This is a genomic window from Candidatus Chryseobacterium colombiense (genome assembly GCA_029203185.1).
Lineage (GTDB): Bacteria > Bacteroidota > Bacteroidia > Flavobacteriales > Weeksellaceae > Chryseobacterium > Chryseobacterium colombiense.
In genome coordinates, this window is sequence record CP119310.1 from 3244387 (window position 1) to 3359729 (window position 115343).

A 115343-nucleotide genomic window follows, 5' to 3' on the forward strand; every position below is an offset into this window, starting at 1 on the left:
GTTCGGATTTGCAATGATTTTATCTTCTTTAGTCAATACATTTGCATTGATTTCAGGAACTACCAGTTTCTTGTCAGGATCCATTCTCCATGCGGAAGAATTGTCGATAACCGTTGTTCCCGCTTCTGCAAAAAGAGGTGCGAATTCCAAAGAAGTACCACCACCTGCAGAGAAGATTGCAATATCCGGTTTGGCAGCTATAGCGTCTTTCATGCTTACAATTGTGAATTCTTCCTGTTTATACTTCACCTTCTTACCAATAGATCTTTCCGATGCTACCGGAATTAATTCGGTGATAGGGAAGTTCCTTTCCTCAAGAACTTTCAGCATAACTTGTCCAACCATTCCTGTTGAACCTACTACAGCTACTTTCATTTTAATGATTAAAAATTATTTAAGTTAATATATTTATGCCCCGAAGACTCTTGCCCAAGGGAATGCGAATGCAAATAAGCCAACCGCGATCAATCCCATGATCACAACTCCTAAAGAAATGGTATCATTAGATTTTACTTTTTTATTGACAATCGTCATTAAAACAGCCGCGATCAACATTGAAAATGGATGTTCTACATACTGGAATCTTGAATAAGAATCGCTCATTAATGTTCCTGCAGATAAAGCAGCTTTAACACCAGGAGATACTAATAATAAAATTAGTCCTGCTAAAAATTGGATGTGGAAGAAAATCATAGTGAAAAGAGTTGTTTTCTTTAAAAACTTGTTCACTTTTCCACTGAACCCGAACATAGTCGCTAAAAGTGCAATAACGAATAATGCTACCAAAAGCAATTCTAAGTACCCAAACCCTTTGTGGGCATTAAGCAAAATCTTGTAAAAATCCATATTTTGTTTTTTCTGTTTTTCCGAATACAAATATAACAAAAATCCCAGCGATAAGCCGGGATTGATATTTATAAAATCTAATGTTTCTTAGATTATTAGAAATTGAATGATAATGTTGCAGCCCATGTTCTTCCGAATCCGAAGAAAACTTGGTTACCTGTAGCAACACCTTTATATAATTTGCCCGCTTGCTCATAAGTTGGAGCTGTAGCTGCAGTTCCAGTTTTATCATCAGCGTGAATAGCTGTTAAAGATTCTGCAATATAAGTAGTATCAAACAAATTATAAACATTTCCTCTGATTGTAAAGAATTGCGAAGGATTGTTTAATTTTATTTTGTAAGAAATTCCTAAGTCGAATAAGTGGTAAGCAGGAAGTTCTAGTGCTCCTTTAGCTCCGGCTTGGCTATAAGTATATACATCTAAAGATGAGTATAAGTTATTAGCATATCTCCAGTTTGCATCAATTTTAAGATCTTTTACTGGACTTACCGTAAGACCTAAAGCGGCAGTCATTTGAGCAGATTCACCCACTTTTACATTATCTAAGTTAAGCGTTAACTCATTAGAAGCATTTCCTGGTATAGTGTATGGTGCATTATCTGCATCAGTGAACGTTGAAGCTGTTGCTGTTCCTTTGTAATGCCAGTCTCCTACTGAGAACATACCATAAGCAGACAAGAATCTGTTAAGAACTAGGTTCGCATCGATTTCAATACCTTGGTGAACTTCGTTCATACCATTAATTTCTGCATAATAAGTAGTTCTTACATTCGTTGGACTGGTGTAAGATAATCCTGTTTTTCTTAAATATCTGTCGTCCCAAGTGGTTCTGTAGATGTTTACGTTGGCATTGAACTTTGAAGATCTAAACCCATATCCTAGTTCTGCACCAAATATCTTTTCGTTTTTAGCATCTGGAGAAACTATATTTTCATTACTTCTGTAGATTGAATTAAAGAAAGGTTGTTTCTCATAATAACCAATATTACCAAATACATTATGATGTTCATTGATATTATAGTTTGCTCCTGCCTTAACATTATAACCAAGTAGGTTTTTATAGTCAGTTGTTGTTGGCATGATAGTGCCGTTCTTAGATTTGGTAACATTATCAATGATAAAATTATCAATTCTTTGGAAGCCTTGGTTTGAAACTGATCCCTGTACAAATGCAGAGAAATCATTTTTTGTATATTCTAATTGTCCGAAAGCACCATACCAAAGTACGTTAGAATCATTACTGAAAGTAATTCTATTATTAATATCTGTTACTTTTCCTCCGAATGGATTCCAGTTTGGATTTGTACTTTCAGTTGCCGTTACGATATTATTACCAATATTTTTATTGCTTTTATCAAGATAACCTGAACCTCCTAATAAGTCACTTACTACTGTATAGTGATAACCTTTATAGTATCTTGCATCAACACCCGCACTCAATTTAAAGTTTTCATTGAATTTATGGTTAAAAGATGAGATTACACCAAACCAGTTATGCGAGTTTACAGATGCGTTTCTAATCAAAATTCCTTTAGTTGGATCTGATGCTTGATTCGCAGCATAAATTGCATCAAAGTTATAAAGTCCTGTATTCGGATCTCTGAAAGTACTTAAACTTTTTCCATTTGCACTACCGGTAGTGTTAGTACCACCCCCTCTACCAAAAGAAGCGTAAACAACGGTATTAAGTTTTGATTTCTCACTAATGTTCCAATCCCAGTTTAGAGACATTACTGGTTTATGATAATAATTTACTCTTGCAGAATATTCTCTACCATTCAAATATCCCCAGTCTGAGTTATATTTTCTATCTGGTGTTCCGTCGTGGTCCTGATTATAAAGGATGTAATTATCAATTGTTGAAGCAAAAGATCTTTGGTTATGCCATTGAGGAGCTCCAGTAATTGTAAATTGAAAATCATGTTTGCTACCAGGTTTGTTATATCCTAAGGCAAAATAATAGTTATAACCTTCAAACTTTGTTCCATCAGCATACATAGATCCTGCTGTTCTACTCATTAAGAATGAAGAAGACCATCCTTTTGCAGATTTTCCTGTATTGTATGCAAATAATGATTTCACATAATCATTATTTCCTAATCCAAAAGAAACAATTCCACCTTGTTTTTTATCAGCTGCTCTTGTTAAAATATTTACTGTACCCCCTACAGATGCAATAGCTAATTTGGAAGAACCAAGACCTCTTTGTACTTGCATAGCAGATGTTACATCAGAAAGTCCGGCCCAGTTAGACCAATAAACAGCTCCATTTTCCATGTCGTTTACAGGCATACCATTTACCATTACGGCAATGTTATTTTGGCTAAAACCTCTAATATTAAGTTTAGAGTCTCCAAAACCTCCTCCAGCTTTTGTTGCATACACAGATGGAGTTGTATTTAAAATTTCCGGAAATTCCTGATTTCCTAATTTTTCAACAATTTGTGCTTCTTTGATTGTCGAAACTGCTACCGGTGTTTTTCTGTCTTTTGCAATGTCAGCCACACCAGTTAGTACAACTTGTTCAATGTCCTTAGACCTTGTGTCAACTGTGTCTTTAGTTTTTTGAGCGTAATAGACACTAGCTGTAGATAATGTAATTATCGCAGTTAGCATCGATTTGTTGATTAATTTCATAATCGTTAGTAATAGTTAGATTTAAATTTTATGCAAAAATCGGTATTTTTTTTTTAACTATTATTAACTAACTATTAATTTTTACTCAATCTTAATAATTGTTATTTATCTGATTTTCAGATGTTTGTATTTTATGCTACGCATAGTATGAAAAAAATCATATTGTTTAATTGGTAATAAACTGACTTGATTTTTGTTAAAAATTCAAAGCTATTTCACGGCTTTGAGACTCAGATCCATATTGTGAGCAGAGTGAGTAAGGGCACCGGCAGAAATATAGGTTACCCCTGTAGAAGCAATTTCTTTCAGTTGGTCACGGGTGATTCCGCCTGAAGCTTCAGACTCGCAAGAGCCATTAATAAGCTGTACTGCCTGTTTCATCGTTGCAATATCCATATTGTCAAGCATGATTCTGTCAACTTTTGCATTGATGGCTTCCTGAACTTCCGCAAGGTTTCTGGTTTCAACTTCTATTTTCAGCTTCTTTTTATTTTTTTTGATATAATCTTTGGCCATTTTTACAGCATTCGTAATACTGCCATTATAATCAATATGGTTATCTTTTAGCATGATCATGTCGTAAAGACCATATCTATGATTGGTACCACCCCCAATAGCAACGGCCCATTTCTCACAGACCCTGAAGTTGGGAGTCGTTTTTCTTGTATCTAAAAGCTTAGTTTTAGTTCCTACTAATCGGGAATCCCAATCATGAGTCAGGGTGGCAATTCCACTCATTCTTTGCATACAGTTCAGAACGAGTCTTTCCGTAGAGAGAATAGATTGGGCACTTCCTGTTACAATAAAAGCTACTTCACCTACTTTCACAGCATCACCATCTTTTACAAAAGTTTCAACTTTTAAGTTTTTGTCAAACGTTTTAAAAATAATTTCAGCCAATTCCACACCAGCCAAAATACAGTCTTGCTTTACCAAAAGCTTTGCACTTTGTTGCAGATCTTTTGGAATGGTTGAAAGGGTGGAGTGATCACCATCCTGAATGTCTTCTTCTAAAGCGTTTTTGATGAATTGTTTTAAAACTTTATCTGTAACGTATGCTGGTCTTTTCATAGGGTCTATTTTAGTAATAATATGATGCTTTTGTTCCGAATAGTAGATCATGAATTATAAAAAGTAAAATTACTTCATTTTCTTCAGCTTTTATTTTTTCGAATTCTATTTTTTATACGGATATTCTCTTGATTAGTTGCAGTAAATTCTATTACAGCTTTTCCGTCATCTCTTTTTGGGTCGGGCTGATAAAAAGTATATTTCCAATTGAAATCTTCAAAATAATATGCCTGACCGTGGAAAAAGAATTTGTCTTTTTCAAATTCCAGGATTGCATATTGGTGATTGGTAATATAATAAAAAGTTAAGGGCAGCTTATTGTCATTAATGATTTCATCCAGATCAAATTTATTTTTTCCGAAATAGTAGGGCTTTCCTAGCTGAATCATATTGCATAATAAATTTAAAGGAAGTGGATGTTTTGCTTTTAAAATAATAGTTTTTTTGAAATAATTAAACAGATCTTTCTCAAAAAATATAGCTGCAAAAATAATTACTCCGCCCCAAATTTCTCCCCAATGATTTCTGTTTTCAAAACCGAAAAAAAGAAACAAAATGATTGAAGAAATAACTATAATCAATGATATTCTTAAAATGTATAAGATCTTAACAATTGTCAAAATCCTAAGACTGAATATTTCCATGACTTCCGCTTTACAATTCTTTAAGCCAAATCTTTATTATAAAAGGCTCCCTTATTTTCTTTCATTTCCATAGACTGTGTAATGATAAGATGGGCAACAGTGGTTAAATTTCTCAGTTCTGATAATTGCGGTGAAAGGATAGAGTAGTGGTAAATTTCATCTACTGCAGCTGCAATTTCCTGATGTTTTTGCAGAGCCATATTCAGACGGCGATTGCTTCTTACAATACCGACCAGGTCACTCATCATTTCCTGAAGCTGTTTTCTTAAATATGAAATAATGACCATTTCATCCATGATCTTCATGCCTTCTTCATTCCATTCCGGAACAGCTTTTAAATCATCGAAGTTAAAATTGTTTTCATGTAATAATTCAACGGTTTTCATAGCAGCACTGTGACCAAAAACTAATCCTTCCAGTAAAGAGTTTGAAGCTAATCTGTTGGCTCCGTGAAGTCCGGAATTAGTACATTCTCCGACAGCAAAAAGATTTCTGATGGAAGACTGCCCGTCCCTGTCTATCTCAATTCCTCCCATTAAGTAATGGCAAGCCGGAACCACAGGAATGAGTTGGGTAAAGGGATCAATTCCTTCATCTTTACATTTTTTATAAATATTTGGGAAATGTTCCAGGAATTTTTCATGATCCATTTCCTTGCAGTCCAGTCCTACATATTCGTCTCCGGTGATTTTCATTTCAGCATCAATAGCTCTGGCAACAATGTCTCTCGAAGCCAGTTCTTCACGCTCATCATATTTATGCATGAATTTTTCACCTCTTTTGGTTCTCAGTTTTGCTCCGTCTCCACGTACGGCTTCGGAAATTAGAAACAACATTCCGTCTATCTTGCTGTATAAGGCAGTAGGGTGAAACTGGTAGTACTGCATATTGGAAACTTTTCCTTTAGCTCTTGCTACAAAAGCGATTCCGTCTCCTGTTGCAATGGTAGGATTGGTTGTGTTTTTATAAACATGACCGGCTCCTCCTGTGGCAACTAATGTTATTTTTGAAGTGATTTTTTTGATTTTTTTAGACTTCTCATCTAAGATGTAGGCTCCATAGCAATGAATGTCACCTTCGTTCAGTTCTTTTCCGGGAACGTGGTGCTGAGTGATAATATCAATTACGTAATGATGATCAAGGATTTCTATGTTTTCACTCTTATTGGCAGTTTCCAGAAGAGCTCTTTCAATCTCAAAACCAGTGATGTCTTTATGATGTACAATTCGATTTTCGGTGTGTCCTCCCTCTCTTCCTAAAGCAAACTTTCCGTTTTTCATATCGAAGTTAGCTCCCCATTCTACAATTTCATTAAATCTTTTTGGGGCTTCAGTCACTACCATTTCTACCACGTCACGTTTATTTTCACCATCTCCGGCTCGCATGGTGTCTTCGATATGTTTTTCGAAGTTGTCTTTTTGAAAGTCTGTAACTACAGCAAGACCTCCTTGTGCATATTTGGTATTGCTTTCATCTTCGTCAGATTTTGTTACGATGATTATTTTGGTGTCAGGAAACTGTTCAGAAACCTTTATGGCATAAGAAAGTCCCGAAATTCCGGAACCGATTACTAATACATCCGCTTTTATCATATCCTTAGTTTAAGACTAATCGTCTAAATAATTAAATAAATTTAAACAATTTTTCGTTTGGTTTTCTTACTTTTTTCATGTGCTGGAAATGGTCTTCTTCCGAACGGTAACCTAAAGCGAGGGTGACGGTTACTTTTTCGGTTTCAGGATTTACCTCTAAAATTTCTTCGATGAGTTCCTGACGAAAACCTTCCATAGGGCAGGTGTCTATATTTTCGATTGCAGCCGCGTACATTAAGTTTGCCAGTACGATATAAGACTGTTTTTCTGCCCAATTGAAAATTTCATCCTGTGTTTTTTGATTAATATGCTGGTTGATACTGTTTTTAAAAAGATCCAGTTTGTCCATCGGTGTTTCTCTTACTTTGGAGATGTGCCGGAAATATCCGTTGATATAACTGTCATCCACTATTTTTTTTGAAATAATAACAATTAAGTGAGAGCAGGTGGAAATCTGAGATGGATTATAAAATGCCGGAATTAATTTTTGCTTCATTTCCTTACTTTCCACGACAAGGATTTCGTAAGGCTGAAGACCCAGAGAGCTTGCCGATAATTTTCCTGATTCAAGAATGTTGTGTAATGTTTCTTGAGGGATAATTTCGGAGTTAAATTTTTTCACAGAATATCTTCTGCTTAAAGCCTCTAAATAATTCATCTTACAAATTTAATAATTGAAGCCGAGAAAAAGGATTTTAATAACAAAAAATAAGGATTACTTCCAATGAAATAATCCTTATAAATTTTATAGGTAATGTTTGTTACTCTCTGTTTTTAACCAATATCCATCCGGAATATTTGAAAGGAGTACTCTTTTTATCATTCTCATTCCATGTTACAGAATACCAGTAGCTTCCTGTAGGAACTTTTCTTCCGACAGTTGTTCCGTCCCATTTGTAGTTGTTGGATTTGTCTCCCTGATGAATTTTTGTTCCATATCTGTCAAATACACTAAATACCAAGTTTTGCTTATTTGCCAGTGCGGAATAATCAATAACATCATTTACTCCGTCTCCGTTTGGTGTGATTACGTTAATTAAATTCGGAACAACAACGCCTATTACTATGGGTTCGCAATCATAGGCATCTTTTACATATACTGTATTATCTCCCCTTGGTACATTTTTAAAAACATTAGAGTCTTGCCAGCTGATGTTATCCATAGAGTATTTGTAAGGAGCGGTTCCTCCAGTTACATATACTGTAACTGTATTGGTTGCGATATCGATACTCGAAACTACAGGTTGTTCAGAAGGATATACTTTTACAGTTTGTGTAGTCCAGCATTGTCCTGTTTTTAGCTGTACCCAATAGGTGCCTACTGTAACATCTGATATGGATTGTGTTGTCGCTCCGGTGCTCCATTTGTATCCGTCAAAGTTAGGACCAGCATCTAATGTTGTCTTATCTTCAAAACAAATAATCTTGTCCTTCAAAACTGTTGAGTAAGTAGGAGGGAATACTTCCAGAGTGATTTTTGCAAGTGCAGAACATTCATAGTTGTTGGTTACTGTTACATATACTACGCCATTCGGAGCGATATATTGGTCAGGATTTAGGATTTCATTTGTTCCATTCTGTGCGTCGGTTAATGAAGGGTAATATTTTTTAGTGGCTCCTGATATAGTGGTTATTGGGGCTGTTGTAAGGTTGAAAAGTCCTGTTGCTGTGTTTTCCGGAAGGAAACAGGATCTTAGTGTAGCATCGGTCACACTTACGGTAGGTGCAACGTTTAAGGTTATTTTCGCGTCATTATTGTCACACAATACTGATGTAGGATCTTTAATAACTACAGAAATATTTGTACTAGCACTATATTGAAAATGAGTAGGATTGGCAATAGGAGTTCCGCTTCCCGTAACATAATAGGTGAAATTATAGTTGGCCGGAGTGGATGAGAACTGTGAATTAAACTGTGTCAAATCAACAGTAGAAGTTCCTGTAGAATCCGGACAGATAAATTTTGTTATTGTAGTGGCCAATAATGGAATTTTATCCACATATACTTTTACGTTCTTAATAGAGTGTCTTTCTCTCGCTCCTCCTGTAGAAGCTGAAAATCCAAAATATCCAACCGTCATTGCAGCTGCGGTACCTGCCGGAGCAAAAGACTGGTTACAGATAACTGTCCCGTCAAGCGTTATTTTTACAATCCAGTTGGCGGGAGCGGCTGGATCTACCTGGCCTGTTACCTCCACATGTTTGTAAGTGCTTCCTCTGAAATTTTGGGTAGCATTCAGATCCGGGGAGTGAAATGAGCTTCCGGGTGTATTGAAGTATTCAACATTGTTGCTGTCTGTTGTGTTGGCAACCTGTCCGTATGCTACGTGTACCTTGCTCATTTGAGCTGTGGTTGTATTGTTATAGGTGTCAAAACCAACAATGAAACCTACTGCATTTTGAGAAACTCCGAGCCCAGATCCTAGTATACTTGCAACTGGTGGATTGGCAAGATACCAAAATGCAATACCATCGCCGTTATAACTTTGAGGTGAATCCATTCTGAAATCAAACTCTACTCTCCATTTATCACAGTATTTTAAGTTGATAGGATCATTCAGCCTTATAGAGCCTGATTGGTCATTAAGATCGGGAGTAAGCTGAATGAAATCTGTATTTACCGTAGTTGGGGAGACCATGGTCCAACCCGTTGTATTTACAGGATTTCCTGCGAGTTGATACGTTTGTGCAGATGCTTTTGATGAAATTATTAAAAGAGAGACTAAGTAGCCTAAAAGTAGAATTTTTTTCATTTGTAAATACGATATATTGTTGGGGGAAATTTTAAATTGTTTTGAGAATAAAGGGAGGCGCTTGCATATAAGCGCCCCCAAAAATCCTAATTCATTATTCTCTATTTTTCACCAATACCCATCCGCTGTACTTTGTTTGGGTATTGTTTTTATCATTTTCATTCCAAGATATGGTGTACCAGTAAGTTCCTGTGGTTATCTTTTTACCACCTGAAGTTCCATCCCATTTGTAGTTTCTTGTTTTATCTGCTTCAAACTTTTTATTGCCATATCTGTCATATACCACAAAACTTAAATTTTTCTTGTATGCTAAAGCGCTGTAATCGATGAAATCATTAATGTTATCTCCATTTGGAGTAATGGCATTGATTAAATTAGGAACCGTTACTTGGATCTGGATAGGTTCACAATTGTAAAAATCTTTTACGAAAATTTTATTTTCTCCTCTTGGAAGCCCTGTAAATATATTAGAATCCTGCCATTTGATACCATCCAAAGAATATTGATAAGGAGCGGTACCTCCGTTCACATTTACTGTAATGGTATTGTTCTTAATATCTAAACTTGTAATTACAGGATCTGCAGCAGCAATTACTCTTACAACTTGTTTTGTAATGCAATTTCCGGTTTTCAGTTTTACCCAGTAGATTCCTACAGGCACATTATGAATAGACTGGGTCGTTTCTCCTGTGCTCCATTCATAAGTTGCAAATCCGGGACCTGCGTCCAATGTTGTTTTATCGTCAATGCATATTGTTTTGTCTTTCAATACGGAAGATGTAACAGGAGCAATGACATTTAATTTTATTTTTTTAATAATATAGCAAGAATTAGTGCCTTTAATCCTTACATAGACTTCTCCATTTGAAGAGATGTAGTTGGTTGGATTTGGAATTGCATTGGTATCAGCTAAAGCATCAGTTGAAGTTATATAATATTTTTTTGTTATTCCTGCTTCTGTTGATACGTTGGCGGTGTCTAGATTAAATAAAGCTGCGGTAGGATTATCCTCAATGAAGCAAGACTGTATTGATGCATCAGTAGAAACGGGTAAAGGAAGGAAGCTTAATGTAATTTCAGCATTTCCTGTACAACCCTGTGGAGTAGTAACTTTTACATATACTTTGCCCGGTGCAGAAACATAGGCGTTTGGGGTCGTGATTTCATTAATACCCGCAGTTAAGTCTGCTAATGTTCTGTAATATTTTTTTACAACACCGGGTACAGTGGTTACGGGTGCGTTATTCAGGTTGAATGTAGCTGTAGCTGCATTGTTGTTGTTACACTCACTTATGGTGACGTTATTGGCTGTAAATGGAGATAGAGTAAGTTGTATTTTTCCATCAGGATTATCACATAAGATTGCAGAATTATCTTTTACAATTACGTTTACGGTTGTATTGGCATTAAACTGAAAGTTGGTTGGGTTGGTAACCGTACTTCCGTTTGCAATATAAGTAAATGTATAATTACTAGGTGTAGTTACAAACTGGCTATTGTACGATGTTAAATTTACAGTTGCGAAACCAGTACTAGGGTTTGGACAGAATGTATCTGTAACTGTGGTGTTATTCAGTGCAACTTTATCCATGTAAACTTTTACATTTTTAATAGAATGTCGGGATCTTGCGCCTCCTGTAGATGCAGAAAATCCAAAATATCCTACGGTCATCGCTGCAGCTGCGCCCGAAGGAGCAAAAGATTGATTACAGATCACTACCCCATCAAGCATTATCTTCACAATCCAGTTAGCGGGATTCGAAGGATCTACCTGGCTGCTAACTTCCACATGTTTATACGTTGTCCCTTGAAACGGTTGAGTTGCATTAAGATCTGGTGAATGAAAAGAACTTCCGGGAGTATTAAAAAATTCTACATTATTGGTATCGGTTGTGTTTTGTACCAGTCCATAGGCGACATGCACCTTGCTCATGCCCGAACTTCCTGTAGAATTGTTAAACGTGTCAAAACCCACTATGAAACCCACTGCATTTTGAGAAACTCCGAGTCCTGATCCCAATACACTTGCAACAGGTGGGTTTGCTAAATACCAAAAAGCAATACCATCTCCGTTATAAGTTTGGTTTGAGTCCATTCTAAAGTCAAATTCTACCCTCCATTTGTCACAGTATTTTAAATTGATAGGATCATTGAGTCGGATAGAGCCTGATTGATTGTTGGTGTCGGGAGTCAGCTGTACAAAATCTGTATTTACAACGGTAGGGGAGACCATTGTCCAACCAGTTGTATTTACCGGGTTTCCTGTCAGCTGATAAGTCTGGGAGAGGAGGTTCCCGGAAATACAAAATAAGATTATCGTTAAATAAGATAATAGAATTTTATTCATTTAAGAGGAGATTTAGTTAAACGTGTAAATATATTAAATCTTGTTGATATAATGTATATTTTCTGTTAATCTTCTCTTAAATGCTATTTATTTATCAATAAATCATAAAAATGAGGGAGAAAAATAGACTTATTTTATTTGTAATCGTTTTAAATAAAAATTAAAAAAGACTGTTGTTTTCGAGATTTTCAAAATAAGTGTCGATTTCAAGGGAGTTTGAATTGGCAGCGGCAACAGCGAGCTTATCACACAGTTCGTTTTCAAAATGACCTGCATGGCCTTTTACCCAATGCATCTTAGGTTGATGGAGGTTGTAAAGTTCAACGAATCTCTTCCACAGATCCGGATTTTTTACGTTTTTCCAACCTCTTTTTATCCATCCCGATATCCAGTTTTGGTTCACTGCATCGGCTACATATTTGCTGTCGGTGTAAATATGGATGTCATTTTCGGGAGATTTTAATTTTTCAAGAGCGGTAATAACAGCTAAAAGTTCCATTCTGTTATTGGTTGTTTTTCTAAAACCCTTGGAAAATGTTTTCTGATATTTTTTTTCCGGAACACGCATAAGGATTCCATATCCTCCTTTTCCGGGATTTCCACTGCAAGCTCCGTCGGTATATATTTCGATTCTCAAATCTTATAATCTAAATCTTTTAAAAAGGAAAATCATCATCGTCATCAAAATCATTCATCGAAGATCCTGAAACCTGAGAATTATTTGGTAAATCAAACGCTGCACCTGGCTGAATTGTTGTTTTGATTTTATCAAAGCCACTTGGTTCGTTTTGTCCAAAACCAGAAGGATATCCTCCGGTTCCGCCATCAAAGGCAGCTTCAATATCTCCGAATTTTGCAAAGTGCTTCAGGAAAGACAGTCTCACATCTGCAGTTGCACCGTTTCTATGCTTTGCAATGATAAGTTCTGCCTGATTCTCTGTTGAGGTTTCCTGTCCTTCTTCATCATTATCCCAAACCGTAATTTTATAATATTCCGGTCTGAAGATGAAAGATACAATATCCGCATCCTGCTCAATTGCTCCGGATTCCCTCAAATCTGAAAGCTGAGGTCTTTTTCCCGGACGTGTTTCCACACTTCGCGAAAGCTGGGAAAGTGCAATTACGGGAACGTTCAATTCTTTGGCAATCGCTTTTAATGAACGTGAAATCATGGAGATTTCCTGTTCACGGTTTCCGGTTCCTTTTCCACCACCTCCCGCAGTCATCAGCTGAAGGTAGTCGACCATGATTAATCTAACTCCGTGCTGCATTACCAGTCTTCGGCATTTTGCACGGAAGTCAAAGATGGAAAGAGAAGGAGTTTCGTCTATGTATAGAGGGGCATTTTCGAGCTCGGATACGTTAGAGAACAGTCTTTGCCATTCTTCGTCGTCTAGTGTTCCTTTTCTTAGTTTTTCTGAAGAAATCCTTGTTTCAGAAGCAATCATTCTGGTGATCAGCTGTACGGATGCCATCTCGAGAGAAAAAAGTGCCATAGGAATTTTATGTCCTACTGCAATATTCCTTGCCATTGAAAGAAGGAAGGCTGTTTTTCCCATCGCGGGACGTGCGGCAATAATAATAAGGTCAGAATTTTGCCAACCTCCGGTTTCTTTATCTATATCTCGGAATCCGGAAGGAACACCGGAGATACCTTCTTTATCCTTTAGTGATTTTATGGTATCGATGGCCTGTTTCACCAATGTGTTTGCCGTATCAAACCCTTTTTTGATGGTTCCGTTTGTGATTTCAAAAAAGGATTGTTCCGCTTTGTCCAGAAGTTCAAAAACATCTGTTGATTCTTTATATGAAGAATCAATAACGTTTGCGGATACATTGATTAGACTTCTTAAAATATATTTTTCGAGAATAACACGAACGTGATATTCAATATGGGCGGAAGAGCTTACTCCCATCGTAAGATCGATAATATAATGATCTCCTCCTGCCTGATTCAGTTTTTCTTCTTTTTTGAGATCCTGGATAATGGTCATTAAGTCAACCGGATGGTTGCCTTCATAAAGTTTTAAAATGGTAGAAAAAATTACCTGATGTCTCGGGTCATAAAATACTTCTGGTGTAAGTAGGTCAATTGAATGGTCGAGTCCTTTTTTATCAATTAAAAAAGTACCTATAACCAATCTTTCAAAATCTACTGCATTAGGAGGCATTTTTCCATCTGCAATTGACAGCTCTTTCGCAAAGTTTCCGTGAGTAAGAGATGATAATGTTTCTTTCTGCGCCATAATATGCAAAGATAGTTTTTTTGAAAAGCAATTAAAAAATAGTAATTAAGATTTTAGTGTTGATAAGTTTAAAATGTTAGTACTGAAAGGCTTTTTTTTGGTGCATAAAAAAATCACTCCTGATAGAAGTGATTTTTTTAGATATTTAAATTTAATTTATTCTCTGTTTTTTACCAATACCCATCCACTGTAGTTGGTTTGCGTATTGTTTTTGTCATTTTCATTCCAGGAGATAGAATACCAATATGTTCCTGTAAGAATTTTCTTTCCAGAAGCCGTTCCGTCCCATTTGTAATCTCTGATTTTTCCAGCTTCGTATAGTTTGTTTCCATATCTGTCGTAAACAATGAATACTAGATTTTTCTTATATGCTAAAGCACTGTAATCAATGTAATCATTTACGTTGTCTCCGTTTGGTGTGATGGCATTAATAAGATTTGGAACAGTTACCTGAACTTCGACAGGAGTACAATTGAAAGAATCTTTTACGTAAATCTTATTTTCCCCTCTTGGAAGTCCTGTAAATACATTAGAATCCTGCCAGTTGATACCATCTAATGAGTATTTATATGGAGCAGTTCCTCCGTTGGCTGTTACAGTAATTGTATTGTTTTTAATGTCAATGTTGGTAATTACAGGCTGATCAGAAGGATACACGTTTACTTTTTGAAGAGTAAAACATTTTCCAGTTTGTAATTTTACCCAGTAAGCTCCTACAGCAACACCTTGTATAGTTTGGGTAGTAGCTCCTGTGCTCCATTCATAGCTTGTAAATCCAGGACCAGCGTCTAGAGTGGTTCTGTTTTCCATACAAATTGTTTTATCTTTTAAAACAGCTGACTTTACAGGAGGTAAAACAACAAGTGTAAGTTTAGCAATTGAATAACACTGATCTGCGCTATATACTCTCACATAAGCAACGCCACTAGTAGAAATATAATTGGTTGGTGTGGTAATTTCATTGGTTCCACTTACAGCATTAGCTAATGTTGTATAGAATTTTTTCTGCGGATTTGTAAGTGTTGATACATTTGCTGATGTAAGATCAAAAGATGCGGTTGTGATATTGGTATCTATAAAACATGATTCAATGGTAGCATCATTTACTACAACAAGAGGGTAAAAGGTTAATGTGATTTCTGCATTAGCACTACATCCATCACTAGTAATTATTTTTACATACACTTTTTTCTGTGCAGAAACATAATTGGTAGGATTGGTGATTTCATTGGTTCCAGCATTAAGGTCATTCAGCGTCGGATAGTATTTTTTTGTAGCAGTACCTGAATAAACAGGTGCTGTAGTTAAGTTGAATGATCCTGTGCCTACATTATTGTTGTTACAAGCATAAATAGTTGCATTGCTTCCTGTAATATTCCCTTGTCGGAACTTGAATTTTCCTGTTTGGAAACATCCGTTGATAGGATTGGTAGGGTTTGTTGGGTCGGTATATTTTAATCTGTAATAATAAACGGTTACCGCATCTACCATAATAGGGGTTGTGATTGGATTTTGCCCGGTTATTGCATCATTAGGATTATTATGGTACGTAACAGTGAAATTAGTGTTTCCGTTTAAGATTCCGGCTGTTAACGTGCTGAAATCAAACATGGTAGGTAAAACGCATTTTAGGATTTCGTTGGGGGCAGTTGGATCAGTGGCATTAGGCACACCTGGAGTTATAAAAGGATGTGGAGTCAATGCTGGGTTGTTGAAAGCTGAAGTTAATGTAGCGGTTCCTCCCCAAGTTAAAGAGAATCCGTTAGCAGTACTTAAAAAGTTGTCAACAAGTAAATAGTAAGTCTGACCAGCAACTACATCCATATAAGCACTAAAAGCCCCACTCGTTGCGGCTCCTGTTAATGTAGTGACTAAACCTGTTGGTCCGTCGGCTCCTGAATAATTACATCGGATAGGAGCTGTAGTGTATATTGCGCTACATGGTACGTTTGGACCATAAACAGCAAAATCATAATCATCCGTAAATACATTCGGATTAATCGTGAAGGTTAATGTTCCTGAAGTTGCTATAGTAAATGAATACCAAACCGAAAAGTGCTCACCTCCTTTCAGACAAAGGTCTGCAGGAGCCGGATTGGGAATATCCTGTGTATTTCCAGATCCGGAAGGAGTATATGAGATATCCGAATTTCCGCAAACAGGTATAGATGAAACACAATCTGACTGTGAGTAATATATTTGATAAAGGAATAAAATGGAAAAGAGTAGTAGTTTTTTCATTTTAAAAATTTTTTTGATAGTAAAATTAAAAAAGTAATGACAAATGTAAAAATATTTTGTCAGATAAGAAGTGTTTTAGTTAAAAATACTTAAAATATGAAATTTTAAAATGCTTTAAATGAAGGCTAACTAAATAAGAATCCATATGTTATTAATATTGCATCTTTCTCAGTTTTGGATTTGTGCTTCCTACGAGTAAGGCAATCAGAATAGTCATGCTGCCTCCAAAAACTACAGACCTTACAACACCAAGAAGCTTTGCCGTAAGACCACTTTCAAACTGTCCCATTTCGTTACTGGACATGATGAAGATAGAATTAACACTAAGAACTCTTCCGCGAATATGATCAGGTGTCTTCAGCTGTACAATAGTTCCTCTGATTACGACAGAGATCCCATCAAGCATTCCACTTGCGACAAGAAACAGGAAAGACAGCCAGTAAAGCTTCGATAAACCAAATCCTATAATGCATAAACCAAATCCCGCAACAACTGCCAGTAAAATTTTGCCTTGGTTCTTTCTTAGGGGAACAATAGATAAAATGGTGATAATACACATGGATCCTATGTCGGAAGCAGCGTTTAAAAGTCCAAATCCTTCGGCACCAACTTTAAGGATGTCAGTAGCAAATACAGGAATCATAGCAACAGCACCGCCAAAAAGAACAGCAAACATATCGAGGCATAAAGCACCCAGAATTTCTTTAGTTTTAAAAATATAAGAAATTCCTTCCCTCATACTTTCTACAACATTTACAGATTCTTTTTTGTATTCAGAATGTTGTTTTTTAAGCTGCCAGAAAAATAAAGAAGCTAGAATGATAAGCCCAATAATCACTAATAAGGTCCATCTTACCCCGAAAAAACCAATTAAAAAACCTCCGCACGCATGTCCGCATACTGAAGAGATCAAAAAAGTAGCCTGGTTTAAGGTGATGGCGTGCGGAAGGTTTTCCTTTTGCACAATCTTAGGAATCATAGAAGGGACAATTGGCCCGATGAACGCTCTTGCGATTCCCGTAAAAAAAATAACAGAATAAATAAAATAAGTGATTTCATGACCCGTGAAATGCATTCTTACATTGAGAAAAGCCGGAATTAATAAAAGTCCAATTAAGAAAACATAAGCATAATTACAGATCAGGAGAAGTCTTTTCTTTTCATTCATATCGATCACATGTCCTGCATACAGGGCGCAGCTTACAGCAGGAATTACTTCGGAAAGACCAATAAGTCCGATAGAAAAAGGATCTTTTGTAAGCTGATAGACCCACCAACCTAATAAAGTGGCAAGCATTCTGAATGCTAAAACAATAAAAAACCTTCCGGTAAGAAGATTTCTGAATTCAATATTTTGTAAAGTTTTTAGGGGAGTGAAAGAAATCATGCACAAAAATAGGCCTAAATATTTATTTAGGCCTATTGCTGTATTATAAATTCAAATGATAAATCAAATACCACCTGAAAGATAAAATCTATTTTAGTTGTCTGCTTTTGAAGCGCTGATTACCAATGCGGCAACTCCTGCAGCTCCGATTACTACTGCTCCTGCAGTTGTTCTTGCTTTTCTGATGTCTCTTACAGCGGCAACATTAGCCTTTGGAATGATTACTTCTGTACTGTCTTTTTTTCCTGCTGTTCCGATCAAGTTGTTGCCATCTACATTACGGAATAGTATTTTTTGATTTTTTGATCCGTCTTTCATCATTACAGTATACATTCTTCCTGCTTCAAGATTCGAATAATTGTTTTTAGCAATATCATCGGTGTACTTTGTTGTAGCGCAAGATGAAATTACAAATAAAGACGTCAATAAAGATGATTTTAAAAGTACAGATGCTTTCATTATATTTTTTAGTTTTTCAAATTTATAATTTTTTTCGAATATACGTTTTCGGAATTGAAAAAATGTGTTTAAAGTTTGTAAATTTCCAATAAATCCGCAATTTTTCTGTCATTGGCAAGTCTTGGGATTTTATTTTGTCCTCCAAGTTTACCCTGAGACTTTGCATATTCAGTAAACGCATTTTTTTTAAGTTTTGATATATGCAGCTTCTGAAGAATATTTCCGGATATTAAATCATCATAATAAGTATTTCGTTTTCTGAGCTGCTCATCAAGTTCATTTTTAAATATCTCCAAATTTTCAGGCTCTTTTTCAAATTCAATAAACCATTCGTGATAAGGAAGTCCTTCATTCGGATTAACCTGTGGAGCGAGATGGAATTCAGTAATCTGTGCAGGGAATTTTTCTAAAGTTGCCTTTATAGCTTCTTCCACTTCAAATGCAATCACATGTTCTCCGAAAGCAGAAGTGAAATGCTTGGTTCTTCCGCTTACCAGAATTCTGTGTGGATTTTTATCAATAAACCTTACGACATCACCAATCGAATAAGCCCACAAACCAGAGTTTGTTGTCAAAATGAGGGCATAATCTTTATTGAGCTCAATCTCTTTTAAAGTCAGCCTCTTTGCAGTAGGTTTTCCATATTCTTCCAGTGGAATAAACTCATAGAAAATCCCGTGATTGGTTAATAGCAACAAGCCTTCTTTAGTATAATCATCCTGAAATGCAAAAAAACCTTCTGAGGCAGGGAATGTCTGAACAATATCTACTTTTCCGCCTAAAAGTTCTTCCATTTTATCTCGATAAGGCTCATAATTTACACCTCCGGTTACAATAAGTTGAAGATTAGGGAAGATTTGTTTGATTTTTTTTCCGTGTTTTTCAACCAGCTTTTCAAAATACATAATCAGCCAGGGTGGAATTCCGGAAATCAATGTCATATTTTCTTTCTCGGTTTCCTCAACAATCTTATCCACTTTTGCTTCCCAGTCTTCCATGATGTTGGTCTCCCAGCTTGGCAGTCTATTCTTTTGCAGATAATTGGGAATGTGATGGGCAACAATTCCTGAGAGCCGGCCGGTTTTTATTCCGAAATTTTCTTCCAGTTCGGGGCTTCCCTGTAAAAAGATCATTTTTCCTTTTACAAAATCAGCATTATTTTTTTTAGCGATGTAATGAAAAAGTGCGCTTTGAGCTCCTTTAATTTGAAATGGCATTCCTTCCTTAGAAATAGGAATATATTTTGAACCGGATGTGGTTCCTGAAGTTTTTGCAAAATATTCAGGGGTTTCCGTCCATAAAATATTGGCTTGTCCCTTTTTTACCCTTTCAATATAAGGTTTAAGATCTTCATAATCGGCAACAGGAACTCTTTCCTGAAAGTCTTTTACCGATTTGATATTTTCAAAGTCATATTCTCTTCCAAAAAGAGTTTTTTGGGCAGTATCTGTAAGAGATAAAAGCAGATTTTCTTGATCTTTCTCTGCATTTTTCTTGAATTCTTCTGCTTTTTGAACATGCTTTTTAGCCCAAATTAAGGCTGCATTTTTCTTTAGGAAATTTAACATGGTTCAAATTTATAAATAACTGAAGAATTTGCAGACATTTTAAGAAAATAAGCAATAAAAAAACCGATGAATGAGTGTACATCGGTTCTTCGAAATTTGATTATGAAAATAACAACTATATGTTGAGTTTATTTGTTCTCTTTATATCTTTTGTCTGGGGTTCCGTCCTTTTTAAGATGCTTGTTTTCTTTGTATCTTTTATCCGGAGTCCCGTCTTTTTTCATTTTTGCTGCTGTTGGAGCTGCTGCAGGCTTTGCTGCTGTGGTCGTGGTAGTTTTTGTAGTAGTTTGTGCTGTTTTAACATCTTTAGCGCCTGTTTTGGCTGTTGTTTTAGCAACATGATGAGTTGTTGTTGTAGATGTTGCTGGAGTAGTTTGTTGAGCGGTTGCAAGTCCAAGTCCTAGAGCTAATGACATTGCGGTAAAAAATTTTTTCATAATGATGATTTTGTTTGTTTTCTTATTCAAAGTTATGCAAAAAGTGAGCTAAAAAAATAGTTTTTATAAACTTAACTAAAGTTTATTACAGATTAAAAAAATCTTAATCTCGTGAACCTGCACTAGAAGCCATAATTTTGAAATTGCTAAAAATAAAACCCGGGTTGTCTTTAAGACAACCCGGGGTAAACATATGAATAGTTGATTTATCGTGTACAATTTGCAGTCCAGGTCTTACCATCTTTTATATAGAGAATTTTCAATTCATTATTGTCAATTCTTATATAAGATGTTGCGCTGGATCCAATCATAACAAGAGTATGGTCACCTTTCTGTTCAAACTCAATTCCGTTAAGGTCGGGGATGCTGTCAGAAAAAGCAAAATTATATTTTGTTCCACTCGCAATTTTTGTTACAAAAACGCTCCCATTGTTGGTACTGATATTGGTGGAACCTCCATCATTATAAGAAATACTTCCTTTGTAAGTACCTGCAAAAAAATCGTTATTTACCGGATCATCATCTCTGCTGCATGATGACATTGCCGTGACAGCAAAAACTAATAGCATAAAAGCTCCTAAGGTTTTCATTAAATTTTTCATAATACTATTTCTTTAAGTTTGGTACATGTAAAACCCCAAATCATGTGCCGCGTAAGGATAATGTTTTATTTTTTAACATTAATTTAAAATTTTTAATAAAATGTTGTGATTTGAGTGTTTTTCATTGGTAATAATTGTTTTTTAAATAATCTTCAATCGCTTCATAAGAAATATTTATCCTTATCTTTGTGAAGATCAAACGGTTTCGGAAAACTCCCGAAATCGCTTTTGTCGTTTATATCCTATTATTTTATGCAATTAAAAACCATCAGTGAAAAGTTTCTTCCCGATTTGCTAAAAAATGAATTTGGAAAGGAAATTTTTATTCAGTTAGAAAATAATCAACATATTTCTGTAAAAGGAAATGCAGGATCTTCGGTTTCAATTTTTGTGGCTGAGCTTTTTGTTACCCATAAAAAACACATTTTATATTTGGTTGATGATAAGGAAGATGCTTTGTATGCCAATACGGAAATGGAAGATTTGTTGGGAAAAGATAAGGTTTTATATTTCCCTGCAACGCATCTGGAACCTTATCAGATTGAAAAAACACAAAATGCAAACCTGGTACTGAGAACAGAAGTAATTAATAAAATTACTTCCAGCCAATCTCCGAAAGTAATTGTGGCCTATTCGGGAGCTTTATCCGAAAAAGTTTTAAAAAAGGAAGATTTTAAGGCAATCTCCCATCATATTAAAGTAGGCGATCAGCTTGATTTTGATTTTGTAGATGAGCTGTTGAATCATTATAATTTCCAGCAGGCAGATTTTGTTTCCGAACCTGGAGAGTTTTCTGTGCGAGGTGGAATTGTTGATGTGTTTTCGTTCTCCAATGAAAAACCGTACCGTATCACATTCTTCGGAAATGAAGTGGAAAGTATAAAAACATTTGATATTGAAACACAGCTTTCCGTAGAAAAGGTCAATGATTTTCAATTGGTCTCCAATATGAATTTTACAGTGACAGGAAGCCGGGTTTCTCTCCTTCAGCTATTTCCTAAAGAAAGTTTTGTGATTTCTAAGAACGGTATCGTGGGAATGCAGAAGCTGAAAACGTTTTACGAAAAATCGTTGGTAAAATTTGAGACTTTAAATAAGGATATTGCTCACAGAGCACCTCAGGAATTATTTATTTCTGATCAGGAATTTTTATTTGATTATAAAAAATTTAAAACCGTTGATTTCGGAAGTGCTTCCATTGAAGGATTGATTGAATTAACGGAAATGAAAATTGATCAAACCGCACAGCCGACTTTCCATAAAAATTTTGAATTATTAATTGAGGACTTAGAAGAGAAGCAAAATGCAGGTTTTGATACCTGGATTTCTTTTTCCACTGAAAAACAGAAAGAAAGATTAGAATCTATTTTTGAAGAGCTGGAACATCAGCTTCCTTTTAAAAGTTTTAAATCGGAGCTTCATGAAGGTTTTGTAGATCATGATCATAAAATTTTAGTGTATACAGATCACCAGATTTTCGATCGCTACCAAAGATATAAAGCAAAAAATACATTTGCCAAATCTGAGCAGTTGACTTTGAAGGATTTGATGTCTTTAAAAATTGGTGATTATATTGCTCACATTGATCACGGAATCGGAAAATTCATGGGACTGGTGAAGGTAAATAATGATGGGAAAATTCAGGAATGTTTTAAACTGACTTACAAAAACGGGGATTTATTATATGTAAGTATTCATTCATTACACAAAATCTCAAAATACAATGGTCCGGACGGAAAAGAAATTGTTTTAAGTAAGTTGGGTTCTCCGACCTGGAAATCTTTAAAACAAAAAACAAAAGCAAGGGTAAAACAGCTTGCATTTGACCTGATAAAATTATATGCTCAGAGAAAATCAGCAAAAGGTTTTGCCTATACTCCTGATTCTTACCTGCAAAATGAATTGGAGGCAAGCTTCCTTTATGAAGACACCCCGGATCAGGAAAAAGCTACGATCGATGTAAAAAAAGATATGGAAGCTGATACGGTGATGGATCGTCTGGTTTGCGGAGATGTTGGTTTTGGTAAGACGGAAGTAGCAATTCGTGCAGCATTCAAAGCGGCAACAGACGGAAAGCAGGTGGCAGTGCTGGTTCCTACAACGATTTTGGCTTTCCAGCATTATCGAAGCTTTAAAGAAAGATTAAAAGATTTTCCTGTAAATGTGGCTTATATTAATCGTTTCAGAACGGCAAAACAAAAATCTGAAACATTGGAAGCACTGAAAAACGGAAAGGTTGATATTATTATCGGAACGCATCAGCTGGCAAGCAGTTCGGTGAAATTTAAAGATTTAGGACTGTTAATTATCGATGAAGAGCATAAGTTCGGAGTTTCCGTAAAAGATAAATTGAAAACCCTGAAAGCAGATGTGGATACGTTAACTTTAACCGCGACACCAATTCCAAGAACCTTGCAGTTTTCTTTAATGGCTGCGAGAGATTTATCAGTGATTAAAACACCACCGCCAAACAGACAGCCTGTAGATACTCAATTGATTGGTTTTAATGAAGAAATTATTCGTGATGCTGTCTCTTATGAATTACAGCGTGACGGACAGGTATATTTTATTAATAACAGGATTGAAAACCTTAAAGATATTGCAGGGTTAATTCAAAGACTGGTTCCGGATGCTAGAGTAATTACCGGTCATGGCCAAATGGAAGGGAAGCAACTTGAAAAAAATGTTCTTGACTTCATGGACGGAAAATATGATGTTTTGGTCTCTACAACCATCGTTGAAAGTGGAGTGGATGTTCCGAATGCGAATACCATTTTCATCAATGATGCTCAAAGATTCGGAATGGCAGATCTTCACCAGATGAGAGGTCGTGTAGGACGTAGCAACAGAAAAGCTTTTTGTTATTTGATTACTCCTCCTTACGATATGATGACTTCGGATGCAAGAAAACGTCTTGAAGCGATTGAACAGTTTTCTGATTTGGGAAGCGGTTTCCAGATCGCAATGAAAGATCTTGAAATTCGTGGAGCTGGAGATTTGCTGGGAGCGGAACAGAGCGGATTTATTAATGAGATGGGATTTGAAACCTATCAGAAGCTTATGCAGGAAGCTTTAGAAGAGCTGAAAGACGATCAGGAATTTGAGAATCTTTTTGAAAATGAAGAAGACCGAAATAAGCTCTTTAAATCTACAAAGGATGTAAATATTGATACGGATCTTGAATTGATGTTGCCGGACTGGTATATTTCAAATACTGAAGAAAGATTATTGCTTTATCAGAAAATCGCAGAGATTGATAATGAGAAAGATTTACAGAAATTTGAAGACGAACTGATTGATCGTTTCGGAAGTTTGCCAAAAGAAGCTGTCAATTTACTGAAAAGTGTAAGCCTAAAATGGCTTGCTGCTGAAATTGGATTTGAAAAAATAGTTATGAAAAATGGTGTATTTTTAGGATATTTTCCGGGTAATCCACAGGATAAATTTTACCAGACGGATAAATTCAGGCATATCATCACATATCTTACACAAAACCCTGCTGAAGCACAGCTGAAAGAGAAAATAGGAAAGGATGGGAATAATCTTATGATGAGAAAAGATAAAGTAGGAAATGTGGATGAGGTGAATCTTTTATTGAAAACAATTTTGAAAGTATAAGAAAATACTAATTACCTTGTTTTAAGGTTTTTATTGTTGCTGTTTTTGTGAGAAAATAAATAAAAATGTAATTTTTATGCAAAAAAAAATTATATTTGTGGAAAAATAAATAATCCTTTTAGAAATGAAGCGACTTTTCTACTTTATTTTACTTGTAGCAGGTATTTCCTCTATCCATTCATGTAAAGACCTGGCAGATGAAAATGGAGACCCTCTAGTAGATCTTAATACGAATACAGGCCTGAATGGCGCTAGAGCATTGCATCAGGAAGTAACGGATTTTGCTACCGTTGCTGATTATCATTATACGGGGCTACTTTTGACTAAAGTAAATAATGGCGCATCTATTACTGATATTGCATATAGCGGGGACAGGGTAAGTAAAGTAACTTTTGATGGTTTCTTAGATTTGGATAATAACGGAGTTCTTGATCCGGGTAAAGTTACGTACACACAGCTATTTACTTATGGTGCTTCTGGTAGATTGGAATCAATTACAGAAAACAGAAATATTTATAAATTGACAGGAACTCCTCCTGCTCAGGTTCTGGATAAACAAACAAAATCGGTGTATACTTTAAAGTATAATGCATCAACAGGTAAACTTGAGACAATTTCTATGTTAACTGGTATCGATGCACCTGGAACTCCTTTTGCATACACTGCCTACTCAGAAACTCAATATACTTATTTGGGTGACAATGTATCTAAGGTTAAAACAGGATTTGGAACTATCACTGGTGGTGTAAACGATCCTATAGTTTGGACGTATGAATATGGATTTATGAATTATGATGATAGAATAAGCCCATATACGTTACTACCTTTTGCGTATAAAGTTTCGTATTTGTTATCTACGCCTTTCTATGGTCAGAGAAGCCTTATGCTATCTCCGAATAATCCATCGAGAGTATCTGTTACGTATTTGCCTGTACCGATTCCTACTCCGGTAGTTACCTCTACAAATTTTACGTATGATTCACAGACTTACCTGACGAAAGCATATGGAAGATATTATATCTATAAGCCTTTGTAAGCGAAAATAATAACTATATTTAAAAAGCTCAATTCTGAAAAGAATTGGGCTTTTTTATTTTTTATCTCTTAATTTTGTAAAAAATTTTAAATGAAATATTTAATTGTAGGACTGGGAAATAAAGGGCCTGAATATGAAAATACACGTCATAATATAGGATTTAAAGTTGTTGAAAAGATTGCAGAAACTCTTGAAGTTCCATTCAATACGAGCAATTTCGGATGGTTGGCAGACGGGAAGTACAAAGGAAGAAGAGTGCTGTTGTTAAAACCGGATACCTATATGAATCTTTCCGGAAATGCAGTAAGGTACTGGATGCAGAAAGAAAATATTCCTTTAGAAAATGTACTTATTGTAACAGATGATCTGGCTCTTCCTTTTGGAACCTTAAGATTAAAAGGTAAAGGATCTGATGCAGGACATAACGGACTCAAAAATATTATTGAAGTACTGCAAACCCAAAACTATGCAAGACTTCGTTTTGGTATTTCGGCAGAGTTTTCCGAAGGAAAGCAAATAGATTATGTATTAGGAACCTGGAATGAATCCGAAACGGAAAAACTTCCGGAGAGAATTGAAAAGTTTGCTAAAGCCTGCCTTTCATTCGTTTTTGCAGGAATCAACAATACGATGTCTGCTTTTAATGGGAAATAAAAAATCGGCGGGGAGCAAAGCTCCCCGCCGATTTTTAAAGCATTTTTATAATTATAACCAAGTTACGGCACCGGTTTCTACATCATAATTTGCTCCTACGATCTTAATTTTACCTTCTTTTTCAAGGTTCTCCAGCGTAGAGCTTTGTTTACGGATATCTTCTATAGCACTTCTTACATTTTGATGGTTCAATCTTTCCAGAAGTGAACTGTTTTTAGAAGATCTTTCTTCTCCTTCTTCAATTACGTCTTTAATGATTGGGTCAAAATGATTAATCAGGTGGTTAAGATTATCCATTCCTAATCCTTCGATTTGTGCAGCGTCTAATCCACCTTTTAAAGCCCCGCATTTAGTGTGTCCTAAAACAACAATAAGCTTAGAGCCTGCTACATTACAGCCAAACTCCATGGAACCTAAAATGTCCTGATTCACAAAATTACCGGCAATTCTGATACTAAAAACATCTCCCAATCCCTGGTCAAAGATGAGCTCTGCAGAAGTACGGCTGTCAATACAGCTTAAAACTACAGCAAAAGGCCATTGTCCTTCACGGGTTGCATTTACCTGTTCCAAAAGGTCTCTGTTAGCCTTTAAGTTATTTACAAATCTTTGATTTCCTTCCTTTAAAAACTCTAATGCTTTTTCCGGAGTAATTGTAGACTGGGTTTCGTATGTATGTGCTTTCATATAATTGTATATAATGTTTATAAAGTTAAAAATAATGATTTTTGAGCTTACATAGCTCTTGTGTGTGTAATTAAAACATGAGAATCCTGACTGTTCTCATAATCTCTGTATGATGTCTTGAAACCGAGGAGTTCTACATTGATGTCTTCTTCTTTTGCGCGGATATTTGCAAAATCCTGGATCATTTCCAGAACATCTGTAGTGATATATGAAGTTCCACGTGCATCAATGGTCACATTAGAATTGGGTTTAATGTTTTTTAATGTCTTCTTAATGGCTGCTTTGTTTAGAAAAGATACTTCTTCTGCTAATTTAATATTGATTCCGTCTGCGTCATTTAACTTTTCTCTACTTAAGTAGTAAGCTCTTTTCATATTTCCCTGAAGGATATAGAAAATGGAAATTGCCAAACCTATTGCCACGCCTTTCAAAAGATCCGTGGCGACTATAGCAACAACAGTTGCTACAAAAGGGATAAACTGAAATTTTCCTAAATGCCAGAAGTGCTTGAATGTAGCAGGTTTCGCAAGCTTATAGCCGACTAAAATTAATACCGCTGCTAATGTAGCAAGTGGAATTAAATTCAGAATCATAGGAATTGAAAGTACACAAATCAATAATAAAACCCCATGAATGATCGCTGAGATTTTTGAAGTGGCACCTGCGTTGGCGTTGGCAGAACTTCTTACCACGACTGAAGTCATAGGAAGTCCACCAATAAGTGAGCTGACTAAATTTCCAATACCCTGAGCTTTTAATTCAAGATTAGTGTCTGTAATTCTTCTTTGCTTATCCAGTCTGTCTGAGGCTTCAATACAAAGTAAAGTCTCAATGGAAGCGACAATAGCGATGGTAGCTCCCACAATCCAGACTTTAGGATTTGAAAATCCTGTGAAATCAGGCATTGTAATGAGGTTCTTGATATCTTCAAATGACTGAGGAACAGGGAGTACAACCAAATGTTTAGGATTGATCGCCAACGAACTTCCGGTCATTTTGAAAACTTCATTCAATAAAATGCCTGCAACAACCGCAACTAAAGCTCCGGGAAGCATTTTCATTCTCTTTAAAACAGATATTTTATCCCAGGCCAAAAGAATAGCAATTGAAACTAAAGTCACAATAATGGCTCCAGGATGAACGGCTCCAAATAATTCAGTGAAATAGTTAAAATTTAAGCCATTGTCAAAAATAGATTCGTGTCCTTCATAATCTTTGTCAAATCCCAGCGCATGCGGAATTTGTTTTAAAATAATGATGATTCCGATAGCAGCAAGCATTCCTTCGATCACATTGTTAGGAAAGTAATTGGAGATACTTCCTGCCCTTATAAAGCCTAAAACTAACTGAATAAGACCGGCAATAATCCCTGCGCAAAGAAATAAGGGAAATGCACCCAAATCGGTAATTGCCGTGAGAACAATTGCCGTTAAACCTGCTGCAGGACCAGATACGGAAATATTAGAATTACTTAAGGATCCCACCACTAATCCTCCTACGATTCCGGCAATAACTCCGGATAACGGCGGAGCACCGGAAGCTAATGCAATTCCTAAGCATAGAGGAAGTGCAACTAAAAATACAACGAGTCCTGAAGGGAAATTCTCCTTTATTCCTCCTATTAAAGATGTGTTTTTCATGATATGAAAATGTATAGTTATAGCTGATTAGCTGTGATTAATCAGTTATAAAAAGGTTGGAAATTTAATTTTTAAAGTACATATCAATTCAATACCCAAAGCAGGTATGAAGACAATAAAAAACTATTAGATAAAAATTAAGCTTCCGGAGGCGGAGAAAATATGGTAAGTAGGGGCGAAAGATGAAAATCATCATCAATCAGTACGAATGATTGGCCTTTTAAATCAGGTTCAAAAAATCTTAGATAATCAAAAACATCCAAAGGTTTTGGAAGTGCTTTTTCATAAACAATGAAAGGAGATGAAGAAGAATGAGGCTCTTCCTCGTTTACGATCACATTGGTCTGGAGAAGGTCCCAATTAAAAATCGCAGCAATACTCGGTAATGCTGTGAAGTTTAAAAAAACCATTAATGTAATAATACTCCAAAGTTTCATTCAATTGTTTTTAGAAAAATATTACTTTTTCTTTCGGCTCATAACCCATTCAGAATCCGTAAGATTGTAGATTTTTTGAATGTCCTTCAATATTTTTTCAAAATCAATCTCCAAATCAATAATTTTTCCGGTTCTAAGGTCAAAAACCCAGCCGTGAACAATAGGATATTCTTCTAAGATATATCTTTCCTGTACACAGGCCATTTTAACAACATTAATACACTGCTCCTGAACATTAAGTTCTACAAGTCTGTCATAACGTTTGCCTTCATCTTCAATAGAATCCAGCTCTGCTTGGTGCAATCTGTACACATCACGTATGGTTCTCAGCCAAGGATTCATCAATCCTAAATCCTGAGGGGACATTGCTGCTTTTACACCGCCGCAGTTGTAATGTCCACATACAATAATATGATTCACTTTAAGATGTTCCACCGCATATTGAATAACGGCTGTAGAACTCATATCCAACGTATTGACAACATTGGCGATATTTCTGGTTACAAATACTTCTCCTGGCTTCATTCCCATCACTTCTTCTGCGGTAACTCTGCTGTCTGAACATCCGATGTAAAGAAATTCAGGGTTTTGAGTTTTTGCAAGTTCATGAAAGAACTCAGGGTTTTCTGCAACCTTAGATTCTACCCATTTTCTGTTGTTTTCGAAAATAACGTCGTATGATTGTGACATAAAATAAAATTTAAAAGTGAATAATTATTTATTTCGTTTAAATTATTTTCAAATTCAATAGACTGAATCAATAATTATACAAAAATATAATTTTTGCAGATAAAGCAAGTCGTTTTAACAAAGTTTAATATTAAAATATGCTTAAAATCATATGAAATATGGGATAAACTAAGCTGAACAATAACTACCGGATTAAAAATAACCAGAAACTCACTATAAAATTACGACAAAAATTTAAATACTTTAATATTGATAGGGAAGTCTAATAAAATATAGATGAATAAAAGTAACCTATATTTTATAGTTGATATAGCCTTCCGTTGCATTTTCGTTAGGATAAATTGTAGCAGGATTTCCGGTGACAACAGAATCAGAAGGTACATCAAAGTTTATATATGAATTGGGTGCTATCAGAACATTATTTCCAATTTTTATATTCCCGACAATAATGGCATTCGGACCGATCCAGACTTCATCACCAATCTCAGGGGAGCCTTCATTTTTCCCTCTGTTCTGCTGTCCGATAGTAACGCCTTGTGCAATATTGCAATTTTTACCGATTATCGTTTTAGGATTAATGACCAGGCTTCCCCAATGTCCAAGATAAAAACCTTCTCCAATTTGAGTTTCAGGATAGATTTGAAACCCATATTTGATCTGAAAGTGTCTTAAAACCAGTCTCCAGAAAAATCCTAAAACGGGAACGTTCCTGAACTGTTGAGATTTTCTCAAAATATAGATGAAATGCAGGTTCGGATTGATGCATTTCGTCCATATTGTAAAAGTGGAAAGCCATTTTCCGCTCTCACGATAAAAATCTTTCTGTATGGTTGAATGGTTTGACATTGGAACAAAGATAGAAGAAAATTGATTTATAAACTATCTATAATTTTCATGATAGAATCTACGGAGTTTTGCAAGCTAAAGGGAATTGAATAGTCTTTCAAACTTTCTGAGTATGTATTAAAATATTCAGGGTTCTCAAGTGCTTTTCTCATACCGGAATAGATGCCTTCTTCTGAATTTTCAACGATTAATCCGATTTCTCCGTCATTCAGCATTTCTTTTACACCGGAAACTTCTGTAGCAATGATTTTCTTTTTCAGGGTAATTGCTTCAAAAAGAACGGTAGGAAAACCTTCGTATCTTGAGCTTAAAATGTAAAAATCCGAATGTTTAAAATAAGGATATGGATTATCTGTAAAACCAAGCATTGTAGCAGTATTATCAACACCTAATTCTGATTTTAATTTTTTGATATTTTCAAAATCATATCCGTTACCAACAATGAGAATCTGATGCCCGAAGCCTTCATCAAGAAGTTTTTTGTGTACTTTCAGCAATCTGTCGAAACCTTTCTGTGGAAAAACGGTTCCTACAGAAATAAACGTAGGAGAAGTTGTATCAAAGTTGTAATTAAGAACGGGTTTCTCAGCTTTGGTTAAAATTTCTTCGGTATCTAATGGATTGTAGATCTTTTCTACTTTATGTTTTTCTGCTTCATTTTGAGTCAGACTGAGAAAGGTCGTTTTGATTTTTTCCGAGATCACCATGATCTTATCAAAATCAAAAAACTTTTTTATTTCCTCATCGGTGTAGCCTTTTACTTCCGAAAGATCATTGTGGATCCAAACTATTTTTTTAGAATTTTTTAGTGGAGAATTTAAAATCTCATCACGCATTCCGTGAATGGCAGCAAATTCAATATCATATTTTTTACCATTTAATTTCCCGTTATAAAGTAGTTTGGGAAATCTTTTTAATACACTCTGATAGATTATCCGGTATATTTTCCTGGGGATATCCTGAATGCGGTTTGTGGTGATCATCTCGCCTTTATTCAGATATAAAATATTGATCCAGCTTGGAGCTTCGCTCAGATATTTCCCGGAATATAAATTAAGCAAAAGATCAATCTCATATTTGTCTTTCGGGAGATTTTTAAGAAAAGTGACCAATACCTTCTCTGCTCCGCCATGTCGGAGGGAGCCTATCCGGATCAGTATTTTTTTTCTTTCGGCCATTTATTTTACGGGTTTGTAAGTATGAGGAAGATGTTTTTTTATATAGGCATCTAATTGGGGACGCACAAGCTCAAGTTCTCTTGGATACATCACGTTGTTGGCTAATAACTTATCGCCATATTCTTCTATAGTACAGATAAATTTTGCGGGAACACCAGCAAAAACACTTCCTTTAGGCATAGACGTGGTTAAAATGGACCCAGCACCGAGAACACAATTGTCCTGCATTTCCACACCGGGCATAATTATGGTGTCTGCTCCGATCAGACATTGTTTACCAATTTTTATTCTCCCGAAAGTTCTTACATCTTTATATTTTTCAAAAAAATGAAGGGCATTTTGTCCGCCATCATGATTCACAAATCTTACATTGTTGGAAAACGTAGTTTCATCGCCGATTTCAATGAGAAAAGGCTCGGTTCCGAATTCGGGAACTTCTACAAAGCGGACGTTTTTGCCTACTTTTAATCCTTTGGCAATACAGACTTTCAGATAAATATTCTGTATCATCCGATGGTAAGAGGTGTGAAGTTTAAGAATTAGGCGGTAAATAAAAAGCATTTTTTTATTTTTTTACTAAGTTAGTGATGATATTTTCAACCGCATCAAAAATTTTCTGATTGTCAAACTGTTTTTCAATGTCTTTCAGGTTTTCTTTAATGTTTGAAACGTAGTCCGGTTCTGTAAGGAATTTTTTCATCGCTTCATACATTTCTTCCGTTTCATAGTTGATGAGATGTCCTGTTTTTCCGTGAGCAATCATTTCCGGGATTCCTCCTACATTGGTTGAAATAATAGGCTTTTGAAGGATTAATGAATCAGCAATAATTAATGGCCAGCTCTCGGATTCCGAAGGAAGAATGAAAAAATCCGCATTTTTTACGTAAGGATATGGATTGAGCAATGAACCTAATAATTGAAAACTTTCGGTAACACCCAATTCCTGTGCCTGTTTCTTTAGATTTTCTTTTTCTTCACCATCGCCAATAACAATAATATGATGGTCAAATCCTTCTCGCAACAGTTTTGAATGAGCTTCCATTAATTTATGGAATCCTTTTCTGCTGTGTAATCTTGCTACGGAAACAAAAACTGATTTTTTAGGAAATTCGGGTTGAAAAGCCTTTGCTTTTTCTTTCAGTTCTTCAATTGGGATTGCATTTAAGATGACCTGATTTTCCGGAAGCTTAAGATCAGGATAGGTTTCCATTAAAATATCTCTGGTTTGCTGAGAACCAAAAATAAAATAATCAAACTGTGGAATCTGTTTCAAAATATCGGATACTAAAGGCTGAAGTTTAGGCAGTGTAATATCGGAATGAAACCAGCCGATTTTTTTTGAATTTTTATTGACAGAATTTAAAACCGACGAAAAAGCTGCATAGGTTGGAGCTATTTCTACATCAAATTTTTCATTCAGAAGCTGATCTGCTATTTTCGGATTATTATGAGCTCTTTGAAGGCTGTATTTTCTTTTTGCAAGCTGAATTTTTTGGATCAATAGATTTTTAGAAAAATCTTCTTTTCCATTTTCAAGATATACTTTTCGTACATGGTTCGGAAACTCATTGCGCAACTCTCCCTGATTGATATTCAAACAAACCGTCATCTCAAATTTTTCCTGATTGAGATTGTTCAGCATACTCAGGATTACCTTTTCTACGCCTCCCATTTCCATAGAACGGTGTCTGAAAAGCACTTTTATTTTATCATTTTTCATCTTAGCTCAATAGTTGTTGTACGAATATTCTAAGTTTTTTCATTACGCGGTATGAAATCGCATTCTGATATTCAAGAAGGTTATAGATTTCTTTTGCATTGCTATATTCATCCGGGATTTTTTTACCGTTGATGGAGCTTAAGCCTCTTCTTTTCATCGCATTGAAAATTACTTTAGAAAAATATTCCCGGGATTGGGGTCTGTTGTCATTTTGAGAAATTCCACCCAAATGGTTTCTATAGAGATAATTGGGCTCATCAATATATTTTACCTTCCCTTTTTCGTACATTTTAAGATAAAGATCCTGATCTTCTGCAATTCTCATAGAGGTATTTATCTTTTCGGTCTGTTCATAGATTTCTTTTCTGAAGCATACAAAATGTACGATATGAACAGGGCAATTGAAAAAGTAAGCATCACCATTTACAACCTGCATTCCGGATTTAAATCTTTCAATAGGTTTTAGATGCTCATCACATTTTACAAAACTGGAATAGGTAAGAACCGTATTTTTATCCTTATTAAAGATCTTCATGCTTGCTTCCAAAGCATTTGGAGTAATGGCGTCATCCGGATCTACGAAACCGCATATTTCTCCGGCTGCAAGTTCAATCAGTTTGCTTTTTGTAATTCCGACTCCGCTGTTTTCAACATTTTGGAAAACTTTAAACCGGGAATCATTACCGATAATCTGATGGATACTTTCAAGAGAATCGTCTGTTGAAGCATCATCCAGAATTATAGCCTCCCAATTTTTATAAGTTTGGGTGATAATTGATTCATAACAGGTTTTGAAAAATTTTCCGTTATTATAATTGGCAATCAGAATTGAAAATTTCATTCGGAGACTAATAGTTTGATGAAAAGATTAATTCAAAAATATAATTATTCTTTAAAATAGGCAATTGAATGAAAATCTTTATTTTTGTTGTATTAAAGCAGACACAGTGAGTGAAATAAGAAGAGTTGTAAAAACGTTTATAGGGTATTTAAAAAGACCTGATCTCTATCCGGAACTGGGCAGAAAGATTCTGAAAAATACGATCAACAGAAATAATGCTTTCAAAGGAAAGGAAAAAACAAATTCCTGGGCATCTTCAAAGGCGATTTCTCAGGAGGAAGCAATTCATAAGCTTTTCAGAGTAAATTCCGGAGCATTCAGCAATGAATTTCAGGATGTTTTGAAACGGGCAGGAGAAAAAGAAAAGGAATGTCCTATCAAAATGGGAGGGGCAGGAGCTTTGGAACTGATTTATTATGCCTGTGAGTATTCAAATGCGCAGCATGTTGTGGAAACAGGTGTTGCTTATGGTTGGTCTTCATTGGCTGCGTTACTTTCGTTAAGAAAAAGAAACGGAATACTATATAGTTCTGATATGCCTTATCTTGGTCAGAATGGAGATCAGTATGTAGGCTATGTCGTTCCGGAAGATCTGAAATCCAACTGGAAGCTTTTCCGTTTTGCAGATAAAGAATCTCTACCTAAAATCTTTGCCGAAACTTCTGGTTTTGATGTGGTTCATTATGATTCGGATAAAAGCTATGACGGAAGAATATGGGCTTATCAGGAGCTTTACCGGAATTTAAGAAAAGGAGGCGTTTTTATGAGTGATGATATCGGGGATAACTCTGCTTATCAGGATTTCTGCGAAAAGAATGGTATTGATACTACGGTGGTAGAGTTTGAAGGAAAATTTGTGGGTGTTTTTATAAAATAAGATCAGGTTTTTGAAAATTACTCAGATTACTTTTACACGATTTGTCGCTGCATTGGCAATTGTGATTTCACATTTCAATAAAGATGTATTTCTCTATAAGATCCCCTATCTCTCCGAAGTTTTTCTGAGAGCGAATGTGGGGGTAAGTTATTTTTTTATCCTTTCCGGTTTTATTATGGTCATTGCTTATCATAAAAAAGAAAAAATCGGTTACGGAGATTATTATCGGAACAGATTCGCAAGAATTTATCCTTTATATGTGGTAGGATTGCTGCTTTTGTGGTTTACCCGGGAAGAAAAATTTCTATTTACGGATATTCTTTTATATCTCTTTGGGCTCCAGAGCTGGATTCCGGGTAAAGCAATGGTTTTGAATTTTCCGGGTTGGTCTATCTCTGTTGAATTTTTGTTTTATCTGCTGTTTCCTTTTCTTTATAATTATTTATATTCAAAAAAGAATAAAAGAATTTGGGTGATAGCTATTCTTATCTGGATTGTTACACAGATTTTTTCAAACTTATACATGAAATCTGGTTTTTACACGGGTCCACATACGGTAAGTCATGATTTTATTACCTATTTCCCGTTACTTCATATCAATGAGTTTCTGATAGGAAACCTTGCGGGATTGTTTTTTATTAAAAATCATAAACAAAAGGATTTTGATCTTTTAATAAGTCTCATTTTTATAGGGATTTTATTATGTTTAATATTTGTTCCGCTCTATTTTCATAATGGATTAATGGGTGTTTTGTTTATTCCTCTTATTCTTTTGATTTCCAGAAATAATGGGATTTTAACAAAGATATTTTCTTTCAAACCTTTAGAATATTTAGGAGAGATCAGTTATGCTATTTACATTACGCATATTCCTGTTTTATATATTCTGAGGCAGCTGGTTTGGAAGAAGTATATTTTTGATATTGATGTCATGTTTGGGGCTTACATGATTGCTTTGCTTCTAAGCTCGGCGTTGTTTTATCAGACTGTTGAAAGTCCTGCGAGAGAATTTTTGAGAAAAATCAAATTAAAATGATTAGTTTTAAAAAATTAGTTTGGAAAGTAATAATTAGACATGCTGTTTAACTCATTTGGTTTTTTGATTTTCTTACCAATTGTATTTATACTTTATTGGTTCGTTTTTCATAAAAAATTTCAGTATCAGAATATTTTGCTTCTTCTTGCAAGTTTTTATTTTTATGCTTGCTGGGATTGGCGATTCATGTTTCTTTTGCTTTTTTCCATATTGCTGGACTATTTTTCCGGAATTAAGATTGAAAATAGTTCAGGTAAGCGTGAAGCTAAAATTTGGCTTACACTTAGTATCGTGATCAATCTTGGATTTTTGTGCTTCTTTAAATATTATAATTTTTTTATTGAAAGTTTTGCTGATCTGCTCAGTGGTTTTGGACTGAAAATAAATATGTGGCTGTTGAATATTGTTCTTCCTGTCGGAATTTCATTTTACACATTTCATGGGCTTTCATATGTTATTGATGTTTATAAAAAGAGAATTTCTTCTGAGAAAAATTTTATAGATTATGCTGTATTTGTAAGTTATTTTCCATTGCTTGTTGCTGGTCCCATCGAGAGAGCTACTCATCTTTTACCTCAAATTCAGCGTAAAAGAGCTTTTAATTATGAACAGGCTGCAGACGGATTGCGGCAGATGCTATGGGGCTTTTTTAAAAAGATGGTGATTGCAGACAATTGTGCTCCTCTTGTTAATGAGATTTTTAATAACTATCATTCAGAAAGTTCTGTAACTCTTGTCTTAGGGGTTATATTATTTGCTTTCCAGATTTATGGAGATTTTTCAGGGTATTCTGATATTGCCTTGGGAGTTTCAAGATTATTTGGAATTGAATTGCTTAAAAACTTTGCATTTCCTTATTTCTCCCGTGATATTGCTGAATTTTGGCGAAGATGGCATATTTCTCTTTCCTCCTGGTTCAGAGATTATCTCTATATTCCATTAGGAGGAAGTAAAGGAGGACTCTGGATGAAAATCAGAAATACATTTGCCATTTTCCTCGTTTCGGGTTTCTGGCATGGTGCAAACTGGACTTTTATTGTTTGGGGAGGTCTCAACGCTATTTATTTTCTCCCGCTTTTGTTAACAAAAACAAATCGACAAAACCTTGAGGTTATTGCACAAAATAAATTTCTTCCTAGTTTAAAAGAACTTTTTCAGGTTGTTGTTACGTTTGCCATTACTTGTTTTGCTTGGATTTTTTTTAGAGCAGATTCCGTTTCAGATGCTTTACTGTATATCAAAACTATGGGGACCGGAAAGTGGGAACTGTCAAACCCTTTTCCTTCCAAGGTTTTTGCTTTAATTGGTATTATGCTTTTGATAGAATGGATCAATAGAAGCCGATTTCATGGGTTTGAAATTAAAAGATACAACCCGTGGCTGAGAAGGGTACTGTATGTGGCTTTTTTATATATAATCATCCGATATGCAAATTTCGGGAATAATGAATTTATTTATTTCCAATTTTAATATGAAAAGATTTTTATTAAAAATATTGCCTTATTTTTTAGGAGTTGTCTTAGTTTTTGCGGTACTGGGAGCATTTGCCGATGGAAACACAGATGATAATTACAGGCATTTTGCGGTTCCGAAACCTCAAAATATTATTCTGGGAGATTCAAGAGGTTCACAGGCTGTAATTCCTGATGTTTTGCAGTCGAAATTATCGGTAGCTTTTGATAATTTTTCTTTGAATGTTGTAGAATCACCTTATGGAAAAGTGTATTTGGAAGCCCTAAAAAGAAAACTGGATCCGGAAACAAAAAATGGAATTTTTATTTTAACGGTTGATCCCTGGAATCTTTCTCTCAACAAAAATATTAAAAGTTTAAAAGAATATCCGGAAGAACATTCTCCACTGAAAAATATGTATTTTTATGATTGGTCTCCTAATTATGAATATCTTCTGAGAAATTATCCGAGAAGCTGGTTTAAGATCTACCTGGAAAGAGAGGAAACGGGAAAATCAAATACTTATCTGCATAAAAACGGATGGCTTGAAGTAAATGTTGATATGAATAAAGATTCGGTTGCAGCAAGGGAGAAAAATAAAATTGATTTTTATAATAAATTAGCTGCAGAAAATCAATTATCTCCGGAAAGAATACAGGCTTTTAAACAAATCATAAACTATCTTAAGCCTAAAGGAACGGTTTTTATTGTAAGAATTCCTGCTTCAAAATCAATTATTGAAATTGAGAATAAAAAATATCCTGATTTTAGCGGTTTAATGAATGGAATTGCTGATCAAAACAACATCAAATTCTTTGATTTTTCGGCTTCTTATAAAGAATATTTATATACAGATGGCAATCATATGTATAAACAAAGTGGTAAGACTTTTTCTTCGCAGATTGCAGATTCTATTTTGATGAATAAATATTAAAAAAGATCTCGGCGAAAATTAATATTATAAAGCCCTGATCTGATACTTGTGTAATCCGTGATCAGGTATTTGAAAATCATTCCCCACTTTTTGGCAACGGAAGAATTAGCTATTTCCCAGCTTCTGTGCATTCTTTTAATATGTGTTCTAATATTTTCGGGAATCGTAGGCTCGTTTTCTGCCCATTTATTGACTTCTCTCCAAAGCATTACTCTCGTAATGGAAGGTTTTACTTTGTTTGAATCTACTTGTGTAATTCTGTTGTTTTCGTGTACTCCTCGCATAGCGACTGCCTTATCCAAAATTCCGGGATGAAATTTAAGATAAAATGAACTTCTGAATAGAAATTCTGTATCCTGATGAAGCCTGAGATGGGTTTTAAAAACGGGCTGTATTTTATCCAATAAAGATTTTCTTCTTATCGTAAGACTGTCAATACTGAAAAGCCCGAAACTTCCTTTCATATTCAGTAGTCCAGGAAATACATCTTTGGGATCATGCTTTTTATAAACGGTTGTCAGGCGATCTCCGAAAAGTGGATAATACTGCTCTTTTGCTTTTTCAGAATAATAATGTACTCCTAAAGCTCCATAAACAGCATCGACTTCCTGGTCTTCAAACAGTTTTTTTTCAGCATCAAATCTGTTGGGAAGATAATAATCATCAGCATCAAGAAAAGCAATAAAATCTCCTGTCGCTTTTTCAATACCCAGGTTTCTGCTTGCTCCTGCTCCGTGGTTTTCCTTGTCCGGATGTTGGAAAAGTTTTACCCGCTCATATTTTTTTTCAAGTTGTAGACAAACTTCCAGCGCGTTATCGGGAGATTTATCTTCTACTAAAATAACTTCAGAAACCTCATCAAACTGCAAAGCGGATTCCACAGCTTGTGTAATATAGTTTTCGGCATTATAAACAGGAGTGATTACGGAGATTTTCATTTTATTTCTATACTGTAAATATATAGTTTATTTATATTTTGGGATTCATTAAGGCATGAAAGCGGTATCGTGTCTTTACAAGTTCTGGATACTTTATACAATTGATAAAATAGGAAAAGTATTTCCTGAAGCCATGTTCATTGGCAATTCTAAAGCTCAGGTAATTCAAACGTATTCTTTTCGAATATTCAGGCTTAAGTTTTACGGTGGTGCCCCATTCATACAGTGACTGTTGGAGAAGGAGATTGTTTTGGTAAAACTTTTTTGAATAAGGTTTTATTTTGGTAATTCTGTTGTCATCGTGCACTCCACGTATGGCTATGGCTTTATCAATAATTCCGGATTTTAAATGGCATACATAAGCCAGTTTTATAATAAAATCTGAATCCTGATGTACACGAAGTTTTTCGTTGAACTTTAAACCATGTTTTTCGAGAGCTGATTTTCTTAGTGTTAATGTATTCAGATGAAAAAACGTACCGAAAGTTTTAGGTGTTGAGCTTAAAAGTCCTTTAAATACTTCTTCTCCTTCAGCATGATAATTAACGGTAGTAAGTGTTGTATTTTTAAATTTATCCTGAAACTCTTTCTTTCCTTTTTCGCTTAAATATTCCACACCGATAGCTCCAAAAACACCGTCGATATTGGACTTACTGAATAATGTTTTTTCAGCATCAAATCTGTTAGGAAGATAATAATCATCGGCATCCAGAAAGGAAATATACTCACTTTGCGCTTTTTTAAGGCCCAGATTTCTGGTTGCTCCGGCCCCGTGATTGCCTTTATCGGAATGTTGATACAATTTTATGCGGGAATTTTCGGAGATAAGTTTTTCACAAACGGAAAGAGACTGATCTGTGGACGCGTCTTCTATCAGAAGGATTTCTTTTACTTCTTCAAACTGAAGGACAGAATATACAGACTTTTCTAAGAATTGAGCTGCATTGTAAACAGGAATAATAACAGATATACTAAGAGCCATTCTACAACAATTTGGAATTATGAGATGCCCATAAAGCAAGTTGCAGTAGGTTCCAGTGTTTTTGACCTTTATCCTGAAACTTTTGTGCAGCTTTAAAATCGATATAGTTAAAAACCTTTTGATTTTTATCTTTTAATAATTCATCAGAGAATGTGAGTAAGCTTTCTTCTTCAAACCAGTTTTCTATTCCAAGCCCGAAGCCTTGTTTATTTCTATTTCTGATGGTTTCTGTCCAGTAATAACTCATTGATTCTCTTAAAATGATTTTATCATTGTCTGAAGTTATTTTGAGCTGATCCGGAAGCTGAATGCAGAATTCTGCAAAGTCAATATCCAAAAACGGAGTTCTGACTTCCAAAGAATTGGCCATTGCCATACGATCAGATTTTACCAGCATATTTCCCGGAACGAACTTTTCAAGATCTGTTCGCATAATATCATTCAGAGAGTTTTTATAGGCTTTAAAACTGTAAGGCTGCTGATAGTCTTGAGTAATTCCTAAAGCAGTTCTTTCGTTTTTATCAAAGAAATTCCTTACTTCATTCTGATGAAAATCCAGAATGGAACCATACTGAATATTTTTCTGTGAAATGTAAGAGATCTGTTTTACGTTTTGATATAATTTCTGTCCAAACTGCGCCAGAATATTCTGGTAGCTGAAATGTTTCTTCATTTCATGTTCCACTTTGTAGAAGCTATAGCCACCAAACAATTCATCGCCCACATCTCCGGAAAGTACCACTTTCAGGTTTTTTCTTGCACTTTTACATATTTCAAAGTGGGGAACACACGATCGGTCGGCAAAAGGCTCATCAAGAAAAGGAGCAACTTTCAGAATTCCGGAAACCAGATCTTCCTTTTTTTCATGAATTTCAATGTGTCTGGTATTGTATTTTTCAGCGATTTCCTTCGCATATTTAAGTTCACTTTCTTCATGGTCATATCCAAAGCTGATGGTGGTCTGTTGCGGTAAAAAAGAATTTACCATGGCTACAACTGAAGAAGAATCAAGACCTCCGCTTAGAAAGCTTCCGACTTCAACATCAGCAATAAGCTGCTTTTCAATAGCGGTTTTCAACAGATAAGTAAATTCTTCTTTCGCTTCAGAAAGACTTAAAACACGGTCTTTTTTGGGAAGACTGTAATATCTTGAAACTTTTATTTCTCCATCTTTCCAAATTAACTGATGAGCAGGCGGAAGTGAAAATATATTGCTATAAATACTTTGGTAAGTACTTACATATCCATATTGAAGATAGTGAGAGAGTGCTTCTTGGTTGAGTTTAGGCTCTATGAGTCCACTTGCAAGAATAGCTTTAATTTCGGAGGCGAAAATAAATTCTCCATTTCTACCATGAGCATAATAAAATGGCTTTTCGCCAAATCGGTCACGTGCACAGAAAAGTTGTTGCTTTTCATCATCCCAGACAGCAAAAGCAAACATCCCAGGAAGATCATGAATCAGCTGTTCTTTTTTTCTCTGATACATGGCGAGAATTACTTCCGTATCAGAAGTTCCCTGATAAGGATATTCTCCATATTGTTTTTTGATGGACTGATAGCCGTAAATTTCACCGTTTAAAACAATGCATTCATTTTTTGTATTGGAAAACATAGGCTGTTTACCATTTTCTGAAAGATCAATGATGGATAATCTTCGGTGACCTAACACAATATTTTCAAAATATTCATGATGGGCAGAATCCGGACCGCGATGCGCAATAGCATCCGTCATATTCTGGATGGCATGGGTATAATTCTTGGCATCTTTTGTAATGATTCCGGCTATTCCACACATATTTTATTTCTTCTTCTTTTAAACAAGTAAGGTAGGTTTTTCACAGTAGAATATATCTTCTTTAGGATTTACCCCCATTCTTTTATATTTATCAGCAATATTAATTCTGTTCACTATAAACCCGGCGTCTTCTAAGCGCTGTACATAGTCCTGCCCATAGATTCTAATATGATCGAACTGCCCAAAAAGTTCTTCCCTTTTTTTGGGGTCAGAGATGGTAAAATCTTCCACAGTCTCCTGAGTATTATTAGAAATAGGAACTTGTAAAATGGCTTTTCCTCCGGGTTTTAAAACTCGTTGTATCTCTTTCATTGCTTTACTGTCTTCCGGAATGTGCTCCAAAACGTGGTTGCAGATGACAAGATCAAAATGATGGCTTTCAAACGGAAGTTCAAGAACATTCATATTTTGTACATAAGCAGGATAAGTGTAACCCGGTGTAAATAAATCTCCACAAATATATTCATCAAAATTCTGTTTCAGAAGAATATTGGATAGCTTAGGTTCGGGAGCAATATGTAAGATGCTTATATTTTTATTTTGTGGCAGATTGAGTTCTTCAATGATAAAAGCATATAACAATCTTTCACGGTCCCTGGAATGGCATTGGTAGCATCCTGCTGCTCTTCTTCCTCCTCCAACGACATCTTTTTCTATAAGAACAGGAAGATCATGCCCCACTATTTCCAGATCTTTGGAAGTGTAGCCGCAAAAAGGACAATAATAATTGTTTCCTGAATGAGCCTGGAGCTTTATTTTATTTTTAATTCTTTTGATCAGTGACATTTTTAGTTTTTAGGTGCTGATAAGTATATCAAATTTAAGTATTTAGAAAAGTCAAACCAATTTGTTTTACCTGATTTCTGATTTCTGAGAGCTTTTTCTCTTCTTTTGAAATTTTCCGGTATTTCTCAAGTAATGTTTTATATTCAGAGGTATTTCCTGTCAATAGGTTTTTGAGAATACTTTTCCGCAAAGATTTTTTTTCAAAAACGAGAGCATTGGGGAAATTAGGATTAAGTATTTTGGTTTCAATACTAAGATCTTCATATTTCTTAGGATCTACTTTTTTGAGATTCTGTTTTCCGTCATGTACCACCTTGCTTTCCGGTACAAGAAGTATCTTCTTTTGATGAAAATGGGCTCTGTTTACATATTCTATATCTTCTCCGTAATGAAAAAAGTAAGGATTGAATCCTCCCACTGTTTCGATCGTATTTCGGGGAATCAGCCAATGAGCGGCATTAATGAAATTCATCTCATACAATGGTTTTAGCTTCTGAAAATAAAGATCGGAAATTAATCGGGTTTTTTCAAAATTATGGGCAATATACTTATCTAAGAAAATATCAAGAAGTTGCTCGCTTCCATCCAGATGCATAGGACTTAAAATGCCTATTTCTTTTTGGTTGGAGTGGGCTTCATAAACTTTCAGTAATTTTTCAATACTATCAGAATAGATCCACGCGTCCTGATTCATTAAATAGAAAAAATCCGCTCCGTTTTTATATGCCTTTTCTATTGCGATATTGTTAGCTTTTCCAAATCCCAGGTTTTTTTCAGACTGAATAAAATCGATTTCAGGAAAATTAGTCTGAATGAAGTGTTGCGTTCCGTCTGTTGAGCCATTATCAATGACGATGCACGTAACGGGAACAGAAGATGATTTTAGACTGCTAAAACATTTTTTTGCCCATTTCATGGCATTGTAGGTGACAACTATGACGTATATCTTCGGCATTTAAATATATTTTTCGGCTATTTTTTTTAAATACATGGAAGCATCTTTTTCTGTAAAAAAATCTTTTACCTGATCCTCAAAATCAATTTTATAAAAATCACCCGCTTCGATTTCTTTATAAAAAGCTTTCTGCTTAATTTTGTTTTCAATAGCCATTATAATTTCTTTTAAATCATAATGGTGAGGATATGAGAAGTCAATAATTTTGTTTTGAATACTGTGATTAGATGTTCTTATGAATTCTGAAATATCTTCGATATCAACTAAAAGTCTTCTTGCTTTGGTATGCAATACGAATTCCGAATTTTGAGTAATCTGATGTTTGAGATAATTGAATAATGTATTGGGATTTCCTCCTCTTCCTACAATATTTCCAATCCTGAGAATACTGAACTGTTTTGAATGATTTTGAATATACTCTTCAATTTTCTTTTTGTGCTGTACATATAAACTGTCCGCTTTTGATCTGTCATTGATGCTCAATGTTGAAAAATAAATCAAAAGAATATCTGAATGCTGTTCGATATTTTTTTTAAGAAGATCAAATTCTCTTTGAAATTCAGAATCTCTTGTCTCCAGAGAATTGGATACTCCTGAAGCAAAGAATAAAATATTATCCGAATCTATATTTTTTAAAGATTTTGCAATAAGTCCGTTTCCTACGATCATTGTGTTTTTTTATTAATTTCAGATGAAAATCTAATATAGTTAAAATATTTCTTTAAAATTAGCATCTTATCTTGAAATGTAAGGTATTTGAAAGGAAAAAATTTTAATGTAAAGAGGATGTTTTTTGAAGTTATTGGATAATAGATAAAGTATTGATAAAGGAAAGAAAGGAAAATATTTTTTTCTGTTTCCGAATTTTTTTCATGGGGGAAGTTAGTCCCTATTTTTTCTTTAATTATAATGTTGGAGTCCAGCCATTTCTTGTCACGGTTACCCTGTGAAAAATGTTGAATTAAAATGTCATCAATCACATAATTCTGAAATTTTTTCGCCACTCTTAAGCTGAAATCAAGATCATAGCCATGAAAACCTTTTAATTCTTCGTCAAACCTAATGTGGGTATAGTTTTCTTTTTTTATGGCTAAAAAAACACCATCTACAGCGAAGACTTTAGTTCTGTTTTCTTTTGTAGAATGAATAGAAACGGAGTCGTTATTTTGTTTATTTCCCTGTAAAATATTTACAAAGTTATACTTTTCTGCAACGGTCCAGCTTGAAGGAGCTACGGGTACATAAGAAGAACCGGCAATCCCGATTAAACCGGTATTTTCTTGATCTAAATGCAAAATAAGTCTGTTGCCCCAATTTGGGGTTTTAAATACAATATCTTCGTGCAAAAAGACTAAATTATCAAATCGAGCTTTTTTTGCCCCTTGGTTATAAGCTTCACAGATTCCCATCAATCCCGGATTATCAATTTTGATTATTTCATAAGGCACACCAATAGTTTCTGCAATGTTTTTTTCAAGTGCAGAGAAGTAATGGGGAAGATAGGATGAAATAATGATGGATATCATGACTTATTTTTATTGGATCAGATCGTGGATGGTTTGAAAAATATCTGCTGTAAGTTTGCCTTCAGAATATTCTTCTTCTAGTCTGTTCTGGATCTTATGTCCGTAATTTTCTCTTAATTCTTTATTCTCAAGGAGATTAACTATTTCAGAAGCCATGGTATCGAGGTCCAGATAAGGAGCAAGTACTCCATAACCGTTTTCAAGGAATTCCACAGCGCCCCCACTTTGTTCGAATGCAACAATCGGTTTTTGAAGTTTAGCTGCCGTAAGCATCACTAAAGGGAAAGGATCTTCTCTCGAAAGCAAAAGGAAAATATCAAAAATATTGATATAATCGTTTGGGAATTTGTTGTGATCTACATAGATGATCTTATTATCAACCCCTAATTTTTCAGCATCAATTTTGGAACATTTTACAGGGCCTATGGTAGAAGAACCTCCGAGGTTAATGAATTTAAAATTAAGATCTGTTTTATCTACAATCTTTTTAACTAAAAGAGGAACCAAATCTGTTCCTTTTCTTAATTCCTGAGAACTTGCAATACCAATAACAATATCAGATTCGGATATGTTGAGTTCTTTTTTTAGTTGGGTTTTATCTTTGTGAATTACTAATTTTTCGTCTACAAAAGAATGTATTGCTTTTACTTTTTTAGGATCTGCACCATATCTGTTGATGAGGTTTTCTTTCACAGCATTTGATCCTGCAATGATCATGGAGACATTGGAGATATTCTGCAAAATAAAATCTTTTGAATAAGCGCTCTCCATACCAAAAGTAAGCTCATGAATGGCAACAATGGTTGGAATTCCTTTCTTGTAAAACGGAATTGTCCAGACTAAAGTTTCCGCGGTATTGGCATATACTAAATCGTAATTGTTTTGTAAAAGTTTGCCGGTTATTTTTTCAATCTGTTCTTCCTTTGTTTCCTGTTTTGGGAAAAAAGCAGCTTGAAATTTTTTGAAATTTCTGTTTACGAAAGACAAGGATTGATTGTAATAAGCGGCCACCATAATTTTCTGGTCAGATAATTTTGCAAAATCTTCATACAACTGTCCTGCTCTTAATAATAAAACATCTACGGTATAATTTTTTCTTTCGTTTTTAAGCTTTTTCAACAGGCTTAATACGAGAATAGGAGCGCCGGATAAAGAAGCTTCATGAGAAATTAATAATATTTTTTTTGTTTCGCTCATTTTTGTAAAGATTCAAATATTAAATTCTGACTGTTTTTTATGATTGTATTAGCAGGAACAGACTTGTGGATAACACACCCTGCTCCGATGATGCAGTTATCTCCTATGTTTACACCTTTTAATATCAATGTGTTACTTCCAATCCAGCAATTTTTACCAATTGTAATCGGACTTGTATTAAATTCTGTTTTATTGACAAAAAAATCAGGATTAAAACCGTATTGATGGTTATGGTCGTATAGTTTTACACCTTCACCGAATATAGTATTATCTCCGATTGTGATTTTTTCTAAACAATTAATAGAGGAATAATTATTAAAAAAAACATTATCCCCGATTATAAGATTTCCCTTTGGCAGAACTGAAATTATGCAGTAATCTCTCACAAAAAAACTTTCTCCAATATTTATATTGCCAAAGATACCTTCATTTCCTTTAAATATATTTATATCCTGAGGAGCAAAAGTATGATGGATATTGATGTTTGGCATTGAAGTGAAACGCCACCACATTTTTTGCTTCTCTTGTTTCTGCAGATCGATAACCAGTAAGGTTAATTTTCTTTTAATATAATTTTTTATTTTTTGGAACATTAATATAAATTTATTTCTTTAATTTTTTGATAATCTTTCTTTTAGTTATTTTTAAAAGATTCTTAAAGGATATTATATTAGCAAGATAATTGTAATCTTTAATCTTTAATTCTAGTGCTTTTTTTTCTTCATAAGGTTTTAAAAGTGCCTTTTGAAAGTTGTCATATTGTATTTTTAAATCAGTCAACACCTCCTGATTGTTTTTAAAATGTATGAGCAAGAATTTCAAGCAAAACATGGTATTTACGATTTGGCCAATGGTGTTCTGGGTACTCCACATTCCGCTGCCGACTCTGTAAACGGCCATTTCTTCAGGAAAATATTTTATAAGGCCAAAAGACGCATTCAAAAGGTGTAAAGGATAATCGCCAATGGGGGAATAAGGTAACCATTCAGGCAGAGTTTCCATGTTTTTTCTGAAAACAACAGACACTGTAATGATGAAATTTTCTTTACACAGATCCTGAATAGTATAGGTTTTTTCCTCATCAGGATTAGGATAAGTAAATTTTTCTTTCCTGTCTGTAAGTTCTTTTATTTTATGAAAAGTAATGCTGTACTCTTCGTTGTTTTCTAAAAAGTCAACTTGTTTTTGTAGTTTTAAAGGATCAGTCCAGTAATCGTCGCCCTCACAAGCTGCGATGTATTTTCCTTCTGTTTTTTCGTATGCATTAAGATAATTAGCATTTACCCCCATATTATTCTCGTTAAGAATATATTTTACCAATATATTAGAAGGGCATGTTTTAATAACCTCTCGAATGATTTCATCAGAGGAATCCGGAGATTGGTCGTTAGCGATAATAAGCTCTACTAAAAAATCTGTTTTTTGTAGAAAAACTCCTTCTATAGCCTTTTTGATATATTTTTCGTGGCCATAGGTAATCATAATGACGCTTACTTTGGGCTTCATAGCTCTAAATTCATTAACCATACGTGATCTCTGTCTTCTTTTATTTTAAATCCAAAATTCTCATATAAGGAAATTGCAGCTGTATTATGTTTTAAAACCTCTAAAGAATAATTTTTAAATTTCTTTTGTTTCAAATCTGTAAGTGAAAATGATATTAATTTTTTTCCCAGACCTTTTCCCTGAAAATCGGGGTGAATAGCAATAAGTGTCAAAAAAGCATTTTTTTGTTCAGGGTCATTGTTGTAATAAGAAATAAAACCTTGTAATTTTCCGTCTTCTATTATTGAAATAATTGAAGAATACATCAATATTTTCTGAACATAACTATCAGTATCCGAAATGTTTATAATAGCAGATCCTGCCAAAGATATTAAATTTTTAATCTCTTTTTCTATCATATTAATTCATATTGATCTAACATTTTTAAAATATCTTTTGGAGGATTAAACATCAAAATATCAATAATTGAAAGCCATGGAAGATATTTATTATTAAACTGTTTATAAGGAATATTATTTGGTTTTAAAAATAAAAGATTGATTTTGTGCTCATTAAAATAGTCTTTGTTATAAATTTCTGTTCCTCCAATAGCATTGATGTAATCCTGAGCATCAGACTCTTTTGTAATTCTAATTAATCTATCAGCTTTGTCAATACCCTTTGATTCTGAAAAATCTTGGGAAGAAATGAAAATTTTTTTATTAATCTCCAAATACTCTAAAACTTTCAGAATACTTTGAATGGCTAAATCTGAAATCGTTACAATATTGCGATTTTGAAGTAGGTCTTCTATAATAGGAATGACCGAATCATAAAAGGGAGCTTTTTTATAATTATTTTTTATAGTGATAAGAATGTTATCGTAATCTTTTGAAGACTTGTCAATATTTATTTCATTGATTAATTTGTTTTGGCTGGCCTTTATTACCGGAATGGTAAAATATTGAGCTTTGTTGTTTACCAATATCTGGTTTCTGTTAATCCAACCTTTTTTTATATAATGTACATCGTCATAAAATATAAAATTGTCTACAGAATTAATTAGTTGAAAATAACCAATATACGGAAATATGTAGGGTTGCATAATGGCTGTTTTCATATTAATTGTTTTGGATTCTTAACATTAGCCTGGAGATATGTTCTACTTCTTCAAAAGTAAGATCATAATAAAAAGGAAGGCATAAAACCCGTTTGGAAATATCTTCTGTAATGGGAAGCTCCATTTTTGGTAAATAGGGAAGTGATGAGGCAAGACTGGGATAAAAATATCTTCGTGTGAAAATTTCGTGTTTATCCATTTCCTGTTTTAATTTTAACAGTAAATCTTCACTTTCCAGTACAATCGGATAATAGCAGTGGGTGTCATTTGCCTGATTATGTCGTAAAGGTTTCACATGTTTCAATCCTTTAAGTTTTTGATCATAAAGTGCCGCAAGTGCCTTTCTTTTTTCATGTATTTTTGGAATATATTTTAGATTTACAAGTCCCATTGCAGCATGAAATTCTGAGTTTTTACCATTTAATCCCAGTTCTGAAAAAGAATCGAATCCTGAAATTCCAAAGTTTCGTATAAAAGCTAATTTTTTAAGTAATTCAGGGACTTTGGTAATCACTAGACCTCCTTCAATGGTATGGTATAATTTAGTAGCATGAAGAGAGCAGGTTGAAATATCACCATATTCGAAAATAGATTTTCCATTGATTTCTACCCCAAATGCATGTGCTGCATCATAAATTACCTTAAGATTATGTTTTTTTGCAATAGCCTCTATTTGTAAGACATCGCAAGGGTTTCCATACACGTGAGTAGCAAGAATTGCACTGGTTTTATCGGTAATTGCTTCTTCTATTTTATTGGCATCAATGCATAAGGTTTTAGCATCTATATCTACAAAAACAGGAGTGCATCCTTCCCAGACCAAAGAACTTGTGGTAGCTACAAAAGAAAACGGGGTTGTAATAACTTCTCCTGAAATTTCTAATGCTTTTATTGCCATTTGAATAGCAACCGTTCCATTGGTAACGAAAAGTAAATGTTTTAGTTTGAGATGGTCTTTAAGTTCCATCTCAAGCTGGCTGGCTAAAGGCCCCATGTTGGTAAGCCAGTTTCTTTTCCAGATACCGTCTAAATATTTTTCATATTCTTCCTGAGGCGGAAGAAAAGGTTGTGTTATGGGAATCATGAATAAATTTTTAATGTAAAGTTATGATATTTTCGCTATCAAGCTCAAACGGGATCCATTGTTCTTTTTCTCCACTTACCGTAAATTCAAGAACGTTATTAATACGCAGGTAAGGTGATTCTGTAGATGGTTCATATAATCCCATATCAAGTATGTATTTTCCTAACGTGAAAAGGGGATTTTTGACCGTCATTTTATAAGTGATCTTCGTGCCTTGCGCTATATTTTCTTTATGCTCTGTAGCTGAAATTCCTGCAATAGGTTTCTGTTCTTTGTCCTTAAATTCAAGGTATAGTACAGGCAGTTGCTCAACAGATTTATGAATTTTAAATTCAAAAGTAAGAGTGAAATCCTGATGACGATGTATTTCGTTATTTAAAAGATCCGTTTCTACAGAAACTAATTCAAAATTTTGGTTATCATATACTTTATTACGGCTGTTGTTTGAGAATTTATTATAATAAAGTTGAATTCCTTTTCCGATTTCTCTTCCCTGGTATTCAGCTTTTCCATGATCCATTAAGATGATTTCATTACAGATTCTTGATACCATCGGCATACTGTGAGAAACAAAAATAACGGCGGTATGGGGAAGTAATTCATCAATTTTACTAAAACATTTTAAGACAAAACCCAAATCTCCCACTGCTAATACTTCATCAATAATCAATACATCCGGTTCAAGATGGGCTGCCACAGCAAACCCCAAACGTACCTTCATCCCTGAAGAATAGTTCTGTACAGGCATATCTATAAAGTCTTTTATTTCAGAAAAGTCAATGATGGATTGTATTTTCTCTTCCACCTCTTTTTTGGTAAACCCCAGTATAGAAGCATTATTATATATATTTTCTCTTCCTGTAAGGATTGGATTAAAACCTGCACCTAGTTCTATCAAGGCACCTATTTTTCCTCTCATGACAACTTGTCCTTTGTCAGGAGCGTATAATCCGTTCAAGACTTTTAAAAGGGTCGATTTTCCAGCTCCGTTATGACCAATTAATCCGATACATTCTCCTCTTCTTAGTGCAAAGCTTACATTATTCACAGCCCAGAATTCTTGAGGTCTTAGTTCTTTATTGATAGGCAATCCCAGTGTACTTCGGATAATATCCGAGGCTCCGTACTTTAGGGAGCTTTTCAAGTTTTTGCTGAATTTTTTAGATACATTCTGTACTGATACTAATACTTCTTTATCTTTTTTCATTATCCTGCAATTTTTTCAATAACAATCGGCATCGATTTTCTGAAAATAACCAAGCCAATTAATAATACAATAAAGCTGATAACCGTTAAAACCCCTGTAAATATTAAAGACTTTACCTCTGCTCCTACTAAAATATTTCGGATGTCATTGATGAGATAAGTTAAGGGATTTAAATTAAATAAAAATTTAAAGGCTCCTGCTCTTGGTGTAGCGTATACAACTGGGGTTAGATACATTAAGAAAGGAATCCCGGTAATAAGTACTTTGCTTATATCAGTATAAATTAAACCTAATGGGGTAATGATTAATCCAATGGAAAAAGCAAAAATCGTTAAGGCGATAATGTAAAAAGGAAAAAGAATCAAGTTCCATGAAGGCACAATCTTATATATTATGAGAATGGCAACAACAGGTATCATTTTTATAGCCAAATTAAAGAAAGTAGTGTATAAACCTTTCATTAAAAGGGCTTCTTTCGGAAAATTAATTTTAGAAATAATAGCTTTTCCGGCATTTACCGAGGTGATTGGACTTTGGACAGCTTCAGCGAAGATATTCCAAAGAGTAGTTCCCAAAATCACAAAAACAGGGTAAGGGATATCACCAGGAGTGTTAATGTTTACTACACCCGAACCGTTTAAAAATAACCAGATTAAGGAGTTTATAATTACTGGAGCTAATATCCAAAAGAAGCCTAATAAAGACTGTCGGTGCTGAGATTGTATATCTCTTTTCGTCATTTGATAAGCTAAAAAATTGGACGACCTAATATCCAGATAAATCGATTTGAGCTCTTGGAAAAAATGTGTTTTTTTATCAGATGTGTATACTACGGTTTTCAAAGTAGATTTTTTTTTCAAATTTATAATAATTTGATTTCTGATTTCATATACTGTAAAATATTGGAACCGGAAAGTAACCACTAAGATATTAATAGTTGTTGTAATAAAAAAACTATCGAAAGATAATCGATAGTTTAACAATATTTTAAAAGTGTGAATTTACTTTTTTATTAAGTGTTTCAGATATTCACCATATCCGCTTTTACCATATTTTGCTGCGGTTTCAAGGAGCTTTTCATCGTTGATGAATTTATTTCTCCAGGCGATTTCTTCAATACATCCGATCTTAAAACCTTGTCTTTTCTCAATAACGCTTACAAATTCCGAAGCGTCATGGAGAGAATCGAACGTTCCGGTATCTAACCACGCCGTTCCTCTGTCTAAAACTCCTACTTCGAGCTTCCCTTTTTGAAGATAGACATTGTTGATATCTGTAATTTCTAATTCGCCTCTATGGGATGGCTGAATGTTTTTTGCAATTTCAACCACATCATTGTCGTAAAAATATAGTCCTGGAACAGCATAATTAGACTTGGGTTGTAAGGGCTTCTCTTGAATAGAAACCGCTTTGAAGTTATTATCAAATTCTACTACCCCATACCTTTCAGGATCAGAAACATGATAGGCAAAAACAACTCCTCCGTCGGGATTGGTTTTATTCTTTAACAAAGTTCCCATTTCGGATCCGTAGAAAATATTATCACCTAAAACCAGAGCAGCGGGATCATTTCCAATGAACTGATCTCCTAAAATGAAAGCCTGTGCCAATCCATCCGGACTTGGCTGGACAACATATTCTATGTTGCATCCGATCTGTGAACCATCTCCTAAAAGCTTAATAAATCCTGCTTGGTCATGAGGTGTTGTGATGATCAAGATGTCTTTAATTCCTGCCAACAATAATGTCGATAGTGGATAATAGATCATTGGTTTGTCGTAAACAGGCATCAACTGCTTGCTTACAGCAATGGTAAGAGGATATAATCTCGTTCCTGAGCCTCCTGCTAAAATAATTCCTTTCATTTGTTTTTCTTTTTAATATATTTTATATATATCAAGATGTTGTCATTGAGGAGATTGCAGTAATAATAACTGGTTAAAAACATGGATTTTTCTTTGTCAAAACCTCTGTCAATTGATTTATAAAAATCAATAAGCTTAGAAATTTTATCATTATCAACCCTGCTGAATGAAGAATATATACAATATTCCGCAAAAGTTTTATAATCGAACTTTTCTTTTATTTGCTCTTTTTGAGAATCTGTAAGCTTAAGCTTTTCGGAATTCAGCCACAAATACTCTGAAACATAATTTTTTACAGACTGCTCATAATTACTTGTGATAATGAGCTGGTCTATAAGAGCTATTTTAGCCTCATTCCGAGCTAATGAAATAGGGGGTAACTGCAATTCCTGTCCAAAAGAAAACGAAGCTAATAATAGAAATATAAAGCTAATAAGAGATTTCATATTATGAATATTGGTTGTCATAATATTTCTGATAATCTCCGCTTGTTACGTTCTTCAACCATTCCTGGTTTTCTAAGAACCAATCGATTGTTTTTCCTAATCCTTCTTCAAAAGTTACAGAGGGTTTCCAACCTAAATCTTTATTCAGTTTGGTTGCATCAATAGCATAACGCTTGTCGTGTCCAGGTCTGTCTTTTACATAAGTAATCAGTTTTTCAGAATACCCGGTAGGTTTTCCTAGCTTCTCATCCATCTGTTTGATGAGCTCTTTCACCAAGTCAATATTCTGCCACTCGTTGAAACCTCCGATATTGTAGGTTTCTCCTGTTTTTGCCTCATTAAAAATTTGATGAATAGCTTTAGCATGATCAATGACAAATAACCAGTCTCTTGTGTATTTTCCATCTCCATAAATGGGAAGAGGTTTTTCATTAATAATGTTTGAAATACAGAGAGGGATTAATTTTTCAGGAAAATGATTCGGACCATAATTATTAGAGCAGTTAGAAACAATAAACGGCATTCCATACGTGTTTCCATAGGCTCTTACCAAATGATCTGATGCTGCTTTAGACGCAGAATAAGGAGACTGTGGATCATAAGGTGTCGTTTCTAAGAAAAAACCTGTTTCTCCTAAACTTCCATATACTTCATCTGTTGAAACGTGATAAAAAAGATGGGTTCTTTTCTCATCAGGAAATCTTCCGTGAGTATGTTCGGGGTTCAATGCCCAGAATTCTTTACAAAGATTCAGAAGATTGGCGGTTCCGTTTACGTTGGTATTAATAAATGCCATAGGATCTGTAATGCTTCTGTCTACATGACTTTCGGCAGCTAAGTGAACTACGGCATCGGGATTATATTTTTCAAAGATTAGTCTTAATTCTTCAGGTTTTGTGATGTCTGCTTTTTCGAAAACATAGTTGGGTTCGTTTTCGATATCTTTCAGGTTTTCGAGGTTTCCTGCATAAGTAAGAGCATCAAGGTTGATGATTGTTGTCTCGGGATTGTTTTTTACAAATTCTCTTACAACGTGGGATCCAATAAATCCGGCACCGCCGGTAATAATGATATTTTTCATTTTGATGTTTTCAAAAAGGAATTTAGGGTCAAAGATATTAAAAGTATTACTAAAATAAGAAAAGGACAATACCAGATAAAGAAATCTATATGTTTATGAATATGGGCGTGCTGCTGAAATAAAATAAACCAGCTGAAAGGTGCTAAAATGGAAAACCATGTGGTGAAAATCAGTTTTATGTCAATTCTTTTTAGGTATAAATAAACTGAGCATAGAATTCCAATAAATAGAATCACTGCAAACGGTATTTTTATCAATGTTAAATCTTCATTAATAAATGAATTTCCCAAATATCGGGTAATAATATCTAAGTTAAACTTCTTTAATAAGATTAAATAATTCTGGTTAGGCTCATAAAAATATTCGCTGCTTGATCTTCTGGAAAAAGCATCTTTGAGATGATAAAACCCAGTTTGTACACTCCCTGTAAGAAGAAAAAATTGATAGAGTAAAAAACTAATATTTATAAGTAATGGAATCATTAGAATAATAAAATGTCTCCCGATGAAATTCCGGTAAAAAGAAATTTTATTTTCAAAAAGGTAATAAATATAAGGAATCGAAGAACAGATTAAAAATACAGTAATAAACTCAAATCCGGTAAACCAAAACTTTAAAAAGAAAAGGAATGAAAGAGTAAAAATATATTTTTTAAAGCTCGGATTTTTATTTTTTTCGAAAAACAGCAAGCTATATACAAAAGGAAGAAAATATACCCAGTTGCACCACCAACTGCTTTTTCCATATAAAAACAGCCAATAATTGGGGAGAAGGAGTAGGAATGTAATAACCGAAACTCTGAAATTAAATCTTTGACTGATCCAATAAAGAAATACGGTCAATAAAATACTCAATGAAAGAGAATTAAATATCCTGAAAAGATCAAGATTTATAGCATTGTCAAGTCCGAAAGCTTTGTCAAATAAGCTGTACAAAATTGCCTGACCTCCAATTTGTGTTTTGTACGGATCATAAGCTGTTTTCTCGGGAACTTCATTGCTGATATACTTTTCATAAACCTGTTTTCCAACAACTGATCTTCCGCTTCCGCTTCCTTTGAAATAATAGGTTCCGGTAAATCCTCCGTCATCCATGATCTTTCCGTGTTCGGAATTCATGATTTTCCCAATAACAAGCGTTTCTGATTCTTCAAGTTTACTATATTCAAATTTTTCTTTAGGTATCAGATGAAATGTATTGAACTGGGTGTTCAAAAAGAAAAGTATTGTAAAAAGTGAAAACCAGAATGCCTTTTTCATGTTAGTTGGTGTTGTTATACCGCACTTTGAAATTCTTTTTGTCAATAATACTGATGTTGTCCAAAATCAATCCTGTGGCAAGAGAAAGTATGGAAACGATAATCAGCATGATTGAAAAAATTAACGTGGGAACCTTATAAACATATTGATATTCGAAATATTCTCTGATTGGAATAATCATAAAAAGTACGCCCAAAACAAAAAGAATAATAGAAACCATTCCAAAAAATAAGAGAGGCTTATAAAGTCTTACAAGATTGAAAAAAAGCTTGATCACTTTAAATCCGTCAGTAAATGTATTCAGTTTTGAAACACTTCCTTCCGGTCGGTCACGGTAATTGATAGAATATTCTTCAATAGTAAGTCCATAATGTAAAGCATAGATGGAAAGATCAGTTTCCAGTTCAAATCCTTTAATAGAACTGGCGTAATTTTTAACGAATTTTCTTGAAAAAATCCTATAACCGGAAAGAATATCCTTGAGTTCCGAACCAAAGAAAATATTGATGAGGTTTCGTACCAGATTATTTCCGAAATTATGGAAAGCTCTTTTATTTTCTTTTTTATAACTTTTGTTGGATAGTCGGTCTCCAACAAGCATATCGCATTTGTTTTCAATAAACTGATTGACCATATCACGGACGCATTCCACGGGATAGGTATCGTCCCCGTCTATCATAATATAAAGGTCGGCGTCAATTTCCCTGAACATTCTGAAAACAACATTTGCTTTTCCTTGTTTTTTTTCATTTCCGACAATAGCGCCGGCTTTTGTAGCAATTTCTACAGTGTTATCCTTGGAATTGTTGTCGTAAACAAATATTTCGGCTTCCGGAATATAATGCTGAAAATCTCTAACCACTTTGTCAATGGTTAAAGCTTCATTGTAGCAGGGAACAAGAACTGCTATTTTGAGATTCATTTGTGTGGGTGATTTGTTTAAAGGTTATTAGTAAGGAATTATTGACTAGGGTTTTATCGTTTTTCTTCCTATACTTTTATAATAAAATCCATTCTGTGCAGGAACTTCCAATGGATACATATTTCTTCCGTCGAAAATAACCTTATTTCTCATTTTTTCACCCATCAGTTTGAAATTTGGATTTTTAAACTCCGGCCATTCTGTTGCAATGAATAAGGCGTCTGCGTTTTCAAGTGCTTCATACATGTTTTTTGCATATTCAATTTTATCGCCCAATACTTTCTGTACATTTTTTTCGGCAATAGAGTCATAGGCAACAATTTTTGCTCCTTTTTTTAGCAATAAATCAATATTGTCCAGCGAAGAGGCTTCTCTGATATCATCTGTATTGGCTTTAAAAGCGAGTCCCCATAAAGCAATGGTTTTCCCTTGCAGGTTTCCTCCAAAATATTTTTCAATTTCAGAAACTAAAATAACCTTCTGTGAAATGTTAACATTTTCTGTAGCTTCAAGGATCTGGAAGTTAAATTCTTCGTCTTTTCCTGATTTAATTAATGCTTTTACATCTTTGGGAAAACAGCTGCCTCCATATCCGATTCCAGGGAATAAGAATCTGTGTCCGATTCTGTCATCGCTTCCCATTCCAAGACGTACTTTATCAACATCAGCACCTACTTTTTCACAATAATTAGCAATTTCATTCATAAAAGTAATTTTTACGGCTAAAAATGAATTGGCTGCATATTTTGTGAGTTCCGATGACTTTTCATCCATGAATATAATAGGAATTCCGGTATTGGTAAATGGCTGGTAAATTGTAGCCATGATTTCTTTAGCCTTTTCAGAGCTCGATCCCACTACTACTCTTGCAGGATTCATAGAGTCTTCAACAGCAAAGCCCTCACGTAAAAATTCAGGATTAGAAACAACATCAAAAGGAAGATTTGTTTTTGAGGCAATAACATCTCTTACTCTATCCGCAGTTCCTACAGGAACCGTGCTTTTATTTACCACTACTTTGTATTCGGTCATCATTTTACCAATAGAATTGGCAACCTGTAATACATAAGAAAGGTCTGCGGAACCATCTTCACCTGGAGGAGTTGGTAAAGCAAGGTAGATAACCTCACTTTTATCTAAAGCTTCTTTTAAATTAGTTGTGAAAAATAGACGTTCTGCCTGTATATTTCTAAGGAACATCTCCTCAAGATTCGGTTCGTAGATGGGAACAATACCGTTTTTCATTCCCTCCACTTTTTTTTCATCAATATCAACACAGTAAACCGAATTTCCCAATTCTGCGAGTGTAGTTCCTGTTACCAAGCCTACATATCCTGTTCCTACTATTGTAATATTCAAAGTATATGTTTTTAATAATTCATGACAAAAATACTAAAAATACCTTCACCGTTTCCGATAATTACGATTTGCTTTTTGGTTCGTTAGTTATGAAACTTATCCATCTGATTACTAGACTAATTTGTATTTTTAGTAAAAATGTCTTATATTTGCAGAAGATTTACGGAAAAAACAATGGGAAGGCTTCTAACGAAAGCCTTTTTTCGTACAGTAAATCATAAAAATGTTATGGAGTTTAGAAAAAGAATTGAAGAATTATTAAACGATTTCCTTGAAACCAGAAAGGATTTGTTTCTGATAGATTTAAAAATTTCTGCAGGAGATGATATTACGGTGATTTTGGATGGGGACAATGGAGTTTCTCTTCAGGATTGCCTGGATGCAAGCCGCGCCATAGAATTTAATATGGATCGTGAGGAGCACGACTTTAGTTTGCAGGTAATGTCTGCGGGATTGAGCGAACCATTGGTGACACCACGACAATTTACAAAAAATATAGGAAGAGAGATTGAAGTATTACTAAATGACTCTTCTAAAATTGAAGGTGAACTTGCAAAAGTGGATGAAGAAAAAATAACGCTGGTTTTGCGTTACCGTAAGCCAAAAGATATCGGTAAGGGAAAGGTAGATGTAGAGGAGGAAAAAGAAATTCCTTACTCTGAGATTAAAAAAGCTTTAGTAGTAATTAAATTTTAAATAAGAAAAAAAGATAAATGGATAATATAGCGTTGATTGAATCCTTTGGTGATTTTAAAGACGAAAAAGGGATTAGTAAGATCGATCTGATGGCAATTATTGAAGATTCTCTTAAGACTCTTTTGAGAAAAAGATATGATTCTGATGATCATTTTGATGTGATTGTAAACCCTGATAAAGGAGATTTTCAGATATTTTTGAACAAAACAATTGTTGAGGACGAAATGTCTGAAGATGATGATCTTGAAATCGAGATCTCTGAAGCAAAAAAAATTGACCCGACTTTTGAAGTAGGTGAAGATTTTACGATGGAGATTCCTGTAGCGCAGTTGGGAAGAAGAAATATTCTTACCCTAAAGCAGATTTTGGCAACAAAACTTCAGGAACATAATAATGCAATGCTTTATGAGCAGTTCAGAGATAAGATCGGGGAGATTGTGGTAGGAGAGATTCACCACATCCGTCACAAGCATGTAATCCTTTTGGATGATGAAGGAAACGAATTTATTCTTCCTAAAGAAAATCAAATCCCTTCAGATTTCTTTAAAAAAGGTGAAAACATCAGAGCTATTGTAGAAACAGTAGATTTTAAAGGTTCAAAACCGCAGATTATTATTTCCAGAACTGCACCAAAATTCCTAGAGAAATTATTGGAACTGGAAATTCCTGAGATCCAGGATGGAACGATCATGCTGAAAAAAGTAGTGAGAATACCTGGTGAAAAGGCGAAAATTGCAGTAGATGCTTATGATGACAGAATCGATCCGGTAGGAGCATGTGTGGGTGTGAAAGGATCAAGAATTCATGGCGTTGTAAGAGAGTTGAAAAATGAGAACATCGATGTAATCCAGTGGTCTAAAAACCCTGAAATTATGGTAAAAAGAGCTTTAGGAAATGTAACGGTCAATAAAATTGACATCAATGAGGAGGCAAACTACGCGTTGGTTTATACCCCTGTTGAAGAGATTTCTAAAGTGATTGGAAAACAAGGACAGAATATCAGACTGGCTTCTTGGTTGTCCGGATACGAAATCGATGTATACAGAGAGTCTAGTGAAGATGATGATGTTGAATTGAGAGAATTTAATGACGATATCGAGCAGTGGATTTTGGATGAATTTAAGAAAGTAGGTCTTACAACTGCTAAATCGGTGTTGGATAAAGAAACTGAAAGTCTTCTGAATATGGTAGATCTTGAAGAAGAAACTATTGAAGATGTGAAGCGTATTCTTAGAGAAGAATTCGAAGATTAAGATTTTGTAAATAAATTTTAATAAACAGTAAAAAAGAAATACTTTAATTTTAAGAATTAAAAAACAGTAAAAATAATAAATGCCAAAAATTAGATTAAATAAAGCGGTTAAGGAATTCAACATTTCGATGTCCAGATTAGTAGAGTTTTTACAATCAAAGGGTATTGAAGTTGAAAGCAATCCTAACGCTCAATTGGAAGAAGCGGCATATTCTGCATTGGAGGCTGAGTTTGCCAAAGACGGTGAACAGCGTAAAGCTTCCCATGAGGTGGTGATCACAAAAGTTCCGGAAGAGAAACTGGAAATTGAAGAAAAGAAAACCCCTGAAGTAATAAGAGCTAAAGCTAATAAACCAGAAACTAAAATTTTAGGTAAAATAGATCTAGAGCCTACGAAACCTGAAGTGGAAGAAACTCCGGTTGCTCCTATAGCAACAGTGGAAGAGAAGAAACAAGAAGCTGTTGTTGAAGAGCCAGAAGTAAAATTTGCTCCTGAAAAACAAGAGTTTAAAGTTTTAGATAAAATAGATTTATCACAAATCGAATCTAGAAACAGACCGGTAAAAAAAGATAAGCCAAAAGTGGAGGAGAAAAAAGTAGAAGAAAAAGCTGTTGAAGAAAAGCCGGTTGCAGAGGTGAAGGAAACTCCTAAGCCTGTTGTAAAAGAAGCTCCGAAAAAAGTTGTTGAGGTAAAAGAAGAACCTAAAGCAGCTGAAGAAGAAAACCAGGAGCCTCAAAAAATTGAAACGGTTTATCAAAAGCTGGATGGGCCTAAAATTGTTGGTGAAAAAATCGATTTAACTCAATTTGCACCAAAAACAGGTCCTGGAGCTAAAAAGAAAAGAAAAAGAATTGAGAAACCTGGCGGGAATAATAACCAGCAAGGTGGAAACAATCAGCAAGGCGGTAATAATAACAATAACCAGGGAGGAGGACAAGGAAACCGTCCTCAGGGAAATAATAACCAAGGAAACCGTCCTCAAGGACAAGGTGGTCAGGGAAATCGTCCACAAGGTCAGGGAGGTCAAGGCGGAAACCGTTTTGGAAACAATAATCAAGGAAATCGTCCACAAGGTCAAGGAGGACAAGGAGGAAACAGAGGAGGTTTCAATAAAGGAGGACAAAACAACAGACCTGGTCAAAGAACTATGCCTGTTGAATTGACAGATGAACAAGTTAAAAATCAAATCAAGGAAACCCTTGAAAAATTAACAAACAAAGGAGGTAAATCTAAATCTGCTAAACACAGAAAAGATAAGAGAAACTTCCGTAGAGAACAAGACGAACGTCAGCAAGAGATTGATGCACAAGACAGAACATTAAAAGTGACAGAATTCATCACTGTTGGTGAATTGGCAAGTTTAATGAATGTTTCTCCAACAGAGGTAATTTCTGCTTGTTTCTCTTTAGGGGTTATGGTTACCATGAACCAGAGACTTGAAGCGGATACTTTATTGTTGGTAGCTGATGAATTTGGATATAAAATTGAATTCTCAGATGCTGATCTTGAAGATACAGATTCTGAAGAGGATATCGATACTGAAGAAAGCTTATTGCCTAGAGCACCAATTGTGACGGTAATGGGGCACGTTGACCACGGTAAAACTTCATTGCTGGATTACGTAAGAAAAACTAATGTAATTGCGGGTGAATCCGGAGGTATTACTCAGCATATCGGTGCGTATAACGTGAAATTGGAAAACGGTCAGAGAATTACATTCTTAGATACACCAGGTCACGAAGCCTTTACTGCGATGAGAGCTAGAGGAGCACAAGTTACCGATATTGCAATTATCGTAATTGCTGCCGATGACGATGTGATGCCTCAGACAAAAGAAGCGATTTCTCACGCGCAGGCTGCAGGAGTTCCAATGATTATTGCAATCAACAAAGTAGATAAGCCTAATGCGAATCCTGATAATATCCGTCAGCAACTTTCAGGGATGAATATCCTGGTTGAAGAATGGGGAGGAAATGTTCAGGCTCAGGAAATTTCTGCTAAATTCGGTAATAATGTAGATGTATTATTGGAAAAAGTTTTACTTCAGGCTGAAATGCTTGAATTGAAAGCAAATCCGGACCGTCCTGCAAATGGAGTTGTTATTGAAGCTTCATTGGATAAAGGAAGAGGGTATGTTGCAACAATGTTGGTTCAGACCGGTACATTAAGAGTAGGAGATTATGTAGTGGCAGGAAAAAATCATGGTAAAGTAAAAGCTTTGCTTGATGAAAGAGGGAAAAACCTTGCAGAAGCAGGTCCGTCTATTCCGGCAACCATCTTAGGATTGGACGGAGCTCCTACAGCTGGAGATAAATTCCGTGTGTATGCTGATGAAAGTGAAGGTAAGGCTATTGCTAATAAGAGAGAGCAGCTTCAAAGAGAGCTTTCGATCAGAACGAAAAAGCATACTACACTTGAAGAATTGGGTAGACGTATTGCTTTAGGTGAATTCAAAGAATTGAACATTATCCTTAAAGGAGACGTGGACGGTTCTGTAGAAGCACTTTCTGATCAGTTACAAAGACTTTCAACAGAAGAAATCAGCGTAAATATTCTACACTCAGGTGTTGGACAGATTACAGAATCTGATATCAACCTTGCTGCTGCTTCAGATGCGATTATTATCGGATTTAACGTAAGAGCAGGGGCGAATGCTAAAGACCTTGCAGATCGTGAAGAAATTGAGATCAGAACATATTCTGTAATCTATAAAGCGATCGATGAAGTAAAAGAAGCAATGGAAGGAATGCTTTCTCCGGAAATTCAGGAGCAGGTAATTGGTAATGTTGAAATCCGTGAGGTATTCAAGATTTCTAAAGTGGGAACTATCGCAGGATGTATGGTTCTTACAGGAAAAGTTACCAGAAATTCCAAAGTTCGTTTGTTAAGAGATGGTATCGTGAAATTTGACGGAGAATTGGAAAGTTTAAAACGTTTCAAAGATGACGTAAAAGAAGTTACTAAAGGCTACGAATGTGGGTTGAACCTGAAGGGATATAATGATATCGAACAAGGGGATATTCTGGAGGTATATGAAGAGGTTGCAGTGAAGAAAAAACTGAAATAATTTAATTTGTATAAAAACAGCCCACATCTTTGATGTGGGCTGTTTTTGTTTATATATTATGCTTTCTTTTAAAACGTATTGAGTTTTAAAGGCTTTTACAGTGAAATATATTCCATTTTAATAGAAATACGGAAACCAGTAATGCCTTATTATTTTTTATTTGAATATTTGTAACGTTACAAAAAAATGATATATTTAACCTTAAAAACACAATAGAATGAGGAACAAATTACTGGTGCGGCTTTGCCTGAACCTTATGGCAATTTTTATGATCTGCTCCTGCAGGACAGACCAGTTCTCCGAACATGAAACGTATAGCGACAGTCCCACATTTCATCTTACCACAAAAAGGATTTCATTAGATGCCAGTAAACACAAAAGTAAGATCCTGCCTGAGCTGGAAAGGGCAAAGGGAGGAATCAGGGCTTTTTCTAAAGTAAATGTAAACGGAAAGATCATTAATTACGGAAACGGGATTTCTATAGATACTGATGACGTCATTTATATTGAGAACGGACCTAACTACCACACCTATACTTTCCACATCAAAAGAGATGATGCACCCGAAGATGCTCCTTTGGAAAACCTTCTGTTGTCTCCGCTTCCTGATGGAAGCTATAGAGAATTGCTGATTACTTATACCCTTACTTCCACTGAAAAAGAACGGCTGAAAGCAGGTTTAATGGTTGATACAAAAGGAAAAACCCAGGTAACCGAACTGGCAAACGGAACATTTAACGGCAGCGGTCAACTGGCAAGACTGGTATGCACTACGAAAACAGAATCGTATTGGGCTCCCTGTAGCGGAACCCAGCAGCATAATGGTTCCAATTATGAAAGCTGCCCTATCTATAACGGGCTGGAACAAGGAACACCTCCTATATTGTATACCATTGTAACCACGACCTGCCTGGAACAAAATGATGACATCATTACTCCTATTGATCCGGGAAGCGGAGGAGGCGGTGGTGGTGGAAGCACGGGAGGAGGAGAAAATCCTCATGACCCTCCTTGTGATACTTCTATAATCCCGAGTAATCCGGAATCCGGTTTTACCGATGAAAACGGCTGTCCTATCGGGACACCTACCATTCCGAATTTGCCGAATCCTAAGGACGATCCCTGTGTAAAAGCTAAAAAAACTACAGATCTTGTAGAATATAAAAATAACATTGCGTTTCTAGAGGGTAAAACAGGTGAAGATCATGAGTTTGGAAGAAGGATTGGTCACCCGCAACCTGGAACTGGGCAAATTGGTATGCAAAATGATGAGTTTGAAGGGCAACCAGATACTAAAGTTGTAAATATTCCTACTAATCAATTTACATTTGCAGCAATGCATAGTCATTATGGTGATTTGTACCCTATATTTTCATCTCAGGATATTATGTTTTTTAACAGTTGGATAACCGGAGCTATTGCTTACAACAGCAATCCCAATAATACTCCGAAGATCAATATTAATGAGCTCAGTGTAACTGTAGTAACCGTATACGGAAGCTATCTTATAACTTTTGATGGTACAAGTGCTGATCCTTTTCCGAATTTTACTAAACAACAATTGGAAGATTTAGAGGTAGAATATATAAAGTATTTAGATAGTGCTAAAACTAATATCGGCTACGATATCAATAAATTGGAAAGAGAATTTTTATCATTTGTCAATAAATATTTGAATATGCCAGGACTAAAGCTGTATAAAGTAGAAGATACCGGTAATACAGAAATATATCTTGAAAATGGAAGCAGAAAAACAAAAAAATGTTCATAATTTAGAAACAAATAACAAAATGAAAAATATATTTTTAATCACAATACTATTAATTAGTATATCTTGTAATGCACAAATATATCCTCTGAACACTAGTCCAAGTGATATTCCTGATAATGCTTATATAAAAGATACCAATAATGAATTAGATAAATATGTAGGCGTATGGAAAGGGAACTGGAATGGCAAAATTTTATATTTAGAATTAAGAAAAATAAAATACTATTCTCAAATGGGCAAATACTATAGTGATGAGATTTTTGGTGAAAGAAAAATAGTTAACTCTAGCGGTATTGTAGAAATAGATAGGATAACTAATTTTGGGGATGAGGGTCCTGAATTTAGGGGAATATTTAACAGTTTAAAATATCCCGGAAAAAAGAGAATTTTATTTTTCCCATATAATATGTGCAAAAAGACTGCATCGCTTCATATCATGAATTTTGATGAGGTAAACCATACCATGACTCTGCATTTTATCTATGATCCTACTTACATAGATGCGAGCTGCCCGTATTACAATTCTGTAATGCAGGGAAACGATTTTCCGGTTAATTTTCCTAAGGATATTGTATTGACAAAACAGTAATATAAAACTATCCTATTGATCCGGGAACAGGTGGTGGGGGAAGCACGGGAGGAGGAGAAAATCCTCATGACCCTCCTTGTGATACTTCTATAATCCCGAGTAATCCTGAATCTGGTTTTACCGATGAAAATGGCTGTCCTATCGGGACACCTACCATTCCGAATTTGCCGAATCCTAAGGATGATCCATGTGTGAAAACAAAAGCCATATACAACAATACCGCTGTAAAATCCCGTTATGAGATCTTAAAAGGAAAAACGTCTGAGCCTAATGAATCAGGATATGGTTTTAAAACAGTTCCGGATGGAAATGGAGGAACCACTACACAAACCAATCCTCTAAATCCGGATACAAATCCAGATAAAATGAAGGTGGGAATATATCCTACCAGCTATGGCTATATTCATACCCATCTTGATAAAGCTGATGGCAAAATGGCTGTAAAAATATTTTCTCCCGCCGATATTAATGCATTTTTAGCATTTTTGCATAATGCACAAACAAACGGTATTCCGTTTGGAAGTATTTTTGGAGGAATGATTGCATCTGATCCAGATACAGGACATAATATTTATCAAATGATTTATACAGGCGACGGAACAGATTTGCCTACTGAGCTTACAGATATTCAGCTGAAAGTGTTAAAAAATGAATATATTAAAATTGCCCAAAGAATTGTAAATGATAATGAAGGAGTATTAACTCATTTGGATATGCAAAAAATATATTATTTGTTCTTAAAGAAAATGAATATGAAAAACATAGTTTTATCAAAGATAGAGTACAATACATCGACATATAAAATTGTTAAGTTTGACAATAACGGGAATCCAATAGAAGAAACATGTCCTTAACTTAAATCTAATTATTATGAAAAATATATTATATATTATCAGCTTTTTATCAATCTGTATAAGCTGCAAGGCGCAACAACAAATTATTCCCATCGGCACTAAAGGTTGGCCAGTAGAGGGTGCTTATTATAAAGATTTAGATAATGAATTAGATCCTTATATTGGAACCTATAAAGGAATATTTAATAATAAAACTTTTATAATTTCATTCTCAAAATATAAAGACTATAATTCATCAGGAAATTATTATGAGGACAGATTAGCTGGGAAATACAAAATGTTAGATTCAAATAATAATGAGCTGTACTCTACATATAATTTACCCGATAATGAAGCTAAAGTCATCAGCTTAGGTTTTGTAGAAAAAACAAATAAAACCAAATTGAGATTAATGTTTTCAGATCTCTGCATTGACGGGGAAATTCATATCAGCTTTGAGAATCAGGAAAAAACACAGATGCACTGGAAGTATTTCACCAACCAAACATTGGTAGTGGATGATTCGGGCTGTGCTCCTTATAATGAAATGCCAAGAGGGGAGTTTACTCTAACTAAGCAATAATATAAAACTATATTACCTCGGATTATAATCACTGTCTGGAACAAAATGATGACATCATTACTCCTATTGATCCGGGAACCGGAGGAGGCGGTGGTGGAAGCACGGGAGGAGGAGAAAATCCTCATGATCTGCCTTGTGATACTTCTATAATCCCGAGTAATCCGGAATCTGGTTTTACCGATGAAAACGGCTGTCCTATCGGGACACCTACCATCCCGAATTTACCGAATCCTAAGAACGATCCGTGTGAAAAAGTAAAAGCACAAAATACTCCTGATTTTCAGAATAAAATTACTGATTTAAAAGGTAAGCTTACTTTAAAATACGAAGCAGGGCATGTACAAAACAGTAATGGAAGCTTTGTAGAAAAAACCAATGCTTCTGCTACGGAAGATGCCAATACATTAACATTAGGTGATCCCACGCCAGAAATGATTGCTTTTTTACATACCCATCCCAATGATTATATAGATTCTGATGGGAACTTTCGGATTGGCTTTAAAATATTTTCTCCTGCTGATGTTATCTATTTTAATCAGCTTGTAAAACAGGCTCATCAGAATGGTATTCCTTTAACCAATATCTATGCAGTGATGGTGTCATCAAAAGGAACGTACCAAATTCGTTTCACAGGAAATGTTAACCAAATAAAAACGGCATATGCAAATACTAAAAAAGAATATAATGAGATGTATAAAAAATATTTTGTAAAATATAAAGACCGATCAGACGAATTAAATTTTCTTAAATTTATAGATGAATACATGTATGTGAAGGGAGTTTCACTTGTAAAAATGAATGACAACGGTACATTTACAACAAAAACATTGAATGCAGATAAAACCGAAGTAGTGGGTTCAGACTGTCCTTAAATTTAAAATAAACATATATAAATGAAAAATAAAATAATTTATACTTTATTATTTCTGACAATAATAATGTCTTGTAAAGCGCAAACAATAACTTTACAACAATTGTCAGAATGTCAAGCAGATTTATATCCATGTCCAAATTATACAAATGCAAAGGATATTGATAATTTATTAGGAAAATTTGTAGGGATATGGAAAGCGACTTATGCCGATGGTCGAACCTATGAATTTCATTTTACAAAAAAAATTGATGATGGAGAGCTTAATGAAAGAAAATGGGATATATTAATAGGACGAATGTTAATTAAAAAAGATGATGGAACAATATTAGAAAACAGTATATCAGCATTAGATGATAAAACACATTTTAATGGTTTTTTCTTTGATAAATCTTTAAGTAAATATCAAATGTACTATTCCGGCAATGCAGATTGTAATGATAAAGGGTATGTATATCTTTCATTTCCCGACTCCAATAATTTAAATCAAATGAGATTGGTTTTTATGCAGGATATGGATATTATAGCCAGTTGTCCAAGCGGATACAAAACAGTAATGCCAGATGCAAAAGATATTATTTTAACAAAACAATAATAAGCAGCCTCTTCGGAGGCTTTTATTAGCAAAAATAAAATAATATTGCTGAAAGTTTTTTTAAGACGAATGTGCCGTGATTGATTACGGAAATGGGGTTTCTATAGATACCGATGATGTCATCTATATTGAGAACGGACCTCATTACTACACCTATACTTTTCACATCAAAAGAGATAATGCACCCGAAGATGCTCCTTTGGAAAACCTTTTGTTATCTCCGCTTCCCGATGGCAGCTACAGAGAATTGTATACCCTTACTTCCATTGAAAGCAGGTTTAATGGTTGATACAAAAGGAAAACTCAGGTAACCGAACTGGCAAACGGAACATTTAACGGCAGCGGTCAGCTGGCAAGACTGGTATGCACCACGAAAACAGAATCTTATTGGGCTCCCTGTAGAGGAACCCAGCAGCATAACGGTTCCAATTATGAAAGCTGTCCTATCTATAACGGGCTGGAGCAAGGTACTCCTCCTATATTGTATACCATTGTCACTACGACCTGCCTGGAACAAAATGATGATATCATTACTCCTATTGATCCGGGAACCGGAGGAGGAGAAAATCCTCATGACCCGCCTTGTGATACTTCTATAATCCCGAGCAATCCGGCATCTGGCTTCACCGATGAAAATGGCTGTCCTATTGGGACACCTACCATCCCGAATTTGCCGAATCCTAAGGATGATCCATGTGTGAAAACAAAAGCCATATACAACAATACCGCTGTAAAATCCCGTTATGAGATCTTAAAAGGAAAAACGTCTGAGCCTAATGAATCAGGATATGGTTTTAAAACAGTTCCGGATGGAAATGGAGGAACCACTACACAAACCAATCCTCTAAATCCGGATACAAATCCGGATAAAATGAAAGTGGGAATATACCCTACCAGCTATGGCTATATTCATACCCATCTTGATAAAGCTGATGGCAAAATGGCTGTAAAAATATTTTCTCCCGCCGATATTAATACATTTTTAGCATTTTTGCATAATGCACAAACAAATGGGATCCCGTTTGGAAGTATTTTTGGAGGAATGATTGCATCTGATCCGGATACGGGACATAATATTTATCAAATGATTTATACAGGTGACGGAACAGATCTACCTGCCGAACTTGCAGACGATCAACTGAAAGCTTTAAAATTAGAATATATAGCAATGGCCCAAGAAATTGTAAATAATAATGAAGGACAAATATCCCATTCAGATATGCAGAAAATTTTTTATATATTTTTAAAAAAAATGAATATGAAAAATGTAGTTCTATCTAAAATAGAATACAATACTAATACATACAAAACAATAAAGTTTGATGCCAGCGGAAATCCGACAGAAGAAACTTGTCCTTAATTTAAATTTTAATCATTATGAAAAATATATTATATATTATCGGCTTTTTATCAATCTGTATCAGCTGCAAGGCTCAACAGCAAATTATCCCATTGGAAACAAAAGGGTTTCCGGTAGAAAACACATATTACAAAGATCTTAATAATGAACTAAGTCCCTATATCGGAACATGGAAGGGAACTTTTAACAACCAAAATTTCATTATTACTTTTTCAAAGTATAAAAATTATAATTCTACAGGAAATTATTATAAAGATAGATTAGCAGGGAAATATAAAATGTTAGATTCAAACAATAATGAACTGTACTCAACATATAATTTACCTGATAATGAAGCTAAAGTTACCAGCTTGGGGTTTGTAGAGCAAACGAATCATACAAAACTTAGACTTGTATTTATTGACTCGTGTATAGAAGGAGAAATACATCTTAGCTTTGATAATCCACAACAAACACAAATGCACTGGAAGTATTTTACAAAACAAGAACTGGTAGTAGATGATTCTGGCTGTGCCTCTTATAATGAAATGCCGAGAGGGGAGTTTACTTTAACTAAGCAATAATGAAAAATGTGTATTTTACTCACTGATTTTGAATGTATTTATGAAAAATGAAACAAATATACTTTCTTTTAGTTTTTATTATTGCTAATTTTAAGTCTCAGGTTATTAAAGATTCTATCCTGGGAAATCCAAAATATATAAAAGAGTACGTAGTTTTTCTTAATAATTCGAATCCTTATAAATTTATGTCATTTGACGATGAATATGGCCATGCTATGATTATGAGACCGACTAATTTAAGAAAAAGTATGGAAAAATCATGGTTTGAAACATGGTTTTGTCGATATATAAATAACGAAACATACTATGATAGAAATAGGAATATCATTAAAGAAACATGGTACTACAGGTCCGGAGAAATAGTTGATGATTATGATTATACCTATGACAATATAAATAGGTTGATTACAGAAAAATCTATAAATAAGTATTCAAAACACTCTTCCAAATATTTTTATGAGGGAAACAATAAAACGGCAAAATTTAGTGAATATTCTTATCAATGGGAAAATGAACCTGTCAAAATATATATAAATCCTATTAATACTGGGAAACCTCTTTTTGTAAGTAGATTTGACAGTATTTCTAAATCAGATAGTATTTTTACGATTACAAATGAGATATGGAAGAAAGTAGACAAGAATTCTTATAGCAAAAGGGAGGATACGGTTTACCATAACAAACTAACTAAAGTGAAATTTTACAATCAGCAATATAGAGTGATTGAAGAGAAAAACTTTAAAATTGATGAGGATTTTGAGAATAAGAAAATTTTTTTGAAAGAGCATATAAAATATGAATATGATCAATTTGGAAAAATAACTAAAAAGATTTATCTCAAAGATGGTAAATTCTACTATTATACGATATTCGGAAATGGCAAAATAATCAAAGAAGAAAAACCAGATGATTATGGAAAGACGTCTTATACTACTTTCTCCTATACTAAAGATCAAAAATTAAAAAATAAAAGAATTTATTATAACGATAAAATTTCAAATGAGGTAAGATTTGAATATAATGGTAACTATATAGTTAAACTATTTTATTCGGATAAGTTCGGGCGTGGAGATGAAGTCGCAGAAACTATTGTTGTAGTTTTTAAATACAAATTTGATAAACGCAAGAACTGGACTGAAATTATTAAAAATGTAAATGGAAAAGATTTGTATAAATGGGTAAGGGAAATTAAATATTATTAAAAATCTTAAAAAATTTCCAGATAAGTAAGTTTTTTTAATTGGTAAATTTAAAATTAGATAATTTGGAGTGTATATACTGCTATTTTCAGAACTAGAAAATATATATTCGAAGAATTTTAAGATAAGGTTTTAAAAAGATTTTATATAAGAGGGGGTAAAACTTTTACCATTTTTAGAAAAAGAAGTAAAACTTTGATAATACAAAATAGAATAACAAAAAATTCAGACGTTTAGAAACTTAGAATTAAAAAAGCTGCCCAATTAATGAAGCAGCTTTTTATAAGTCAAGGATTTAATTTCTACTCTTTAATAAATTTAAAAGTTTTAATTTCTCCTTTTTTAGTAATGAAGTTGGCAATATAGTTTCCTTTCACAAGTGTGGTAACATTTATTTTATTGTCAGATAACTTGGAAGTTACAGCAAGCTTTCCGGATGCATCATAAATGTTAATCAGTAAATCTGCATCTTTTTCATTGATATAGATGTAATCTTTCGCTGGGTTAGGATAAAATTCAACTTTTTTATCATTAGTGGTCGCAACCTCATTTGTTGATAATGTAGAAAGAGAGTCTGAAGTTGTAATTAAACTAAAATTTTGGCTTCCACCCGTTAGAGTGCCTTTGTGGGTAACAATAATAGTATAGCTTCCAACAGGATTATCAACATCAACCCTTTCGAAATTGTCAACATTATTTGTTCCTGTATTCGTTGCAGGGCTAAAAGGAGATGACATTCCTTGTAACTTCCAAGGATAAAAAGTTAAACTGTTTTGGACAACTTTTACATCTAAGTCGTTAACTAAATAGTTTGTTGAAGGATCATTGGTTCCGGTGTTCCATGTAGGTGAAGCAGGGTCCGTCCAAGAAATTGATACTTTTAAAGGATTGTTTCCGCTTGCGGTAATAGTTTTGGTATATGTTCCCCCATTTTGAAGGGTAAGTTCTTCTATAATACTTTTACTTCCTGAAGTATTATTTTTATCTCTAATCGCTATAGCTGCTTTTTCAGCATTTACAAGTCCCCATCCAAAAGAGTAATCAGGTCCTATGTCTGTTCCTGCTTCATCTGCGGTGTGTAAAATAAGCCCCTTAGTTGTTGCGGCTCTCATATAGCCAGTATACAACTGATTATAATATTGCTGTAATAGCAAAACAACACCGGTAATTCCAGGGGATGCCATTGATGTACCACTCATGATTCCGGTAGCTGTATCAGAAGTATTAAGAGTAGATCTCACAGATACTCCTTTCATTGATATATCAGGTTTTATTCTACCGTCATCTGAAGGCCCCCAGCTACTGAAACTTGACATAACTACACTTGAAGGATCAGTATATGTTGTCACTTGATTAACTGCTGCAACAGTTATAATATTTTTCGCATTCCCATGACCGAATATCATATCATAACCACCTTTTGCTGAGATTTGAGTTGATCCAGGAGCTGTAGTTTCGTTTCGATCATTCCCGGCGGAAAAGATAGGTAAATAATATGGGTTGCTGGAACAGATGAGATCAATTTGTCTAGCTCTACTATCATATGCTCCATAGAACCATTGTGAGCTTAAGGATCCAAATCCATAAGAATGGTTAGAGGTAAGTAGACCTGTTGACGCTTCAGTTGTCATTTCAGATAGATCATTATTCCAGTCATATGAGTTAATACTTGAATTAAAAGCGACTCCTCTAACTAAAGGATTAATTCCTTGTGCAGCAATAGTTCCAGCAACATGGGTTGCATGATCAGCTCCACTAGCTCCATCTAATATGTTGATTTTGCTAAAGCCATTTACAAGGAACTCCTGATGACTAAACCGGGCACTGCCTCCATCCCATTCACCGGCAATCATGTTTTGTCCTTGTATGTTGAGGCCTAGTCCTCCTCCGGAATATAATTTGTTTGCTCTGGCAGTTATGGCTGCTCCCTGATTGTGGGTTTTTGCATATATTAAATCTCCATTAGGACTTACATCCATAAGTTCAATCATAGTAGCATTATCTAAACCTATGAAATATTTCTTTTTTTCATTAGGATTAGAGTGAAGATAGTTTTCAACTCTTATTTTGGCAGCTTTGTATTCCTTGTTGAACTCATTTACTAAACTTTCATTTATAGATTTATTAGAAAAAGAAGCAATTTTTTTTCTTTCCTCGGCTGTTTGAGCACTAAAAAGTGTAGGTAGAATTAATAATCCTAATAACAAATAGTATTTATTTTTCATTGCATAAAAAAATTTTGTCAAAAATACAAAATTAATCAATATTGTTTCATTTTGTGTTTGTAAGAAATGTTTTTTTTTAATAATTGTGAAATTTATATTTGCTTTTGTAATTAGTATTTATCTTAGCATTATAAAGAAATCAATATTATTTGTTGTTGAAACGTATATGTTTATGTTGGAAAGTGTTAATGAATATTGAGAAAATGGATTAAAATAGAAATGGCTTCATAAAAAAATGAAAGCTAATTAAAAAAATTTTGGTGGTGTTAATATTTTTTAACATATTTGCAGCAAAATAATATTAAAATTTGTTAATATGAATGTTAAATTAAAGTTACTGAGCACAGGGGTTCTTTTCTTTTTGGGAAGTGCTTCTTTACTTGCACAGGAAAACGGTCGCCGTAAGAAAGATACAGCTGATGTAAAAGACATCGAAGAAGTTGTTGTTGTTGGTTTAAAATCTACAACTAAGAAGCAGGCTGTTATTTCAACTGCAAAAATTGAAAGTGAGAAAATTAATAATCGTCCAAACTCGAACTTGATGAACATTGCGCAAGGTCAGTTGGCGGGGGTTAATATTTCAACAGGTAGTGGTCAGCCGGGATCTAAGCCAACGGTTGTAATCAGAGGATTCAGTACAATTAATGGTAATACAGATCCATTATATGTTATTGATGGATTTCCAACAAATGCTGATAGCTTTAGATCATTGAACCCGAATGATGTAGAGAGTATGGAGGTTTTGAAAGATGCTTCCGCTACAGCTATGTATGGTAACAGAGGTGCCAATGGTGTTATTGTGATCAGAACAAAAGGAGGCGGTTTCGCTTCTAAAACAGTGTTTAACTATCGTTCGCAGATTGGAGTTTCAACTTTGCAGAATAATAGATATAATATGGCTGATGCAAAACAGTTACTTACTATAGAAAAAATGGCAAGTGCTGGTAAAGGAAATGGAATGACTTACGATCAAATTGCAAACTTTAATGTTAATACAAATTGGTTAGACTATTTCTTTAATCCTTCTTTATTACAAAGTCATGATTTTGGAATAACGACAGGTGGTCAAAACCTTAGTTCATATACAAACGTGGGTTATTTAGAGCAACAAGGTGTGCTTTCTACCACTGGTTTAAAAAGATTCTCTTTGAGAACAAATGTAAATGGTAAGACCAATAATAATAAGTTTACTTATAGAGTAGGTGTTTATGCAGGTCTTTCTAGAAATACCCAAGCTTCTAGTTTAGGTACGGGAGGTGTGAACCAGAACTTAGTTATTGGTGGTTTGAGAGGGGCTCCATATATTTCACCTAATGATTATGTATCAGGTGGGGGGATTTCTGCTAATTTAGTTAATACTCCTTTATTCTTGATGGATAAAGAAAGAACTTATAAATCTGCAATAGATGATTTAAGATTGGATTTAACGTCTGAGGCAAATTATAAAATAACAGATGAGTTAACAGCAACAATGAGAGCTAATGCACAGTTGTTGTCTTTAGACGGAAATACTTATCAAACACCAGATGCTTGGAATTCAGTGTATTTTAAAGCGTCTAATCAAAATTGGGTCGGTTTTGAAACAATGTCTTCATCAAGACAGTTTAACTTTAATAACTTATATCAATTAAGTTACTCTAAAAGAATAGGAGATCATAAGATTGATGTTTTAGGAGGATATGAATATAATAACTACATGATTAAAACAACTAGTTTTACTCAGAATGGTTTGAATCCTAAAGTTTGGGTTCCTGGAACAGGAACAGGTTATCCTGCATTTGTAGCTGGAGATAATTATAATGTCCCTAATGTAAGTGCTGGTCAATCTAGACTAAATATGTATTCATACTTTGCTAACTTAGACTATGATTACAAATCTAAATATGGTGTTGTAGCCAACGTTAGAAGGGATGCTACAAGCCGATTTAGTAAAGACAATAGATGGGGGACATTCTGGTCTGTTGGAGCAAGATGGAATATCAACGAGGAGAACTTTATGAAAGATGTTGATTGGGTAAATATTCTTAAAATTAGAGGATCTTATGGTACAGCAGGTAACCAAAGAATTGTGGATGGAACAATTTTCGCAGGACTTAATCCAAAAGCCTATTTAAACTCTTACATAACAGGCTCTAATAGCTATAACGGTACTCAAGCTTTAGGAATTAATTTAGGGTATCCTGACTTACATTGGGAAACTACTAAACAGTGGAATGCTGGGGTAGATTTTGAATTATTCAAAAGAAGATTAAGAGGTACTTTCGACATATATGAAAAGAAAGGTGTTGAGATTTTCTACCCTTGGCCTCAAAGTTATTTAATTGGTACTGGAGCGGTTAATCTGAACTCTCCTATTGATTTGAAAAACAATGGTATTGAAGTTAACTTTGCGTATGATGTAATTAAGAACGGTAATTTGACTCTTACTTTAAGAGGGAATGGAGCAATGAATAAAGAAAGAGTTTACAACTTGCCAAGCTCGCCTTTGATTGATGGTACCATACCAATGCAATATAGTGCGAATGGACAGCTTTATCAAGCTCCATATGTATATCACTACTTAGGAGTAAATCAATCTAACGGTAATCTTTTATTTGAGGATGCAAATGGAAATCCTACGGAAACTCCAACTACTGCAGATTTGAAACCACTGAAATATGGATTTAATCCTAGATTCCAAGGAGGTTTCGGTTTTGATTTAGATTATAAAGGATGGTTTGTGAATACGACATTTACTTATGTAGCTAAAGTTTATAGATATGATTATGATTGGGCATCTGTAATGGATCCATCTAATTTGGGGAGCTTCAATGTGAGTGCTGATTTATTAAATGCATGGACACCGACAAACACAAATACTAATATTCCTTCTTTGAAAGCTCAGAATATTAACTATGACGGTTTATCTGATAGATTCTTGGTTGACGGATCTTATTTAAGACTTCGAAATGTACAAGTTGGATATAATGTTCCTAAATCATTGATTAAAAATACTTTCGTAAATTCTCTTTCTATTACATTGCAAGCAGAAAACCTTGTAACTTGGTCTAAATGGAAAGGATTTGATGCGGAGAGTAATATTGGTTCTGATCAAGGAAGATATCCATCACCAAGAATTTATACACTAGGGTTTGATATTAAATTCTAATTATTAAAATTTAACTAATGAAAAAGATATTTTATATAGCAATAGCAGTTTTAGGATTAACTGCGACTTCGTGTAGCGAAGAATTGATGGAAACTTATGCACCGGGTGCTTTAACTGAGGAAACAGCAATTCAGACTGCGGATGATTTACAATTATTTTTAAACAATACATATAATGGATTAACAAGTAGAAGTGAGTCTGAGTTTGTTTCTATTTTTACTGATGAAGTAGGTATTGGTTTTGAAAACGGAGGACAGGGTATTAATGATGACTATGTGTTTTTCATGACTCCTCAGGCAACTGCCCCAGATAATCTTTGGGCTGTAAACTACTTTACTATCGCTAGGGCTAATCGAATATTAGATTTAGCTACTAAATTGAACCCAACAACAGCAGCTGATATTAATAAGATTAATAAAATAAAGGCGGAAGCTTTAACTTTAAGAGCTTACTGCCATTTGAGAATTTTATCTTATTTTACTACAGATATGAAAAATCCGTCAGCTCTTGCCGGTATTATTTCTAATAAAATTTATGGTATTGATGATAATGATTATCCTAGAAATACTAACGCAGAGTTTTATACATTTATTCATAATGATTTAGATCAAGCTATTACGTTGTTTAACGGCTTGCCTGCAGCTGCTTTTTCTAATATTTTTGCTAGTAAAACATTAGCACAAGGATTAAAAGCAAGAGCCTATACTTATGCAGGTGATTATACGAATGCAGAAACATGGGCTAATACAGTTATCAGTACTTCTGGGCTGTCTTTATCAACATATGCAACTTATCCATCAGTTTTTCTTACTGAATCTAATGCTAGTAATGTAGAGGTTATATTCAAGTTAAAGAGAACTAATACACAAAATGCTCAAGCCACCAATCTTCATAATGCTTGGTATAATGGTGCACCTTCTGTAGCAGGAGCTCCTTGGTATGAAATAAGTAGAGCATTGTTTAATAAATTAAATACTTCAGATACACGTTATAGAACATTAGTAAATCCTAATTCTACAATTGATCCAAACTATGCTACAGCAGCAGATGTTAGGAATTCAGATAGATTGCTAATTAATAAACATGGTGGAACATTGACTGCAGGTGCTGCTCCTTGGGCATCAACTGCTTCAAATGCTAATAACAATGACATTAAAGTGATGAGATTGGCAGAAATGTATCTAATCAGAGCTGAAGCTAGAACGGCTGCAGGTGATTTGGTAGGGGCTGCAACAGCTTTAAAAGCATTAAGAGATTCTAGATATAGTGCTGCTCAGACTTTGCCTGTTTTTGCTAATGCGCAAGCTGCATGGAAAGCAATTCTTGATGAGAGAAGAGTAGAATTTGCTTTTGAAGGATATCGTTTCATAGATTTAAAAAGACTAGGAACTTTAGCGAATTCAGGAATAGATAGAAACCCAGCTGATTACCAGTCTGCAACATCAAATTATCCAGCAGGTAACCCAGCAAATCTACCTCTAAATAGTTATAAATGGGCATTGCCTATTCCAACTAGTGAAACAAATGTTAACTCTGCTATTCAGCAGAATCCTGGTTATTAATTTAAATTTTTAAAACTTCATTATGAAAAAGTTATTTAATATATTCTTAGGATGTGCTTCATTACTTATGGTCGCATATTCATGTGAAGCTGAACAGCCTTATTATGACGGTGATTCTTATGTACACTTTCAAGTAGCTACTCAAGAAATACTTGCAACAGCAGGTACTCCTTACGCAGATGCTAAGATTGATTATGGTACAACCCATGCTGTTAATGGCGATCATCAAGTAATGCTTGTATTAGATCAAGCTAATTCAACTGCAGTTGAAGGTGTTGATTTTCAGATTCTTAATAATAACACAAGTACATTAGCATCAGGAGCTTCAAATGGTCAATTTACAATAAGAGTTTTAACTCCTAAAATGACAGAATCTCCTAAATTTGCAGTATTCAAAGTGCAATCTCCAACGCTTCCTAGTGCTGTTTTCAGCAATAAGCTTACTGTAAGAATGTCTTTAACTTGTCCTATCAGTAATTTTATTGGTACTGGATTATTTACTAATACTACAGCTTATTGGATGGCTCCTGCTGGTACGACTTATCAAGTGCAGAACGTAAGTTCAGGATCAACTAATCAATTTATCATTAAGGAATATATGGACGATGGTAGTGATCTAAAAGTAAACTATGATCCAACTACTTATCAAGTTTCTATTCCACTACAACCAACTGGTTATGCACCAGCTGCGGGACAAATGGCTTATGCTAGTGATCCTAGTACTGGTCCGGCTTCTACTTTTAATCCTTGTACAAGAGTATTAACTTTGAAAGTATATTGGCATGTTAGAAATACTGCTGGTACGATTCTTGGGGCCTACAACGGTGGACAACCAGCTACAGAAGTATTCACTGGTAACTAAGTAATTCTAATAATAGAATAAAAAAAATACCCCGTCGAAAGACGGGGTATTTTTTTTATTCTATTATTTCTTATTTTTGCTACACAATAGCAATAAATGAAATACATATTTCTTATCATACTCTTTCTGGGTTTTACGGCTCAAGCTCAAATAGTTAATTCTAAAGATAAAAATCTGACTCCTAAAAAAGAAGGAGACTCTTTAATCATAGATTCAGGGAAGAAAGACTCTTTAAAAATATTTAAGCCAACAATTAATGATTATCTCTATCAAAAACAATACGGTGAAAAGAAAATTTTTGATACCGTATTGACCGTTGATAAAACCAATATTTTTTCACAATACAATAACAGAGATAATTTTGGAAAAGTTCAGCTTGCGAATATAGGATCTGGTTTCAATCCGCTATCTTACGAAGTAAATGCTGAACAAAATCTTGCGTTACTTCCTACAAACAAGTCATATGGAATTTTAGGAGTTGAAGATATTCATTATTATGATGTGAAAACACCGACCGCAACATTTGTTTATCATAATGCAATGAAAAACGGAGCGGCTCTGAAATCTACTTATACTCAAAATATAGGAAAGAGATTTAATTTTGCATTAGAATATATGGGACTTCGTTCTCAAGGGCTTTACAGAAACTCTTTAGCAGCAAATAACAATACATTGTTTTCTGGACATTACGTTTCTAAAAAAGGAAACTACGAATTGTTTGCTCACTATCTGCACCAGAATGTGAACAATCAGGAAAACGGAGGAATTGCCATTGACAGTGTTTTTCAAAATGGAGACAGTAATTCCAGTAACAGGCAGAATGTTCAGGTTAATCTGGCAGCTTCAAGCTCTCAATTCTCCTACAGAAGATATTATTTAACGCATCAGTTAACCCCTTTCAATTCAGAAAAATTTCCGTTTAAAATAAGGCACACGCTTTCTCATGAGGGAAATAAATATTATTACGGACAGACAAGTTTGGAGTCCTATTGGTACAGTCTTCCGACAGAGGTTGTTACCGGAGCGGAATATATTTCAAAAAAATATTCGGAGAATTTTAGCAATACTTTCAGCTTGGTTTTTGATAATGAAAAATTCAAACTTGATGCAGGAGTTCGTTATCAGATGTTAAAATTTGGAGCTTCAGAAATTTCTCTGACGGATTTAACCATTCCCAATGAACTTAAAGAGAACCGGATTGGTGCAGTAGGGAATTTACAGATTAAACTATTAGACAAGATCCAATTGAATTCATTTCTCGAATTTTCTAATGGAAGCCAGTTCGGAACTTATCTTAAAACAACGAATAATTTAAAATTTGAACCGATAAAAGATTACTTTGTCAATGCTAAAGTAAATTTCCAAAGTGTTTATCCGTCTTTTAATTATCTGATGAATACTTCCGTGTATAAAAAATTTAATTATTATCTGCAGAATGCTAAAAACCAAACCGTGACAGAGATCGGAGGTAATATTAATTTGAAATGGTTCAAAACAGAATTGTTTGTCAATTATTTCAGAATAGATAATTATACCTATTTTGACAGCAGTGCAAAACCACAGCAAAGCAATAGCTCATTAAATATTTCTCAGATTGGAGGTGATGCTACTTTTAGCTATGGTGAATTTCATTTGAATACAAGATTGCAGTTCCAAAATGCACTTACTAATAAAGATCTTTTGCCAATGCCAAGCTTTATTGGAAGAGCCAATTTATTTTACCAGGCAAAAGCATTTAAAAATGCTGCAGAAGTTCAGATGGGGATAAAAGCCTATTATTTCTCAAAATTCGCATCAAGAGAATATTTCCCGATACTTAACGAATATATTTTACCTACGGCAAATTCTTTCTCAATTGGAGGACAGCCTATGATTGATGCCTACTTTAACATGAAAGTAAAAAAAATGTTCTTTTTCATAGAAGGACAGCAGGTAGGAACCCTTCTTTCACATAACAAAGCTTACGCATTTCCACACTATCCGACCTATGATTTTAGGCTGAATATTGGAATTGTGTGGTATCTGTTCAACTAAAATTTACGCCAAAGTTGAAAACTATTAATAAAATATCGTTTCAAGATATACAAAGTATTCCTCAGTTAGTAAAAGATTTTTTGAATCAGGAAATTGAGGGATTTGAAGAAAATACATTTTCTATAGACAATTTTAAAAATCAGATCCACATAAAGCAGAATGCCTTCTCTTCAGAGCAAAGAAATGTTTTATTTAATACTCTGGAAAAGCAGCTTTCAAGCCTTAAACTTTCTGCAAGGCAGCAAGAACATTTGGAAAGCTTAAAACAGCCGAATACATTTACAATTACAACTGGTCATCAGCTTAATCTTTTTACTGGACCTGCTTTCTTTGTTTATAAGATTTTACAGACTGTAAAAACCTGTACCTATCTGAAAGAAAACTTTCCGGATTTTAATTTTGTTCCTGTGTATTGGATGGCTTCAGAAGATCATGATTTTGCGGAAATCAATCATTTTAAGACTGAATCCAATTATTATGAAACCAATGAAAAATCAGGAGGTGCAGTAGGAAGAATCCATATTCATGATACGCATTTCATTTCCGAATTTGAAAAGGAATTTAAAGATTCTATTTTTGGAACCGAGCTGATTTTGATGCTCAAAGAATCTTATAAAGCAGGAAATACATTGACGGATGCTATCCGAATTTTGGTAAACAGATTGTTTTCTGAATTCGGATTATTAATTATAGACGGAGATTCAAAAGAACTTAAAAACCAGGTTAAAGGTATTTTTAAAGACGAGTTACTGAATTTTAGCTTACATAAAACATCTAAGGAAAAAGTTGATTTCCTGACTAGAAAATATGGGAAAGTACAGGTGAATCCGCGTGAAATTAATTTGTTCTACCTTTCCGAAACAAGAGACAGAATTGATTTTGACGGTAAAAAATATTTCATAGTAGATAAAAATATCTCGTTTACAGAAGAAGAAATCTTAAATGAGCTGGAAAATACTCCAGAAAGATTCAGCCCGAATGCTTTGATGCGTCCGGTGTATCAGGAATGTGTTTTACCCAATCTGGCATATATCGGAGGAAATGCAGAGATCATGTACTGGCTTGAGCTGAAAGATTATTTCAAAAAAATAAATATTCCTTTTCCTTTGCTGATTCCGAGAAATTCCATGTTGTTTTTAAAAGGAAAAACATTAGGGAAAATTCAGAAACTGAATCTTAAAATAGAAGATTTCTTTGAGAATTTTACAACCATTATTAATCATAAAATAGTTGAGGACAGCAGTGTACTGAAACTGTTGGAAGAAAAGGAAAGTTTATTACAGACTAATTTTTCTGAATTAAAAGCTGTTGCGGAAACTACTGAAAGATCTTTTGGAAATATGGTGAAAGCCGAAGAAGTGAGACAGTTGAAATCATTTACCCGAATGAAAAAACGTCTTCTTCACGCAGAAAAAATAAAACAAGGTGAATTGCTGGAAAGATTGGAAAATCTGTTTCTGGATGTGCATCCTTCCAAGAATTGGCAGGAAAGAGTCTATAACTTTAGCGTATTTTTTGCTGACTTCGGGTATTCATGGCTTGAAACTTGTTTAGAAGAAATGGTGGTTCAGGAATCCAGATTGATAATTGTTGCCATTTAATTTTAAAGAAGTATTTTTGTAAATATAACGATCTATTATGATAAAGAGGTTTTTTATTTTATCCAGTATATGTATGGTTTTGGGAGCATCCGCTCAAAAATCACATACCGTTGCAAAAGGGGATACTCCTTATAATATTGCTAAAAGATACGGGCTCACTGTTGATGAATTACTTAAACTGAACCCTAAATTTAAAGAAGGGAAACTGGCTATTGGTGATGTTCTAACGGTAAGATCCGGAACGACTTCAGGAGCTAAAACAAACACTGCTGAAAAGCCAAAATCAATCACCGCTTTTCAATCTGGAAAGATTATTTTGCAGCCTAAACAAACGATTTACGGAATTACGAAACAATATCATGTTTCCGAGGCTGATCTTAGAACACTTAATCCTGATCTTGAGTCTCACATGAAAATAGGAGACGAGATCACCTTACCTCTTGAGAATATCAAAAAATACGGAGGAAATGAGCAACATGTTACTGTGACTACACCAACAGTAACCTCTAAACCTGTTGAAAAAACTGTCGATACCAATACCGTTGCAGATGGAGAATATGTGATACAGGCAAAAGACAACTATTATAGAGTTTCAAAACAATTCAATATTTCCCAGAAAGAATTATTTACTTTAAATCCGGGATTGGAAGAAAGAGGATTGAAACCCGGAGAAAAGATTATCGTAAAAAAATCAAATACAAACACAATTTCTGAACCAGTTAACTCAAAAGAGAAAATGGATTCAGGAAGTGAAAAAAATACAACTCCATCAGAAGCTGTTGCAGGGGATGATTTTGTCACCTACACTGTTCAGCAGGGAGATACTGTTTTCTCTATTGTGAATAAGTTTGGAATTTCTATTGATGAATTAATCGCTTTAAATCCTGATTTATCACACGGATTAAAAGCCGGAATGGTTTTAAAAATAAAAAAACAGGATCCTGCTTATGTAAAGAAAAACGGCGATGCACTAAGTGTTGTTTTAATGCTTCCTTTTGGATATAGTACAAACGAAACACAGTACAGATCTATGGCAATGGATTTCCTTACAGGAGCGAAATTAGCCATCGAAAGAAACGCAAGAAACGGTCAAAAGCTGGAAATTAAAATTGTAGACTCCGGTAACGAAGGAACTTTCAGAAACTCTCTGACACAGATCAATCCTGATAATACAGATTTGATTATTGGACCATTCTTCAAATCGAATGTTGTAGACGTTTTAGACTTTACAAAAAATCAGAAAATTCCGATTGTTGCTCCTTTTGCCAACTCTCCGGAATTATATAACTATAGCAACCTGATTATTGTAGAAACAAACGATCAGACCTATGCCGATAAAATCGTGGATGAAGTAAGAGCTTCTTACTCTGACCAAAAGATTTACATTGTTGCAGATGCTAAAAAAACGAATGCAAATTATATCAAGAGCGGTTTAGAAAAAGCGCTTAAGAAACCTAATGTAATTATCGTTAATTCAGCTTCTGAAATTCAGTTGGATCAGAATATGATGACGGGGCAGTCTGCTCCTGTGATTGCTATTTTAGCAAATGAGAGTAATGATGTGGGAGAAGTTTTTGCGAATAAAGTAATTTCTCTTTCCAAAGACGTACAGGGTATAAAAGCATTCAGTATGTATTATATTCCTGTTTTTGAGAAAAAAGTAGATGAGCTAAGCCAGGCAAATTTAGTCTATCTTATGGATAGAAAAATCAATGCAGAAGGCAGTTTTGAAAAAGAAATTTTAGCCGCATATAAAAGTAAATATTGCAAAACTCCTCCAAAATACGCCATAATAGGGTTTGATGTGGTGAATGATATGTTGACAAGAGAAAACAGAAAAGGAGAGATTTTCAGACAAATGAATAAAGTACAGACCCAATTGGCAACTAAATTTGAGTTTGTGAAATCAAAAGCGAACGGAGCCTATGTAAATACTGGCTACAGAGTTATCAGATTGGTTCCTTAAATGATTTAATTCACTTAAACGGTATTCTTAATTATACTTATATTTGCAAAATATTTTAAATCAGTACATGAAAGCACTTGTATTTCCTGGGCAGGGTTCTCAGTTCGTAGGAATGGGAAAAGAATTGTATGATTCTCGAAAAGACATTAAAGACTTGATGGAATCTGCCAATGAAATTTTAGGGTTCGATATCCTTTCCATTATGTTTAATGGAGCAGATGAAGATCTTAAAAAAACTGAGGTTACCCAACCTTCAATTTTTATACATTCAGTAGCTGCGTTGAAAGCAGTAAATGGTCTTGGAGCAGAAATGGTTGCAGGACATTCTTTAGGAGAATTTTCAGCACTGGTTGCCAATGGAGTTTTATCTTTTGATGACGGTTTGAAGCTGGTTTCTGAAAGAGCAAAAGCAATGCAGGCGGCTTGTGATGCAAATCCAAGCTCTATGGCAGCAATTTTAGGATTGGAAGATGCTAAAGTTGAAGAAATCTGTGCACAAATCAGTGGAATTGTTGTCCCTGCGAATTACAACTGTCCCGGACAATTGGTAATTTCAGGTGAAACAGCAGCTGTTGAAGAAGCTTGTGTGAAATTAAAAGAAGCAGGAGCGAAAAGAGCATTGTTATTACCTGTAAATGGAGCGTTTCATTCCCCATTGATGCGGCCTGCACAAGAAAGACTGGCAGCAGCAATTGAGCAGACAAAATTCAGAAAAGCTACCATTCCGGTATATCAGAATATTACCACTACTTCAATTTCTGATCCGGATGAAATTAAGAAAAACCTGATTGCACAATTAACAGGTCCTGTAAAATGGACGCAGTCAGTTCAGAATATGATTAAAGATGGGGCAACTAATTTCGTAGAAGTTGGACCTGGAAAAACGTTACAAGGGCTGATCAAGAAGATTGACGGGTCTGTAGACGTTGCTTCTGCAATCTAATCTAATAAAATCATGGGCGGGATATTTTCACCGGGAAAGCTGATGCTTACTTCAGAATATTTCGCAATGGACGGAGCTCTTGTCTTAGCGGTACCTACCAAGCTGGGACAAGAGTTTTCTTTTGAAGAAAAAGATGATAAGAAATCCCTGATCTTTTGGGAAGCTTATCATCAAAACAAACTATGGTTAAAAGCTGTCATTGATTACGAAAACTGGCAGATTTTAGAAACCAATATTCCTTCAAGTGCTGAATTTATTTTAAAAACATTAAAAAATGTTCAGTCACTTTCTACCATTAAATTTAAAAACGACTTTACCTATCATTTAAAGACCAATCTTCAGTTTCCGGCAGATTACGGTTTGGGCAGTAGCTCTACTTTAATGACTAATCTGGCGGAATGGGCGCAAATTGATCCCTTTCATTTAAATAAGATAAGTCTGGGAGGTAGCGGATACGATATTGCGGTGGCTAAAGAGAAATCTGCGATTCTTTTTCGGAACGTTCCTGACATTAAATATGAAAAGGTGAATTTTGATCCCCCTTTCAAGAATGAACTTATTTTTATTCATTTAAATCAGAAGCAGAATAGTCGTGAGGGAATCAGTCTTTACAAGTCAAAAATAAAGTCTGAAAAACTGGTTGATGAATTTTCGAATCTTACAAGAAATATTTTACTATGTAATGAATTGAAAAATTTTTCTGAACTAATGTTGATTCATGAACAAAGAATTTCTAATTTTCTTGAAATTCCGACAGTCAAAGAGAGGTTGTTCGCTGATTGTCCGGTATTTATAAAAAGTTTAGGCGCTTGGGGCGGAGATTTTGTAATGAGCTCAAAATTTGAGGGCTTTAAGGACTATTTTTGGGGAAAAGGTTTTCGCACAATTTTTGAGTATTCCGATTTAATCGATTGATAAACAGTTTTTTATAAACTTGTTTTTTTATTTGCCATTCTGACTTATATCATTATATTTAGACCACTTTTAACAATTAATTAATATTAATTTTGTTGAATAAAAAAAGAAATAGAAAAATATAAGTAAAATGAAAAACGCTAAAATCATCCAAGATTTAGAAAAATTAGGGATTAAAGGAGACTACCAAGTAATATATAATCCTTCGTATGAAGAGTTATATCAGGCTGAAGTTTCTCCTGAAAATCAAGGGTTTGAAAAAGCAGAGCTTACGGAATCTGGTGCGGTATCGGTAAAAACAGGAATTTTCACAGGTCGTTCACCTAAAGATAGATATATAGTTCAGGATGATGTTACAAGAGAAACAATTTTCTGGGATGGTAAAGTAAATTTACCAACGACACCGGAAATCTTTAAATCTTGTAAAGATTTAGTGCTGAACCAACTTTCTGATGCGAAAAAGATCTATGTAGTAGATGCTTTCTGCGGAACAAATGCAGATACGAGATTAAAAGTAAGGTTCATCGTTGAAGTAGCGTGGCAGGCACATTTCGTTACTAATATGTTTATCCGTCCTTCTCATTATGAGCTGGAAAACTTTGGAGAGCCGGATTTCACGGTAATCAATGGTTCTAAAACAACAAACCCGAACTGGGAAGCTCAGGGATTAAACTCTGAAAATTTTGTAATGTTCAACCTTACTGAAAAGCTTCAGATCATTGGAGGAACTTGGTACGGAGGAGAAATGAAGAAAGGAATGTTTGCTATGATGAACTACTATCTTCCATTGAAAGGAATGGCTTCTATGCACTGTTCTGCAAACGTAGGAGAAGAAGGAGATGTTGCTCTTTTCTTCGGACTTTCAGGAACGGGAAAAACAACGTTGTCTGCAGATCCTAAAAGATACCTAATTGGTGATGATGAACATGGTTGGGATAACAATGGAGTGTTCAACTATGAAGGAGGTTGCTATGCAAAAGTAATCGACCTTTCTGCTGAAAAAGAACCGGATATTTTCGCTGCCATTAAAAGGGATGCATTGTTGGAGAACGTTGTGGTAAATAATGGAATCGCTGATTATACAGACGGATCTATTACTGAGAACACAAGAGTTTCTTATCCGATTTATCATATCAATAAAATCGTTTTACCATCAAAAGCTGGTCATGCTAAAAAGATTGTTTACCTTTCTGCAGACGCATTCGGAGTATTGCCTCCCGTTTCAGTATTGAATGAAGATCAGGCGCAATACCACTTCCTTTGTGGATATACTTCAAAATTGGCGGGAACTGAAAGAGGAATCACTGAACCTGAACCGTCTTTCTCTCCGGCATTTGGTGAGGCTTTCTTAACATTGCATCCGACAATGTATTCAAAAACATTGATCGGAAAAATGAAAGAGCATGGAGCAAAAGCTTATCTGGTAAACACAGGTTGGAATGGTACAGGAAAGAGAATCTCTTTGAAAGATACAAGAGCAATTATTGATGCAATTATCGATGGTTCCATCGAAAATGCTCCTAAAACAATGGTTCCTATTATGAATCTTGAAATTCCTACCGCGTTACCGAACGTATCTGAAGGTATCTTAGATCCTCGAAATACATATAATGATGCTTCAGAGTGGGAAGAGAAAGCGAAAGACTTGGCTGGAAGATATATCAAAAACTTTGAACAGTATTGTAATACTGAAGAAGGTAAGAAACTAATTCCTTCGGGGCCTCAATTACAAGAACAAACAATAAACTAAAAATATAAATCCTCATCAATTGATGAGGATTTTTTATTATGAGATGCTTCGGCTTCGCTCAGCATGACAACTCTAATGCTAAATGTTTTATTTTAACTACAAATTTTAGCTCTGTCGTGCTGAGCGAAGTCGAAGCATTTTTAATTTTTTAAATTATTTCAAACTCAAAACCGCCAGCCTGTAACCCTCCATTCCAAATCCGGACAAAACCGCATCTGTATTCGCTGCCGTTACAGATTTCTGCCGGAACTCTTCTCTTTTATAGATATTGCTGATGTGTACTTCTACTTTCTGCTTACGGATATTCTTTAAGCAATCTGCAATCGCATAAGAATAATGGGTGAAAGCTCCGGGGTTAATAATGAGAGCATCAAAATCATCCTCCTGAAGTCTGTTGATCAGCTCTCCTTCAATATTCGACTGATAATAGATTATTTCATGGGAAGTAAATTCGGATTTCAACCCTTCCAGATAGTTCTCCATTGAGGTTGTTCCGTAGATTTCCGGTTCTCTTGTTCCTAATAAGTTGAGATTGGGACCATTGACAATTAAAACTTTCATACTATAAAATTAAAATTTTTTTTCAATTGATCTCAAAAAATCAGATTTAAACTGCAATTTTATTATTGCATTATTTTTAATGATATTTCTCATATTTAATAATTTAACATTTTTTATAACTGTCTATTTTTGTTGGGTTTAAAATAAAATTAAGTTAATTTTTATAAAAATTATATTTAAATTTTTAAAGTCTACTTGTTTTATAGACTAATTGTTTTTAGATTTGCAACGGCTTATAAAGAAAGATGGAGGGAACTGACCCTGTGAAATCTTAACAACCTGCGTAAAGCAAGGTGTTACATTCAGCCTTGAAAAAGGAAAGATGAGCAAAGTGTTAATCATGATTATTGATGCTGTTTGCTGACTTTTTTACAAAAGGCTAAAATTTGATAAATAGCAAATAAAATTAATTATGGTTAGCAAAAATTTAATTATTTCTAAAGTTTGGATTCCACCTGTAGCAGCATTCTTTTTGGGAATTGCTCATGTGAACGGACAGGAAATAAAAAAAGATACTCTTCATGAAAAAGAGATCGATGAAGTGGTTGTTGTAGCGTATGGAAAAGCTAAAAAAACAAGCTATACAGGTTCAGTAGCAACGATTTCAAGTGAGAAAATTAATAACAGGCCTGTTACCAATATCACGAAAGCATTGGAAGGGCAGGTTCCCGGACTTCAGGCGGTAAGTTCTTCGGGACAGCCGGGTTCAACGGCGTCCATCAGAATTCGTGGAATTGGTTCTGTCAGTGCATCGAGTAACCCTTTATTCGTAGTAGACGGAATTCCTTTTGACGGAAATATTAACTCGATCAGTCCCAATGATATCGAATCAATCAGTGTACTGAAAGATGCTACGGCAAGTTCGTTATATGGTTCCAGAGGGGCAAATGGTGTGATCATCGTGACTACAAAATCCGGTAAAAAAGGCGAAGCCAGAGTAAACTTTAATATAAGCCAGGGTTTCTCAAGCAGAGCAGTAAAGGATTATGAGCAGGTGACGACCGATCAGTACTATCAATTGTATTGGGAGGCATTGAGAAACGGATACAAATCCAGCCAGGTTTCTTCTCAGCAGGCTGCACAAATGGCAACCGATAACTTGGTAAATGCTTTAGGAATCAATCCTTACGGTACAAATTATGCAAAACCGGTGGGAACTGATGGAAAGCTTTTGCCGGGAGCAACCGCTTTATGGAATGACAACTGGAAAGATATTTTGCAGAGAACAGCTTCCAGGAATCAGGTAGATCTTGATTTCAGCGGGGGAAATGAGAAAAGCAACTATTTCTTCTCTTTGGGGTATCTTGATGATAAGGGAATTGCCATTGAATCAGGTTTCAAAAAATATAGCACAAGGTTAAAGATTAATTCCGAAGTTAAAAAATGGCTGAACGTAGGAGCGAATTTAGCATATACAAACAGTCTTCAGGAAGCGCCGCCTTCATCTGATTCACGAACGGATAATGTGATCAATGCAGCGAGAGTGATTCCGTCTTTCTATCCTTACTATGAAAGAAATGCAGATGGAAGCTATAAGCTGGATTCCAGCGGAAATTATATTTATGATTTCGGAAAATACAGACCTACAAGTGCTTTGCAAAATGAAAATGCGGCGGCAACTTTACCTTTAGACAAAAACGAAAACAGAGAAGATAATTTCTCAGGAAAAGGTTTTGCGGAATTTACTTTCCTGCCGGAATTGAAATTTAAATCCAGCTTTTCGGTGGATCTGGTTAATTATAACGGTCATTATTATACCAATCCTTTATTGGGAGAAGGTACGGAGATTGGAGGTTCTGTGACAAAAACCAATTCCAGAACACTGTCTTATACCACCAGTAATATTTTAACCTACGATAAAAAATTCGGACAGCATCATATTAATATTTTAGGTGGCCAGGAATTTTACCATTACGAATATCAGACGATTTCCGGAAGCAGAAGTCAGTTTTCTTTACCGTATTATTACGAACCTGATGCAGCGGCTTTACTGGGAAGTTTCTCGGGAAATAGTGACAAATTGGGACTGTTAAGTTTCTTAGGAAAAGCGGAGTATGACTTTCAGAATAAATATTTTGTTTCCGGATCTGTAAGAGCCGATGGTTCTTCAAGATTCTCACCGGAAAACAGATGGGGAACATTCTGGTCAGTAGGAGGTTCATGGAAAGCGTCGAATGAAGATTTTATTAAAAATTTAAATGTCTTTAATCAGCTGACCCTTCGTGCAAGTTATGGAGGTCAGGGAAATGATAAACTGAGTACCTATTATGCTTACCAGAGTTTGTATGCTTTTTACAATAATTTAGGTGAGGGGGGAACGGTAGCGAGCAAATTGCCGACTCCGGATCTGAAATGGGAAACCAACCTGAATTTAAATGCGGGTATTGAATTTTCTATTTTACATAACAGGATTAAAGGTAACGTAGAATACTTTCAAAGAAAAAGTAAAGACCTTCTCTTTGGAATGCCTTTAGCACCTTCATTGGGCTTCAGCGAATATCAGGCGAATATTGGTGAATTAAAAAATACAGGCTTCGAATTTTCATTATTTACCACACCCATTAAAACAAAAGATTTTGAATGGAATGTTGATGTGAATTTAAGTACCTTAAAAAATGAAATCACTAAACTTCCGAAAGGTTCAATTGTAAGTGGTACGAAGTTGTTGCAGGTCGGAGGTTCAGTATATGATTTTTTCATTCCTGAATGGGTGGGAGTAGATCCTGCCAATGGAAACCCGCTGTGGAAAACAATTACAACAGATGCTAACGGAAATACAGTAGAAGGAACCACTTCAGAGTATGCAAAAGCAACAAAAACATTGCAGGGGTCGTCACTTCCAAAAGTAATGGGAGGAGTGACAACAAGCCTGGCTTACAAAAACTTTGATTTCTCAACGTTGGTAACATTCAGTATTGGCGGGAAAATTTTAGATACGGATTATACAATGCTGATGCATAACGGTAGTTCCGCAGGAAGAGCATGGAGTGCAGAGATGCTGAACAGATGGACGCCTGAAAATCCATATACGGATGTTCCGGCTTTAAGTACAACAACCAATAACTGGACTTCAACCTCATCAAGATTTTTATATTCAGGGACGTATGCGAGAGTGAAAAATGTAAGCTTAGGCTACACATTGCCGTCTGATTATTTTGAAAAAATAGGATTGAAAAAATTCAGAGTTTATGTTCAGGCAGAAAACCTTTTAACTTTCTACAAGCATAAAGGAATGGATCCTGAGCAAACCTTAGACGGAACGACGTATTACAGGTATCCTGCAATGAGAACGATTACTTTCGGTGTGCAGGCAACTCTTTAACATTAAAAAAGAAAAACAATGAAAAAATTAAAATATATATCTTTTGCACTAATCACTGTATTGTTTTTAGTCAGCTGTGAAAGTGATCTGGAAACGGCTCCTACCAATCAGGCGAATGAAGAGGAGATTTTCAAAACGGCAGAAAGTGCGGAAACCGTCATTAACGGAACCTGGGCGAAATTCAATGATGATGGAACAACGTATTCTAATATAGGATATTCAACAGTCTTGAGAACAAGCGATGCCATGGGAAGTGATGTGGCGGTTTTAACCAATAAATATGGTTTTCCGGGAGCCTATGCTTTTACAGATTTGGTGAATAATACGGGAAGCAGGCCTCTTTTTATCTGGAGCTTGCTGTATTCCACCATCAACAATATGAATAATGTCTTGGCAAGGATTGACGGAGTAGAAGGAAGTCAGGATAAAAAAAATCAGGTGAAAGGTCAGGCTAAAGCATTGAGGGCATTTTGTTACTTAAATCTGGCAAGCTTTTATCAATTCAGCTATCTGAAAGATAAAACGGCTTTAACAGCTCCAATCTATACCGAACCTACAACTACAAGTTCGGTCGGAAAGAAAAAAGCCAGCTTGGAAGAAATATATACTCTGATTAAAAGTGATCTTACGGATGCTGATCAGCTGCTTCAAAATTATTCAAGAAACAACAAGGATAAAATTGACAGGTCAGTGGTAAACGGTTTGTTGGCAAGAGCTTATTTAAATACGGGAGACTGGGCAAAAGCAGTGGCTTCTGCAAAAATCGCTAGAAATGGATATGCTTTGATGACGGCGGAAAAATATAAAGACGGGTTCAATGACATCAGCAATGGAGAATGGATTTGGGGGCACGGTCAGACACAGGAACAGTCGGGAGAAAGCTACGCGTTTCACTTTTTAGATGTTTCGTCTTCGGGAAGCTATTATTACAGCTTTATGGCAGATCCTTACTTTAAAGATTTATTTGATACCAATGATATCCGTTATTCACTGTTTTCATGGGATGGAAACCCGGGAAGAGAAGGATTGTTGAGATATGCTAAATTTAAATTTAAAGCCAATTTAATTGCTGATATCGTGTATATGAGAGCGGCAGAAATGTATTTGATTGAAGCTGAAGCTGAAGCAAGAAACGGAAACGTTACAAATGCTGTAACAGTTTTAAATCAACTAAAATCTGCAAGAAATGCCAATCAATATTCTGGTTCTTTAGCGCAAAGCGAGGTGATCAAAGAAATATTGATTGAAAGAAGAAAAGAACTGTTTGGAGAAGGATTTTCATTATCAGACATCATAAGAACACAGGGAACAGTGGTAAGAAAGCCTTATACCAATACAAGTGGACAGGCGATTCAGGTGCAGATTACTACACCGGATGGTGTGGTGAAAACGGTAAATGGAAGAGGACATACCATCTTTGCATTCCCGGATCAGTCTCCTTTTGTAGCCAACAGCAGATATTATTTATTCTCGATTCCACAAAAAGAGATTGAGAATAATCCGAACTTATAGTTTTAGTTTTTTAAATTTTTAAAGGAAAGTCACTGCTTTATGGGAGTGGCTTTTTTATTGTATAACTTAAATGTTGAAGTAGGGCAATGTATAAGATCAGGTCTAGTTTGTATTTGCAATATGATTGCAATAAACTTAGAAATACTTTTGTAGACTTTAATAGCATCTGATAGATGTAAACAGAAGCAACTAATGATGAAACCATTGAAAAAACAATTAACTTTGAGAAGAACACAGAAATCCGAACAATGAAAACGCACATCGAAGATAAATTGATTAATAAAAACACCAAACCTACAAGTATGAGGATTTTGGTGTATGACTTTTTAAGTTCTCAGGAGGCTGCCTTATCATTATCTGAAATCGAAAACCATTTTGATCATGCAGACCGTACAACTATTTACAGAACATTAAAAACCTTTGAAGAAAAAGGAATCGTTCACAGCATTCAGGAAAATACAACAACAAAATACAAGCTTTGTCATGACGGTTGCGATGAAACCACCCATAAAGACTGGCATCTGCATTTCTACTGCAAGATCTGCAAACAGACCACCTGTAAAGAAGATATATCGTTCCCTGAAAATGTTCAGACGAATTTCAGAATAGATGAAATAAGACTTTTTGCCAAAGGAATTTGTGAAACTTGTCTCGAAAGTTTGCAATAGCATTGCATCTGCTTTACGCCTAATTTTGATCAAAATTTTAAATATGGAAGAATGCTGTAGCACAAAACCGAAAAAAGAGCATAATCATAATCATGAAGGACACGATCACGACCATTCTCATGATACGGGAGACCAGTCTGTATTTCAGATGTTTCTGCCGGCGATCATCTCTTTTCTATTAATGTTAATAGGAATCTCTTTAGATCATTATATAAAACCTGATTGGTTTATTGGCTGGATCCGCCTGGTTTGGTATCTTGTTGCTTACATTCCGGTGGGATTGCCTGTTTTAAAAGAAGCTTTTGAAAGCATCACAAAAGGGGATGTTTTCTCTGAGTTTTTCCTCATGGGAATTGCGACCATCGGAGCTTTTGCGATCGGCGAATATCCCGAAGGCGTAGCGGTAATGCTGTTTTATTCCGTGGGGGAAGTTTTCCAGGCAATGGCGGTTACCAGAGCTAAGACCAATATTAAATCCTTACTCGATCAGCGTCCCGATGAAGTAACTGTTTTAAAAGACGGTAAACCTGAAACGGTAAAAGCTGAAAAAGTAAATATTGGTGATATTATTCAGTTGAAATCAGGTGAAAAACTAGGATTGGATGGAGAGTTATTATCCGAAACAGCTTCATTTAATACTGCTGCATTAACAGGCGAAAGTAAACCGGATACCAAGACAAAAGGAGAAACTGTTTTAGCAGGAATGATTAATCTGAATACTGTAAGTCAGGTAAAAGTCACTACAGCTTATAAAGACAGTAAATTGAGCAAGATTTTAGAGTTGGTGCAAAACGCAACGGCTCAAAAAGCTCCGACCGAATTATTCATCAGAAAATTTGCTAAAGTATATACCCCTATTGTTGTATTTCTAGCCATCGGAATTACTTTATTGCCTTACCTTTTTGTATCCCATTATGAGTTCAGAGATTGGTTGTACAGAGCATTGGTGTTTCTGGTAATATCATGTCCGTGTGCTTTGGTTATTTCAATTCCGTTGGGATATTTCGGAGGAATAGGAGCGGGAAGCCGGAATGGGATCTTATTCAAAGGAAGTAACTTTTTGGATGTTTTAGCCAATATTCAGAATGTGGTGATGGATAAGACAGGAACGATGACGGAAGGGGTTTTTAAAGTTCAGGAAGTTGATTTCAATAATGAATTTAATAAAGATGAAATTTTAAAATTCGTCAATGCTTTGGAAAGTAAAAGTTCACATCCCGTTGCTACTGCAATTCATGAATATGTAGGAGAAATTGATCACTCCATTCTATTGGAAGAGGTCGAAGAAATTCCCGGACATGGTTTAAAAGCAATGATCAACGGAAAAGAATTGCTTGTAGGTAATTTCAAATTAATGGATAAGTTCAACATCAATTATAATGTTACTCCAGAGAATATTGTCTATACTTTAATTGCTGTGGCTTATGATAAAAAGTTTGTCGGCTATTTAACGATTGCAGATTCTATTAAAGCTGATGCTCAATTGACCATTGATAAATTAAAAGCATTAAACGTAGCAACGACAATGCTGAGCGGAGATAAACCATCTGTTGTAAAGTATGTTGCTGATACATTAGGTATTCAGAATGCTTATGGAGATCTGCTTCCTGAAGACAAAGTCAATAAAGTCAAAGAAATTAAAGCAAAAAACCAGACGGTAGCTTTTGTAGGAGACGGAGTGAATGATGCGCCTGTAGTTGCTTTAAGCGATGTCGGTATTGCGATGGGCGGTTTGGGAAGTGATGCTACCATTGAAACAGCTGATGTCGTAATTCAGGATGATAAGCCAAGTAAAATTCCGATGGCGATTAATATAGGAAAACAAACTAAAAAGATAGTCTGGCAGAATATTATCCTGGCGTTTGCAGTTAAAGCAATTGTTCTTGCTTTAGGAGCGGGAGGCTTGGCTACGATGTGGGAAGCAGTTTTTGCGGATGTAGGAGTTGCGTTGCTTGCGATTTTAAACGCGGTAAGAATTCAGCGAATGAAATTTTAAATAGACTATAGATCATTTCCCACAGATTACACAAATTTCAAAGACCTGTATAATCTGTGGGAGTCATCTTAAAATTTCACCTCCCGCAGATTCCGCAGATGATTGCACATGTTTTTTCTTACAATTAGAATATAAGAATCTGCGTAATCAGCCCAATCTGCGGGAGAAAATTTATAGCAATCAACCCGGCAATATGAATTAGAAAAATGACTTTCATCATAAATCGACCATAAAAACAAAATACAGTAGTATATTTGTAGGAGAGATTTGATTGTTGAAATTTTTCATTTCCATATTTATTATTTTCACAATTGCAATACGTCCTGTGTTGCCTCTGGTTAATTATGCGGTGAATTATGATTACATCGTGAAAAATCTTTGTGAAAATAGAAATATTCCCCAATCTACCTGTAAGGGAAAATGCTATGTTGAAAAAGAGCTGGCAAAAACAGAAAAGCAGTCTAATAACAGCCAGAATATAAAAATTAATGGGTTAGATGTTTTTCTATTTCAGGAGATTCTTTCCTTTTCAGATAAAAATCAATTTGATATTCCTATAAAAAAATCAAACTCGCATGATGTTGGTTTTTATCCTTCAGAATATTTCACCCGAATATTCCATCCTCCTCTCGTTTAAATTTTATATTAAACTAATCTTTTAGTTAATGATTTAACCATTGAGGTCTAAGTTTTTAAGAATAGCTTCATGTTAAGTAGAACGCTTAAAAATCAATATGATTTCTTAATAGATCTTAATCCCTTCAATATTCTTAATGGTTTAAAATAAATTCGGCTACTGTTTTAGTTTAATACATCAATCAATTTTCATTCAATACTATTATTAATTTCAATTTAAAATTAAAATGAAATCAAAAATTATTTTAACGGCATTCTTATCTGTTTCATTAATGGCCTGTGCTCAAGAAACTCCTAAAGTAAAGCATAAAAAAGCCAATACTTCTACAAAATCAAATACAAAAAAAATAAAATTTGCTAACGCTGAAGATCCTATCTGTCACATGCCTACAGAAGTGGATATGAAAGATACGGCAGTGTATAAAAATAAAACGTACGGTTTTTGCAGTTCATTATGCAGAGACGAATTCAAGAAAAATCCTGAGAAGTATGCCCAAAAATAAAAAGCCTAACAATACAAAAAGTAAAGTAATTATTCCGATTGCGGTTATTGCGTTGCTTTTTCTGGGGATCGGTGTAGGAATGGGATACTTTAAGAAAAATCTTTATACCGTAATGAAGGTTCCTGATTTTCAGCTGACGGATCAGAACAATAAAAAAATCACCAACAAAGATATGCTTGGAAAAGTGTATCTGGTAGAGTTTTTCTTCAGCAGATGCCCTACAATATGCCCGGTGATGAATACGAATATGAGAGCAATTGAAGATGAAATCAACAATCCTGATTTCGGAATTATTTCAATAAGCATAGATCCCGAAAACGATACGCCTCAATTACTGAAAGAACATGCCAAAAGAATTGGAGCAAAATCTCCAAACTGGCATTTCCTGACAGGAAACAGAGATTATATCGGAAAATTGGCAGATCAGTTCAATATTTATGTCGGCGACAAAGAAGATGAGGGCGAAAGTCTTAACCATAGCGGAATGATGGCCCTTGTTGATAAAGACGGAAATATACGTTGCAGATACAACAAAGAAAATATGCCGATTCTTTACTATTCAGGACTGAATTATGAAGATCCGGAAGGGAAAACTCCGAAACTGATAGGGAAGTACCATCCGGATCGGGAAATATTAATTGAAGATATCAAAAAATTACTAAAATAAATATCGTTTAACACTAAAAAACAAAGCATTATGAAGATTTTAAAACTAGCTGCCCTAAGTGCAGTTTTCGCGGCGCAGTTCGCTTTTGCGCAGTTCAAACAGACGCCATTGCCGTATGCATACAACGCATTGGAAGGAAGTATCGATGCCCAGACTATGGAAATTCACTATTCAAAACATGCGGCTGCGTATGTAGCGAATTTGAATAAAGCAATTGCAGGAACGCCACAGGAAAAACAGACCCTGTTCCAGATCATGTCGAATGCTTCAAAACTGCCTGCTGTGGTAAGAAATAATGCAGGAGGTCACTACAATCACGAATTGTTCTGGACGGTTTTGACACCTGAAAAAAATACCCAGCCTTCTGCAAAGCTGGTAAAAGGAATCAACGAAGCTTTCGGAAGCATGGATGCTTTTAAAGAAAAAATGGCTAAAGCCGGTGCAGACCGTTTCGGTTCAGGATGGGCTTGGTTGGCAGTCGATAAAAACGGGAAATTATTCGTTTCCTCAACGCCAAATCAGGACAATCCTCTGATGGATGTTGTAGAGGAAAGAGGAACCCCTATTTTCGGGATTGATGTTTGGGAACATGCTTATTATCTGAAATATCAGAATAAAAGAGCTGATTATTTAGCTGCGATCTGGAATGTAACCAACTGGAAGGAAATCAGCAGAAGATACGAAGAAGCGATCAGCAAAAAATAACAGTAATGAACTTAATTTGCAGCATATTTCTCACTTTGTTTGTGGTATTCAGGCCTCTGGTTCCACTGGTGGAGTATGCTGTAAATTATGATTATATTTCCAAGGTGTTGTGTATCAATAAGAGCAATCCGGAGCTTCATTGTAACGGAAAATGCTACCTGAGCAAAGAAATAGCTAAAACCAATGATACCGATTCATCACCATTAAATAAAACAAAAAATTCAGGACAGAAACTGCTGGATATTTACGTTCTTCCTGAAATCACTAAAATCGGCACATCAGAAAAGATTTTCTATTCAAATTCCAGTTTTCTTTATGAAACGGCGTACTCTTTTCTGTTTTTAAAGCACATTTTCAGACCTCCGGTTTTTTAGGATATCATTTTATCTTTTTGGGCAATTCCCTCTCCCTGGCTTTTGCAGCTACTCGGGTCGGGCTGTCCGCTCATATCTTTTTTAGATTCTTCCTTACGTCAGAATCCAAAAAAGGATAACCGCTTCCATCCCTATTGCGATGGGGTGTTTTAATCTATTTATCACTAAAAAATCAACAATGAAAATTTATAAATTTTTATCACTATTCTTTATTGTCTTCACTTTTTTCACTTTTACTTCTTGCCGGAATAACGATGAAGATTCATCAGCAGACTCAAAAGGGAACCTTCAGATCAAATTTGAAAACGGGTTTGATAATCTCGGAGACATTGTTTTAAACCAAACAACGCAGACTTCTTCGCAGGGACAGAAGCATCAGTTCTCCAACATAAAATATGTGATCAGCAACATCAGCCTCATTGATGAAAACGGAAATGAATTTAAATACAACGAAAATAACCCTGACAAAGGCGCTTTTATTATCGATCAGGCCGATGCGGTCGCAGGAATTGTGTATGTTAATCTGAATGAAGTCCCGAAGAACAATTATAAAAAAGTAAAATTCGGATTGGGAATCAGTCAGAATGCCTATCTGTTGGGACAGGACGGACAAGCGGAATTCTGGAATAAAGCCAAACAAAAAGGAATGTCGTGGTCGTGGGCAGCAGGTTATGTTTTCGTAAAACTGGAAGGTAAATACGGAATAGGTTCTCCGAATACAGAATTCATGAACCATACCGGAAATATGGGAAATGTAACAGCAAACGGAACTCCCGATCTTTACCGGGAAATCACTTTGAATCTTCCGACAACAGCAAGAGTGACTAGTCAGATTACGCCCTCTATTCATATTTTGGCAGATTTTAATCAATACCTGAGCGGTGAAACACCTTTGCTTTTAAGCTCTGCCAATGATATGATGATGGGCTCAAGCCAGCATTTGGTAAACGTAACGAATAACCTGACCAGAATGTTTAAAGTAGACCACGTTCACAATGATTAAAATATTTCATACCGGTCTGTTGTTCTTATTCTTTCTAAATCTTGTCTCCTGTTCTGATGAAGTGATGGAACCTTTGGGAAAAGATGAGGTTTATGGTCTTTCACTCCCGTCGTACTTTCCGGAAATGACTTTTGATACCTCAGGAAACCCGGTGACAAAAAATGGAGTGGAGTTGGGAAGAAAATTATTTTATGAAGGACGACTTTCGCGGAATAATACGATTTCATGCGGTTTCTGTCATATTCAGGAAAATGCGTTTACCCATCACGGTCATACAGTAAGCCACGGAATAGACGACAGGATAGGAATCCGAAATGCACCACCCATTCAGAATATGGCTTTTTTAAAAAGATATATGTGGGATGGCGTGATCCATAACCTCAATGAACAGCCTATCATCCCAATTACCAATGAAGATGAAATGGATAGCTCGATGCCGGAAGTTGTTTCTAAATTAAGCTCAGATAGTAAGTATAAGAAACTGTTCAGAGCGGCCTACGGAGATGAAAATATTACTGGAGAAAGAGTGCTCAAAGCTTTATCTCAATTTATGGCAACCATGATTTCTGCGGATTCTAAATATGACAGGGTAAAACAGGGAAAAGTAAGTTTCTCTTCAGACGAAGCACAGGGCATGGAATTGTTTAAGCAGAACTGTGCTTCCTGTCATAGCGGAGAATTATTTACCGATGAAAGTTTCAGGAATACAGGAATGTACTACAATACCCAGTTTAAAGATGCAGGACGTTATCGGGTGACACTGGATCAAAACGACTGGATGAAATTCCGGGTGCCAAGTTTACGGAATGTGGAATATACAGCACCTTATATGCATGACGGAAGATTTTACACGTTAGAAGCAGTGCTTAATTTCTATTCGGATAATGTGGAAGATAATGCTAATCTTGATTCGCAACTGAAACAAAACGGGCATCTCGGAATTGCCATGACCAGTCAGGAAAAACAATTGATAATTGTTTTTCTGAAAACACTCTCCGATAAGAATTTTATCACGAATCCAAAATTTGCAGAATAAAATGAAGAAGATATTTTTAATGATAGTTCTGGTATTTTTGGATAGATTTCAGGCTAAAACAATTAACGACAGTCTTTATATATCCAGTCATTTTAATCCGATTGTTTTTGATGACTGTGATGCATGCGGATGTGCTGCAGGAAACGGATCTTCCGGTTTTGAATCCTTACTGAATCCTCAGTTCGTCGGGATTAAATATTTTGCCCAGCATTATAAAGCAAAGGAAAATTTGTTTGTTAAAGACTTAACGCAGGATGAATATTTTAATACGATTCAGATCTGGGGTAAAATTCCTTTGACGAAAAAACTAAGTGTATATGCAAGTTTGCCGTTTCATTTCCATGAAAAGAAAACTTTGCAGGGAGATATCAATATCAGCGGAATCGGAGATCTGAATCTGATGGGAATTTATCAGTTTCTGAATTCAAAAGGGAATATCCATCAGCTGAGTGGAGGTATTGGACTGAAACTTCCGTTAGGAAAATTTGATGAAAAGGGAATTTCGGGTGTTAATCCAAGCTTTCAGTTAGGGACAGGAAGCTGGGATTATCAGATGGCTGTCAATTATAAGTTTCAGAAAAATAAGATTGCTGTTCTGCTGAATACGGATTATACTATTAAAACTGAAAATAAGAAACATTACCATTTTGGAAACCAGTGGAATTATGCAGCAACAGGCTTTTATCGACTTTCAGAAAATGATACCACCATTTTTTCGGGAAAGGCAGGTTTTCAGGGAGAAGTTTATGACAGAAACAGACAGTTTGATGAAGTTTTACCTAATACAGCTGGAAGTGCTTTGTATGGTAAAATTGGTTTTGAAGTTTCTTATAAAAGATTCAGTCTGGGAAGTGAGGTCATGCTTCCTGTATATTCCCGTTTAGCAGGAGGTGATATTGAAGCGAAATCCCGTTTCAGTATTTTCCTGAATTTCGGGATTTAGCTTAATTCTTTTCAACGCAAAGATTTTATTTAAAAACCATTTATTGAAGGAAGCAAAGATGAATAACGTTGCTGTTTGATGAAGCTTTGTTTATCATGCTCGCTTCATCGAATCCATTTAATGGATTCAATCTTTGCTCTCTCAAAATATTAAAGAAAGAACCAAAGTTTTTACGTTAGAATTAAATACGTCAAATAATATTGTGTAAGTGAAAATCATTTATTTTAAACGCAAAGATTTTATTTAAAAACCATTGATTAAAGGGAGCAAAGATGAACAGCGTTGCTGTTTGATGAAGCTTTGTTTATCATGCTCGCTTCATCAAATCCATTTAATGGATTCAATCTTTGCTCCTACAAATATTAACAAAAGAAATAAAGACCTTTGCGTTAAAAAGAATTAAATCCATTAAGAATAATATTATTTAATTGAAATCATATCCTTTTTGTTGACTTGCACCGAGAAAGGTGGAGGTTTTTATTTTTTAAGATTAGGAAGAAATGCAGTAATGATTCCCATCAATGGTAAAAATGCACAGATTTTAAAAACATATTCAATACTAGTATCGTCTGCTACTGCTCCTAATACGGCCGAACCGATTCCGCCCATTCCAAACATAAATCCAAAGAAGAGTCCTGCTACCAATCCTATTTTATTAGGCAAAAGATCAGTTGCAAACACCAGGATGGCAGAAAATGCAGAAGCAATAATTAATCCGATGATAACGGCAAATGTGATGGTCCAGAATAATGAAAGATAAGGCAGACAAAGCGTAAACGGAGCTGCTCCTAATATCGAAATCCATATGATTTTCTTTCTTCCGTATTTATCACCTAATTTTCCACCTAAAATAGTTCCTACCGCAACTGCTGCAAGAAACATAAATAAGTACAACTGAGAATCTTTCACAGAAATATGGAATTTGTCAATCAGGAAGAACGTAAAGTAATTCGTCATCGAAGCCAGGTAAATATATTTCGAAAACACCAACGCGAGTAAGACTGTAATTGAAAAAATAACTTTTTTACGGGAAAGATTGATATGGATAATATCACTCGGATGTTTTGAAGATTTTTTTGAACTTAATCTTTCGGCATACCAGTTTCCGATTCTCCACAAAACGATGATCCCGATAAATGCAGCAATAGCAAAAAGCCCGACATATCCCTGACCTAATGGAAGAATAATTAATGCAACCAATAAAGGTCCGATAGCACTTCCTGAATTTCCCCCAACCTGAAAAATGGATTGTGCTAAACCTTTCTGGCCTCCGGAAGCTAATTGAGCGACTCTAGATGCTTCAGGATGAAAAACGGATGAGCCCATTCCAATGAGCCCGACTGCTATTAATATGACATAATACTGATGAGCTGCTGCCAGCAATAATAAACCAGCCATAGACAATCCCATTCCTATAGCGAGAGATCTAGGATTAGGCTTTTTATCGGTATAAATTCCTATGAACGGCTGTAAAATAGAAGCCGTAAGTTGAAATACCAGAGTGATAATTCCAATCTGGGCAAAAGAGAGATTAAATTCACCTTTCAAGATGGGATAAAGGGAAGGAATTGTAGACTGGATCAGGTCATTCAGAAAATGAGAGAAACTGATCATAAATAAAATTGGGTAGACAATTTTGGTGGTGTCAATGCTTTTTGTTGTAATATTTTCCATAATAATTTTTGATTCGTCAGGTCATCTGATGAATTTTGTTAAAGCTTTAATTTTTAATACACCTGATCAACAATTTGTTGAGCAATAATGGCTGCTTCCTCTGCATTTTTATTTTCTATAGCTAAATAAAGACGCTCATGAATGGCCTGGGAAATAATAAAAGAGGTGGTGTCATTATGTCTGATTTCAAAAGATCTCAAAATATGTGAGCTTGCGATTTTATAGATTTCCCTTAACAGACTATTGCCACAGGCTTCAGCAATGGCAACGTGGAAATTAATATCAGCCTGATAACATTCCAGCGCTTTTTTTTCTTCTGCTAAAATATTTCTTTGATCAAGATACCACTTAATTTTTTTCAATTGTTCTTCATTGCGATGTAATGCTGCTTTGGCTGCAATTTTAGAATCAAGTAAGGAGCGTACCTCCTGTACCTCTTCAATCTGTGCCTTGTCCATCTGCGATTCCAGAGATTCATGAATAATATTGGAAATAACAAAAGTTCCCACTCCCTGCTGTACATCCAGTACTCCTTTGATTGATAGTATTTTGATGGCTTCACGAATGCTTGATCTTCCAACACCGTAGATTTTCATCAGCTCAGGCTCCGTTGGCAATTTATCACCAACCGCAAATTCATTGCTGATAATTCCTTCAGTCAACCGGTCTGCTACCTCTTGTGCTAATGTCTTTCTTTGAATCTGCATATTTTACACATCATATCATCTGATGAATTACAAAGATATGTATTTAAATTTAATTCTGGAGAAAGCTTCTGTAAATTTTCGTGGAAGGTTAATGTAGAAAATAAATATTCCATTTTTCTAAAAATTCAGATTGTCTACAGATTTTCCACAAATATTTGTACAGACATAAAATTACTAATTCAAAATATTAATCAAAAATATAGAAGGTCAATAATTAATTTACTCTTTATGGTGGTTTTTTACATTCAAAAAATACTATTTGATACAATTTAATAATTCTTTAATTAAAATGGAAAGAACATTCTTACTGCTTACGCTATTATTTAGTTTAAGTATTTCCGCACAGTCAGCAAAGGATGATATTTTAGGACGGTGGATGTCAATAGACAAAAGAGTAGCTGTCAGCATTTATCATGAAGGAAGTTTGTTCAGGGCAAAAGTAATTTGGTTTGACGAAGCAGATGGAAGTGGGATGCCTATGAATTCTCGCGTTGATTTGAACAATCCCAATCCGAAATTAAGAAATGTTAAAATCATTGGAATGGATGTTTTGGAAGGGCTGAATTATAATTCTAAAAATCAACGTTGGGAAAATGGTAAAATTTACGATGCTTCTAGTGGCAGAACTTGGGATGCTTTTGTAGAAATCAATGAAAGCGGGCAACTTTGTGTACGGGGTTATTGGAAATGGAAATGTTTGGGTAAATCTCTTTATTTCATAAGGATGAAAGAAAAAGCATAGATGCTTGTCCTAATGTTTTGAGATTACATTTTTTAAGAATAATATAAACCCTACCTATGACTACTTTTTTTGAGAATCACATTTTTGCTGTTCAGATTTCTCTTTTTTTATGCATTTTGATTATATTTTGGCTCATAGAAAACTTTTATCAGCAGCAAAATTCAAGAAAAAAAATACTGCATACCCTTCTTAATGCACATTTCTTAATTCTGGTCATTCCTGTGCAGATTAGCTTGTCTGTCATTGCAATGTATACTGCTACCCAAACGGAAGTTAATACCTGGGGACTTTTGAAATTTCTTCCCATCAAGGAAAATTCTTTTCTATTCTATTTAATAGCGATGGTAGTACTTGATTTTTCAAATTTCTTCTACCATTATTTAATGCATAAAATTCCGTTTTGCTGGCGTTTTCATCAGATTCATCATAGTGATATGGAGGTGGATATCAGTACTACGTTCAGGGAACACCCGGGAGAAACTTTTCTTCGCGTCGGTTTCTTCATCGTGACGATATTTATATTTGGAATTTCACCCTGGATCATTATTATATTTCAGTTATTTGAAAGCAGCTCCAATATTATTTCTCATTCCAGTATGAAGCTGCCGGATCGTATTGATCGTATTGTATCGCTGGTTTTTGTAACACCAAACACGCACAGCATTCATCATCATTATAGATTACCACATACTGATACCAACTACGGAGATATTCTTTCCATTTGGGATCACCTTTTCAGAACAGCATCCAGAATGTGTCAAAAAGATATCGTTTATGGGATCAATACGCATATGAACCCCGTTTATAATGCTAATTTTAAGATGCTCATCAAGAGACCCTTTCGTAGAAAAAATAAAAAATCTAACGTTCCTGAAAATATAATTAATAATACCTTAATCTTTATTCTGCTTTTTTGCGGACATACTTTTCATGCCCAGGAAAAAAAGGGTTCCTCAGTAAAAGATACTACTGTAATTGAAACGGTTCGCTTATCCGGGAAATTACAGAAACGATTAAAGAAAGAGGAAAATCCTGCTTATAAACTACTACTGAAAGTCTGGGAAAATAAAGAAAATAATATAAAAATAAATAATCCTTTCTATGAATACGATGAGTTTAGCAGCACGGAGATCGGGTTAAATGGAATGACTAGAAACTTTACAAAAGATGTTTTTCATGAAAAAATAGATTCTGTAATGGCAGAAAATGTCCTTACAGGAACAGGAGATAGTTTTGATATTCCTGTGGAACTTTTACAAACTTTTCGTCATTATTATGTTTCGCCCCAGTTTAATCTTAAAAAAAGTAAGTTATTAGGAAAAAAAGATATTGGAGTTCCGCAGAATCTGAAGCTTTTTGAACGATTGGAAGCTGCTTTTAAAAATATCAATCCCTACGAAGAAAATATTGTTTTACTGAATAAAAATTTTGTTAGCCCTCTTTCCAAAGAGGGTTTCAGCACCTATGACTATGTGTTGAAAGACAGCATCAGGACCGACAATGAAACCATATACTCCCTGGATTATTTTCCTAAAGAAAGTAGAGAATTGGGGTTTAGAGGTCATTTCAAAATATCCTCCATTAATTATGCTCTGATTTCTATACAGATGAAAACACCGCTTAAGATGAATCTTAACTTTGTAAAAGATCTGGAGTTCAGCAAAACATATACTTTAAATGCTCAGAATAAATATGTTCCGGAAAGTAATAACTACAATGGGATTTTCACTGTTTTCAGTAAAAAAGATGAAAAAGGATTATACGTAATCAAGAAAGATTTTTTCAGCAATTATACTTTTGATGAACCGAGAAAGCTCTCTTTTTATAATGATGTTTCCGATGATCAGGTGGGTCTTTCTACAAAAGACGTTATTGCAGAAAATGCCGATGCCGAAACCAAAAGGATTGAAAAATTGGTAGAATTTACAAGCAATACAAAAAAAATAACAGGCATTACCAACGCACTGTATACTTTTTCGGAAGGGTATTTCAATGCATTTAAGGGAATTCAGCTGGGAAATATTTATAGTACAGTGGCTTCCAATGAGATTCAGGGATTTAATTTCCGGTTGGGTTTCAGAACGTATCAAAGTTTAAATGACCGGTTTAGAATTCTGGGATTTGCCACCTATGGTTTTAAAAATAATTCTGTCAGTTTCGGCCTGGAAAGCAGATATCTTTTGGCAAAAAAACAGCGTTTAATAGTTGATGCTGCTTATATTGATGACTATCAACAGGCTGGTTTGACGAATTTTGTAGGGGATCATATTTTACCCGATGCTCAAAACGAGTCCAAAGCAATTTTTAACCGTGGCAGAAATTATTATTTATCTAAAGTTGATAAAGTAAGTGCGAAAATCTCCATGGAACCATATAAAAATATTGAATTTGGAGTTGTAGGAAATTACAGCACAATAGAAAGTGCTGCACCGGATCTGTTTTCGTTGGCTTTCATTAATCCTGAAACTCACACATTGGAAACAAAAACGAATGATTTCAACACCACTTTTTTTATAAATTACACTCCGAAAAGAGAAGTTTTTGGAACCGGTGTAGACCGGAATTACGGAATCAGACTGCATCCTTCTCTGTTGGTTAATTTCATAACTGGTTTCAGTGATTTCGGAGAGTCGCAATTTAAATATCAGAAAATTAATATTTTATACAACCATCCTGTTTTTGTCGGGAAATTTGGTGTTTTAGATCCTACCATTATTGCAGGAAAAACTTTTAATCCGGTTCCGCTGTCTCTAGCAAGCGGCGTTTCCGCAAACCAGACTTATTTTTATGCTCCCAACACTTTTGCCCTGCTTAATTATTACCAATTTGTGGCAGACCAATTTGTGCAATTTAATCTGGATCATCATTTTAACGGATTTATCATCAATCATATCCCGATCCTGAACCGGACAAAATTCAGAAGTGTTCTTTTATTTCGTAGCTATATGGGGACTATTTCTCAAGGAACAATTGACCTGAATCGGTCTAATATAAAATACAATGTACCTAGAAAACCCTATATAGAATATGGTTTTGGAATTGAAAATATTGGCTTTGGCAATTTACGCCCGTTAAGGGTAGATTTTATTTGGAATAATATTTCTTCAAACAATAACCCTACGGTTTCTCCAAAATTTGGGATAAGATTTGGATTCAATACGACTTTCTAATCAGAATGCTTTATTGAATGTCAAATTCAGAATTTCTCCAAAATCAGTTTTTTAATTTGTAATGCGTATTAGTTTGCGTTTTGAGAGGATTTGTATAACAGGGTATTATTTTCTGGAAAACACACAGTTAAATAAAATTTTTAATCATTCAATCAAGTAGTTATGAAAATATTAATAGTAGAAGATGAGGTCGCTTTAAGCAAAAGTATAGTGAGTTACTTGAAATCTGAAAGTTACCTTTGTGAGGTTTCAAACAGCTTTAATGATGCTATCGAAAAGGCCGACTGCTATGATTATGACTGTGTTTTGCTTGATATTTCCTTACCCGATGGAAACGGACTCAATGTGCTGAAATTTTTAAAGGAAAATAATAAAACAGAAGGGATTATTATTATTTCGGCAAAGAATTCCATAGAAGATAAAATTGAAGGTCTGAAACTTGGTGCAGACGATTATCTTCCAAAGCCCTTCCATTTATCCGAACTCTGTGCAAGAATTGCGGCAGTTATCCGAAGAAGAAGATTTAATGGGGAGAATATTCTGATACTCCAGGATATTACGATTGATATTGTGGCAAAAACAGTGAGTGTCAACAATCAATCTGTAGATTTAACAAGAACTGAATACGACTTATTGCTCTATTTTGCGGTCAATAAAAACCGGGTACTTTCCAAAGCAGCAATTGCAGAGCATTTATCAGACGAAAATATTTATCTCTATGATAATTATGATTTTATTTATGCTCATATTAAAAATTTGAAGAAAAAACTGATCAAGGCGGGGAGTGATGATTATTTAAAATCCGTTTACGGAATGGGGTATAAATTTGAAGTTTAAAATGAAGCTAATTCACTACATATCTAAAAGATACATCATATATTCGGCAATTATTTCCATAATTTCCATTCCATTATTTTATGTTTCTTTACAGCATTTGTTGCTGGCAGATCTGGATGAAGAAATGAAGCAGCAAAAAGACTGGATTCAGACCCAATTAAAAACCGTTTCTCCAACGGCTCTTATCTCTTTTGAAAATAATATTACTGTTACTCCATCAAAAACAGTCAAAACATCGGATGTTTTATTCAATGAACCCTTATTTGTTGAAGCCGATAATGAGACGGTGATGCATCGGGTTTTGCTTTCAAATGTAACAGTTAATGGAAAAAATTATACCATCAGAATCAGGAAATCGATGATTGAAGACGAAGACCTTTTACAAAATATTTTGTTACTGCAGTTTGCGTTTATTTTCATATTAATTGTCGGATTGGGATTAATCAATCTTTCCATTTCTAAAAAACTATGGTTGCCTTTCAATGATATTGTCAGAAAAATGCAAGGATATCGTGTAGATAATTCCGATGAGCTGAATTTTATGCCGACTAAAATTTTTGAGTTTAAAGATCTGGAAAACTCAATTTGTGAATTGGTCAATCGGAATAACAAATTATATAAAGCTCAAAAAGAATTTACAGAAAATGCTTCTCACGAATTGCAGACTCCTATTGCCGTTTTTTCCAGCAAATTGGAATTGCTGATGCAGACCCATCCAATTACCGAAGAACAGCTAGAGCTGATTAGTGATATTTTTTCTGTAGGAGAAAAAATGCAGAGAATTAACAGGACCTTGTTGCTGCTGGCTAAAATCGAAAACAATCAATTTCCGAATATTGAGAAAATTAAGGTGAAAAATGTTTTTAATCACATTATAGAACAATATCAGGATGTTTTACAGATAAAAAATATTCTGTTGGAAGTGAAGTCAAAAGATGGGACGGAGATCATTGCCAATCCAATTCTGATTGATATTCTGTTCGGAAACTTAATTTCAAATGCATTGCGATATACAAATGATAACAACCATATTAAGATAAAAATTTCAGATCAGTCTGTGGTGGTCATCAATGATGCGCAGAAAGAAACGGGGAAACTGAATGAATCTGATTTGTTTCAACGATTTAAAAAACAATCCAATGACAGTAGAAGTCTTGGTTTAGGATTGGAGATTTGTAAAAAAATATGTAATCTGTATCAATATAAAATTTTTTACGATTTTATAGATAATCAGCATTCTTTTACCATCTCTTTTAAATAAATTTTTCATTCAGTTACAAAATTCAATATCCCTACAGAATTGAGTTTCAATTTTAAGACGTTTACTAAAAAAATAATTACTTCAATGAATAGAATATTTACCCTCGTTGTATTAATAGTCACTATTAATTTTTCAAAAGCACAGATCAGGATTTTATTTGATGCGACAAAAGCAGAAATGGCTGGTAATGCAGATTGGGTTATAGATACAGATGTATATAATCTTAAAGCAAATTCTAACGGGACTGTTACTACAGGGGGAACTCAAAGTAATCCACAACAGATCCCTACACCAGCACAGAGTGGTATTACAGGTTCTACATCAGAGACGTATTGGAGTGGTGCATTAAGTGCTTGGGCAGTCGATTTGGTAAAGTTGGGTTATAGTGTAGAAACCTTACCTTATAATGGAAAAATTACTTACGGAGATCCGACTAATCCCCAAGACTTATCTCTTTACAAAGTTTTTATTATTGATGAGCCTAACTTAAAATTTACGACGGCAGAAGCTAATGCATTGGTGAATTTTGTAAATTCCGGTGGCGGGTTGTTTATGATTAGTGACCATACCATGAGTGATAGAAATAATGATGGATGGGATTCACCTGCCATATGGAATGATATTTTACAAAATAATACCGTACAGGTTAATCCTTTTGGGATTAGTTTTGATCTGGTAAACTTTTCTCAGACGACTACTAATTTTGCGGCATTGCCTGCTAATACAATCTTGCACGGAACAGCAGGAAACCCCATACAAATGCAATATTCGAACGGAACTTCTATGACATTGAATAAAAGTAGTAATCCGTCGGTTCAGGGGTTGGTTTTTAAAACAGGTGCTTCTACAACAGGAGTTACGGATGTAATGGTGGCAACAGCAACTTATGGTACAGGAAAAGTCGTTGCTCTAGGCGATAGTTCAGTTCCTGATGACGGAACCGGAGACCCGGGCGACAGTTTATATAATGGATATACTGGTGATGCTAATGGAAATCATAAACCATTGCTTTTAAATGCTGTCATTTGGCTTGCCGGTGCGTCCAATCTACAAACCTCCGATTTGTATGTAGACAAGTCGATGGAAGTTTATCCCAATCCAACTTCAGACTATATTTATATTAAAGATTTACAAACTAATTTTTCAGAATATCAATACACAATCTTTGATATTTCCGGGAAGAATTTGGAAACTGGTATTCTTACTTCAAATAAAATAGATTTGCAGAAATATCCAAAAGGAACCTATATTATTTCTTTAAAGTCTAAGAAGGAGGATAGAGCATTTAAAGTTATCAGAAAGTAATATTCAAATTTATTGTAAATAGTTTTTTGAGGATAAAATTCAGCATCTCTACAGAATCGGTTGCCAACTTTGCAATATTAATTTAAAATATTAGATATGAAAAATTTATTATTAGCTGTTTCTTTAATTTGTGTAGGTTCATTAGCGTATTCTCAGGAGAAAAAACAAAACAAGGAGATAGAAGTTCCCAGCGCTGTTGAAAAAGCTTTTCAGAAAGCCTATCCTAATACAAAAGCAAAATGGGAAAAAGAAGCAGGAAATTATGAAGCTGGCTTTAAGTATAAAGGTCAGGAGATGAGTATTCTTTATAATGCTCAAGGAATGGTAGAGGAAAAAGAAGCTGAAATTAATATTAATCAACTTCCTGCAGGAGTTTCTACTTATATTACAAAAAATAAATTAGGCAAAATCAAAGAGGCTTCAAAAATTACTAAAGCTGACGGAACTGTAAATTATGAAGCCGAAATTGCAAGTGGTGATGCTTTATTTGATGCCAAAGGAAATTTCGTGAAGCTTCAGAAAGATTAAGTGTATTATTAATTTGGTGTTATTTTAAATGGGAACAGCTATATTTAGCTTGTTTCCATTTTTATTTAATTAACCCTGTAAGGTACTAGAGTTCTCAACTTTTTCTACAGATAAAATAATACCCCGAAAGTTTTTTGCCGAGCTATAAGATATCATCTATACAAAATTGAAAGTTATAGGATAAAGCTTAAAACCCCTGCTTTAATTGTAGTTATTATTTCTCCTAAAAAGAAATCTCAATACTCTTAGATTAATCTTAAGATTAAAAGGGAATGTGCTGAATTAACTTTTTATAAAGTTATCTATGTAAAGAATAATTTTCGAATTGAGCATGAAAAAACCTCTGATACTTATTAGAACCAGAGGTTAAACCTTGAAAGTTTTGTAGCCCGTAGGGGAATCGAACCCCTCTTACCAGAATGAAAATCTGAGGTCCTAACCGATAGACGAACGGGCCATCTATATTCTGCAAATGCAGGGTTAGATTTTTGTTTTTATAAGTTTCAACTCTTATTTAATCACTAGGTTAGAATAGTAATTAAGTTTTGTAGCCCGTAGGGGAATCGAACCCCTCTTACCAGAATGAAAATCTGAGGTCCTAACCGATAGACGAACGGGCCAACTATACTTATTAAGCTAGTTTATTAACGTGCTTAGTTAATTTGCTTTTCAAGTTAGCTGCTTTGTTTTTGTGGATAATATTCTTCTTAGCTAATTTATCCAACAAAGAGATAACTTTTGGCAATTGTTCTGCAGCAGCAGCTTTATCTTCTTCATTTCTCAATACTTTCAGTGCTGTTCTAGCAGTCTTGTGGTAGTATCTGTTACGAAGTTTTCTTGCCTCGTTCTGTCTAATTCTTTTTAATGCTGATTTATGATTTGCCATATCGTTCAAATGTGAGTGCAAAAGTATAAACTTTTTTTTTATCTACCAAATTTCTTTTTAAAAAATTTAAAATATTTTTTGGTTTTTTTAATTTATCCTCTTGCGAGTTAATATTATCTTTATTTGTAGCCTATAGGGGAATCGAACCCCTGTTGCAAGAATGAAAATCTTGAGTCCTAACCACTAGACGAATAGGCCAAATTTTGAGGTTGCAAAAGTATAAATAAACTTTTAAACTTCAAAATTATTTTTTTGAACTATTTGTAAACTTTCTGAATAACAGTGTTTTTAATTCCTTTCTTCTCAAGATCTTTTTGGAGATCAATGGCTCCTTCTAAAGAATCTTCCTTTCCATAGGTATAGTAGAACACACCATTGGTTTTGGTTCTGTCTACATCTTTAAGGGACTGAAGAATGAAAGAATTGCTACTTAGCTTGTCCGGACCTGCATATAATTCAATTGTATAATATCCTGAACTTAATTTTTGATTAGGCATAAATCCGACAGCGAATGCGTTTTTGAATCCGGCATCTTTTGCGGTTCTAAGGTTGATATCTCTGGTAGATGCCATATTGGTAACACTGTAATAATATTTGTAGACTCCTCCTTCTTTTATGGTAAGGATATAATTAAGTCCTTTTAAAGCAGGGTCACCGTCATTATATTTTACCGATGAAGTAATCAGAAGTATCCTGAAATCATTTTTCAATGCAACTTCGGCAGGTTTTTCAGGCTCAGGTTTTTTTACGATGACACCAGACGATGTTTTTCTGTCAATCGCTTTTTTGTAGTCTATGATTGCTTTGTAAATATTTTCTGCAGTTTCCTGTTGTCCTTTTTCAGAATATAAAAAAGCAGCATCATCATAATTGTTGACGAAGCCGGTTTCAATAAGTATAGAAGGCATGGCACTTCTTCTTAGGATGTGAAGGTTTTCCTGTTTTACTCCCCGTGAATATCTTCCTGTTTTAGCAAAATTGTCTTCTACAAAGGTTCCCAGGATAAGGCTGTTTTCAAGATATTTACTTTGCTGTAATTTTAAGGCGATCAGTGATTCCGGTGAAGAAGAATCGTAAGAGGAGAATGTTTCCTTATCTTTTTCATCAAGATAGATCACATTGTTTTCCTGTTTGGCCACTTCCAGGTTTTCTCTGTTTTGGGCAGGTCCCTGTACAAAAGTTTCTGTTCCTCTTGCGGTAGCTGTTTTACTAGGAGATGAGTTAACGTGTACAGAAATGAATAAATCTGCCTTACTTCTGTTGGCGATATTGGTTCTATCCGTTAAAGAAGGATATTCATCAATCTTACGGGTATAAATGACTTTGAAGTCTTTATTTTTCTCAAGCATGGCTCCCAACTTAAGAACAATACCGAGTGTAACGTCTTTTTCTTGTACAAGCCCTATATCAGAGTAATTTCTGTTGGCTCCTAT

100 protein-coding genes, 3 tRNA genes and 1 riboswitch (2 of these 104 only partly in view) are annotated in these 115343 nt (G+C 34.8%); of the genes, 47 read left to right on the forward strand and 56 right to left on the reverse strand.

The window, feature by feature from the left end; translation table 11 throughout:
• From P0Y62_14645 to P0Y62_14725, 17 genes are all read right to left on the reverse strand, one after another.
• Positions 1–375, reverse strand: partial view of an aspartate-semialdehyde dehydrogenase gene (locus P0Y62_14645; protein WEK69075.1) — the 5' end (the start) only. Its footprint begins 618 nt before the window's first position; 375 of the gene's 993 nt are visible here — the first part of the coding sequence; its start codon is at positions 373–375; the stop codon falls past the left edge of the window.
• Between the two features lie 33 nt (positions 376–408).
• Positions 409–846, reverse strand: a complete 438-nt coding sequence (locus P0Y62_14650) for a hypothetical protein (protein WEK69076.1) — start codon at positions 844–846, stop codon at positions 409–411.
• A gap of 95 nt (positions 847–941) precedes the next feature.
• Positions 942–3485, reverse strand: a complete 2544-nt coding sequence (locus tag P0Y62_14655) for a TonB-dependent receptor plug domain-containing protein (protein WEK69077.1) — start codon at positions 3483–3485, stop codon at positions 942–944.
• Positions 3486–3695: 210 nt separating this feature from the next.
• Positions 3696–4556 (reverse strand): carboxylating nicotinate-nucleotide diphosphorylase, encoded by an 861-nt coding sequence (gene nadC, locus P0Y62_14660; protein ID WEK69078.1) that lies wholly within the window; start codon positions 4554–4556, stop codon positions 3696–3698.
• A gap of 83 nt (positions 4557–4639) precedes the next feature.
• Positions 4640–5200, reverse strand: a complete 561-nt coding sequence (locus P0Y62_14665) for a hypothetical protein (protein WEK69079.1) — start codon at positions 5198–5200, stop codon at positions 4640–4642.
• A 20-nt stretch (positions 5201–5220) separates the two neighbouring features.
• Positions 5221–6792, reverse strand: coding sequence for an L-aspartate oxidase (gene nadB / locus P0Y62_14670; GenBank protein ID WEK69080.1), 1572 nt, complete (start codon positions 6790–6792; stop codon positions 5221–5223).
• 31 nt (positions 6793–6823) lie between these two features.
• The gene (locus P0Y62_14675) at positions 6824–7450 is read right to left on the reverse strand and encodes an NAD(P)H-dependent oxidoreductase (protein ID WEK69081.1); all 627 of its coding nucleotides are present in this window, start codon (positions 7448–7450) and stop codon (positions 6824–6826) included.
• Positions 7451–7553: 103 nt separating this feature from the next.
• Positions 7554–9545, reverse strand: coding sequence for a T9SS type B sorting domain-containing protein (locus P0Y62_14680; protein ID WEK69082.1), 1992 nt, complete (start codon positions 9543–9545; stop codon positions 7554–7556).
• 94 nt (positions 9546–9639) lie between these two features.
• Positions 9640–11892 (reverse strand): gliding motility-associated C-terminal domain-containing protein, encoded by a 2253-nt coding sequence (locus P0Y62_14685; GenBank protein ID WEK69083.1) that lies wholly within the window; start codon positions 11890–11892, stop codon positions 9640–9642.
• Positions 11893–12052: 160 nt separating this feature from the next.
• On the reverse strand, positions 12053–12529 hold the full coding sequence (gene rnhA, locus P0Y62_14690) for a ribonuclease HI (GenBank protein ID WEK69084.1): 477 nt from the start codon (positions 12527–12529) through the stop codon (positions 12053–12055).
• Positions 12530–12548: 19 nt separating this feature from the next.
• Positions 12549–14138 (reverse strand): replicative DNA helicase, encoded by a 1590-nt coding sequence (gene dnaB, locus P0Y62_14695; GenBank protein WEK69085.1) that lies wholly within the window; start codon positions 14136–14138, stop codon positions 12549–12551.
• 156 nt (positions 14139–14294) lie between these two features.
• Positions 14295–16379 (reverse strand): T9SS type B sorting domain-containing protein, encoded by a 2085-nt coding sequence (locus P0Y62_14700; GenBank protein ID WEK69086.1) that lies wholly within the window; start codon positions 16377–16379, stop codon positions 14295–14297.
• 151 nt (positions 16380–16530) lie between these two features.
• Positions 16531–17766, reverse strand: coding sequence for an MFS transporter (locus tag P0Y62_14705; protein ID WEK69087.1), 1236 nt, complete (start codon positions 17764–17766; stop codon positions 16531–16533).
• A 93-nt stretch (positions 17767–17859) separates the two neighbouring features.
• Entirely contained in the window at positions 17860–18225 is a 366-nt protein-coding gene (locus tag P0Y62_14710) for a hypothetical protein (protein WEK69088.1), read from the reverse strand.
• A gap of 68 nt (positions 18226–18293) precedes the next feature.
• Entirely contained in the window at positions 18294–19793 is a 1500-nt protein-coding gene (locus P0Y62_14715) for a GH3 auxin-responsive promoter family protein (GenBank protein WEK69089.1), read from the reverse strand.
• A gap of 128 nt (positions 19794–19921) precedes the next feature.
• The gene (locus tag P0Y62_14720) at positions 19922–20230 is read right to left on the reverse strand and encodes a hypothetical protein (GenBank protein WEK69090.1); all 309 of its coding nucleotides are present in this window, start codon (positions 20228–20230) and stop codon (positions 19922–19924) included.
• Between the two features lie 206 nt (positions 20231–20436).
• The gene (locus P0Y62_14725) at positions 20437–20832 is read right to left on the reverse strand and encodes a hypothetical protein (protein WEK69091.1); all 396 of its coding nucleotides are present in this window, start codon (positions 20830–20832) and stop codon (positions 20437–20439) included.
• Between the two features lie 252 nt (positions 20833–21084).
• On the opposite strand from P0Y62_14725, the gene mfd reads away from it, so the two are divergent.
• The 3 genes from mfd (at position 21085) to pth (ending at position 26140) form a co-directional block, all read left to right on the forward strand.
• Positions 21085–24450 carry a transcription-repair coupling factor gene (mfd, locus tag P0Y62_14730; GenBank protein ID WEK69092.1) on the forward strand — a complete coding sequence of 1122 codons (3366 nt, stop codon included), beginning with the start codon at positions 21085–21087 and terminating at the stop codon, positions 24448–24450.
• A 124-nt stretch (positions 24451–24574) separates the two neighbouring features.
• The gene (locus P0Y62_14735; protein ID WEK69093.1) at positions 24575–25486 is read left to right on the forward strand and encodes a hypothetical protein; all 912 of its coding nucleotides are present in this window, start codon (positions 24575–24577) and stop codon (positions 25484–25486) included.
• A 90-nt stretch (positions 25487–25576) separates the two neighbouring features.
• Positions 25577–26140 carry an aminoacyl-tRNA hydrolase gene (gene pth, locus P0Y62_14740; protein WEK69094.1) on the forward strand — a complete coding sequence of 188 codons (564 nt, stop codon included), beginning with the start codon at positions 25577–25579 and terminating at the stop codon, positions 26138–26140.
• 51 nt (positions 26141–26191) lie between these two features.
• Here pth and P0Y62_14745 read toward each other — a convergent pair whose 3' ends face one another.
• The 9 genes from P0Y62_14745 to P0Y62_14785 form a co-directional block, all read right to left on the reverse strand.
• The gene (locus P0Y62_14745; protein ID WEK69095.1) at positions 26192–26827 is read right to left on the reverse strand and encodes a carbonic anhydrase; all 636 of its coding nucleotides are present in this window, start codon (positions 26825–26827) and stop codon (positions 26192–26194) included.
• A 47-nt stretch (positions 26828–26874) separates the two neighbouring features.
• Complete coding sequence (locus tag P0Y62_14750; GenBank protein WEK69096.1) at positions 26875–28467, reverse strand: SulP family inorganic anion transporter; 1593 nt, start codon at positions 28465–28467, stop codon at positions 26875–26877.
• A gap of 137 nt (positions 28468–28604) precedes the next feature.
• Positions 28605–28904, reverse strand: a complete 300-nt coding sequence (locus P0Y62_14755) for a hypothetical protein (GenBank protein WEK69097.1) — start codon at positions 28902–28904, stop codon at positions 28605–28607.
• A 21-nt stretch (positions 28905–28925) separates the two neighbouring features.
• Positions 28926–29594 (reverse strand): carbonic anhydrase, encoded by a 669-nt coding sequence (locus tag P0Y62_14760; GenBank protein WEK69098.1) that lies wholly within the window; start codon positions 29592–29594, stop codon positions 28926–28928.
• A 291-nt stretch (positions 29595–29885) separates the two neighbouring features.
• Positions 29886–30440 carry a serine acetyltransferase gene (locus P0Y62_14765; GenBank protein WEK69099.1) on the reverse strand — a complete coding sequence of 185 codons (555 nt, stop codon included), beginning with the start codon at positions 30438–30440 and terminating at the stop codon, positions 29886–29888.
• 26 nt (positions 30441–30466) lie between these two features.
• The gene (locus P0Y62_14770; protein WEK69100.1) at positions 30467–31618 is read right to left on the reverse strand and encodes a glycosyltransferase; all 1152 of its coding nucleotides are present in this window, start codon (positions 31616–31618) and stop codon (positions 30467–30469) included.
• Positions 31619–32179 carry an acyltransferase gene (locus tag P0Y62_14775; GenBank protein WEK69101.1) on the reverse strand — a complete coding sequence of 187 codons (561 nt, stop codon included), beginning with the start codon at positions 32177–32179 and terminating at the stop codon, positions 31619–31621.
• 4 nt (positions 32180–32183) lie between these two features.
• Positions 32184–33338: a glycosyltransferase gene (locus P0Y62_14780; GenBank protein WEK69102.1), complete on the reverse strand. Its 1155-nt coding sequence runs from the start codon at positions 33336–33338 to the stop codon at positions 32184–32186.
• Between the two features lies 1 nt (position 33339).
• Positions 33340–34179, reverse strand: a complete 840-nt coding sequence (locus P0Y62_14785) for a glycosyltransferase (GenBank protein ID WEK69103.1) — start codon at positions 34177–34179, stop codon at positions 33340–33342.
• A 106-nt stretch (positions 34180–34285) separates the two neighbouring features.
• Between P0Y62_14785 and P0Y62_14790 the strand changes: the two genes are divergently transcribed.
• From P0Y62_14790 to P0Y62_14805, 4 genes are read left to right on the forward strand one after another with little or no spacing between them, the layout of a single operon-like run.
• A complete protein-coding gene (locus tag P0Y62_14790) occupies positions 34286–35056 on the forward strand; it encodes a class I SAM-dependent methyltransferase (GenBank protein ID WEK69104.1) in 771 nt (256 codons plus the stop codon).
• Positions 35057–35066: 10 nt separating this feature from the next.
• The gene (locus P0Y62_14795; protein WEK69105.1) at positions 35067–36092 is read left to right on the forward strand and encodes an acyltransferase; all 1026 of its coding nucleotides are present in this window, start codon (positions 35067–35069) and stop codon (positions 36090–36092) included.
• A 39-nt stretch (positions 36093–36131) separates the two neighbouring features.
• The gene (locus P0Y62_14800) at positions 36132–37562 is read left to right on the forward strand and encodes an MBOAT family protein (GenBank protein ID WEK69106.1); all 1431 of its coding nucleotides are present in this window, start codon (positions 36132–36134) and stop codon (positions 37560–37562) included.
• Between the two features lies 1 nt (position 37563).
• Entirely contained in the window at positions 37564–38478 is a 915-nt protein-coding gene (locus P0Y62_14805) for a hypothetical protein (GenBank protein WEK69107.1), read from the forward strand.
• Here P0Y62_14805 and P0Y62_14810 read toward each other — a convergent pair.
• The 21 genes from P0Y62_14810 to P0Y62_14910 all read right to left on the reverse strand — a co-directional run bounded on the left by P0Y62_14810 (position 38475) and on the right by P0Y62_14910 (position 58488).
• Complete coding sequence (locus P0Y62_14810; protein WEK69108.1) at positions 38475–39416, reverse strand: glycosyltransferase family 2 protein; 942 nt, start codon at positions 39414–39416, stop codon at positions 38475–38477. The genes P0Y62_14805 and P0Y62_14810 overlap by 4 nt on opposite strands.
• Positions 39417–39447: 31 nt before the next feature.
• Positions 39448–40398, reverse strand: a complete 951-nt coding sequence (locus P0Y62_14815; protein WEK69109.1) for a glycosyltransferase family 2 protein — start codon at positions 40396–40398, stop codon at positions 39448–39450.
• 1 nt (position 40399) lies between these two features.
• Positions 40400–42196, reverse strand: a complete 1797-nt coding sequence (asnB, locus tag P0Y62_14820) for an asparagine synthase (glutamine-hydrolyzing) (protein ID WEK69110.1) — start codon at positions 42194–42196, stop codon at positions 40400–40402.
• Between the two features lie 18 nt (positions 42197–42214).
• The gene (locus P0Y62_14825) at positions 42215–42982 is read right to left on the reverse strand and encodes a methyltransferase domain-containing protein (GenBank protein ID WEK69111.1); all 768 of its coding nucleotides are present in this window, start codon (positions 42980–42982) and stop codon (positions 42215–42217) included.
• Between the two features lie 34 nt (positions 42983–43016).
• Complete coding sequence (locus P0Y62_14830; protein WEK69112.1) at positions 43017–43937, reverse strand: glycosyltransferase family 2 protein; 921 nt, start codon at positions 43935–43937, stop codon at positions 43017–43019.
• The gene (locus tag P0Y62_14835; GenBank protein ID WEK69113.1) at positions 43938–44606 is read right to left on the reverse strand and encodes a hypothetical protein; all 669 of its coding nucleotides are present in this window, start codon (positions 44604–44606) and stop codon (positions 43938–43940) included.
• Positions 44603–45463 (reverse strand): glycosyltransferase, encoded by an 861-nt coding sequence (locus P0Y62_14840; GenBank protein ID WEK69114.1) that lies wholly within the window; start codon positions 45461–45463, stop codon positions 44603–44605. The genes P0Y62_14835 and P0Y62_14840 overlap by 4 nt, the downstream gene beginning before the upstream one ends.
• 9 nt (positions 45464–45472) lie before the next feature.
• Positions 45473–46660 carry a glycosyltransferase family 4 protein gene (locus P0Y62_14845; GenBank protein WEK69115.1) on the reverse strand — a complete coding sequence of 396 codons (1188 nt, stop codon included), beginning with the start codon at positions 46658–46660 and terminating at the stop codon, positions 45473–45475.
• Positions 46657–47253: an acyltransferase gene (locus tag P0Y62_14850; protein WEK69116.1), complete on the reverse strand. Its 597-nt coding sequence runs from the start codon at positions 47251–47253 to the stop codon at positions 46657–46659. The genes P0Y62_14845 and P0Y62_14850 overlap by 4 nt, the downstream gene beginning before the upstream one ends.
• A 10-nt stretch (positions 47254–47263) precedes the next feature.
• Positions 47264–48166: a glycosyltransferase gene (locus P0Y62_14855; GenBank protein WEK69117.1), complete on the reverse strand. Its 903-nt coding sequence runs from the start codon at positions 48164–48166 to the stop codon at positions 47264–47266.
• The gene (locus tag P0Y62_14860; GenBank protein ID WEK69118.1) at positions 48163–48564 is read right to left on the reverse strand and encodes a GNAT family N-acetyltransferase; all 402 of its coding nucleotides are present in this window, start codon (positions 48562–48564) and stop codon (positions 48163–48165) included. Before P0Y62_14860 ends, P0Y62_14855 begins: the two co-directional genes overlap by 4 nt.
• Positions 48561–49265 (reverse strand): WbqC family protein, encoded by a 705-nt coding sequence (locus P0Y62_14865; GenBank protein ID WEK69119.1) that lies wholly within the window; start codon positions 49263–49265, stop codon positions 48561–48563. Before P0Y62_14865 ends, P0Y62_14860 begins: the two co-directional genes overlap by 4 nt.
• Position 49266: 1 nt before the next feature.
• Positions 49267–50349 carry a DegT/DnrJ/EryC1/StrS family aminotransferase gene (locus P0Y62_14870; GenBank protein WEK69120.1) on the reverse strand — a complete coding sequence of 361 codons (1083 nt, stop codon included), beginning with the start codon at positions 50347–50349 and terminating at the stop codon, positions 49267–49269.
• A gap of 10 nt (positions 50350–50359) precedes the next feature.
• A complete protein-coding gene (locus tag P0Y62_14875; protein ID WEK69121.1) occupies positions 50360–51556 on the reverse strand; it encodes an ABC transporter ATP-binding protein in 1197 nt (398 codons plus the stop codon).
• Positions 51556–52296 (reverse strand): ABC transporter permease, encoded by a 741-nt coding sequence (locus tag P0Y62_14880; GenBank protein ID WEK69122.1) that lies wholly within the window; start codon positions 52294–52296, stop codon positions 51556–51558. Before P0Y62_14880 ends, P0Y62_14875 begins: the two co-directional genes overlap by 1 nt.
• Before the next feature lie 261 nt (positions 52297–52557).
• A complete protein-coding gene (gene rfbA / locus P0Y62_14885; protein ID WEK69123.1) occupies positions 52558–53421 on the reverse strand; it encodes a glucose-1-phosphate thymidylyltransferase RfbA in 864 nt (287 codons plus the stop codon).
• Entirely contained in the window at positions 53418–53867 is a 450-nt protein-coding gene (locus P0Y62_14890; protein WEK69124.1) for a hypothetical protein, read from the reverse strand. The genes rfbA and P0Y62_14890 overlap by 4 nt, the downstream gene beginning before the upstream one ends.
• Position 53868: 1 nt before the next feature.
• Positions 53869–54948: a dTDP-glucose 4,6-dehydratase gene (gene rfbB / locus P0Y62_14895; protein ID WEK69125.1), complete on the reverse strand. Its 1080-nt coding sequence runs from the start codon at positions 54946–54948 to the stop codon at positions 53869–53871.
• Complete coding sequence (locus P0Y62_14900) at positions 54945–56207, reverse strand: hypothetical protein (protein WEK69126.1); 1263 nt, start codon at positions 56205–56207, stop codon at positions 54945–54947. Before P0Y62_14900 ends, rfbB begins: the two co-directional genes overlap by 4 nt.
• 1 nt (position 56208) lies before the next feature.
• Complete coding sequence (locus P0Y62_14905; GenBank protein ID WEK69127.1) at positions 56209–57129, reverse strand: glycosyltransferase; 921 nt, start codon at positions 57127–57129, stop codon at positions 56209–56211.
• A gap of 45 nt (positions 57130–57174) precedes the next feature.
• Complete coding sequence (locus tag P0Y62_14910) at positions 57175–58488, reverse strand: UDP-glucose/GDP-mannose dehydrogenase family protein (GenBank protein WEK69128.1); 1314 nt, start codon at positions 58486–58488, stop codon at positions 57175–57177.
• Positions 58489–58716: 228 nt separating this feature from the next.
• On the opposite strand from P0Y62_14910, the gene rimP reads away from it, so the two are divergent.
• The 13 genes from rimP to P0Y62_14975 all read left to right on the forward strand — a co-directional run bounded on the left by rimP (position 58717) and on the right by P0Y62_14975 (position 71871).
• Complete coding sequence (rimP, locus tag P0Y62_14915) at positions 58717–59184, forward strand: ribosome assembly cofactor RimP (protein WEK69129.1); 468 nt, start codon at positions 58717–58719, stop codon at positions 59182–59184.
• Between the two features lie 17 nt (positions 59185–59201).
• Positions 59202–60437, forward strand: a complete 1236-nt coding sequence (nusA, locus tag P0Y62_14920) for a transcription termination factor NusA (GenBank protein ID WEK69130.1) — start codon at positions 59202–59204, stop codon at positions 60435–60437.
• A gap of 79 nt (positions 60438–60516) precedes the next feature.
• Positions 60517–63504, forward strand: a complete 2988-nt coding sequence (gene infB / locus P0Y62_14925) for a translation initiation factor IF-2 (GenBank protein ID WEK69131.1) — start codon at positions 60517–60519, stop codon at positions 63502–63504.
• Positions 63505–63721: 217 nt separating this feature from the next.
• Complete coding sequence (locus tag P0Y62_14930; GenBank protein ID WEK69132.1) at positions 63722–65275, forward strand: hypothetical protein; 1554 nt, start codon at positions 63722–63724, stop codon at positions 65273–65275.
• On the forward strand, positions 65244–65864 hold the full coding sequence (locus P0Y62_14935; protein ID WEK69133.1) for a hypothetical protein: 621 nt from the start codon (positions 65244–65246) through the stop codon (positions 65862–65864). Before P0Y62_14930 ends, P0Y62_14935 begins: the two co-directional genes overlap by 32 nt.
• A 191-nt stretch (positions 65865–66055) precedes the next feature.
• Positions 66056–66718, forward strand: coding sequence for a hypothetical protein (locus tag P0Y62_14940; protein WEK69134.1), 663 nt, complete (start codon positions 66056–66058; stop codon positions 66716–66718).
• A gap of 16 nt (positions 66719–66734) precedes the next feature.
• Entirely contained in the window at positions 66735–67280 is a 546-nt protein-coding gene (locus P0Y62_14945; GenBank protein ID WEK69135.1) for a hypothetical protein, read from the forward strand.
• A gap of 431 nt (positions 67281–67711) precedes the next feature.
• Positions 67712–68152, forward strand: coding sequence for a hypothetical protein (locus tag P0Y62_14950; GenBank protein WEK69136.1), 441 nt, complete (start codon positions 67712–67714; stop codon positions 68150–68152).
• A 21-nt stretch (positions 68153–68173) separates the two neighbouring features.
• The gene (locus P0Y62_14955) at positions 68174–68746 is read left to right on the forward strand and encodes a hypothetical protein (GenBank protein ID WEK69137.1); all 573 of its coding nucleotides are present in this window, start codon (positions 68174–68176) and stop codon (positions 68744–68746) included.
• A gap of 76 nt (positions 68747–68822) precedes the next feature.
• Positions 68823–69035: a hypothetical protein gene (locus tag P0Y62_14960; protein WEK69138.1), complete on the forward strand. Its 213-nt coding sequence runs from the start codon at positions 68823–68825 to the stop codon at positions 69033–69035.
• Positions 69036–69227: 192 nt separating this feature from the next.
• Positions 69228–70106, forward strand: coding sequence for a hypothetical protein (locus P0Y62_14965; protein ID WEK69139.1), 879 nt, complete (start codon positions 69228–69230; stop codon positions 70104–70106).
• Between the two features lie 17 nt (positions 70107–70123).
• Positions 70124–70669, forward strand: coding sequence for a hypothetical protein (locus P0Y62_14970; protein WEK69140.1), 546 nt, complete (start codon positions 70124–70126; stop codon positions 70667–70669).
• Between the two features lie 47 nt (positions 70670–70716).
• A complete protein-coding gene (locus P0Y62_14975) occupies positions 70717–71871 on the forward strand; it encodes a hypothetical protein (GenBank protein WEK69141.1) in 1155 nt (384 codons plus the stop codon).
• Between the two features lie 299 nt (positions 71872–72170).
• On the opposite strand, the gene P0Y62_14980 is transcribed toward P0Y62_14975, so the two are convergent.
• On the reverse strand, positions 72171–73859 hold the full coding sequence (locus tag P0Y62_14980; GenBank protein ID WEK69142.1) for a S8 family serine peptidase: 1689 nt from the start codon (positions 73857–73859) through the stop codon (positions 72171–72173).
• A 550-nt stretch (positions 73860–74409) separates the two neighbouring features.
• Between P0Y62_14980 and P0Y62_14985 the strand changes: the two genes are divergently transcribed.
• From P0Y62_14985 to pckA, 9 genes are all read left to right on the forward strand, one after another.
• A complete protein-coding gene (locus P0Y62_14985; protein ID WEK69143.1) occupies positions 74410–77241 on the forward strand; it encodes a SusC/RagA family TonB-linked outer membrane protein in 2832 nt (943 codons plus the stop codon).
• Positions 77242–77258: 17 nt separating this feature from the next.
• Complete coding sequence (locus tag P0Y62_14990) at positions 77259–78803, forward strand: RagB/SusD family nutrient uptake outer membrane protein (protein ID WEK69144.1); 1545 nt, start codon at positions 77259–77261, stop codon at positions 78801–78803.
• A 22-nt stretch (positions 78804–78825) separates the two neighbouring features.
• Complete coding sequence (locus tag P0Y62_14995) at positions 78826–79665, forward strand: hypothetical protein (protein ID WEK69145.1); 840 nt, start codon at positions 78826–78828, stop codon at positions 79663–79665.
• Positions 79666–79761: 96 nt separating this feature from the next.
• Entirely contained in the window at positions 79762–81699 is a 1938-nt protein-coding gene (locus P0Y62_15000) for a hypothetical protein (GenBank protein WEK69146.1), read from the forward strand.
• A gap of 14 nt (positions 81700–81713) precedes the next feature.
• On the forward strand, positions 81714–83300 hold the full coding sequence (gene bshC, locus P0Y62_15005; protein ID WEK69147.1) for a bacillithiol biosynthesis cysteine-adding enzyme BshC: 1587 nt from the start codon (positions 81714–81716) through the stop codon (positions 83298–83300).
• Positions 83301–83337: 37 nt separating this feature from the next.
• A complete protein-coding gene (locus tag P0Y62_15010; GenBank protein WEK69148.1) occupies positions 83338–85266 on the forward strand; it encodes a LysM peptidoglycan-binding domain-containing protein in 1929 nt (642 codons plus the stop codon).
• 67 nt (positions 85267–85333) lie between these two features.
• Entirely contained in the window at positions 85334–86209 is an 876-nt protein-coding gene (gene fabD, locus P0Y62_15015) for an ACP S-malonyltransferase (GenBank protein ID WEK69149.1), read from the forward strand.
• Positions 86210–86221: 12 nt separating this feature from the next.
• Positions 86222–87124 carry a GYDIA family GHMP kinase gene (locus P0Y62_15020; protein WEK69150.1) on the forward strand — a complete coding sequence of 301 codons (903 nt, stop codon included), beginning with the start codon at positions 86222–86224 and terminating at the stop codon, positions 87122–87124.
• Between the two features lie 130 nt (positions 87125–87254).
• Positions 87255–88874, forward strand: a complete 1620-nt coding sequence (gene pckA / locus P0Y62_15025; protein ID WEK69151.1) for a phosphoenolpyruvate carboxykinase (ATP) — start codon at positions 87255–87257, stop codon at positions 88872–88874.
• 153 nt (positions 88875–89027) lie between these two features.
• On the opposite strand, the gene P0Y62_15030 is transcribed toward pckA, so the two are convergent.
• On the reverse strand, positions 89028–89435 hold the full coding sequence (locus P0Y62_15030; GenBank protein WEK69152.1) for a 3-dehydroquinate dehydratase: 408 nt from the start codon (positions 89433–89435) through the stop codon (positions 89028–89030).
• Positions 89436–89665: 230 nt separating this feature from the next.
• A riboswitch (SAM riboswitch) is annotated at positions 89666–89764 on the forward strand.
• 83 nt (positions 89765–89847) lie between these two features.
• Between P0Y62_15030 and P0Y62_15035 the strand changes: the two genes are divergently transcribed.
• From P0Y62_15035 to P0Y62_15090, 12 genes are all read left to right on the forward strand, one after another.
• Positions 89848–92757 carry a TonB-dependent receptor gene (locus P0Y62_15035; GenBank protein WEK69153.1) on the forward strand — a complete coding sequence of 970 codons (2910 nt, stop codon included), beginning with the start codon at positions 89848–89850 and terminating at the stop codon, positions 92755–92757.
• 18 nt (positions 92758–92775) lie between these two features.
• The gene (locus tag P0Y62_15040) at positions 92776–94269 is read left to right on the forward strand and encodes a RagB/SusD family nutrient uptake outer membrane protein (protein WEK69154.1); all 1494 of its coding nucleotides are present in this window, start codon (positions 92776–92778) and stop codon (positions 94267–94269) included.
• Positions 94270–94517: 248 nt separating this feature from the next.
• Positions 94518–94937, forward strand: coding sequence for a transcriptional repressor (locus tag P0Y62_15045; protein WEK69155.1), 420 nt, complete (start codon positions 94518–94520; stop codon positions 94935–94937).
• Between the two features lie 43 nt (positions 94938–94980).
• Positions 94981–96933, forward strand: a complete 1953-nt coding sequence (locus P0Y62_15050) for a heavy metal translocating P-type ATPase (GenBank protein ID WEK69156.1) — start codon at positions 94981–94983, stop codon at positions 96931–96933.
• Positions 96934–97207: 274 nt separating this feature from the next.
• A complete protein-coding gene (locus tag P0Y62_15055) occupies positions 97208–97570 on the forward strand; it encodes a hypothetical protein (protein WEK69157.1) in 363 nt (120 codons plus the stop codon).
• 226 nt (positions 97571–97796) lie between these two features.
• Positions 97797–98072, forward strand: coding sequence for a YHS domain-containing protein (locus tag P0Y62_15060; GenBank protein WEK69158.1), 276 nt, complete (start codon positions 97797–97799; stop codon positions 98070–98072).
• Entirely contained in the window at positions 98059–98739 is a 681-nt protein-coding gene (locus tag P0Y62_15065) for an SCO family protein (GenBank protein WEK69159.1), read from the forward strand. The genes P0Y62_15060 and P0Y62_15065 overlap by 14 nt, the downstream gene beginning before the upstream one ends.
• Before the next feature lie 30 nt (positions 98740–98769).
• A complete protein-coding gene (locus P0Y62_15070; protein WEK69160.1) occupies positions 98770–99444 on the forward strand; it encodes a superoxide dismutase in 675 nt (224 codons plus the stop codon).
• A gap of 5 nt (positions 99445–99449) precedes the next feature.
• The gene (locus P0Y62_15075) at positions 99450–99818 is read left to right on the forward strand and encodes a hypothetical protein (protein WEK69161.1); all 369 of its coding nucleotides are present in this window, start codon (positions 99450–99452) and stop codon (positions 99816–99818) included.
• 178 nt (positions 99819–99996) lie between these two features.
• The gene (locus P0Y62_15080; GenBank protein ID WEK69162.1) at positions 99997–100821 is read left to right on the forward strand and encodes a hypothetical protein; all 825 of its coding nucleotides are present in this window, start codon (positions 99997–99999) and stop codon (positions 100819–100821) included.
• A complete protein-coding gene (locus P0Y62_15085) occupies positions 100814–101857 on the forward strand; it encodes a cytochrome c peroxidase (protein ID WEK69163.1) in 1044 nt (347 codons plus the stop codon). The genes P0Y62_15080 and P0Y62_15085 overlap by 8 nt, the downstream gene beginning before the upstream one ends.
• A 1-nt stretch (position 101858) precedes the next feature.
• A complete protein-coding gene (locus P0Y62_15090; GenBank protein ID WEK69164.1) occupies positions 101859–102800 on the forward strand; it encodes a transporter in 942 nt (313 codons plus the stop codon).
• 477 nt (positions 102801–103277) lie between these two features.
• Here P0Y62_15090 and P0Y62_15095 read toward each other — a convergent pair whose 3' ends face one another.
• Together P0Y62_15095 and P0Y62_15100 are read right to left on the reverse strand one after the other, a co-directional pair.
• On the reverse strand, positions 103278–104474 hold the full coding sequence (locus P0Y62_15095; GenBank protein WEK69165.1) for an MFS transporter: 1197 nt from the start codon (positions 104472–104474) through the stop codon (positions 103278–103280).
• Positions 104475–104527: 53 nt separating this feature from the next.
• Entirely contained in the window at positions 104528–105181 is a 654-nt protein-coding gene (locus P0Y62_15100) for a FadR/GntR family transcriptional regulator (GenBank protein WEK69166.1), read from the reverse strand.
• Positions 105182–105470: 289 nt separating this feature from the next.
• Here P0Y62_15100 and P0Y62_15105 point away from each other — a divergent pair, with 289 nt between their 5' ends.
• The 6 genes from P0Y62_15105 (at position 105471) to P0Y62_15130 (ending at position 113024) form a co-directional block, all read left to right on the forward strand.
• Positions 105471–105923, forward strand: a complete 453-nt coding sequence (locus P0Y62_15105) for a DUF2147 domain-containing protein (GenBank protein ID WEK69167.1) — start codon at positions 105471–105473, stop codon at positions 105921–105923.
• A 56-nt stretch (positions 105924–105979) separates the two neighbouring features.
• Positions 105980–109093, forward strand: coding sequence for a DUF5686 family protein (locus P0Y62_15110; protein WEK69168.1), 3114 nt, complete (start codon positions 105980–105982; stop codon positions 109091–109093).
• A gap of 162 nt (positions 109094–109255) precedes the next feature.
• The gene (locus P0Y62_15115) at positions 109256–109930 is read left to right on the forward strand and encodes a response regulator transcription factor (GenBank protein WEK69169.1); all 675 of its coding nucleotides are present in this window, start codon (positions 109256–109258) and stop codon (positions 109928–109930) included.
• A gap of 1 nt (position 109931) precedes the next feature.
• A complete protein-coding gene (locus tag P0Y62_15120; GenBank protein WEK69170.1) occupies positions 109932–111191 on the forward strand; it encodes a HAMP domain-containing sensor histidine kinase in 1260 nt (419 codons plus the stop codon).
• An 84-nt stretch (positions 111192–111275) separates the two neighbouring features.
• The gene (locus P0Y62_15125) at positions 111276–112496 is read left to right on the forward strand and encodes a T9SS type A sorting domain-containing protein (protein ID WEK69171.1); all 1221 of its coding nucleotides are present in this window, start codon (positions 111276–111278) and stop codon (positions 112494–112496) included.
• Positions 112497–112592: 96 nt separating this feature from the next.
• Positions 112593–113024 carry a hypothetical protein gene (locus P0Y62_15130; GenBank protein ID WEK69172.1) on the forward strand — a complete coding sequence of 144 codons (432 nt, stop codon included), beginning with the start codon at positions 112593–112595 and terminating at the stop codon, positions 113022–113024.
• A 385-nt stretch (positions 113025–113409) separates the two neighbouring features.
• On the opposite strand, the gene P0Y62_15135 is transcribed toward P0Y62_15130, so the two are convergent.
• From P0Y62_15135 to P0Y62_15155, 5 genes are all read right to left on the reverse strand, one after another.
• Positions 113410–113481, reverse strand: a tRNA-Glu gene (locus P0Y62_15135).
• A gap of 91 nt (positions 113482–113572) precedes the next feature.
• Positions 113573–113644, reverse strand: a tRNA-Glu gene (locus tag P0Y62_15140).
• An 11-nt stretch (positions 113645–113655) separates the two neighbouring features.
• Positions 113656–113910, reverse strand: coding sequence for a 30S ribosomal protein S20 (gene rpsT / locus P0Y62_15145; protein ID WEK69173.1), 255 nt, complete (start codon positions 113908–113910; stop codon positions 113656–113658).
• 126 nt (positions 113911–114036) lie between these two features.
• Positions 114037–114108 (reverse strand) — tRNA-Glu (locus P0Y62_15150).
• A gap of 59 nt (positions 114109–114167) precedes the next feature.
• Positions 114168–115343 carry the 3' portion of an N-acetylmuramoyl-L-alanine amidase gene (locus P0Y62_15155; protein WEK69174.1) on the reverse strand. It continues 117 nt past the right edge of the window, so the window shows 1176 of its 1293 coding nt (coding positions 118–1293); its start codon lies beyond the right edge, outside the window; its stop codon occupies positions 114168–114170.

Bases quoted from the DNA above. Each gene is read 5' to 3' on its own strand.
- P0Y62_14650 (WEK69076.1), bottom strand. From the start codon at position 846: ATGGATTTTTACAAGATTTTGCTTAATGCCCACAAAGGGTTTGGGTAC.
- P0Y62_14655 (WEK69077.1), bottom strand. From the start codon at position 3,485: ATGAAATTAATCAACAAATCGATGCTAACTGCGATAATTACATTATCT.
- nadC (WEK69078.1), bottom strand. From the start codon at position 4,556: ATGAAAAGACCAGCATACGTTACAGATAAAGTTTTAAAACAATTCATC.
- P0Y62_14665 (WEK69079.1), bottom strand. From the start codon at position 5,200: ATGGAAATATTCAGTCTTAGGATTTTGACAATTGTTAAGATCTTATAC.
- nadB (WEK69080.1), bottom strand. From the start codon at position 6,792: ATGATAAAAGCGGATGTATTAGTAATCGGTTCCGGAATTTCGGGACTT.
- P0Y62_14675 (WEK69081.1), bottom strand. From the start codon at position 7,450: ATGAATTATTTAGAGGCTTTAAGCAGAAGATATTCTGTGAAAAAATTT.
- P0Y62_14680 (WEK69082.1), bottom strand. From the start codon at position 9,545: ATGAAAAAAATTCTACTTTTAGGCTACTTAGTCTCTCTTTTAATAATT.
- P0Y62_14685 (WEK69083.1), bottom strand. From the start codon at position 11,892: ATGAATAAAATTCTATTATCTTATTTAACGATAATCTTATTTTGTATT.
- dnaB (WEK69085.1), bottom strand. From the start codon at position 14,138: ATGGCGCAGAAAGAAACATTATCATCTCTTACTCACGGAAACTTTGCG.
- P0Y62_14700 (WEK69086.1), bottom strand. From the start codon at position 16,379: ATGAAAAAACTACTACTCTTTTCCATTTTATTCCTTTATCAAATATAT.
- P0Y62_14705 (WEK69087.1), bottom strand. From the start codon at position 17,766: ATGATTTCTTTCACTCCCCTAAAAACTTTACAAAATATTGAATTCAGA.
- P0Y62_14710 (WEK69088.1), bottom strand. From the start codon at position 18,225: ATGAAAGCATCTGTACTTTTAAAATCATCTTTATTGACGTCTTTATTT.
- P0Y62_14715 (WEK69089.1), bottom strand. From the start codon at position 19,793: ATGTTAAATTTCCTAAAGAAAAATGCAGCCTTAATTTGGGCTAAAAAG.
- P0Y62_14720 (WEK69090.1), bottom strand. From the start codon at position 20,230: ATGAAAAAATTTTTTACCGCAATGTCATTAGCTCTAGGACTTGGACTT.
- P0Y62_14725 (WEK69091.1), bottom strand. From the start codon at position 20,832: ATGAAAAATTTAATGAAAACCTTAGGAGCTTTTATGCTATTAGTTTTT.
- mfd (WEK69092.1), top strand. From the start codon at position 21,085: ATGCAATTAAAAACCATCAGTGAAAAGTTTCTTCCCGATTTGCTAAAA.
- P0Y62_14735 (WEK69093.1), top strand. From the start codon at position 24,575: ATGAAGCGACTTTTCTACTTTATTTTACTTGTAGCAGGTATTTCCTCT.
- pth (WEK69094.1), top strand. From the start codon at position 25,577: ATGAAATATTTAATTGTAGGACTGGGAAATAAAGGGCCTGAATATGAA.
- P0Y62_14745 (WEK69095.1), bottom strand. From the start codon at position 26,827: ATGAAAGCACATACATACGAAACCCAGTCTACAATTACTCCGGAAAAA.
- P0Y62_14750 (WEK69096.1), bottom strand. From the start codon at position 28,467: ATGAAAAACACATCTTTAATAGGAGGAATAAAGGAGAATTTCCCTTCA.
- P0Y62_14755 (WEK69097.1), bottom strand. From the start codon at position 28,904: ATGAAACTTTGGAGTATTATTACATTAATGGTTTTTTTAAACTTCACA.
- P0Y62_14760 (WEK69098.1), bottom strand. From the start codon at position 29,594: ATGTCACAATCATACGACGTTATTTTCGAAAACAACAGAAAATGGGTA.
- P0Y62_14765 (WEK69099.1), bottom strand. From the start codon at position 30,440: ATGTCAAACCATTCAACCATACAGAAAGATTTTTATCGTGAGAGCGGA.
- P0Y62_14770 (WEK69100.1), bottom strand. From the start codon at position 31,618: ATGGCCGAAAGAAAAAAAATACTGATCCGGATAGGCTCCCTCCGACAT.
- P0Y62_14775 (WEK69101.1), bottom strand. From the start codon at position 32,179: ATGCTTTTTATTTACCGCCTAATTCTTAAACTTCACACCTCTTACCAT.
- P0Y62_14780 (WEK69102.1), bottom strand. From the start codon at position 33,338: ATGAAAAATGATAAAATAAAAGTGCTTTTCAGACACCGTTCTATGGAA.
- P0Y62_14785 (WEK69103.1), bottom strand. From the start codon at position 34,179: ATGAAATTTTCAATTCTGATTGCCAATTATAATAACGGAAAATTTTTC.
- P0Y62_14800 (WEK69106.1), top strand. From the start codon at position 36,132: ATGCTGTTTAACTCATTTGGTTTTTTGATTTTCTTACCAATTGTATTT.
- P0Y62_14805 (WEK69107.1), top strand. From the start codon at position 37,564: ATGAAAAGATTTTTATTAAAAATATTGCCTTATTTTTTAGGAGTTGTC.
- P0Y62_14810 (WEK69108.1), bottom strand. From the start codon at position 39,416: ATGAAAATCTCCGTAATCACTCCTGTTTATAATGCCGAAAACTATATT.
- P0Y62_14815 (WEK69109.1), bottom strand. From the start codon at position 40,398: ATGGCTCTTAGTATATCTGTTATTATTCCTGTTTACAATGCAGCTCAA.
- asnB (WEK69110.1), bottom strand. From the start codon at position 42,196: ATGTGTGGAATAGCCGGAATCATTACAAAAGATGCCAAGAATTATACC.
- P0Y62_14825 (WEK69111.1), bottom strand. From the start codon at position 42,982: ATGTCACTGATCAAAAGAATTAAAAATAAAATAAAGCTCCAGGCTCAT.
- P0Y62_14830 (WEK69112.1), bottom strand. From the start codon at position 43,937: ATGCCGAAGATATACGTCATAGTTGTCACCTACAATGCCATGAAATGG.
- P0Y62_14835 (WEK69113.1), bottom strand. From the start codon at position 44,606: ATGATCGTAGGAAACGGACTTATTGCAAAATCTTTAAAAAATATAGAT.
- P0Y62_14840 (WEK69114.1), bottom strand. From the start codon at position 45,463: ATGATATCCATCATTATTTCATCCTATCTTCCCCATTACTTCTCTGCA.
- P0Y62_14845 (WEK69115.1), bottom strand. From the start codon at position 46,660: ATGAGCGAAACAAAAAAAATATTATTAATTTCTCATGAAGCTTCTTTA.
- P0Y62_14850 (WEK69116.1), bottom strand. From the start codon at position 47,253: ATGTTCCAAAAAATAAAAAATTATATTAAAAGAAAATTAACCTTACTG.
- P0Y62_14855 (WEK69117.1), bottom strand. From the start codon at position 48,166: ATGAAGCCCAAAGTAAGCGTCATTATGATTACCTATGGCCACGAAAAA.
- P0Y62_14860 (WEK69118.1), bottom strand. From the start codon at position 48,564: ATGATAGAAAAAGAGATTAAAAATTTAATATCTTTGGCAGGATCTGCT.
- P0Y62_14865 (WEK69119.1), bottom strand. From the start codon at position 49,265: ATGAAAACAGCCATTATGCAACCCTACATATTTCCGTATATTGGTTAT.
- P0Y62_14870 (WEK69120.1), bottom strand. From the start codon at position 50,349: ATGATTCCCATAACACAACCTTTTCTTCCGCCTCAGGAAGAATATGAA.
- P0Y62_14875 (WEK69121.1), bottom strand. From the start codon at position 51,556: ATGAAAAAAGATAAAGAAGTATTAGTATCAGTACAGAATGTATCTAAA.
- P0Y62_14880 (WEK69122.1), bottom strand. From the start codon at position 52,296: ATGACGAAAAGAGATATACAATCTCAGCACCGACAGTCTTTATTAGGC.
- rfbA (WEK69123.1), bottom strand. From the start codon at position 53,421: ATGAAAGGAATTATTTTAGCAGGAGGCTCAGGAACGAGATTATATCCT.
- P0Y62_14890 (WEK69124.1), bottom strand. From the start codon at position 53,867: ATGAAATCTCTTATTAGCTTTATATTTCTATTATTAGCTTCGTTTTCT.
- rfbB (WEK69125.1), bottom strand. From the start codon at position 54,948: ATGAAAAATATCATTATTACCGGCGGTGCCGGATTTATTGGATCCCAC.
- P0Y62_14900 (WEK69126.1), bottom strand. From the start codon at position 56,207: ATGAAAAAGGCATTCTGGTTTTCACTTTTTACAATACTTTTCTTTTTG.
- P0Y62_14905 (WEK69127.1), bottom strand. From the start codon at position 57,129: ATGAATCTCAAAATAGCAGTTCTTGTTCCCTGCTACAATGAAGCTTTA.
- rimP (WEK69129.1), top strand. From the start codon at position 58,717: ATGGAGTTTAGAAAAAGAATTGAAGAATTATTAAACGATTTCCTTGAA.
- nusA (WEK69130.1), top strand. From the start codon at position 59,202: ATGGATAATATAGCGTTGATTGAATCCTTTGGTGATTTTAAAGACGAA.
- infB (WEK69131.1), top strand. From the start codon at position 60,517: ATGCCAAAAATTAGATTAAATAAAGCGGTTAAGGAATTCAACATTTCG.
- P0Y62_14930 (WEK69132.1), top strand. From the start codon at position 63,722: ATGAGGAACAAATTACTGGTGCGGCTTTGCCTGAACCTTATGGCAATT.
- P0Y62_14935 (WEK69133.1), top strand. From the start codon at position 65,244: ATGGAAGCAGAAAAACAAAAAAATGTTCATAATTTAGAAACAAATAAC.
- P0Y62_14945 (WEK69135.1), top strand. From the start codon at position 66,735: ATGAAAAATATATTATATATTATCAGCTTTTTATCAATCTGTATAAGC.
- P0Y62_14950 (WEK69136.1), top strand. From the start codon at position 67,712: ATGATTGCTTTTTTACATACCCATCCCAATGATTATATAGATTCTGAT.
- P0Y62_14955 (WEK69137.1), top strand. From the start codon at position 68,174: ATGAAAAATAAAATAATTTATACTTTATTATTTCTGACAATAATAATG.
- P0Y62_14970 (WEK69140.1), top strand. From the start codon at position 70,124: ATGAAAAATATATTATATATTATCGGCTTTTTATCAATCTGTATCAGC.
- P0Y62_14975 (WEK69141.1), top strand. From the start codon at position 70,717: ATGAAACAAATATACTTTCTTTTAGTTTTTATTATTGCTAATTTTAAG.
- P0Y62_14980 (WEK69142.1), bottom strand. From the start codon at position 73,859: ATGATTGAACTTATGGATGTAAGTCCTAATGGAGATTTAATATATGCA.
- P0Y62_14985 (WEK69143.1), top strand. From the start codon at position 74,410: ATGAATGTTAAATTAAAGTTACTGAGCACAGGGGTTCTTTTCTTTTTG.
- P0Y62_14990 (WEK69144.1), top strand. From the start codon at position 77,259: ATGAAAAAGATATTTTATATAGCAATAGCAGTTTTAGGATTAACTGCG.
- P0Y62_14995 (WEK69145.1), top strand. From the start codon at position 78,826: ATGAAAAAGTTATTTAATATATTCTTAGGATGTGCTTCATTACTTATG.
- P0Y62_15000 (WEK69146.1), top strand. From the start codon at position 79,762: ATGAAATACATATTTCTTATCATACTCTTTCTGGGTTTTACGGCTCAA.
- P0Y62_15010 (WEK69148.1), top strand. From the start codon at position 83,338: ATGATAAAGAGGTTTTTTATTTTATCCAGTATATGTATGGTTTTGGGA.
- fabD (WEK69149.1), top strand. From the start codon at position 85,334: ATGAAAGCACTTGTATTTCCTGGGCAGGGTTCTCAGTTCGTAGGAATG.
- P0Y62_15020 (WEK69150.1), top strand. From the start codon at position 86,222: ATGGGCGGGATATTTTCACCGGGAAAGCTGATGCTTACTTCAGAATAT.
- pckA (WEK69151.1), top strand. From the start codon at position 87,255: ATGAAAAACGCTAAAATCATCCAAGATTTAGAAAAATTAGGGATTAAA.
- P0Y62_15030 (WEK69152.1), bottom strand. From the start codon at position 89,435: ATGAAAGTTTTAATTGTCAATGGTCCCAATCTCAACTTATTAGGAACA.
- P0Y62_15035 (WEK69153.1), top strand. From the start codon at position 89,848: ATGGTTAGCAAAAATTTAATTATTTCTAAAGTTTGGATTCCACCTGTA.
- P0Y62_15040 (WEK69154.1), top strand. From the start codon at position 92,776: ATGAAAAAATTAAAATATATATCTTTTGCACTAATCACTGTATTGTTT.
- P0Y62_15045 (WEK69155.1), top strand. From the start codon at position 94,518: ATGAAAACGCACATCGAAGATAAATTGATTAATAAAAACACCAAACCT.
- P0Y62_15050 (WEK69156.1), top strand. From the start codon at position 94,981: ATGGAAGAATGCTGTAGCACAAAACCGAAAAAAGAGCATAATCATAAT.
- P0Y62_15060 (WEK69158.1), top strand. From the start codon at position 97,797: ATGAAATCAAAAATTATTTTAACGGCATTCTTATCTGTTTCATTAATG.
- P0Y62_15065 (WEK69159.1), top strand. From the start codon at position 98,059: ATGCCCAAAAATAAAAAGCCTAACAATACAAAAAGTAAAGTAATTATT.
- P0Y62_15070 (WEK69160.1), top strand. From the start codon at position 98,770: ATGAAGATTTTAAAACTAGCTGCCCTAAGTGCAGTTTTCGCGGCGCAG.
- P0Y62_15075 (WEK69161.1), top strand. From the start codon at position 99,450: ATGAACTTAATTTGCAGCATATTTCTCACTTTGTTTGTGGTATTCAGG.
- P0Y62_15080 (WEK69162.1), top strand. From the start codon at position 99,997: ATGAAAATTTATAAATTTTTATCACTATTCTTTATTGTCTTCACTTTT.
- P0Y62_15085 (WEK69163.1), top strand. From the start codon at position 100,814: ATGATTAAAATATTTCATACCGGTCTGTTGTTCTTATTCTTTCTAAAT.
- P0Y62_15090 (WEK69164.1), top strand. From the start codon at position 101,859: ATGAAGAAGATATTTTTAATGATAGTTCTGGTATTTTTGGATAGATTT.
- P0Y62_15095 (WEK69165.1), bottom strand. From the start codon at position 104,474: ATGGAAAATATTACAACAAAAAGCATTGACACCACCAAAATTGTCTAC.
- P0Y62_15100 (WEK69166.1), bottom strand. From the start codon at position 105,181: ATGCAGATTCAAAGAAAGACATTAGCACAAGAGGTAGCAGACCGGTTG.
- P0Y62_15105 (WEK69167.1), top strand. From the start codon at position 105,471: ATGGAAAGAACATTCTTACTGCTTACGCTATTATTTAGTTTAAGTATT.
- P0Y62_15110 (WEK69168.1), top strand. From the start codon at position 105,980: ATGACTACTTTTTTTGAGAATCACATTTTTGCTGTTCAGATTTCTCTT.
- P0Y62_15115 (WEK69169.1), top strand. From the start codon at position 109,256: ATGAAAATATTAATAGTAGAAGATGAGGTCGCTTTAAGCAAAAGTATA.
- P0Y62_15120 (WEK69170.1), top strand. From the start codon at position 109,932: ATGAAGCTAATTCACTACATATCTAAAAGATACATCATATATTCGGCA.
- P0Y62_15125 (WEK69171.1), top strand. From the start codon at position 111,276: ATGAATAGAATATTTACCCTCGTTGTATTAATAGTCACTATTAATTTT.
- P0Y62_15130 (WEK69172.1), top strand. From the start codon at position 112,593: ATGAAAAATTTATTATTAGCTGTTTCTTTAATTTGTGTAGGTTCATTA.
- rpsT (WEK69173.1), bottom strand. From the start codon at position 113,910: ATGGCAAATCATAAATCAGCATTAAAAAGAATTAGACAGAACGAGGCA.